At 68.1% G+C, this 115343-nt stretch carries 103 protein-coding genes and 1 tRNA gene (1 of these 104 only partly in view); 37 read left to right on the top strand and 67 right to left on the bottom strand.

Annotated elements, in window-relative coordinates; translation table 11 throughout:
* A protein-coding gene (locus tag JOF42_RS09235; RefSeq protein WP_210097592.1) for an ABC transporter ATP-binding protein crosses the window boundary here: on the top strand, positions 1-272 show its final stretch. The gene continues 523 nt to the left of window position 1, outside the view; only the last 272 of its 795 coding nucleotides appear in the window; its start codon lies beyond the left edge, outside the window; its stop codon occupies positions 270-272.
* 9 nt (positions 273-281) lie between these two features.
* On the opposite strand, the gene JOF42_RS09230 is transcribed toward JOF42_RS09235, so the two are convergent.
* From JOF42_RS09230 to JOF42_RS17910, 5 genes are read right to left on the bottom strand one after another with little or no spacing between them, the layout of a single operon-like run.
* Positions 282-899 (bottom strand): GNAT family N-acetyltransferase, encoded by a 618-nt coding sequence (locus tag JOF42_RS09230; protein ID WP_210097591.1) that lies wholly within the window; start codon positions 897-899, stop codon positions 282-284.
* A 4-nt stretch (positions 900-903) separates the two neighbouring features.
* Positions 904-1614 (bottom strand): uracil-DNA glycosylase, encoded by a 711-nt coding sequence (locus tag JOF42_RS09225; protein ID WP_210097590.1) that lies wholly within the window; start codon positions 1612-1614, stop codon positions 904-906.
* Between the two features lie 3 nt (positions 1615-1617).
* Positions 1618-2400, bottom strand: a complete 783-nt coding sequence (locus tag JOF42_RS09220) for an SDR family oxidoreductase (RefSeq protein ID WP_210097589.1) — start codon at positions 2398-2400, stop codon at positions 1618-1620.
* Positions 2394-2945, bottom strand: coding sequence for a DMT family transporter (locus tag JOF42_RS17915; protein ID WP_307803575.1), 552 nt, complete (start codon positions 2943-2945; stop codon positions 2394-2396). Before JOF42_RS17915 ends, JOF42_RS09220 begins: the two co-directional genes overlap by 7 nt.
* The gene (locus JOF42_RS17910; RefSeq protein WP_245340771.1) at positions 2858-3367 is read right to left on the bottom strand and encodes an EamA family transporter; all 510 of its coding nucleotides are present in this window, start codon (positions 3365-3367) and stop codon (positions 2858-2860) included. Before JOF42_RS17910 ends, JOF42_RS17915 begins: the two co-directional genes overlap by 88 nt.
* A gap of 34 nt (positions 3368-3401) precedes the next feature.
* Between JOF42_RS17910 and JOF42_RS09210 the strand changes: the two genes are divergently transcribed.
* The 4 genes from JOF42_RS09210 (at position 3402) to metX (ending at position 7844) form a co-directional block, all read left to right on the top strand.
* A complete protein-coding gene (locus JOF42_RS09210) occupies positions 3402-3992 on the top strand; it encodes a TetR/AcrR family transcriptional regulator (protein ID WP_210097588.1) in 591 nt (196 codons plus the stop codon).
* 143 nt (positions 3993-4135) lie between these two features.
* Positions 4136-5458 carry a bifunctional o-acetylhomoserine/o-acetylserine sulfhydrylase gene (locus tag JOF42_RS09205; protein ID WP_210097587.1) on the top strand — a complete coding sequence of 441 codons (1323 nt, stop codon included), beginning with the start codon at positions 4136-4138 and terminating at the stop codon, positions 5456-5458.
* A gap of 152 nt (positions 5459-5610) precedes the next feature.
* Positions 5611-6549: an endonuclease/exonuclease/phosphatase family protein gene (locus JOF42_RS09200; RefSeq protein ID WP_210097586.1), complete on the top strand. Its 939-nt coding sequence runs from the start codon at positions 5611-5613 to the stop codon at positions 6547-6549.
* 86 nt (positions 6550-6635) lie between these two features.
* Complete coding sequence (gene metX, locus JOF42_RS09195) at positions 6636-7844, top strand: homoserine O-acetyltransferase MetX (protein WP_210097585.1); 1209 nt, start codon at positions 6636-6638, stop codon at positions 7842-7844.
* Here the strand turns inward: metX and JOF42_RS09190 are convergent.
* The 5 genes from JOF42_RS09190 to JOF42_RS09170 are packed head-to-tail and all read right to left on the bottom strand — an operon-like array spanning position 7841 to position 12115.
* Positions 7841-8449 carry an NUDIX hydrolase gene (locus tag JOF42_RS09190; RefSeq protein WP_210097584.1) on the bottom strand — a complete coding sequence of 203 codons (609 nt, stop codon included), beginning with the start codon at positions 8447-8449 and terminating at the stop codon, positions 7841-7843. The genes metX and JOF42_RS09190 overlap by 4 nt on opposite strands.
* A 28-nt stretch (positions 8450-8477) precedes the next feature.
* On the bottom strand, positions 8478-9698 hold the full coding sequence (locus JOF42_RS09185; RefSeq protein WP_210097583.1) for an MFS transporter: 1221 nt from the start codon (positions 9696-9698) through the stop codon (positions 8478-8480).
* Between the two features lie 9 nt (positions 9699-9707).
* A complete protein-coding gene (locus JOF42_RS09180) occupies positions 9708-10040 on the bottom strand; it encodes a thiamine-binding protein (protein ID WP_210097582.1) in 333 nt (110 codons plus the stop codon).
* A gap of 3 nt (positions 10041-10043) precedes the next feature.
* Positions 10044-11282, bottom strand: coding sequence for a hypothetical protein (locus JOF42_RS09175; protein ID WP_307803574.1), 1239 nt, complete (start codon positions 11280-11282; stop codon positions 10044-10046).
* The gene (locus tag JOF42_RS09170) at positions 11279-12115 is read right to left on the bottom strand and encodes an NAD(P)H-hydrate dehydratase (protein ID WP_210097581.1); all 837 of its coding nucleotides are present in this window, start codon (positions 12113-12115) and stop codon (positions 11279-11281) included. Before JOF42_RS09170 ends, JOF42_RS09175 begins: the two co-directional genes overlap by 4 nt.
* A gap of 56 nt (positions 12116-12171) precedes the next feature.
* On the opposite strand from JOF42_RS09170, the gene JOF42_RS09165 reads away from it, so the two are divergent.
* Positions 12172-13239: an NADH:flavin oxidoreductase/NADH oxidase gene (locus tag JOF42_RS09165; RefSeq protein WP_210097580.1), complete on the top strand. Its 1068-nt coding sequence runs from the start codon at positions 12172-12174 to the stop codon at positions 13237-13239.
* Between the two features lie 69 nt (positions 13240-13308).
* Here JOF42_RS09165 and JOF42_RS09160 read toward each other — a convergent pair whose 3' ends face one another.
* The 3 genes from JOF42_RS09160 to guaB1 all read right to left on the bottom strand — a co-directional run bounded on the left by JOF42_RS09160 (position 13309) and on the right by guaB1 (position 17248).
* Positions 13309-14370 (bottom strand): hemolysin family protein, encoded by a 1062-nt coding sequence (locus JOF42_RS09160; protein WP_210097579.1) that lies wholly within the window; start codon positions 14368-14370, stop codon positions 13309-13311.
* On the bottom strand, positions 14367-15683 hold the full coding sequence (locus JOF42_RS09155; protein ID WP_210097578.1) for a hemolysin family protein: 1317 nt from the start codon (positions 15681-15683) through the stop codon (positions 14367-14369). Before JOF42_RS09155 ends, JOF42_RS09160 begins: the two co-directional genes overlap by 4 nt.
* A 110-nt stretch (positions 15684-15793) precedes the next feature.
* Positions 15794-17248 carry a GMP reductase gene (gene guaB1, locus JOF42_RS09150; RefSeq protein ID WP_210097577.1) on the bottom strand — a complete coding sequence of 485 codons (1455 nt, stop codon included), beginning with the start codon at positions 17246-17248 and terminating at the stop codon, positions 15794-15796.
* A 161-nt stretch (positions 17249-17409) separates the two neighbouring features.
* Here guaB1 and JOF42_RS09145 point away from each other — a divergent pair, with 161 nt between their 5' ends.
* A complete protein-coding gene (locus tag JOF42_RS09145) occupies positions 17410-21093 on the top strand; it encodes a multifunctional oxoglutarate decarboxylase/oxoglutarate dehydrogenase thiamine pyrophosphate-binding subunit/dihydrolipoyllysine-residue succinyltransferase subunit (protein WP_210097576.1) in 3684 nt (1227 codons plus the stop codon).
* Between the two features lie 84 nt (positions 21094-21177).
* On the opposite strand, the gene JOF42_RS09140 is transcribed toward JOF42_RS09145, so the two are convergent.
* Genes JOF42_RS09140 through JOF42_RS09130 form a run of 3 tightly spaced genes read right to left on the bottom strand, consistent with a single transcriptional unit; the run spans position 21178 to position 23426 of the window.
* A complete protein-coding gene (locus JOF42_RS09140) occupies positions 21178-22479 on the bottom strand; it encodes a GNAT family N-acetyltransferase (RefSeq protein WP_210097575.1) in 1302 nt (433 codons plus the stop codon).
* Between the two features lie 42 nt (positions 22480-22521).
* On the bottom strand, positions 22522-22767 hold the full coding sequence (locus JOF42_RS09135; protein WP_042541911.1) for a zf-HC2 domain-containing protein: 246 nt from the start codon (positions 22765-22767) through the stop codon (positions 22522-22524).
* Entirely contained in the window at positions 22764-23426 is a 663-nt protein-coding gene (locus JOF42_RS09130; protein WP_210097574.1) for a sigma-70 family RNA polymerase sigma factor, read from the bottom strand. Before JOF42_RS09130 ends, JOF42_RS09135 begins: the two co-directional genes overlap by 4 nt.
* 71 nt (positions 23427-23497) lie before the next feature.
* Here JOF42_RS09130 and aroA point away from each other — a divergent pair, with 71 nt between their 5' ends.
* The 3 genes from aroA to bcp are packed head-to-tail and all read left to right on the top strand — an operon-like array spanning position 23498 to position 26373.
* Positions 23498-24823: a 3-phosphoshikimate 1-carboxyvinyltransferase gene (aroA, locus tag JOF42_RS09125; RefSeq protein WP_210097573.1), complete on the top strand. Its 1326-nt coding sequence runs from the start codon at positions 23498-23500 to the stop codon at positions 24821-24823.
* Positions 24820-25890 carry a ribosome small subunit-dependent GTPase A gene (gene rsgA, locus JOF42_RS09120; protein ID WP_210097572.1) on the top strand — a complete coding sequence of 357 codons (1071 nt, stop codon included), beginning with the start codon at positions 24820-24822 and terminating at the stop codon, positions 25888-25890. Before aroA ends, rsgA begins: the two co-directional genes overlap by 4 nt.
* A 9-nt stretch (positions 25891-25899) precedes the next feature.
* Positions 25900-26373 (top strand): thioredoxin-dependent thiol peroxidase, encoded by a 474-nt coding sequence (gene bcp, locus JOF42_RS09115; protein ID WP_210097571.1) that lies wholly within the window; start codon positions 25900-25902, stop codon positions 26371-26373.
* Positions 26374-26376: 3 nt separating this feature from the next.
* On the opposite strand, the gene JOF42_RS09110 is transcribed toward bcp, so the two are convergent.
* Entirely contained in the window at positions 26377-26760 is a 384-nt protein-coding gene (locus JOF42_RS09110) for a hypothetical protein (RefSeq protein WP_210097570.1), read from the bottom strand.
* A gap of 236 nt (positions 26761-26996) precedes the next feature.
* On the opposite strand from JOF42_RS09110, the gene JOF42_RS09105 reads away from it, so the two are divergent.
* A complete protein-coding gene (locus tag JOF42_RS09105; RefSeq protein ID WP_028503730.1) occupies positions 26997-27245 on the top strand; it encodes a WhiB family transcriptional regulator in 249 nt (82 codons plus the stop codon).
* 63 nt (positions 27246-27308) lie between these two features.
* Here the strand turns inward: JOF42_RS09105 and JOF42_RS09100 are convergent, their stop codons facing one another.
* Together JOF42_RS09100 and JOF42_RS09095 are read right to left on the bottom strand one after the other, a co-directional pair.
* Entirely contained in the window at positions 27309-28793 is a 1485-nt protein-coding gene (locus JOF42_RS09100; RefSeq protein ID WP_210097569.1) for a sensor histidine kinase, read from the bottom strand.
* Between the two features lie 24 nt (positions 28794-28817).
* Positions 28818-29204 (bottom strand): Rv3235 family protein, encoded by a 387-nt coding sequence (locus JOF42_RS09095; protein ID WP_210097568.1) that lies wholly within the window; start codon positions 29202-29204, stop codon positions 28818-28820.
* A gap of 128 nt (positions 29205-29332) precedes the next feature.
* On the opposite strand from JOF42_RS09095, the gene JOF42_RS09090 reads away from it, so the two are divergent.
* Positions 29333-29944, top strand: coding sequence for a hypothetical protein (locus JOF42_RS09090; RefSeq protein ID WP_210097567.1), 612 nt, complete (start codon positions 29333-29335; stop codon positions 29942-29944).
* Here JOF42_RS09090 and JOF42_RS09085 read toward each other — a convergent pair.
* Positions 29932-30210 carry a helix-turn-helix domain-containing protein gene (locus JOF42_RS09085; protein ID WP_210097566.1) on the bottom strand — a complete coding sequence of 93 codons (279 nt, stop codon included), beginning with the start codon at positions 30208-30210 and terminating at the stop codon, positions 29932-29934. The genes JOF42_RS09090 and JOF42_RS09085 overlap by 13 nt on opposite strands.
* 97 nt (positions 30211-30307) lie before the next feature.
* Between JOF42_RS09085 and JOF42_RS09080 the strand changes: the two genes are divergently transcribed.
* Both JOF42_RS09080 and JOF42_RS09075 read left to right on the top strand, forming a co-directional pair.
* Entirely contained in the window at positions 30308-30931 is a 624-nt protein-coding gene (locus tag JOF42_RS09080; RefSeq protein ID WP_210097565.1) for a CpaB family protein, read from the top strand.
* On the top strand, positions 30928-32169 hold the full coding sequence (locus tag JOF42_RS09075) for a CpaE/TadZ family protein (protein WP_210097564.1): 1242 nt from the start codon (positions 30928-30930) through the stop codon (positions 32167-32169). Before JOF42_RS09080 ends, JOF42_RS09075 begins: the two co-directional genes overlap by 4 nt.
* Here the strand turns inward: JOF42_RS09075 and JOF42_RS09070 are convergent.
* Together JOF42_RS09070 and secA are read right to left on the bottom strand one after the other, a co-directional pair.
* Positions 32093-33319 (bottom strand): pyridoxal phosphate-dependent aminotransferase, encoded by a 1227-nt coding sequence (locus tag JOF42_RS09070; protein ID WP_210097563.1) that lies wholly within the window; start codon positions 33317-33319, stop codon positions 32093-32095. The genes JOF42_RS09075 and JOF42_RS09070 overlap by 77 nt on opposite strands.
* A 70-nt stretch (positions 33320-33389) precedes the next feature.
* Positions 33390-36197, bottom strand: a complete 2808-nt coding sequence (gene secA / locus JOF42_RS09065; protein ID WP_210097562.1) for a preprotein translocase subunit SecA — start codon at positions 36195-36197, stop codon at positions 33390-33392.
* Between the two features lie 163 nt (positions 36198-36360).
* On the opposite strand from secA, the gene JOF42_RS09060 reads away from it, so the two are divergent.
* Positions 36361-36963: a PadR family transcriptional regulator gene (locus JOF42_RS09060; protein ID WP_210097561.1), complete on the top strand. Its 603-nt coding sequence runs from the start codon at positions 36361-36363 to the stop codon at positions 36961-36963.
* A gap of 63 nt (positions 36964-37026) precedes the next feature.
* A complete protein-coding gene (locus JOF42_RS09055; protein ID WP_210097560.1) occupies positions 37027-38367 on the top strand; it encodes a coiled-coil domain-containing protein in 1341 nt (446 codons plus the stop codon).
* A gap of 66 nt (positions 38368-38433) precedes the next feature.
* On the opposite strand, the gene hpf is transcribed toward JOF42_RS09055, so the two are convergent.
* From hpf to mtrA, 5 genes are all read right to left on the bottom strand, one after another.
* Complete coding sequence (hpf, locus tag JOF42_RS09050; protein WP_210097559.1) at positions 38434-39090, bottom strand: ribosome hibernation-promoting factor, HPF/YfiA family; 657 nt, start codon at positions 39088-39090, stop codon at positions 38434-38436.
* 94 nt (positions 39091-39184) lie between these two features.
* On the bottom strand, positions 39185-39871 hold the full coding sequence (locus JOF42_RS09045) for a ComF family protein (RefSeq protein ID WP_210097558.1): 687 nt from the start codon (positions 39869-39871) through the stop codon (positions 39185-39187).
* A gap of 111 nt (positions 39872-39982) precedes the next feature.
* The gene (locus tag JOF42_RS09040; RefSeq protein ID WP_245340768.1) at positions 39983-41698 is read right to left on the bottom strand and encodes an LpqB family beta-propeller domain-containing protein; all 1716 of its coding nucleotides are present in this window, start codon (positions 41696-41698) and stop codon (positions 39983-39985) included.
* Positions 41698-43377 carry an MtrAB system histidine kinase MtrB gene (gene mtrB, locus JOF42_RS09035; protein ID WP_210097556.1) on the bottom strand — a complete coding sequence of 560 codons (1680 nt, stop codon included), beginning with the start codon at positions 43375-43377 and terminating at the stop codon, positions 41698-41700. The genes JOF42_RS09040 and mtrB overlap by 1 nt, the downstream gene beginning before the upstream one ends.
* 4 nt (positions 43378-43381) lie before the next feature.
* Entirely contained in the window at positions 43382-44062 is a 681-nt protein-coding gene (gene mtrA / locus JOF42_RS09030; protein ID WP_210097555.1) for an MtrAB system response regulator MtrA, read from the bottom strand.
* 96 nt (positions 44063-44158) lie between these two features.
* On the opposite strand from mtrA, the gene JOF42_RS09025 reads away from it, so the two are divergent.
* The 6 genes from JOF42_RS09025 (at position 44159) to JOF42_RS09000 (ending at position 50617) form a co-directional block, all read left to right on the top strand.
* On the top strand, positions 44159-45661 hold the full coding sequence (locus JOF42_RS09025; RefSeq protein ID WP_210097554.1) for a hypothetical protein: 1503 nt from the start codon (positions 44159-44161) through the stop codon (positions 45659-45661).
* Positions 45658-46299, top strand: coding sequence for a DUF4129 domain-containing protein (locus JOF42_RS09020; RefSeq protein ID WP_210097553.1), 642 nt, complete (start codon positions 45658-45660; stop codon positions 46297-46299). The genes JOF42_RS09025 and JOF42_RS09020 overlap by 4 nt, the downstream gene beginning before the upstream one ends.
* Entirely contained in the window at positions 46296-47489 is a 1194-nt protein-coding gene (locus tag JOF42_RS09015; protein ID WP_210097552.1) for a DUF4350 domain-containing protein, read from the top strand. The genes JOF42_RS09020 and JOF42_RS09015 overlap by 4 nt, the downstream gene beginning before the upstream one ends.
* A 99-nt stretch (positions 47490-47588) precedes the next feature.
* Entirely contained in the window at positions 47589-48512 is a 924-nt protein-coding gene (locus JOF42_RS09010) for an AAA family ATPase (protein ID WP_245341115.1), read from the top strand.
* Positions 48513-49820: a DUF58 domain-containing protein gene (locus tag JOF42_RS09005; RefSeq protein WP_210097550.1), complete on the top strand. Its 1308-nt coding sequence runs from the start codon at positions 48513-48515 to the stop codon at positions 49818-49820.
* A 20-nt stretch (positions 49821-49840) separates the two neighbouring features.
* Positions 49841-50617, top strand: coding sequence for an aquaporin (locus tag JOF42_RS09000; protein WP_245340767.1), 777 nt, complete (start codon positions 49841-49843; stop codon positions 50615-50617).
* A 16-nt stretch (positions 50618-50633) separates the two neighbouring features.
* On the opposite strand, the gene JOF42_RS08995 is transcribed toward JOF42_RS09000, so the two are convergent.
* The gene (locus JOF42_RS08995; RefSeq protein WP_210099148.1) at positions 50634-51626 is read right to left on the bottom strand and encodes a stage II sporulation protein M; all 993 of its coding nucleotides are present in this window, start codon (positions 51624-51626) and stop codon (positions 50634-50636) included.
* Positions 51627-51642: 16 nt separating this feature from the next.
* On the opposite strand from JOF42_RS08995, the gene JOF42_RS08990 reads away from it, so the two are divergent.
* Positions 51643-52452 (top strand): RDD family protein, encoded by an 810-nt coding sequence (locus tag JOF42_RS08990; protein WP_210097549.1) that lies wholly within the window; start codon positions 51643-51645, stop codon positions 52450-52452.
* Between the two features lie 26 nt (positions 52453-52478).
* Here JOF42_RS08990 and JOF42_RS08985 read toward each other — a convergent pair whose 3' ends face one another.
* The 4 genes from JOF42_RS08985 to JOF42_RS08970 form a co-directional block, all read right to left on the bottom strand.
* Positions 52479-53693: an ABC transporter permease gene (locus tag JOF42_RS08985; RefSeq protein ID WP_210097548.1), complete on the bottom strand. Its 1215-nt coding sequence runs from the start codon at positions 53691-53693 to the stop codon at positions 52479-52481.
* On the bottom strand, positions 53690-54493 hold the full coding sequence (locus JOF42_RS08980; protein WP_307803573.1) for an ABC transporter ATP-binding protein: 804 nt from the start codon (positions 54491-54493) through the stop codon (positions 53690-53692). Before JOF42_RS08980 ends, JOF42_RS08985 begins: the two co-directional genes overlap by 4 nt.
* On the bottom strand, positions 54490-55449 hold the full coding sequence (locus JOF42_RS08975) for an efflux RND transporter periplasmic adaptor subunit (RefSeq protein ID WP_245340765.1): 960 nt from the start codon (positions 55447-55449) through the stop codon (positions 54490-54492). Before JOF42_RS08975 ends, JOF42_RS08980 begins: the two co-directional genes overlap by 4 nt.
* 76 nt (positions 55450-55525) lie before the next feature.
* Positions 55526-55732 carry a DUF3499 family protein gene (locus JOF42_RS08970; protein ID WP_210097546.1) on the bottom strand — a complete coding sequence of 69 codons (207 nt, stop codon included), beginning with the start codon at positions 55730-55732 and terminating at the stop codon, positions 55526-55528.
* Between the two features lie 80 nt (positions 55733-55812).
* Here JOF42_RS08970 and JOF42_RS08965 point away from each other — a divergent pair, with 80 nt between their 5' ends.
* Positions 55813-56238, top strand: coding sequence for a metallopeptidase family protein (locus JOF42_RS08965; protein ID WP_245340764.1), 426 nt, complete (start codon positions 55813-55815; stop codon positions 56236-56238).
* Positions 56239-56268: 30 nt separating this feature from the next.
* Here JOF42_RS08965 and JOF42_RS08960 read toward each other — a convergent pair whose 3' ends face one another.
* The 4 genes from JOF42_RS08960 to manA all read right to left on the bottom strand — a co-directional run bounded on the left by JOF42_RS08960 (position 56269) and on the right by manA (position 62614).
* Positions 56269-57651 carry a DUF5719 family protein gene (locus JOF42_RS08960; RefSeq protein WP_210097545.1) on the bottom strand — a complete coding sequence of 461 codons (1383 nt, stop codon included), beginning with the start codon at positions 57649-57651 and terminating at the stop codon, positions 56269-56271.
* Positions 57648-60920 carry a glycosyltransferase gene (locus tag JOF42_RS08955; protein WP_210097544.1) on the bottom strand — a complete coding sequence of 1091 codons (3273 nt, stop codon included), beginning with the start codon at positions 60918-60920 and terminating at the stop codon, positions 57648-57650. The genes JOF42_RS08960 and JOF42_RS08955 overlap by 4 nt, the downstream gene beginning before the upstream one ends.
* A 76-nt stretch (positions 60921-60996) precedes the next feature.
* Positions 60997-61314 (bottom strand): WhiB family transcriptional regulator, encoded by a 318-nt coding sequence (locus tag JOF42_RS08950; protein ID WP_210097543.1) that lies wholly within the window; start codon positions 61312-61314, stop codon positions 60997-60999.
* A 157-nt stretch (positions 61315-61471) separates the two neighbouring features.
* Positions 61472-62614 carry a mannose-6-phosphate isomerase, class I gene (gene manA, locus JOF42_RS08945; RefSeq protein WP_210097542.1) on the bottom strand — a complete coding sequence of 381 codons (1143 nt, stop codon included), beginning with the start codon at positions 62612-62614 and terminating at the stop codon, positions 61472-61474.
* Between the two features lie 88 nt (positions 62615-62702).
* On the opposite strand from manA, the gene JOF42_RS08940 reads away from it, so the two are divergent.
* The 5 genes from JOF42_RS08940 (at position 62703) to JOF42_RS08920 (ending at position 69012) form a co-directional block, all read left to right on the top strand.
* The gene (locus tag JOF42_RS08940; RefSeq protein ID WP_210097541.1) at positions 62703-64118 is read left to right on the top strand and encodes an O-antigen ligase family protein; all 1416 of its coding nucleotides are present in this window, start codon (positions 62703-62705) and stop codon (positions 64116-64118) included.
* The gene (locus JOF42_RS08935; protein WP_210097540.1) at positions 64115-65413 is read left to right on the top strand and encodes an O-antigen ligase family protein; all 1299 of its coding nucleotides are present in this window, start codon (positions 64115-64117) and stop codon (positions 65411-65413) included. Before JOF42_RS08940 ends, JOF42_RS08935 begins: the two co-directional genes overlap by 4 nt.
* Before the next feature lie 128 nt (positions 65414-65541).
* On the top strand, positions 65542-67452 hold the full coding sequence (locus JOF42_RS08930) for a glycosyltransferase (RefSeq protein WP_210097539.1): 1911 nt from the start codon (positions 65542-65544) through the stop codon (positions 67450-67452).
* Positions 67449-68411, top strand: a complete 963-nt coding sequence (locus tag JOF42_RS08925; protein ID WP_210097538.1) for a glycosyltransferase family 2 protein — start codon at positions 67449-67451, stop codon at positions 68409-68411. The genes JOF42_RS08930 and JOF42_RS08925 overlap by 4 nt, the downstream gene beginning before the upstream one ends.
* Positions 68412-68415: 4 nt before the next feature.
* Complete coding sequence (locus tag JOF42_RS08920; RefSeq protein ID WP_210097537.1) at positions 68416-69012, top strand: hypothetical protein; 597 nt, start codon at positions 68416-68418, stop codon at positions 69010-69012.
* A gap of 34 nt (positions 69013-69046) precedes the next feature.
* Here the strand turns inward: JOF42_RS08920 and JOF42_RS08915 are convergent, their stop codons facing one another.
* Genes JOF42_RS08915 through glf form a run of 3 tightly spaced genes read right to left on the bottom strand, consistent with a single transcriptional unit; the run spans position 69047 to position 71746 of the window.
* Positions 69047-69781 carry an ABC transporter ATP-binding protein gene (locus JOF42_RS08915; RefSeq protein ID WP_210097536.1) on the bottom strand — a complete coding sequence of 245 codons (735 nt, stop codon included), beginning with the start codon at positions 69779-69781 and terminating at the stop codon, positions 69047-69049.
* Positions 69781-70599 (bottom strand): ABC transporter permease, encoded by an 819-nt coding sequence (locus tag JOF42_RS08910; protein ID WP_210097535.1) that lies wholly within the window; start codon positions 70597-70599, stop codon positions 69781-69783. Before JOF42_RS08910 ends, JOF42_RS08915 begins: the two co-directional genes overlap by 1 nt.
* A 10-nt stretch (positions 70600-70609) precedes the next feature.
* Positions 70610-71746, bottom strand: a complete 1137-nt coding sequence (gene glf, locus JOF42_RS08905) for a UDP-galactopyranose mutase (RefSeq protein WP_210097534.1) — start codon at positions 71744-71746, stop codon at positions 70610-70612.
* A gap of 270 nt (positions 71747-72016) precedes the next feature.
* Between glf and JOF42_RS08900 the strand changes: the two genes are divergently transcribed.
* Entirely contained in the window at positions 72017-73417 is a 1401-nt protein-coding gene (locus tag JOF42_RS08900) for a cell wall-binding repeat-containing protein (protein WP_210097533.1), read from the top strand.
* Positions 73418-73471: 54 nt separating this feature from the next.
* Here the strand turns inward: JOF42_RS08900 and JOF42_RS08895 are convergent, their stop codons facing one another.
* The 3 genes from JOF42_RS08895 to JOF42_RS18210 all read right to left on the bottom strand — a co-directional run bounded on the left by JOF42_RS08895 (position 73472) and on the right by JOF42_RS18210 (position 77105).
* The gene (locus JOF42_RS08895) at positions 73472-74767 is read right to left on the bottom strand and encodes a nucleotide sugar dehydrogenase (RefSeq protein WP_210097532.1); all 1296 of its coding nucleotides are present in this window, start codon (positions 74765-74767) and stop codon (positions 73472-73474) included.
* Positions 74768-74829: 62 nt separating this feature from the next.
* Positions 74830-76035 (bottom strand): glycosyltransferase, encoded by a 1206-nt coding sequence (locus tag JOF42_RS08890; protein WP_210097531.1) that lies wholly within the window; start codon positions 76033-76035, stop codon positions 74830-74832.
* Positions 76032-77105, bottom strand: coding sequence for a glycosyltransferase (locus JOF42_RS18210; protein WP_210097530.1), 1074 nt, complete (start codon positions 77103-77105; stop codon positions 76032-76034). Before JOF42_RS18210 ends, JOF42_RS08890 begins: the two co-directional genes overlap by 4 nt.
* Positions 77106-77188: 83 nt before the next feature.
* Between JOF42_RS18210 and JOF42_RS08880 the strand changes: the two genes are divergently transcribed.
* Complete coding sequence (locus JOF42_RS08880; protein ID WP_210097529.1) at positions 77189-78163, top strand: glycosyltransferase family protein; 975 nt, start codon at positions 77189-77191, stop codon at positions 78161-78163.
* Positions 78164-78170: 7 nt separating this feature from the next.
* Here the strand turns inward: JOF42_RS08880 and JOF42_RS08875 are convergent, their stop codons facing one another.
* The 12 genes from JOF42_RS08875 to JOF42_RS08820 all read right to left on the bottom strand — a co-directional run bounded on the left by JOF42_RS08875 (position 78171) and on the right by JOF42_RS08820 (position 92410).
* Positions 78171-79958, bottom strand: a complete 1788-nt coding sequence (locus tag JOF42_RS08875; protein WP_307803572.1) for an ABC transporter ATP-binding protein — start codon at positions 79956-79958, stop codon at positions 78171-78173.
* Between the two features lie 25 nt (positions 79959-79983).
* Entirely contained in the window at positions 79984-80982 is a 999-nt protein-coding gene (locus JOF42_RS08870) for a Gfo/Idh/MocA family protein (RefSeq protein WP_210099144.1), read from the bottom strand.
* Positions 80979-82076, bottom strand: coding sequence for a DegT/DnrJ/EryC1/StrS family aminotransferase (locus tag JOF42_RS08865; RefSeq protein ID WP_210097528.1), 1098 nt, complete (start codon positions 82074-82076; stop codon positions 80979-80981). Before JOF42_RS08865 ends, JOF42_RS08870 begins: the two co-directional genes overlap by 4 nt.
* Positions 82073-82684 (bottom strand): acyltransferase, encoded by a 612-nt coding sequence (locus JOF42_RS08860; RefSeq protein ID WP_245340763.1) that lies wholly within the window; start codon positions 82682-82684, stop codon positions 82073-82075. The genes JOF42_RS08865 and JOF42_RS08860 overlap by 4 nt, the downstream gene beginning before the upstream one ends.
* Positions 82685-82772: 88 nt before the next feature.
* Positions 82773-83963, bottom strand: coding sequence for a glycosyltransferase family 4 protein (locus JOF42_RS08855; RefSeq protein WP_210097526.1), 1191 nt, complete (start codon positions 83961-83963; stop codon positions 82773-82775).
* Positions 83960-84412 (bottom strand): DUF2304 domain-containing protein, encoded by a 453-nt coding sequence (locus JOF42_RS08850; protein ID WP_210097525.1) that lies wholly within the window; start codon positions 84410-84412, stop codon positions 83960-83962. Before JOF42_RS08850 ends, JOF42_RS08855 begins: the two co-directional genes overlap by 4 nt.
* Positions 84409-85137, bottom strand: a complete 729-nt coding sequence (locus JOF42_RS08845; RefSeq protein ID WP_210097524.1) for a glycosyltransferase family 2 protein — start codon at positions 85135-85137, stop codon at positions 84409-84411. Before JOF42_RS08845 ends, JOF42_RS08850 begins: the two co-directional genes overlap by 4 nt.
* Positions 85138-85168: 31 nt before the next feature.
* Positions 85169-87094: a DUF6541 family protein gene (locus JOF42_RS08840; RefSeq protein ID WP_210097523.1), complete on the bottom strand. Its 1926-nt coding sequence runs from the start codon at positions 87092-87094 to the stop codon at positions 85169-85171.
* Positions 87091-87828 carry an ABC transporter ATP-binding protein gene (locus JOF42_RS08835; protein WP_210097522.1) on the bottom strand — a complete coding sequence of 246 codons (738 nt, stop codon included), beginning with the start codon at positions 87826-87828 and terminating at the stop codon, positions 87091-87093. Before JOF42_RS08835 ends, JOF42_RS08840 begins: the two co-directional genes overlap by 4 nt.
* Complete coding sequence (locus tag JOF42_RS08830) at positions 87825-88730, bottom strand: ABC transporter permease (protein ID WP_210097521.1); 906 nt, start codon at positions 88728-88730, stop codon at positions 87825-87827. Before JOF42_RS08830 ends, JOF42_RS08835 begins: the two co-directional genes overlap by 4 nt.
* A 90-nt stretch (positions 88731-88820) precedes the next feature.
* Positions 88821-91196, bottom strand: a complete 2376-nt coding sequence (locus JOF42_RS08825) for an FG-GAP repeat domain-containing protein (RefSeq protein ID WP_210097520.1) — start codon at positions 91194-91196, stop codon at positions 88821-88823.
* Between the two features lie 140 nt (positions 91197-91336).
* Positions 91337-92410 carry a glycosyltransferase gene (locus JOF42_RS08820; RefSeq protein WP_210097519.1) on the bottom strand — a complete coding sequence of 358 codons (1074 nt, stop codon included), beginning with the start codon at positions 92408-92410 and terminating at the stop codon, positions 91337-91339.
* A 106-nt stretch (positions 92411-92516) separates the two neighbouring features.
* On the opposite strand from JOF42_RS08820, the gene JOF42_RS08815 reads away from it, so the two are divergent.
* Positions 92517-94277, top strand: a complete 1761-nt coding sequence (locus JOF42_RS08815) for a DUF4012 domain-containing protein (RefSeq protein ID WP_210097518.1) — start codon at positions 92517-92519, stop codon at positions 94275-94277.
* A 257-nt stretch (positions 94278-94534) separates the two neighbouring features.
* Positions 94535-94993 carry an LAVTG motif-containing sortase-dependent surface protein gene (locus JOF42_RS08810; RefSeq protein ID WP_307803571.1) on the top strand — a complete coding sequence of 153 codons (459 nt, stop codon included), beginning with the start codon at positions 94535-94537 and terminating at the stop codon, positions 94991-94993.
* 231 nt (positions 94994-95224) lie between these two features.
* Here the strand turns inward: JOF42_RS08810 and JOF42_RS08805 are convergent, their stop codons facing one another.
* The 6 genes from JOF42_RS08805 to JOF42_RS08780 form a co-directional block, all read right to left on the bottom strand.
* A complete protein-coding gene (locus tag JOF42_RS08805; protein ID WP_245340762.1) occupies positions 95225-96592 on the bottom strand; it encodes an LCP family glycopolymer transferase in 1368 nt (455 codons plus the stop codon).
* A gap of 83 nt (positions 96593-96675) precedes the next feature.
* Positions 96676-97143, bottom strand: coding sequence for a 5-(carboxyamino)imidazole ribonucleotide mutase (gene purE, locus JOF42_RS08800; RefSeq protein WP_210099143.1), 468 nt, complete (start codon positions 97141-97143; stop codon positions 96676-96678).
* Positions 97144-97252: 109 nt separating this feature from the next.
* Positions 97253-98377, bottom strand: a complete 1125-nt coding sequence (locus JOF42_RS08795) for a 5-(carboxyamino)imidazole ribonucleotide synthase (RefSeq protein ID WP_210097515.1) — start codon at positions 98375-98377, stop codon at positions 97253-97255.
* An 81-nt stretch (positions 98378-98458) separates the two neighbouring features.
* Positions 98459-99013 (bottom strand): PH domain-containing protein, encoded by a 555-nt coding sequence (locus JOF42_RS08790; protein ID WP_372443552.1) that lies wholly within the window; start codon positions 99011-99013, stop codon positions 98459-98461.
* Between the two features lie 59 nt (positions 99014-99072).
* On the bottom strand, positions 99073-99834 hold the full coding sequence (locus tag JOF42_RS08785; RefSeq protein ID WP_307803570.1) for a biotin--[acetyl-CoA-carboxylase] ligase: 762 nt from the start codon (positions 99832-99834) through the stop codon (positions 99073-99075).
* Positions 99835-99836: 2 nt separating this feature from the next.
* A complete protein-coding gene (locus JOF42_RS08780) occupies positions 99837-101120 on the bottom strand; it encodes a CDP-glycerol glycerophosphotransferase family protein (protein ID WP_210097514.1) in 1284 nt (427 codons plus the stop codon).
* Positions 101121-101224: 104 nt separating this feature from the next.
* Between JOF42_RS08780 and JOF42_RS08775 the strand changes: the two genes are divergently transcribed.
* A complete protein-coding gene (locus tag JOF42_RS08775; protein ID WP_486348011.1) occupies positions 101225-102298 on the top strand; it encodes a glycosyltransferase family 2 protein in 1074 nt (357 codons plus the stop codon).
* Between the two features lie 23 nt (positions 102299-102321).
* Here the strand turns inward: JOF42_RS08775 and JOF42_RS08770 are convergent, their stop codons facing one another.
* Genes JOF42_RS08770 through JOF42_RS08760 form a run of 3 tightly spaced genes read right to left on the bottom strand, consistent with a single transcriptional unit; the run spans position 102322 to position 106672 of the window.
* The gene (locus JOF42_RS08770) at positions 102322-103758 is read right to left on the bottom strand and encodes a CDP-glycerol glycerophosphotransferase family protein (protein ID WP_210097513.1); all 1437 of its coding nucleotides are present in this window, start codon (positions 103756-103758) and stop codon (positions 102322-102324) included.
* A complete protein-coding gene (locus JOF42_RS08765; RefSeq protein ID WP_210097512.1) occupies positions 103755-105008 on the bottom strand; it encodes a CDP-glycerol glycerophosphotransferase family protein in 1254 nt (417 codons plus the stop codon). Before JOF42_RS08765 ends, JOF42_RS08770 begins: the two co-directional genes overlap by 4 nt.
* A gap of 53 nt (positions 105009-105061) precedes the next feature.
* Positions 105062-106672, bottom strand: a complete 1611-nt coding sequence (locus JOF42_RS08760; RefSeq protein ID WP_245340761.1) for a S1C family serine protease — start codon at positions 106670-106672, stop codon at positions 105062-105064.
* A 98-nt stretch (positions 106673-106770) separates the two neighbouring features.
* Here JOF42_RS08760 and JOF42_RS08755 point away from each other — a divergent pair, with 98 nt between their 5' ends.
* The gene (locus JOF42_RS08755) at positions 106771-107970 is read left to right on the top strand and encodes an aminotransferase class I/II-fold pyridoxal phosphate-dependent enzyme (protein ID WP_210097511.1); all 1200 of its coding nucleotides are present in this window, start codon (positions 106771-106773) and stop codon (positions 107968-107970) included.
* A gap of 17 nt (positions 107971-107987) precedes the next feature.
* Here the strand turns inward: JOF42_RS08755 and JOF42_RS08750 are convergent, their stop codons facing one another.
* On the bottom strand, positions 107988-108809 hold the full coding sequence (locus JOF42_RS08750) for a carbon-nitrogen hydrolase family protein (protein ID WP_210097510.1): 822 nt from the start codon (positions 108807-108809) through the stop codon (positions 107988-107990).
* Between the two features lie 79 nt (positions 108810-108888).
* On the opposite strand from JOF42_RS08750, the gene JOF42_RS08745 reads away from it, so the two are divergent.
* Positions 108889-108962 (top strand) — tRNA-Met (locus JOF42_RS08745).
* A 97-nt stretch (positions 108963-109059) separates the two neighbouring features.
* On the opposite strand, the gene JOF42_RS08740 is transcribed toward JOF42_RS08745, so the two are convergent.
* The 3 genes from JOF42_RS08740 to JOF42_RS08730 all read right to left on the bottom strand — a co-directional run bounded on the left by JOF42_RS08740 (position 109060) and on the right by JOF42_RS08730 (position 113532).
* The gene (locus JOF42_RS08740; protein WP_210097509.1) at positions 109060-109317 is read right to left on the bottom strand and encodes a hypothetical protein; all 258 of its coding nucleotides are present in this window, start codon (positions 109315-109317) and stop codon (positions 109060-109062) included.
* A 182-nt stretch (positions 109318-109499) separates the two neighbouring features.
* The gene (locus JOF42_RS08735) at positions 109500-112391 is read right to left on the bottom strand and encodes a UPF0182 family membrane protein (RefSeq protein WP_210097508.1); all 2892 of its coding nucleotides are present in this window, start codon (positions 112389-112391) and stop codon (positions 109500-109502) included.
* Between the two features lie 46 nt (positions 112392-112437).
* A complete protein-coding gene (locus JOF42_RS08730; RefSeq protein WP_210097507.1) occupies positions 112438-113532 on the bottom strand; it encodes a YlbL family protein in 1095 nt (364 codons plus the stop codon).
* A 117-nt stretch (positions 113533-113649) separates the two neighbouring features.
* On the opposite strand from JOF42_RS08730, the gene JOF42_RS08725 reads away from it, so the two are divergent.
* Positions 113650-115065 carry a zinc-dependent metalloprotease gene (locus JOF42_RS08725; RefSeq protein WP_210097506.1) on the top strand — a complete coding sequence of 472 codons (1416 nt, stop codon included), beginning with the start codon at positions 113650-113652 and terminating at the stop codon, positions 115063-115065.
* Positions 115066-115343: the final 278 nt, after the last annotated feature.

Raw genomic sequence — 115343 nt, 5'->3', positions numbered from 1 at the left:
TCGGCGACGAACCGCTCTCCGCCCTCGATGTCACGGTGCGCGCGCAGATCCTCGACCTCCTGATCGAGCTGCGACGCACCGCCGATCTGACCCTCGTGCTGGTCTCCCACGACATCGGCGTCGTGCAGAACCTCTGCGACACGGTGGTCGTGATGAAGGACGGGAGCATCGTCGAGCGGGGCTCCACCCACGACGTCCTGCTGCGCCCGACACAGGACTACACGAAGGCGCTGCTGGCGGCGATCCCGGTCATCCCGGTTCCCCCGGAATGACTCCGGCGGTCAGCGCGCCGAGCCGGTGCTGAAGAACCTGCGTCGCCGGCTCGGACGCAGCGCACGTCTCATGTAGACGGTGCCGAGGTCACGGCCGAACTTGTGACCGACGCGCCCCATGCGCCCGGCCTCGACGAAGCCGAGCTTCGCGTGCAGCCGGATGGAGGCATCCGCCTTGGTGTCGCTGATCACGGCGACCATCTCTCGGATGCCGAGCTGCTCGCACGCGTCGATGAGCGCCTGCAGCAGCGCGGCCCCGAGGCCTTTGCCTCCGGCCCCCGGCCCCAGATAGATCGAGTCCTCGACCGTGTACTTGTACGCGTTCTTGCCCGCCCACGGCTGAGCGAGCGCGTAGCCGATCACGACGCCGGTCGGTGAGACCGCGACGAGGAACGGCAGACCGAGCCTGTTCAGCAGGGCGAACTTCTCTCGCCAGTACGGGATGCTGCTGCGCCGCTCATCGAGCGTGACGACCGAGTTGCTCACGAAGTGGTTGTAGATCTCTCGCACATACGGAAGGTCTCCGGCGCGCGCGGGGCGGATCGAGTACGAGAACACCTCGGGCTCCTGCTGCGGGCGAAGATGGCGCGGCAGCACACGGCGGCGATCACCGGGCTCGAACTGCATGCGATCAGCTTAGAGGGGGCTCGCCGTCGACGCGCCAGTCGACCGGGGTCGATCCCAGAGCCTCGAGCATCTCGTTCGCCCGCGAGAACGGTCGCGAGCCGAAGAAACCCCGACGGGCGGAGAGCGGAGAAGGGTGCGCCGATGCGATCACGGGTGTGTCCCCGAGCAGCGGCTCGAGACTCGCGGCGTCCTTGCCCCACAGGATCGCCACGAGCGGCCGATCACGAGCGGCCAGCGCCGTGATCGCGAGCTCGGTCACCTGCTCCCACCCCCAGCGGCGGTGCGACCCCGCTTCGCCGGGGCGCACCGTGAGCACCCTGTTCAGCAGCAGCACGCCCTGCTCGCTCCACGCGGTGAGATCGCCGTGCGGGGCAGGAGGGATGCCGAGGTCGCTGTCGAGCTCCCTGTAGATGTTGCCGAGGCTCCGAGGCAGCGGCCGAACCTCGCGATCGACCGCGAAGGACAGTCCGATCGGGTGCCCGGGGGTGGGGTACGGATCCTGACCGGTGATGAGCACCTTGACGTCCGACATCGGACGCTGGAACGCACGGAGCACGTGATCACCCGCGGGCAGGTAGCCGCGCCCCGCAGCCTGCTCCTCGCGGAGACGCTCACCCAGTGCCGTGATGATCTCCTGAGCCGGCGAGAGGGCCTCGGCCCACTCCGCATCGATCAGACCGTCGGATGCGAGTTCGGCGAGCGTCCGTGCAGTCATCGATCAGTTGATCGGGCGCACCCGCAGCGGACCCCGCGCGAGAAGGTGGTTCGCGGACTGCGCGACGGGGCGCATCGTGATGAGATCGAGGTTCACATGGCCCGGGGCATCGAGTGCGTAGGCGATGACATCCGCGACGTCCTCCGCGCGCAGAGGAGCTTCGACGCCCGAGTACACCGCCTCGGCGGCGACCGCATCCCCACCCAGCCGGTTGAGCGTGAACTCCTCGGTGTGCACCATCCCCGGAGCGATCTCGGCGACGCGGATCGGCTCGCCGTTCAGCTCGAGCCGCAGCGCGTGCACGAGCATCGACTGCGCGGCCTTGGCGGCGTTGTACCCGCCGCCGCCGGCGTAGGCGACCTGAGCGGCGGTCGACGTCACGAACACCGTGTCGGCATGCCCGTCCGCAGCCGCGGCGCGACGGAGCGACGGCAGGAGTCCGGCGACGAGGCGCTGGCTCGCCAGTACGTTCGCGTCGTACATCCACTGCCAGTCATCCGTGGAGGCGTTCTCGACACGGTCGGTGCCGCGTGCTCCGCCGGCGACCTGCACGAGCGCATGCACGGGGCCCGAGGCCTCGAGTTCTCCGATCAGCGCTGCCACGGCATCGGGATCGGTCAGATCGCAGGCGATCGTCGACGCACCGGTCTCCTCCGAGAGGGCGGCGAGACGCGACGCGCGTCTCGCGACCCCGACGACTCCCCAGCCGCGGGCGCGCAGAGCGCGCACCGTCGCCTCCCCGATTCCCGAGCTCGCACCGGTCACCACTGCACGCCTGTTCACCATGTCTCCACCGTACGATGTTCCGGCCGGGATCGCGGGCGCACGCCCTCGGGTCGTGATTTCCGGTCGTCATCGTCTCTCCCCGCCTCGCCGACGAGGACGACGGCGACGCCCACAGCACAGAGGAGGAATCCGACGACCGTGACGACGGTGAGCGGCTCTCCCAGCAGGAGGCCACCGGCGAGAGAGGTCGCCGGCGCGATCAGAAACAGCAGCGCCTGCAGGGCGGTGATGCCCACCCGGCGCAGGAGCCACCAGTAGAGGCCGTATGCCGCCAGGGTCGGGAACACAGCGGTCAACACGACCGCGAGCCAGAACGACGCCGACGACGGCGGGGCCAGGACTCCCGCGACCCCGGCGATGACGAGCAGCAGCACCGCTGTCACCGTGACGTGCACGGTGAGGGTCAGGAGCACGCCGGTCTCGACGGTCGATCTGCGCTGCAGGAGCGTGCCGACGGTCAGGCAGGCCATCGCGACGACCGGCAGCAGGTAGGCGACGGGAGGCGCCGCAGACGACCCGAACTCCGAGCGCACGACGAGCAGCACGCCGACCGCACCGACCCCAGGCCCACCCACTGGGCACCTCGCACCCGCAGACCGAGCACCGGACCGACGAGCACGGCCACGACGAGCGGCTGCACGGCGTCGATCAGTGCGACCGTCCCCGTCGCGATGCCCGCGGCGACGGCGCCGTACACGGCGACGCAGTATCCGAACTGCGCGAAGACTCCGATCGATGCCTGAGTGCGCAGGTCACGACCGCTCACTCCCCTGCCCGCGCCGGTGAGCAGGACGACGGCGAGGAGGATCACGGCGAGCGGCACGAAGCGCCAGACGAGGAGCGTCAGCGGCGACACGTCGACAGTGGCGAACGCCGGGATGATGAAGCCCGAGCTCCAGGTCACGACGAAGGCCACCGACGCAGCGACCGTCACCATGACGCGAAGTAGACCGATCTGTTTACTCATGCTCCCGACTATACAGACTGGTATAGTCGGGAGCATGACGCAGCGCGTTCCGGAACTCGTCCCCCTCACACCGGGAGGACGACGCGTCCTCGACGCCGCCTCGACGCTGTTCTACGAGCGAGGCATCCATGCCGTCGGCGTCGACACGATCGCCGAGGCCGCCGGGGTCACCAAGAAGACTCTCTACGACCGGTTCGGGTCGAAGGAGGCTCTCGTGGTCTCGTACCTGCAGCACCGAGACGCCCGGTGGCGCGACCACGTGGCAGCAGAGCTCGCGCGGGTACCCGAGCCGGGACCGGACCGCGTACTCGCGATCTTCGATGCCGCGATCTCGTGGTCGGACGAGAACAGCCCGAAGGGCTGCAGCGCGATCAACGCACGCGCCGAGATCGGGGCCGGCAATGACGACCATCCGGTGTTCCCCGAGGTCTCCCGCCAGAAGATCTGGCTGCTCGAGGTGTTCGAGGAGCTCTGCGCCGAGGCCGGTATGCGTGATCCCCGCGCGACGGCGCAGGCGATGATGCTGCTGTACGAGGGCGCGATCGTCACGGTGGGCATGGCGACGTTCACCGAGCCGTTCGCGATCGCGCGCACCTGGGCGGCTGCGCTGCTGACGCAGGACTGAGCGGCCGACCGGCTCTGCCCTGACTCCGGGCCGTGTTCATTACGTCACATTTCCCACTCACTGTTGACAGACGCCGATGTTCCGTACTGTCGCTTGCAACGACATCAGTCGTATCGACCTTCCAACAGTTCCAGGGGGAACACATGTCCGCACCCGAGACCTGGCGTTTCGAGACCAAGCAGATCCACTCCGGCGCTGCTCCCGACCCCGTGACCAAGGCCCGCGCCACGCCGATCTACCAGACCACGTCGTACGTGTTCGACAGCGCGGACCACGCGGCGAACCTCTTCGCGCTGGCCGAGTTCGGCAACATCTACACCCGCATCCAGAACCCGACCCAGGATGTCCTGGAGCAGCGCCTCGCAGCGCTCGAGGGGGGCACCGGTGCCCTCGTCCTCTCCAGCGGCCAGGCCGCGTCGACGTTCGCGGTGCTCAACATCGCTCAGGCCGGCGACCACATCGTGTCGTCGAGCTCGATCTACGGCGGCACGTACAACCTGTTCAAGTACACGCTGGCGAAGCTCGGCATCGAGGTCACCTTCGTCGAGAACCAGGACGACCCCGAAGAGTGGCGCCGCGCTGTCCGCCCGAACACGAAGCTCTTCTTCGCCGAGACCATCGGCAACCCGCAGATCAACATCCTCGACATCCGCACCGTCGCCGACGTGGCCCACGAGGGCGGCGTGCCGCTGATCGTCGACAACACGATCGCGACCCCGTACCTGATCCGCCCGTTCGAGCACGGTGCCGACATCGTCGTGCACTCCGTCACCAAGTTCCTCGGCGGCCACGGCACCACCATCGGCGGTGCGATCATCGACGGCGGCACGTTCGAGTGGTCGAAGAACGTCGAGCGGTTCCCCGGTCTCACCGAGCCCGACCCCTCCTACCACGGCGCCAGCTACACCGCGGCCGTCGGAGACCCGCTCGCGTACATCATCAAGGCGCGCGTGCAGCTGCTTCGCGACCTCGGGTCCGCCATCGCACCGCAGAGCGCCTGGAACCTCATCCAGGGCATCGAGACGCTGTCGCTGCGCATCGAGCGCCACGTGCAGAACGCCCAGGAGATCGCCGAGTGGCTCGACAGCCGCGACGACGTCGCCTCGGTCAACTACTCCGGCCTGCCCTCCTCCCCCTGGTACGCCAAGGCCAACCAGTACGCCCCCAAGGGCGTCGGCGCCGTGCTGTCGTTCGAACTGAAGGGCGGCGTGGAGGCCGGTCGCGAGTTCGTCAACAGCCTGTCGCTGTTCAGCCACCTCGCCAACATCGGTGACGTGCGCTCGCTCGTGATCCACCCGGCTTCGACCACGCACGCACAGCTCACGCCCGAGCAGCAGCTCACCGCCGGCGTCACGCCCGGCCTCGTGCGCCTGTCGGTCGGCATCGAGAACATCGACGACCTGAAGGCAGACCTCGACGAGGCGCTCGCCGCGGCTCGTCGCGTGTCGGAGGCCGCTCGCGCCTGATCCGCGCTGCGGACGATCGGAAGTGCCCCGAGCCCCGGCTCGGGGCACTTCCGCGTTCACAGCCGGAGCGAACTCCCGGTCTTCCGAGTCGGGCTCGCACGGCTGACGCACAGACGCTGCATCGAGAATGGGAGGTCTGCCCGGAGGAGCCCATGATCGACGTCACCACGACACCGACCTCGCGTCGACGATCGTCCGCGCGTGCGGGACGTGTGATCGCCGGCGTCGGCGTGGTGATCCTCGTCCTGGTCGTCTGCGTCTGGGTCCCCGGCATCGTCGGAACCGCTGCGGCGGCGGTGCTGCCGTGGTGGGGGCTCGCTCTCGCCATCCTCGTCGCCCTGGCACTGGTTCTGGCACGCCGCGTCACTCTGGTCCTCCTCGCGCCCATCCTCGTCTGGGCGCTCGCGATGCTGCCGTCCGCTCCCGGTCTCGCCGCGGGTGCTCCCGCCCAGAGCACGCCGCTCGAGATCGTGAGCCAGAACGTACGAGCGCACTCGGGTGGAGCGGCCGCCTCGGCGGCCGAGCTCGCCGACATGTCCGCCGACGTGATCGCCCTGACCGAGCTCGACGGCGACAGCCTCGAGGCCGCACGCGAGACCCTCGCCGCGGCCTATCCGCACTCGTACGCGATCGGAACGGTCGCCGTCTGGAGCCGGTATCCGATCGCGGATGCCCAGGCGCTGACACTCGGGCTCGACTGGAAACGCGCCTTGCGTGTCGTCGTGAACGCCCCGGACGGCGACCTCGCCGTCTATGTCATGCACGCCGCGTCCGTGCGTCCGGGTGTGCAGCAGGAGCGAGACACGATGCTCTCCGGCATCGCCGACGCCGTCGCCTCAGACTCTGCGGAGTCGATCGTTGTCGTGGGCGATTTCAACGCCGCGTCCGCCGACCCCGCGCTGAGCGCCGTCCGCTCGCGGCTCGACTGGGTCAGACCGACCGATGGCACTCTCGGTCTCACCTGGCCCGCCGCTCTGCCGCTCGCCCGTATCGATCATGTCTTCGTACGAGGGCTGACAGTGCTCGAGTCGACCACGGCACGGGTCGGGAACAGCGATCATCTCGCGACCGTCACGACCCTCGCCCGCTGAGGCCTTCACGCCACGACGCCACACGCGGCACACCCGGGAACCGTAACGTTCGTCCGACCGATCGCGCACCGGGCGAGAATGGGAGCATGGACTGGCAGACGACCTCGGAAGACACGGTGCCCTCGGCGCCCGTGACGGAGGCCGACGTGCGTCTGCTCCGCGCGCGACCACCCGCGACCGGAGCCTGGCGCGACGGCGACCCCGCCGGCGGGCGGCAGTTCGCCTCCTCCGGCCCTTTCCGCACCGAGAGCGGCTCGGAGCTCCCCGGCGTCCGCCTCGCCTACGAGACCTGGGGCGAGCTGAACCCGGCGCGCGACAACGCCATCCTCGTTCTGCATGCCCTCACCGGCGACAGCCATGTGCGCGGCGATGCCGAGGCGGGGCACCCCACAGCAGGCTGGTGGAACGACATCGTCGGACCGGGCGCACCGGTCGACACCGACCGGTGGTTCGTCATCGCGCCGAACATGCTGGGTGGATGCCAGGGCTCCACCGGACCCGCGAGCATCGCGCCGTCCGGATACGAGTGGGCATCGCGCTTCCCGTACCTGACCATCCGCGATCAGGTCGCGGCCCAGGTGCGGCTCGCCGACGCTCTCGGCATCGACGCCTGGGCGGCCGTCATCGGCGGCTCGATGGGTGGGATGCACGCGCTCGAGTGGGCGGTCTCACACCCCGAGCGCGTCGAACGGCTGGCGGTGCTCTCCTCTCCCCCCGTCACCACCGCCGATCAGATCGCACTCAACACTGTTCAGCTCGAGACCATCCGCATGGATCCGCGGTTCCAGGGCGGCGAGTACTACGACCTCGCCGACGGCGACGGGCCTCACCGCGGCCTCGCGCTCGCCCGCCGGATGGCGCTGCTGAACTATCGCAGCCCGATCGAGCTCAATCAGCGGTTCCAGCGCTCATGGCAGTCCGGGGTGTCTCCTCTCGGGCACGGCGGGCGCTTCGCCGTCGAGTCGTACCTCGACTTCCACGGCAACAAGTTCACCCGTCGATTCGATGCGAACAGCTACATCACCGTCGTCGAGGCGATGAACTCGCACGACGTCGGTCGCGACCGGGGCGGCGTCGAAGAGGCCCTGCGCACCGTGACCGCCACCACTCTCGTGCTCGGGATCGACAGTGACCGGCTGTTCCCCGTCGAGGGTCAGCACCGCATCGCGCGGAGCATCCCGAACACGCTCGACGGCACCGAGGCGGTCGTCCTGACCAGCGACTTCGGGCACGACGGCTTCCTCATCGAGACCGAGGCCGTGGGCGGGCACCTGCGCCGTCTGCTCGCGAGCTAGGTCTCGCGCAGCCTCCACGGCCGCGAATACGTCTCGAGGCGCAGACCGTCCCATTCGTAGGCGATGCCCTGGTCGGTCTCGACGACCCTCGTCGAGAAGTGCCGCGCTGCACCGCCGGAGGCGAGGGCCGATTCGACGCTCTCGACTCGGACGAGTTCGCGAAGCGTCATCCAGGTGGGTGGGAACAGCGCCCACTCCCCTGTCGCATGCCGTTGCAGCGCCTCGGACGGGGCGATCCACGTCGCGTCGACGACCTCATCGGTCGAGAACCGCATCGCCCCACGAGGGTCGCTCGCGAGGAAGAACCAGGTCCTGATGCGGACGGGCGCCTCGACGGGCGGCTGCCATCGTGACAGCACCACCGGATCGGTGATGACCAGGCCGACCTCTTCGAGGGTCTCGCGGATGGCGGCACGGCGAGCGTCGTCCTGCTCCGGCGCTCCGTCGACACGATCGACCGGTTCGAGCTTGCCGCCGGGGAAGACCCAGGCACCGGGGAAGGATCCACGGTCGGGTCGGCGCATCAGCAGCACCTCGACACCGTCGGCACCCTCACGCAACAGCACGGCCGTGCCTGCGGCGGGGAGGTCGTCTGGGTCGGTCACACCCTCACTCTACGACCGAGGCTGCAGGTCACGCCGAGGCGAAGGCCGGCGTGCGGGCCTCTGCCCGGTACGACAGCAGGGCGATCAGCAGCCCGGCGATGGCGAGCGCCGCTCCGGTCCACGCGGGAGCCGTGAAGCCCCAGCCGCCGGCGATCACGATGCCACCGAGGAAGGCGCCGAGGCTGTTGCCGATGTTGAGCGCCGAGTGGTTCATGGCCGCCGCGATCGACTGGTTGTCTCCGGCGACGTCCATGAGGCGGGTCTGGATGGTCGGCGACAGGACCGAGGAGACGAAGCCGACCACGAACACGAGCAGGGCGAGGGTGACGATCCAGAACGCGAGCAGGGCGAGGAGCGCGAAGACGACGGCCATCGCGGCGAGTCCCCAGAGCAGAGTCCTGCGGAGGTCGATGTCGGCGAGGTGACCGCCGACGAGGTTTCCGGCTGTCATGCCCAGCCCCATCAGCACCAGGATGATCGGCACGGCCCATTCGGGCGAACCGGCGACTTCGGTCACCAGGGGTGCGATGTAGCTGTAGACCGCGAAGAATCCGCCGAAGCCGATCGCGCCCACGCCGAGCGTGAACCAGACCTGGGGGATGCGGAAGACGCCGAGCTCCTCGCGCATGGTCCGTCCCGGCGACCCCGGGTGCTCCGGGACGAAGAAGATGATGCAGACCGTCGCCAGCGCGAACACGAGGGCGACGACGGCGAAGGCCGCCCGCCACCCCCACAGCTGGCCGAGGAAGGTTCCGAGGGGCACACCGACGACGTTCGCCACCGTGAGACCCGTGAGGATGAACGCGACACCCTTCGCACGGTTGCCGGGCCCCATGACCTCGGCGGCGACGAGCGCCCCGATTCCGAAGTACGCACCGTGCGGCAGTCCCGCGAGGAACCGCGAGGCGCCGACGAGCTCGAAGGTCGGCAGGAACACCGTGAGCGCGTTGAAGACCGTGAGCGCCACCGCGAGGCCGATCATCACGCGGTGCCGCGGGTAACGCGCGACGAAGCCCGCGATGGTCGGCGCACCGACCACGACGCCGAGCGCGTAGAGCGAGATCAACCATCCGGCCTGGCTCAGAGCGTCTTCGGGGCTGCTGGCCCAGAGCGTGGGCAGCAGCTCGCCTGCGATGTTGGGCAGCAGGCCCATGACGACGAACTCGGTCATGCCGATGCCGAAGCTGCCGATGGCGAGGGAGAGGAGCGCCCACTTCGCCGCACCCCTCGATTCAGTCGAGGGATTCACCCGTCGAGTCTACGGGGTGTCTGAACCTTCGATCGCCGCTTCGAGCCGATCGATCTTGGCGTCGAGCTCGCCGGAGTAGCCGGGGCGGATGTCGGCCTTGAGCACGAGCGACACCCGTGAACCGAACGGCATCACGGCCTCGGTCGCACGCTTGACGACGTCCATCACGGTGTCCCAGTCCGGCCCCTCGATCTCGGTGAACATGCTCGTCGTCCGGTGCGCGAGACCCGACTCGCGCACGACACGCACGGCCGCGGCCACCGCGTCGTGCACCGAGGCGTCGGAGCGCTCCGATCCGTCGGAGGGTGTGCCGCTCGGGGCGACGGAGAAGGCGATCAGCATGGGTTACTCCCGGTTGGTCGAGGGTCGGTGTGCGGGTACTCGGACGAGGGCGCGGATGCCGATGACGAGCACCACGACGAGAAGGACGTTGCGCAGGGTGAGGATCGCGACCGGGAGGATCTCGGCTCGCAGGAGCGCGTCGTAGTTCAACGGATAGACGAGGCACGTGAGTGCGCACAGCGCGAGGACGATCAGTGCGGGCGCCGTGGCCCTCGTGCGGTCCAGGACCAGCCAGAGGAGCACCGGCGCGATCAGCCACGTCTGGAACTGCGGCGAACCGACCTTGTTCAGGACGATCAGAGTGGCGACGAGAGAGAGCGCGAGCGGCGGGAACAGGCGCGGGAACGCTGCTCCCCTCGTCGCCTTGAGCGCACCGATGACGGTGATGACGATCACGAGAACCGCCATGAGCGGAGTGAGCACGGCACCCACCGCATCCGCTCCGTCCGCGGCGATCTGGAACGTGAGGATCTCGAAGCTGTACTCGATGCGCGCGGAACCGACCGCCGCGAGCCACAGGAACGGGGTCGCCGCGACCGCCTCGATCTGCAGGCCGCGTCCGGTCTGCTCGGTCAGGAATCCGAAGATCTCGACATCGGCACCGAACAGGAACAGGAGCGCGATGATGCTCGCCGTCACCACTGCGGCCGTGAGCAGGATCCGCATGCGACTTCGCGCCGCGACGACTGCCGCGAGAAGCAGAGCACCGGGCCAGATCTTGATCCAGGCGCCGATCGTGAGCAGCGCCGCGGCGACGGCCGGTCGACGGGTCAACCAGAGTCCTGCGACCACCGCGATCGGCACGGTGATCGCATCGATCCGGTACAGGGCGATCGGGCCGAGCAGCAGAAGCGCGGCGACCCAGAACCAGGCCGCCGCCCGTCGCGGCTGCGAGGGCGACCGACCGATCAGCACCGAGAACGCGATCGCATCGAGGACGATGACGAGCACGGCCCAGGCGATCAGATACGCCTCGGAGACACCCATCGCCGCGATCAGAGGCACCGACAGGATCTTCGCGAGCAGCATCGGCACCAGCGCGAGCTGCGGGTAGACCCACGTCTCGGTGACGCCCACGATGGGTCCGCCGGAGAGCGCTGCCGACGACCAGGGCTCGTAGACCAGCACGACATCGCCCATCGGCTGGCTCGGGTACAGCCACCCCGCCACCGCGACGAGCACATGGACGAGCAGGAAGGCGCACCAGAGCACCAGCGTGCGCATCGTCCGGTTGCGGCTCACGCGAGGACGTCCGCGATCGCGCGGGGAAGCGCCTGCGCGACGTCGAGCGCGACGATCGGATACCCGTGCGTGCCACCGTCCGCACCGATCCCGGCCGCGATGCGGCCCGCGTGTCCGTGCAGCCATGCTCCCGTCGCAGCGACCTCCGCGATCGATGCGTCCGGATTCGCGGCGAGCAGCGTTCCGAGCACACCGCCGAGCACGTCACCGGTTCCGGCCGTCGCCAACCATCCGGTGCCGGCGTCGACCCGGATCACCGAGCCGTCCGGGTGCGCGATCAGCGTCTGGGCCCCCTTGAGCAGTACGACCGCGGACAGCCGGGCCGCTGCCTCCGCCGCCGCACGCGCACGGTCGTCGCCCGGTGCCGACCCGATCTGCGTCTGGAGTCGAGCGAACTCCCGTCCGTGCGGTGTCAGCAGCAGCGGCGCCCGGCTGCCTCGTGCCAGATCCAGCGCGCCCGCATCCACGACGACCGGAACCGCGCCGTCGAGGATCCCCCGCAACTCACGCTCTTCGTCTGCCGTGCGCTTCCCCGCCTCGGTCCCCGATCCGATGACCCATGCTCCGACACGGGCACCCGCCGCGTGCGGGCTGACGACGGTCTCGGGGCGCCGTGCGATCACGGCATCCGCCGCCCGGCCCTCACCGATGTAACGCACGAAGCCCGCACCTGCACGCCACGCGGCCTCCACGCCCAGCACCGCGGCGCCGGGGTAGGCCGACGATCCGGTGCGCAGTCCGACGACACCGCGCGAGTACTTGTCATCCGCAGGTCCGGGGACCCGCAGCAACGTCGCGGCATCTTCGCGGGACCATTCGCGCACTTCGGACATGACTCCACGTTAGTGCGACGGCCCGCCCCACCCCCGCCGCGCAGTAGCGTCGAAGAGTGAGCATCCTCTTCTCCCCCCTGAGCATCCGATCCGTCACTTTCCGAAACCGTCTCTGGGTGTCGCCCATGTGCATGTACAGCGCGGTCGAGGGCGTCGTGCAGGAGTGGCACCATACCCACCTCGCCCAGTTCGCCTCCGGCGGCGCCGGGCTGATCGTCGCCGAGGCGACCGCTGTGGTGCCCGAGGGCCGCATCTCACCCCGAGACGTCGGACTGTGGAACGACGAGCAGCGCGATGCGTGGAAACCGATCGTCGAGGCGATCCACGCGCGTGGCGCGGCCGCAGGAATCCAGCTCGCGCACGCCGGGCGCAAGGCCTCCACGTGGTGGCCGTGGGCGGATGCACGCGGATCGGTGCCCGAGGCCGAGGGCGGCTGGATCACGACCGCACCGTCCGCGGTCGCGTTCGAGGGCTTCTCCTCCCCTGTCGCGCTGGACTCGGCGGGAATCGAGGCCGTGATCGACGGCTTCGCGGCTGCGGCCCGACGGGCACTGGACGCAGGCTTCGACGTCCTCGAACTCCACGGCGCGCACGGGTACCTGCTGCACCAGTTCCTGTCGCCGCTGTCGAACCGGCGCGACGACGAATACGGCGGATCCCTCGAGAACAGGGCTCGCCTGCTTCTGCGCGTGGTGGATGCCGTGCGCGGCGCCATGGGAGAGGACGTGCCGCTGTTCGTGCGCATCTCCGCGACCGACCATGCCGAGGGCGGCTTCACGTCCGACGAGGCGGCGACCGTTGCGGAATGGGCGTCCCAGCGCGGTGCCGACCTGATCGACGTCTCCAGTGGCGGTCTGGTCGCTCACCAGCAGATCAGCGTGTTCCCCGGCTACCAGGTGCCGCTCGCCGAGACGGTCCGTCAGGGCGGGCGCATCCCGGTCTCGGCGGTCGGCCTGATCACCGCCGCCGCGCAGGCCGAGCAGGTGCTCGCCGACGGAGCCGCGGACGCGATCTTCGCCGGCCGTGAGTGGCTGCGCGATCCGCACTTCGCACTCCGAGCGGCCCACGAGCTCGGTGCCGACGTCGCCTGGCCGCCGCAGTACGAGCGCGCGCACTGGCGCTGACCCGCTCCGATCAGACGACGAAGCCCTCCGATCCGCACGGGACCGGAGGGCTTCGTCGCGATGCGGGGGCTAGTGGCCGCGGATGCGACGAGTCGCGTCCTGCACCTCGCCGACCAGCTCCTCGAGGATGTCCTCGAGGAAGAGCACGGCCGTGGTGCGGCCGTGGGAATCCCTGACCTTCGCCAGGTGCCGGCCCGCACGACGCATCACCGCGAGAGCATCCTCCAGATCGGTGTCCTCCTGCACGGGCACCATGTGATGGATGCGCTTCGACGGCAGCGGTTCGACGAGCTTCGAGGCGGCATCCGGGCCGTCCGAGGCCCGCAGGATGTCCTTGAGGTGGACGTACCCGACGGGCACGTCGTCGCCGTCGACGATCACGTAACGCGAGAAACCGTAGCGGGCGACGGCCTTCTCGATGTCGTCCGGGGTGGTCGACTGCGGCAGCGTCACGAGATCGCTCAGCGGGACGGCCACGTCGCTGGCCTTCTTGTCGGTGAACTCGACGGCAGCCGCGACCGTGCCCGCCGTATCGGTGAGCACGCCCTCGCGGCGCGACTGATCCACGATCGTCGCCACCTCGTCGAGGGTGAACGTCGAGGCCGCCTCGTTCTTCGGCTCGACCCGGAACAGCCGCAGCACCCCGTTCGCGGCGGCGTTGAGCACCCAGATCACCGGCATGAAGATCTTCGACACCAGCACGAGCGGCGGCGCGAGGATCAGCACAGCGCGATCCGGGATCGAGAACGCGAGGTTCTTCGGCACCATCTCGCCGAACACGACGTGCAGGAACGACACGATCAGCAGCGCGATCGTGAACGACACGGCGTCGACCACGCCGTCCGACCAGCCGATCGCGTGCAGCGGCACGGCGAGCAGGTGGTGGATCGCCGGTTCCGAGACGTTCAGGATCAACAGCGAGCAGATCGTGATGCCGAGCTGCGAGGTCGCGAGCATCAGGGTCGCGTGCTCCATCGCGTAGAGCGCGGTCTTCGCGCTGCGCGATCCTCGATCGGCCTTCGGCTCGATCTGAGAGCGGCGTGCCGAGATCACCGCGAACTCGGCGCCGACGAAGAAGGCGTTCGCCACGAGCAGTACGACCAGCCAGGCCAGTCCTCCCCAGTCGTTCATCGGGTGGCCGCCTCTCCTGCGTTGCCGGGACTCGGAACATACCGGATGCGGTCGACGCGCCGCCCGTCCATGCGCACGACCTGGAGCTTCCCGGTGTCGAGGGCGACCTCGTCGCCGACCGACGGCACGCGCTCGAGCACGCTCATGACATAGCCGCCGACGGTGTCGTAGACGTCCCCCTCGGGGACCACGACACCGGCACGGTGGCGCAGTTCGTCCGGACGCAGCTCGCCCGGGAACATGATTCCGTCACGCCCGCGGACGACGCCCGCCCTGGTGCGGTCGTGCTCGTCGGAGACTTCCCCGACGAGCTCCTCGACCAGATCCTCGAGGGTCACGAGTCCGGCCGTGCCGCCGTACTCGTCGACGACGACCGCCAGCTGATAACCGCGTGCTCGGAGTTCGGAGATCAGGGCATCCACGTGAACGGTCTCGGGAACGCGGAGCGGATCGGTCGAGATCGCGCCCACCGGCACCTCGGCGCGACGATCGCGGGGAACCGAGATCGCCGCCTTCAGGTGCACGACGCCGGTGATGTCGTCGAGATCGTCGTCGTAGACCGGGAAACGGCTGTGGCCCGTCCGGCGTGCGAGCTGGATGACGTCGTCGGCCGAGTCGCCTCCGGCGAGCGCATGCATGCTCGGTCGAGCGGTCATCACGTCGGCAGCCGTCAGGCGCGAGAACGTGAGGGTGCGGTCGAGAAGGCTCGCTGTGTCGGCCTCGAGGAGGCCGGCGCTCGCGGAGCGGCGGACCAGCGACGACAGCTCCTCGGCGCTGCGGGCACCGGAGAGCTCTTCCTTCGGCTCGATCCCCATGCCCCGCAGCACCCCGTTCGCACTACCGTTGAGCACGACTACCGCGGGCTTGAAGATCGTCGTGAAGGCGACCTGGAAGGGGATCACGAGCTTCGCGGTCGCGAGGGGCAGCGCCAGGGCGAAGTTCTTGGGGACGAGCTCACCGAGGATCATCGACAGCACGGTGGCGACCAGCATCGCGACGATCGTGGCGATGGGGCCGACCGCGGCCTCAGGGATGCTCCAGGCGACGAGCGTCGGACGGAGCAGGTTCGACAGCGCCGGCTCCATCGTGTAACCGGTGAGAAGCGTGGTCAGGGTGATGCCCAGCTGCGCCGACGACAGATGGGTCGACGTGTGCTTGAGCGCGCTGATCGTCAGTGACAGACGGGATTCTCCCCGCGCCTGGCGGGCCTCGAGGTCGGCACGGTCGAGATTGACCAGAGCGAACTCGCTCGCGACGAACAGTCCGGTGCCGACAGTGAGCAGCAGCCCCACGCCCAGCAGGATGTAATCCATCAACGATTCCCCTCGCGGGCGAGGGGCGGGCAGTGGGGCGATGTACTACAACTGGGAGGGTCGTCCATGGTGAGCACGATTCTACGGGATCCCGCGAAAGGGCCGGGCGGCTACCAGCTGACGGGCAGCGCCTTGCCCTCTTCGTAGCCCGCGGCGGACTGCAACCCGACCAGCGCGCGGTCGTGGAACTCGGGAACCGACGCGGCGCCCGCGTACGTGAACGACGACCGCACCCCTGAGGTGATCATGTCGAGGAGGTCCTCGAGGCCGGGCCTCAGCGGATCGAGGCAGATCTTCGATGACGAGATCCCCTCGGCGAACAGCTCCTTGCGCGCACGCTCGTAAGCGTCGAGACGCCCGAAGCGCTCCTGCACGGCCTTGGTGGAGGCCATCCCCCACGACTCCTTGTAGATGCGCCCCTCCTCGTCGCTCTGCAGCTCGCCCGGCGCCTCGATCGTCCCGGCGAACCAGGAGCCGACCATAACGGATGCCGCGCCCGCCGCGAGCGCGAGTGCGACATCACGCGGATAGCGCACTCCCCCGTCCGCCCAGACATGCGCCCCGAGTTCGCGCGCGGCCTCGGCCGTCTCGAGCACGGCGGAGAACTGCGGGCGTCCGACGGCCGTCATCATGCGCGTGGTGCACATCGCGCCGGGGCCGACACCGACCTTCAGGATGGAGGCTCCGGCCTCGACCAGATCCCTGACCCCGTCGGCGGTCACGATGTTGCCCGCGACGATCGGAATGCCGAGGTTCAGCTCGGACACGGCGCTCAGTGCGCGGAGCATCCCCTCCTGGTGGCCGTGCGCGGTGTCGACCACGAGCACGTCGACGCCGGCGGCGGCGAGTGCCTGCGCCTTCGACGCCACATCGCCGTTGATCCCCACCGCCGCGGCGACGGCGAGACGACCGTCACCGTCGACCGCCGGTCGATACAGCGTCGAGCGCAGAGCGCTGCGCGCGCTGAGTGTGCCGACGAGGTGCCCGTGGTGGGCGATCGTCACCATCTCGACGCCGGCATCGGTGATCACATCGAAGGCGTGGCGCTCGGATCCGATGTCGTCCGCGTCGAGCGAGGGCGTTCCGGTGTGCACGAGGTCGCCCAGCTGCGCATCCGGCAGCGCCGTCGCGAGCCGCGTCGCAGGAAGGACTCCGAGGATCCGATCCACGTGGTGCGGGGCCGCGCCCGACGCGACGACGATCCCGTGTCCGGCGGTCGGCGGCATCAGCCGCAGCGCATCCGACACCGACGCCTCAGGCGGGAGCACGAGCGGCGTGTCCCACAGCACCGGCTGGCTCTTGACGTCGCGGATCGCGGCGTCGAGAGCCTGCAGCGGCATGTCCTGCGGCAGCACCCCGAGTCCCCCGCGGCGCGCGAGCACCGCGGCGAGCCGAGGACCCGTGACCGAGTTCATGTTGGATGCCACCAGCGGAAGCGTCGCCGGGGTGCCGTCCTGCGGGGCGAGATCGACCTGCAGGCGGCTCGTCACCGCCGAACGGCGCGGAACCAGGAACACGTCGGAATAGGTCAGATCGACTGTGGGCGACTCACCGGAGAACTCCATACCCCCACGGTACTCAGATCGCGACGATCCGGGCGCATGGCTTCGACGATTCGCATGGCGAAACAGGTTAGGCTTGTCAGTCGAGAGTGTGCGGACCCGAAACGCATCCTGCGTCGCGGTGTGCACATGTGAGATTCAGCGATGAAAGAGGGCGATCGAGCGTGTCGAACCAGGTGACCGGCGTCGGGGGCGACGGGGGGTTCGGAGCCAATTCCTGGCTCGTGGAAGAGCTCTACGAGCAGTTCAAGGTGAACCGCGATTCCGTCGACAAGGAATGGTGGCCGATCCTCGAGAAGTACCAGTCCGATGCCGCGACCGGTGCAGCGACTCCCGCATCCGCGGTCGAGCAGCCTGCGCACCCCGTGACCGCGCCCATCCCCGTGATCGGCACGCAGCCCGTCGCCCGCACGACGACGAAGCCGGCCGCGGCCGCTCCCATCCCCGCGCAGGCTCCCAAGCCCGCACCCAAGCCCGAGTCCCGGGAGCCCGCCGAGCCTGTCGAGGAAGACAAGGTCACGCCGCTCCGCGGACTGCCGAAGACTCTCGCCGCGAACATGGACGAGTCGCTGACCGTCCCGACGGCGACGAGTGTGCGCACGGTTCCGGCCAAGCTGATGATCGACAACCGCATCGTCATCAACAATCACATGGCGCGCACCCGCGGCGGCAAGATCAGCTTCACGCACCTGATCGGGTGGGCGCTCATCCGCACCCTCGACGAGTTCCGCAGCCAGAACGTCTTCTACGCCGAGATCGACGGCAAGCCCTCGGTCGTCGCGCCCGCACACGTGAACCTGGGCATCGCGATCGACCTCCCCAAGCCCGACGGCACCCGCGCGCTGATGGTCCCCAGCATCAAGCGCGCAGACACGATGTCGTTCAGCGAGTACCTCGTCGCCTACGAAGACCTGGTCACCCGCGCCCGCAACAACAAGCTCACCGCGGCCGATTTCCAGGGCACGACGGTCTCGCTGACCAACCCCGGTGGCATCGGCACCGTGCACTCCGTGCCTCGCCTCATGAAGGGCCAGGGCTGCATCATCGGCGCCGGCGCGCTCGAGTACCCGGCCGAGTTCCAGGGCGCCAGCGAGCGCACGCTCAACGAGCTCGCGATCGGCAAGACGATCACGCTGACCAGCACGTACGACCACCGCGTCATCCAGGGTGCGGGCTCCGGAGAGTTCCTCAAGAAGGTGCACGAGCTGCTCATCGGGCAGCGCGGGTTCTACGACGACATCTTCGCCGCACTGCGCATCCCCTACGCACCCATCCGCTGGAACCCCGACATCGCGGTCGACCTCGCCGAGCGCGTCGACAAGCAGTCGCGCGTGCAGGAGCTCATCAACTCGTTCCGCGTGCGGGGCCACCTGATGGCCGACATCGACCCGCTCGAGTACGTCCAGCGCTCGCACCCCGACCTCGAGATCGAGAGCCACGGGCTCACCTTCTGGGACCTCGACCGCGAGTTCGTGACGGGTGGATTCGGCGGCCGTCGCATCGCGAAGCTCCGTGACATCCTCGGTGTCCTGCGCGACTCGTACTGCCGCACGGTCGGCATCGAGTACATGCACATCCAGGATCCCGAGCAGCGCCGGTGGTTCCAGGAGAAGGTCGAGGTCAAGTACCAGAAGCCCGGACACGACGAGCAGTTGCGTGTCCTCCGCAAGCTCAACGAGGCCGAGGCGTTCGAGACCTTCCTGCAGACGAAGTTCGTCGGCCAGAAGCGGTTCTCGCTCGAGGGCGGCGAGTCGCTCGTCCCCCTGCTCGACGAGATCCTCCAGGGCGCGGCCACATCCGGGCTCGAGGGCGCGGCGATCGGCATGGCGCACCGCGGCAGGCTGAACGTCCTGACCAACATCGCCGGCAAGACCTACGGCCACGTGTTCCAGGAGTTCGAGGGCACGCAGACGCCCGGCAACCAGCGCGGGTCGGGCGATGTGAAGTACCACCTCGGCACCGAGGGCACCTTCATCGCCGACGACGAGTCCGAGCTGCCCGTCTACCTCGCGGCCAACCCGTCTCACCTCGAGACCGTCGACGGCGTGCTCGAGGGCATCGTCCGCGCCAAGCAGGACCGCAAGCCCATCGGCACCTTCACGTGGCTGCCGATCCTCGTGCACGGCGATGCCGCGTTCGCCGGACAGGGAGTGGTCGTCGAGACTCTGCAGATGTCGCAGCTGCGCGGCTATCGCACGGGTGGCACGATCCACATCGTCGTCAACAACCAGGTCGGATTCACGACGCTGCCGAACGACTCGCGCACATCCGTGTACTCCACGGATGTGGCGAAGACGATCCAGGCACCGGTCTTCCACGTGAACGGAGACGACCCCGAGGCCGTCATCCACGTGGCTCAGCTCGCCTTCGAGTACCGCGAGCGCTTCCATCGCGATGTCGTGATCGACCTCGTCTGCTACCGGCGCCGCGGGCACAACGAGGGCGATGACCCCTCGATGACGCAGCCGCTGATGACCGATCTGATCCAGGCCAAGCGATCGGTGCGCAAGCTGTACACCGAGTCGCTCGTCGGTCGTGGCGACATCACCGAAGAGGAGTACGACGAGGCGAAGGCCGACTTCCAGAACCGTCTGGAGATCGCGTTCGCGGAGACGCACGCCGCCGAGACCGGCGCGACGCCGGTCGCTCAGGAGCTGCCTCCCGTCGACGAGCAGGTCGGTGCTCCGGAGATCACCGGGGTCGCGAACGAGGTCATCCAGCTCATCGGCGACGCGTTCGTCAACAAGCCCGAGGGCTTCACGGTGCACCCCAAGCTGCAGCAGCAGCTCGAGAAGCGTCTCGACATGAGCCGCAACGGCAACATCGACTGGGGCTTCGGCGAGCTGCTCGCCTTCGGATCGCTCCTCGTCGAGGGAACACCCGTGCGGCTCGCAGGGCAGGACTCGCGCCGCGGCACGTTCGTGCAGCGTCACGCGACCCTGCACGACCGCGCGAACGGGCAGGAGTGGCTGCCGCTGTCCAACCTGTCGGAGTCCCAGGGGCGCTTCTTCGTCTACGACTCGCTGCTGAGCGAGTACGCGGCACTCGGCTTCGAGTACGGGTACTCCGTCGAGGCGCCAGAGGCGCTCGTGCTGTGGGAAGCCCAGTTCGGTGACTTCGTGAACGGCGCACAGTCGGTCATCGACGAGTACATCTCGGCGGCCGAGCAGAAGTGGGGACAGCAGTCCAGCGTCACTCTGCTCCTCCCCCACGGCTACGAGGGTCAGGGACCGGACCACTCGTCCTCCCGCATCGAGCGCTTCCTCCAGATGTGCGCGCAGGAGAACATGATCGTCGCGCGTCCGTCGACGCCGGCATCGTACTTCCACCTGCTGCGCCGTCAGGCCTACGCCCGTCCGCGCAAGCCGCTGATCGTCTTCACCCCGAAGGCGATGCTGCGTCTGCGCGGTGCGACGAGCCCGGTCGAGGCCTTCACGCAGGGTCGCTTCGAGCCCGTGCTCGATGACAGCAGAGACCTCGACCGCAACGCGGTGAAGCGCGTGCTCGTGCACTCCGGCAAGGTCCACTGGGATCTGCGGGCCGAGCTCGAGAAGAACCCGAACCCCGAGATCGCCCTCGTGCGCCTCGAGCAGCTGTACCCGACGCCGATCGACGGGCTGAAGGCGATCACCGACTCCTATCCGAACGCCGAGTTGCGGTGGGTCCAGGAGGAGCCGGAGAACCAGGGTGCCTGGCCGTTCCTCGCACTCGCCTTCGCTGACGTCCCCGGCGACCGCTCCTTCCACCCGGTCTCGCGTCCCGCGTCCGCGTCACCGGCGACGGGCTCGTCGAAGGTGCACGCGGCCGAGCAGGCGAAGCTGCTCCGCGACGCCCTCACCCTGGGCTGAGCGACACCACCACGCAAAGGGAGCCTCGACGATCGTCGAGGCTCCCTTTGCGTGTCGAGGGCGGATGCCGATCGGCCGGCGGCGTCAGTACCAGATGTCGAGCGCCGGCGCGGGGAACGCGACGAACGCACGGTCCAGAGCCTCGACGACGTTCCTGTCGGCGACGATCCGTCCAGCTCCGTGCAGCGAGGCCGCACGGACTCCACCGGCGTACAGGATCGAGAGCGCCGAGATGTCGAGCTCGGCATCCACGTCGGCGCCCTCGACCGCCTCGACGCGCGGCTCGCTCTGCGCATCCAGGCGCAGACGCCAGTCGCCCGCCGTGAACCCGAGCGGGTCGCTGACGCGGATGACCACGTCGAGCGGCGCGGAGTAGGTCCTCGCGGTGAGCGCGGTCGGGATGTCGAGGATGCGCAGCCAGCCGTGATCGTGAACGGTCTGCGTCACACCGCGGGGATCGCGTACGAGCCACGGAAGAGCATCGTCGAGCGGACGGAGGTCGGCGGTGACCTGATCGACGAGGTCGTGCTGCAGAGCGAACCGCCAGAGCGCGCCGGTCGCCTCCGGCGTCTCCGCGACCAGCAGCCGCACATCGAGGGCGAAGCGGAAGGATCCGCTGCTGTCCTGGAGCGCGAAGGCCATCGCTCCCCTGACCTCGCCGTCTCGATCGAGGAAGCGGACGCCGCGCACCTTGGCGCCGTCTGTGTTGCCCGGTGCGAGCCCCGCGATACCGGTCCAGCGCGACGGCCACCCGGGGATCTGCCCCGACCGTGCGCTCCGCGCGCGGTCGTGGACCGTGTCGAGTGCCGCGGCGAGCGAGTCCCGATCGACGTACTCCACACGCCCGTCGACCGCGGGTCCCGCCCATCCGGCGCGGCGCGTGTCCACGGTGAACTTCGCCATGGGCAACGCCGAACCGAAGCCGTACCTGCCGTAGATCGTGGCTTCGGAGACAGTGAGACCGGCGATCGGAATGCCGGCGGAGACCGCTGACCTCAGCTCGCCCTCGAGGAGCGCCCTGGCGATGCCTCGGCGGCGATGCGTGGCTGAGACGGTGACACCGCTGATCGCCCACATCGGCAGCTCTCCCCCACCGGGAAGCGTCACCGGGGTCACCCAGGAGTCGATGGTCGCGACCGGCATCGTGTCGGCTGCAGGGGTCTCGTAGACGCCCGTGTTCCGACGGGCATCGAAGGTCTGCTGCCCGAACGCCAGCTCCTCCGCCGACGGCTCAGCGCCGAGGAATCCTCGGGTGGTCGCGCGCTGGAAGAGCTCTGCCCGCGTGGCATCCGACCCGTCGACGACGCGATAGGTCAGCGATCCCGCAGCGAGACGCTCGATTGATTCGGGATCGGCAGGGATGTCGCGTGAGTCGATGACCGTCATGCAACAACCCTACGGGCACCCGTCGGTCCGGGAGGGCCGCCCTCAGTGCTGGGCGGCCTGAACCTCGCGCAGACGAGCGAACACCTGGTCGCGCAGCTCCTCCGGAGCAGTCTCCTTGCACGCGCGAGCCACGACCTCGGTCAGTGTCGTCGCCACGAGCGCCTCATCCCTGCAGGACGGGCAGTTCTCAAGATGCTCGCGGATCTCGGTGTGCTCGGTGTTGCAGACCTCGTTGCGGAGGTACTCCTCGAGATCCTTGCGGGCCTTGTCGCAGCCGCAGTCGGTCATTTCCTGCTCCTCGGGTCGGCCGCGGAGATTCCCCGCTCCGCGGCGTAGTCAGCCAGCAGCTCCCGCAGCATCCGCCTGCCTCGATGCAGGCGGCTCATCACGGTGCCGATGGGCGTCTTCATGATGTCCGCGATCTCCTGGTAGGCGAAGCCCTCGACATCGGCGAGGTACACCGCCAACCGGAAGTCCTCCGGCACGGCCTGCAGCGCGTCTTTGACGACGGATGCCGGCATGTGGTCGATCGCCTCGGCCTCAGCCGATCGGCCGTGCGACGCGGTGGTGGATTCCGCACCACCCAGCTGCCAGTCCTCGAGCTCGTCGATCGTGCCCTGGAAAGGCTCGCGCTGCTTCTTGCGATAGATGTTGATGTAGGTGTTGGTGAGGATCCGGTAGAGCCACGCCTTGAGGTTCGTGCCCTGCGAGAACGTCGCCCACGAGCCGTACGCCTTCACGAACGTCTCCTGAACGAGGTCCGCCGCATCGGCGGGGTTCCTGGTCATGCGCATGGCCGCGGCGTAGAGCTGATCCATGAAAGGGATCGCCTGCTCCTCGAATTCGCGCCGAGGGTCGCTGACCGTTTCTGCGGTTGCCGTGTCATCCATCACCGGCCAGTCTAGGCCGCTGAGGTCCACGGACTCGCGTTCCAGCGTTGCGAGCATGCTCTCTCCTTCTCGACGAGTACCCGCCATTCGATCGGGGCGGACACTCGCGTTTACTAAGGTGGGAACCGATGAGCGCCAACAGGTATTCCCCCTCCCCTGTCCAGGGCGTCTATGTCGCGCCGTCCATTGCCGATTCCGTCCATGCGACGGTGACCGTTCCCGGGTCGAAATCCCTGACGAATCGCGAACTCATCATCGCCGCGATCGCCGACGGTCCCGGCCGTCTGATCGCCCCGCTGCACTCGGATGACTCCCGCCGGATGGTCGAGGCCCTGCGCGCGCTGGGCGTCGGAATCGAAGAGGTCGAGGCGAGCGGGGAGTTCGGGCCGGACCTCGTCATCACGCCCGCGAAGCTCACCGGCGGCACGACGGTCGACTGCGGCCAGGCCGGCACGGTGATGCGCTTCATCGCCCCCCTCGCAGGCCTCGCCCAGCACGACGTCCATCTCACCGCTCACGAGACGGCTCTGCATCGGCCCATGGGCGGACTCATCAGTGCGCTCCGAGACCTCGGAGTCGACATCGACGACGAGGGAACGTGGGCGCTGCCCTTCACCGTGCGAGGCCACGGGCGGATCCGGGGCGGGCGCGTCGAGATCGATGCCTCGGCGTCGAGTCAGTTCGTGTCCGGGCTGCTGCTCGCCGCACCTCGGTTCGATGTCGGACTGCACCTCGTGCACACCGGCGATCATCTGCCGAGCCTCCCCCACATCGACATGACCATCGAGGCGCTCAGCCGTCGCGGCATCCGCATCGAACGCCCGGCGACCGGCGAATGGCTCGTCGAGGCGGGCGTGCCGCGCGCGAAGGAGATCGCGATCGAACCCGATCTCTCCAACGCCGCCCCGTTCCTCGCCGCCGCACTGGTGACCGGAGGCTCGGTGTCCGTCCCCGGCTGGCCGGTGCATTCCACGCAGCCGGGCGCTCTCCTCCCCGAGATCCTGCAGGCGATGGGGGCGCACGTCGGCCGTCACAGCGGCACGCTCACGGTCAAGGCCGGAACCGAGATCCATGGCCTCGACATCGACCTGTCCGCGGCGAGCGAGCTGACCCCCACGCTCGTCGGGCTCGCGGCCTTCGCCTCCGGCCCCACGACCATCCGCGGCATCGGACACATCCGCTTGCATGAGACAGACCGGATCGCAGCCCTGATCGGGAACATCCGCGCGCTGGGCGGAGAGGCGGAGGAGCTCTCCGACGGACTCCGCATCATCCCGCGGACGCTGCACGGCGGCGGCTGGGCCGCTCATCACGATCACCGGATGGCGACGACGGGTGCGCTCATCGGTCTGCGCGTCCCCGGAGTCGAGATCGATGACATCGGCACGACGTCGAAGACCCTGCCCGAGTTCACCCTCCTCTGGGAGCGAATGCTGCGAGGCGCATCCGCGTGAGCTGGCTCGACGACTCCGACGACCTCGACGACGACTTCGAGGAGTATGACGAGAGCAACATCCGCACGCGTCCGAACCCGAAGGCGAACCGTCCGCGCACCAAGCGACGGCCCGCGCACGACGACGCGCAGATCGGGCGTGTGCTCGGCGTCGACCGTGGCCGGTACTCGGTGCTGCTCGACGAGGACACCCCCGCCGAGCGCATGATCACCGCCGCGCGAGCGCGCGAGCTGCGACGCAACCCCATCGTCACCGGCGATCAGGCGAAGGTCGTCGGCGACACGTCGGGTGATGACGGCACCCTCGGGCGGATCATCGGGATCGCCGATCGCACGTCGCTGCTGCGACGCAGCGCGGACGACACGGACCAGGTCGAGCGCGTCATCGTGGCGAACGCCGATCAGATGCTGGTGGTGGTCGCGGCCGCCGATCCCGAGCCGCGAGCCAGGCTCGTCGACCGCTATCTCGTCGCCGCGCTGGATGCCGGCATCCGCCCCCTCCTCGTCGTCACCAAGACCGACCTCGCCGACCCGACCGCGTTCCTCTCCCACTTCGACGGCCTCGATCTGCGCGTCTTCACGAGCGCCCAGGAGGAGATGCCCGTCGAGGAGATCGGCGCAGCGCTCGTCGGCCATTCGACGGTGTTCGTCGGACACTCCGGGGTGGGCAAGTCGACCCTCGTCAACGCGCTCGTGCCGAGCGCTCTGCGGGCGACAGGACATGTCAACCAGGTGACCGGACGCGGGCGTCACACCTCGTCGTCCACGGTCTCCCTCCGCTACGTCGGTGAGGCCGGCAACGGGTGGGTGATCGACACCCCCGGTGTGCGCTCCTTCGGCCTCGGTCATGTCGACCCGGCGAACATCCTCGCCGCGTTCACCGAGCTCGCGATCATCGCGGAGGAATGCCCGCGCGGGTGCACGCACCTGGCGGACGCCCCCGATTGCGCTCTCATCGAAGCCGCCGAGAGCGGAGAGCTGAACGAGACCGGACGTGCGCGTCTGGACTCGTTGCAGCGACTCCTCCAGACCTTCGCCGACAAGGCCGAGCAGGCGTCCGGCCGCTAGGCTGGAGCCGTGACTGTGCGCCTCGAACCCGGAACCACTGCCCCCGACTTCACCCTGCTCGACCAGGACGGTTCGCCCGTCCGCCTCGAGGATCTGCGCGGGCAGAAGACCGTGCTCTACTTCTACCCCGCCGCCATGACGCCGGGCTGCACGACTCAGGCGTGCGACTTCCGCGACAGCATCTCGTCGTTGCAGGGCGCCGGCTACCGGGTGATCGGGATCTCCCGCGACGAGCCCGCCACGCTCGCGAAGTTCCGTGAACGCGACGGCCTGACCTTCACGCTCCTCAGCGACCCCGATCACGCTGTGCACACGGCCTACGGGGCGTGGGGCGAGAAGATGAACTACGGGAAGAAGGTCAAAGGCGTGCTGCGCTCGACCTTCGTGCTCGACGAGTCGGGATCGATCACGCTCGCCCAGTACAACGTCAAGGCCACCGGCCACGTCGCACGTCTGCGCAGACTGCTCGGCATCGACGCCTGAGCGTCACTCCGCGGGGCGTTCGTTCTCCGCGCGAGTGCTCGCGATCAGCAGCACGAAGCCGAGCAGCGCCGGGAGCCCGACCCCGAACGTGAACGCCCATGCGATCGGCTGGATCGTGAGCGAAGCCAGGGCGATGGCGATCGCGAGCACCTGGAAGACCACGCCACCGGAACGTGCCCAAGACCGTCCTGATCTGGTGCCGATCGCGAAGGCCACGAGTGCGACGGCTCCGATCAGCGTCAGGACGATGAGGGCGAGCGCTGTCGGCAGCGAGGACGCATCGCCTGCCCCGAGACCGAAGACCTCGATCAGAGCGATCACGAGGAGCGCAGCCCCCTCGATTGCGAGGACCGCCGCAGCTGCCAGGGCGAGGCCGGGTGAGCGCACGATGTGTCTCCTGAGAATCGAATGAGAAGCGGCGAAACCCTTGATTTCGCCGGTTTCATGTAACAGAATAGACAGCGTCATGTGCTCCCACAGCGGCGTGGGGCGGGCTCAACGCCCGCATCACAGAATGCGGGCATCCGTCCGTATCTCATACAGGGTAGCTGAACCCGATCTGCACCCGAAATCCGAGTCGTCGCATTGCGATGATGCACGAAAATCCACACCGAGGAGCCCCCATGGACTGGCGCGACAAGGCCGCCTGCTTGACTGTCGATCCCGAGCTGTTCTTCCCCGTAGGGAACACCGGCCCGGCCGTCGACCAGATCGAGAAGGCGAAGACCGTTTGCGCCACCTGCACGGTGACCGAGATCTGCCTGCAGTACGCCCTGGAGTCCAGCCAGGACTCGGGCGTGTGGGGCGGCCTCTCCGAAGACGAGCGCCGCGCACTCAAGCGCCGCGCCGCGCGCGCCCGCCGCGCTTCCTGAACATACGACAAGGCGGCCCGAGACGATGTCTCGGGCCGCCTTGTCGTATCCGGTCGGTGGTCGCTATTTCGTGAGCCAGCGAAGCGGGATGTCGATGACGACCTCCGTGCCCTCGCCCTCGCTCCCCCGCCACTCGATGGAGCCGCTGAGCTCGCCCTGGATGAGAGTCCTGATGATCTGCGTGCCGAGTCCCTGACCGATCCGCCCCTCGGGCAGCCCGCTTCCGGTGTCGCGCACCGTGACCCGGAGGTTCTCCTCGGTACGCGCGGCGTCGATCGTGACCATCCCCTCCTGACCCGCGAGCCCGTGCTCGACCGCGTTGGTGACGACCTCCGTGAGCGCCAGGGCGAGCGGCGTCGCGTACTCGCTCGGCAGCACGCCGAAGCGACCGGTCGACTGAGTGCGTGCTCGGGTGTTCGGCGCCGAGGCGACCTCCGCCACGAGTTTCAGCACACGGTGGAAGACCTCGTCGAAGTCGACCTTCTGCGTGAGTCCCTGGGCGAGCGTGTCGTGCACGACGGCGATCGAATCGACACGTCGCATCGCCTGGGTCAGCGCCTCGCGTGCTTCATCCGAATGCGTGCGTCGCGCTTGGATGCGCAACAGCGATGCCACCGTCTGCAGGTTGTTCTTCACACGATGGTGGATCTCGCGGATCGTCGCGTCCTTGGTGATGAGCTCCTGCTCCTGATGGCGGAGCTCCGACACATCACGGCACAGCAGGATGGCACCGATTCGCGTTCCGTGGTCTTTCAACGGGATCGCACGCAACGACACCGTGACGCCACGCGCCTCGATGTCCGTGCGCCACGGCGCCCGTCCGGTCACGACCACCGGCAGGGACTCGTCGACCTGACGGGAAGGCGGGACGAGGCGCGTAGTGACCTCGGCGAGCGATTCGCCCTCGAGTTCATCATCGAACCCCATGCGGTTGAAAGCCGAGAGGGCGTTCGGACTCGCGAAGGTGGTGATGCCGTCGACGTCGATGCGGATGAGTCCGTCGGATGCCCGCGGAGCGCCGCGACGGGGCGATGTCGGAGCAGCGGGGTCGGGGAAGCTGCCGTCGGCGATCATCCGGAAGATGTCGTTCGCGCACTCGTCGAAGGTGATCTGCTGTCGGGACGGAGTCCGCGCCTCGCCGAGGTTCGTGTGCCGGGTGACCACCCCGATGACCGTCGTCTGACGGTCACCACCGTGTCTCTCGTTGACGATGGGCACCGCACGGACTCGCGTCGGAGTCTCCTCGAACCAATCGGGAGAGGACGAGTCCACGATCTCTGCGGAGTCGAACGCGCCCTGCACCTGGGTGCGCCACTGCGGACGCACTCGCTCGCCGACGATGTCACGGTAGAACAGGGTCGCCGCGCCGCTCGGCCGCGCATGCGCCACGGCGACGAACGAGCCGTCGTCGGTCTGGAGCCAGACCACGATGTCCGCCGATGCGAGATCGGCGAGGAGCTGGCCGTCACCGGCGAGGCGATGCAGCCACTCCACATCGTTGTCGGTCAGAAGGCCCTGGGCATGGGCGAGATCGCTGAGGGTTGACACATCCCCAGCCTAGAGCGAGTCGGCTCAGAGAACCGCCAGCGACGTCGCTCGCCAACGACGGTCCAGGCCCTCGAGACGGATCGCGACCGCTCGCGTCCGCCCGGGACCGGCGACCACGACCACGGCCTCGACCTTGCCGTCGACGGGCTCGGTCACTCGGATGGAGAGTATCTCGAACGTCGGGCGCGCAGGCGAGACCCCCCTCGCGCTGCGCGCCCTCGCCGACAGGTTCGCCCGCGTCACCAGACTCCGGTACGCATCCTCGTTGAACCAGCGGGCGAGCTGATCGACTTCTCTGATCCCCGCGAGCACTTCGAGCACGCCCTGCGTCAGGCTCCGCAGCAGCGGTTGCGGATCGGGCAGCTCGGCGCGGGGCGTCGGTTGCGCGGCGAAGTACTCGTGAAGCGTCATCTGTGGCACTCTCCATCGGGGAAGACTGCGCCCAGTAGAGCACGCACCAGAAGGCCGTCCAGCTCGGTTTCGTGATCTATGTGGATAACTCGTACATGGTGCCGTCCACATCATTTACGGTGGGGCGCGTGCACTGGGATCGACTGTTCGAAGACCTCGAGGGCCAGCTGGCCTCGGAGTGGGAAAGCGAGCGCGCGGCGCTGGACGCGGAGTCGGAGCGGCTGCGCGTCTCGCGCCTCGAGCTGCGCAGCCGGCTCCGAGTCCTGTGTGCCTCGGCCGCTCCCGCGACCATAGATCTTCCCGGGGGCATGCGCATCCGGGCGCGGCTGCACTCGCTGGGTTCCGATTGGGTCGCGGCGGCCATGATCGAGACAGAAGACGCCTCCGCCCGACGATCCACACGGATCCTGCCCCTGCATGCCGTGCGGGGTCTCAGCATCGACCACGGTCTGCTGCTCGCCAGCCTCGAGGATTCGGAGGCGTCCGCGCCCGTCCTCCGCGAGCGGATGTCGCTGGGGTTCGTCCTCCGTGACCTCGGACGTCGGCGCGTACCCGTCAGGGTCGTCAGCATCGACGGATCCGACTTCCACGGAACAGTCGATCGAGCGGGTGCCGATCATCTCGATCTGGCGCTGCACGACCCGGGCGATGCCCGAACGGCCTCAGCCGTCCGCGGCTTCCGGATCATCCCGTTCGCGGCCGTGACATCGGTCCAGACCGTCGGCGATCAGATGCCCTGACGGCGCGAGGTGCCCCATACCTCCGGGAAGCTCGCCTCGTTCGCCTGGTGCCAGAGTGCGATCCGCCTGGCCTCTTCGGACTGTTCATCGAGGTACTCCGAGAGGCTCGACTCCTCGATGCGCCACCTCGCGGGCGAACCGAGCTTCGACCCTCGAAGACGCCCCTGATAGACGAGCTCGATGACCTCGTCCACCTCGATGCTGAGCAGCTCGGCCACCTGCGACGGCGCAAGGAAGCGCGGTGCGGTCGAGGATGAGTCAGGCATCGTCCCATTCTCCCCCCACCGCACTGACGCACCCGCACCTCGCGCATGCTGTGGATAAGTCTCGAGCGTGCTGAGCGATATCTGTGACCATGTCGCAATGAACAAGTTCGCCCGTACTCGGCGCGCCTTCTGGGGCGACGTCCGCTTCCTCATCGGCATCGTGCTGGTCGTGCTCTCGATCGGCGGCGTCTGGGCCGTCGTCACCGCGTCGGGGCCGACCACTCCTGTGCTCCAGGCGACCCGGACGATCGTCAGAGGCGAGGCTCTCGTCTCCGGAGACTTCCGCGTCGTCGACGTCGGTCTCGGCACCATCGCAGATCGCTATCTCGCCCCGCAGGACCTCCGCCCCGGACTCGTGGCGTCGCGCACCATCGCGTCAGGCGAGCTGATGGCCGGCTCCTCGACAGAGGATGCGGACGACAGCCGGACGACGACGATCGTCGTGGAGAGCAGTACCGGAATACCCGCGGACGTCGAGGCAGGCACGGTCGTCGAGCTGTGGCATGCACCGCCACTGGACGACGACGAGGGCACCCTCGACGCGCCCCGCATCCTCGTGGCCGATGCGACCGTCGCGTCGGTCATCACGACCGACGCGATGCTCGCCGCCGGCGGCACGTCGGTCGAGGTCGTCATCGACCGGGCCGAGGTGGCCGAGGTGCTCGCGGCCATCACCGGTGGCTCCGTGCTGTCGATCGTGCCGGTCGGATCCACCCCATGACCTCCGTGGTGCTGGTGCTGCCACCGGGACGAGCCTCTGCCCTGGCTGATGAGCTCGAGATCGAGGGCGTCCACGTGGCCGCGATCGCTCCGCCGGGTGGTGTCCTCCCGCTGCCTGCCGACATCGATGCCGTGATCGTCGCCGTCAGCCGCCGCGTGATGACACCCGAGTTCATCGCAGCGTGCGACAGGGCGGCTGTGCGGATCGTTCCCCTCGGCGACGGCGACAGCCGACTCCTGGGGCGCTACGGCCTCGCCGCACCGCTTCCCGCCGATGCGAGCGGCTGGGCGGTCGCTCGCGCGCTGATCGCCGATGTTCCCGAGGCGATCGCTTCCGCGCCGCAGGCCCCGCATCGGGTCACCGCTGTCTGGGGCCCGGCCGGCTCCCCCGGACGCTCCACGATCGCGATCCAGCTCGCTGTCGAACTCGCCAGAACAGGGCGCCGTACGGCTCTGGTCGATGCGGACACCGTGGCACCGTCGCTCGCGCTGCTGCTGGGGCTCAGCGACGACGCACCCGGGATCGCCGCAGCCTGCCGACGCGCGGAGCTCGGCGCCCTCGACTCCGCCGAACTGACCCGTCTGGCGAGCGTGCTCGAGACGAGTGCGGGCGAGATCGACGTGCTCGGGGGAATCAATCGTCCCGGTCGGTGGCCGGAACTCTCCGCAGATCGTCTGCGTTCCGCGCTCACGGCGTGCCGCACCTGGGCCGAGGAGACCGTGGTCGACGTGTCGGGCGCTTTCGACGCCGACGACGAGGCCACCTACGACATCACGGGCCCGCGCAGGCACGCGGCCACCGTCACCGCGCTGCAGGAGGCGGATGCGATCGTGGCCGTCGCATCCGCCGATCCGGTCGGGATCAGCCGCTTCATCCGGGATCATGCCGAGCTTCGCCGCCTCATCGGCACGACGTCGAGCCACATCGTGGTGAATCGCGTCCGTCCAGGGCCGCTCGGCATCGACGCTCGCGGGCAGATCCGGCGAACGCTCGAACGCTTCGCCGGCATCACCGAAGTCACCTTCCTGCCGTTCGATCAGCGCGCAGCCGACGCCGCCCTGCTGCATGCCCGGCCGATGGCCGATCTCACGCCGCGGTCGGCCCTGGTCGCAGCCGTGCGTCGCCTCGTCTCCGCCTACACCCCGGAGGGCACGGCTGCGGCTACTGCCGATAGCTCGAGAGGAAATTCCCGAGGCGCTCGACGGCTTCTGCGAGCACGCGCGGCTCGGGAAGCGTGACGAGCCTCAGGTGGTCCGGGGTCGGCCAGTTGAAGCCGGTTCCCTGCACGAGCAGTATGTGCTCCGACACGAGGAGATCGTAGACGAGCTTGGCGTCGTCGCGGATCTCGTGGACATTCGGGTCGAGGCGCGGGAACGCGTAGAGGGCACCCTCCGGCTTGACGCAGGACACACCGGGAATCGACTCGAGCCCCTCCCACGCGATGTCGCGCTGCTCGTGCAGCCGACCGGTCGGCGCGATGAGCGAGTCGATCGACTGCACACCGCCGAGCGCCGCCTGCACCGCGTACTGTGCCGGGACGTTGGGGCAGAGCCGTGTCGACGCGAGCAGATTGATCCCCTCGAGGAACCCCTTCGCGTGCGACTGCGGGCCGGTGATCACGAGCCATCCGGAACGGTAGCCGGCGACGCGATAGGTCTTCGAGAGTCCGTTGAAGGTCAGGCACAGGAGGTCGGGCGCCAGGGTCGCGGTCGGGATGTGGACGGCCCCGTCGAACAGGATGCGGTCGTAGATCTCGTCGGAGAGGAGCAGCAGCTGGTTCTCACGCGCGATCTGCACCATTCCCTCGAGGATCTCGCGCGAGTACACGACACCTGTCGGGTTGTTGGGGTTGATGATGACGAGAGCCTTGGTCCGCGGAGTGATCTTCGAGCGGATGTCCTCGAGGTCGGGCTGCCAGCCGTTCTCCTCGTCGCAGAGGTAGTGCACGGGGGTACCGTCGGCGAGACTCGTCATCGCGGTCCACAGCGGGTAGTCCGGTGCCGGGATCAGCACCTCGTCTCCCTCGTCGAGGAGCGCCTGCATCGTCATCGTGATGAGCTCGGAGACGCCGTTCCCGAGGAAGACGTCCTCCGGGTCGAAACGAGGGAATCCCTCGATCTCCTCGTAGCGGCTGACGACAGCACGGCGAGCCGAGATGATGCCCTTGCTGTCGCTGTACCCGTGTGCGGTCGGAAGCGCTGCGAGCATGTCGTGCACGATCTGGTGCGGCGCCTCGAAACCGAAGATCGCCGGATTCCCCGTGTTGAGCTTGAGGATGCGGTGCCCCTCGGCCTCAAGCCGCGCCGCCTCGACGAGCGTGTTTCCACGGATCTCGTACAGGACGTTCTTGAGCTTCGACGACTGGTCGAAGTGGCGCGTTGGTGTCATTGCGCAAGCCTACAGCGACAGAAAGAGGGGCCGGATCCACCCGGATCCGGCCCCTCGCGACGCATCGCGCCTACTTCTTCTTCTTGCCCTGAGCGCGGCGCTGCTCGCGGTTGCCCGCTGCCGGCGCCGCCGCCTCGGTGCGCTGACCGAAGGCCCCGCGAGCAGCCTGCTCGGGCTCGGCAGCCTCGGCCGGCGCCTGGCGAGCCGCGGCAGCCTGGCGCAGCTTCTCGGTCGCCGCCTGCTGCACCTGACCGCGATCGTTGCGGACCTCGACCTCGCCCGCGTCGTTCGCCGCCGAGTACTCGAGGCGCTGTTCGCCGCCGCCGTCGGCCAGGCCCTTGGCCTCGACCTCGGCGGTCTGCGAATCGCCCGCGCGGCGGACCTCGACCTCGAGGTTGTAGAGGTATCCGACGGACTCCTCCTTGATCTGTCCCATCATCGACTGGAACATCGCGTAGCCCTCGCGCTGGTACTCGATGAGCGGGTCGCGCTGTGCCATGGCCCGCAGGCCGATGCCGTCCTTCAGGTAGTCCATCTCGTAGAGGTGATCGCGCCAGCGGCGGTCGAGCACCTGAAGCACCACCCGGCGCTCGAGCTCACGGGTGGCCGCGTCTCCGAGGGACTCCTCACGGGTCTCATAGGCGATCTTGGCGTCGGAGAGGAGCTCCCGGGTCAGCCCGTCGGCCGTGATGCCGCCCTTGCGGTCAGCCGCCTCGGAGACGACCTCGTCGATCGTCACGCTCACCGGGTAAAGCGTCTTGAGCTCGGTCCAGAGCGCGTCGAAGTCCCAGCTCTCGTTGTGACCCTCACCCGTGTGGTCGCGGACCACGCCGCTGATCGCGTCTTCGATGAAGTGCTGCACACGGTCGGCGATGTCGTCACCCTGAAGGATGTGCCGACGGTCGGCGTAGATCGCCTCGCGCTGACGGTTCAGGACGTCGTCGTACTTGAGGACGTTCTTGCGCATCTCCGCGTTGCGGGACTCGACCTGCGACTGCGCGCTGCGGATGGCGCGCGAGACGAGCCCCGATTCGATCGGCACGTCGTCGGGGAAGTTGGTGCGCGAGAGGATCGCCTCTGCGGCGCCGGACTGGAACAGACGCATCAGGTCGTCGGTCAGGCTCAGGTAGAAGCGGCTCTCGCCGGGGTCGCCCTGACGCCCGGATCGACCGCGCAGCTGGTTGTCGATTCGACGCGACTCGTGACGCTCGGTTCCGAGGACGTACAGTCCACCGGCCTCGATGACCTTCTCGGCCTCTTCGGTCACCACGGCCTTCATCGACTCGTAGGTCTCGTCCCAGGCGACCTCGTACTCTTCGGGCGTCTCGACGGGATCGAGCCCCTTGCCCTTGAGCTCCTGAACGGCGAGGAACTCGGCGTTACCTCCGAGCATGATGTCCGTGCCTCGGCCGGCCATGTTCGTGGCGACCGTGACGGCGCCCAGGCGGCCCGCGCGGGCCACGATCTCCGCCTCACGCGCGTGGTTCTTCGCGTTGAGGACCTCGTGCTTGACACCCTTCTTGGCGAGGAGGCGCGAGAGGTACTCGCTCTTCTCGACGCTGACGGTGCCGACGAGCACGGGCTGTCCGTTCGAGTGGCGCTCGGCGATGTCCTCGACGACCTGCGCGAACTTCGCCGTCTCGTTCTTGTAGACGAGGTCAGACTGATCCTTCCGGACCATGGGGCGGTTCGTCGGGATCGGGATCACGCCGAGCTTGTAGGTCGACATGAACTCGGCCGCCTCGGTCTCGGCGGTACCGGTCATGCCGGCGAGCTTGTCGTACAGACGGAAGTAGTTCTGGAGCGTGACGGTGGCGAGAGTCTGGTTCTCGGCCTTGACCGGCACGGCTTCCTTGGCCTCGATGGCCTGGTGGATGCCCTCGTTGTAGCGGCGTCCCACGAGGATTCGACCGGTGTGCTCGTCGACGATCATGACCTCGTCGTTCATGACGACGTAGTCGGTGTCCTTCTTGAACAGCGCGAGCGCCTTGATCGAGTTGTTGAGGAAGGAGATCAGCGGGGTGTTGGCCGACTCGTAGAGGTTGTCGATGCCGAGGTAGTCCTCGACCTTCTCGATGCCCGGCTCGAGGACTCCCACCGTGCGCTTCTTCTCGTCGACCTCGTAGTCCACACCGGCCTCGAGGGTGCGGGCGATCTTCGCGAACTCGGCGAACCAGCGGTTGGCCTCACCCGACGAGGGGCCGGAGATGATGAGCGGCGTGCGGGCCTCGTCGATGAGGATGGAGTCGACCTCGTCGACGATCGCGAAGTAGTGCTCGCGCTGGACGAGATCCTCCTTGCGCCATGCCATGTTGTCGCGGAGGTAGTCGAAGCCGAACTCGTTGTTGGTGCCGTAGGTGATGTCCGACGCGTACTGCTCGCGCCGCACGGCCGGAGTCTGTCCGGAGACGATGATCCCGGTCGTCATTCCAAGTGCGCGGTAGACGCGGCCCATGAGCTCGGCCTGGTAGCTCGCGAGGAAGTCGTTGACGGTGATGACGTGCACGCCTTCGCCGGCGATCGCGTTGAGGTAGGCGGGGAAGGTCGCCACGAGGGTCTTGCCCTCACCGGTCTTCATCTCGGCGATGTTGCCGAGGTGGAGCGCCGCGCCGCCCATGATCTGGACGTCGTACGCCCGCATGCCCAGCGTGCGCTTCGCAGCCTCGCGGACGGCGGCGAACGCCTCGGGCATCAGCTGATCGAGCGACTCTCCCTTGGCGAAACGCTCACGCAGCTCGACGGTCTCGTTGCGCAGCTCGTCGTCCGTGAGCTTGGAGATGTCCTCTTCCAGCGCGTTCACGGCCTTCACCACCTGATTCAGGCGACGGATGACCCGCCCTTCACCGGCGCGCAGCAGCTTCTCAAGAGGATTGGCCACAGATGTCATCTCCCTGTCGATGGGTCCGGGGCGCCACGTGTCGGGCGCGCACCAGGCATACGTTGTCATGTTACCGGTCCGTGACCTGCACGTCGTCTGCATGCCGCGCCCGCGTCCTGTTTCCGAGTATGTATATATTGATCCACGACCCGGGAGGTCTCACATGTCGGTTCGACAGAGTCTGCTCGCGATCCTCGCGCAGGGACCGTGCTACGGACACCAGCTTCGCCATGAGTTCGACCGCCGGACGGGCTCCGTGTGGCCGCTCAACGTCGGGCAGATCTACAACACTCTCGAGCGCCTAGAACGAGACGGGCTCGTGGACCGTGGCGACGCCGACGCGCAGGGGCACGTCTACTGGGAGATCACCGAGGCCGGGATGACGGAGGTCGACCGCTGGCTCGCAGCACCCGTGGAGCGGGGTCTGGCGACCAGGGACGAGCTCGCGATCAAGCTGGCCGTCGCGGCGACGCTTCCCGGCGCGGATGCCGCGGATGTGGTCGCAACACAGCGCGTGGCCTCTCGACGTCATCTCGGGACACTCCGCGACGTCAGAGATTCGCGGGAGGACGACACGCCTGAAGGCCTCGCCTGGTCGCTCGTCGTCGATTCGATGATCTTCGCGGCCGATGCCGAGCTGCGCTGGCTCGACCATGTGCAGGACCGCCTCGCCGAGCATCCGGAGCACGCGGTCGCGCTCGAGCTGACGGCCGACCGCCCCAAGCGCGGGCGGCCGGCGCGTCCGTCCGTCGCTGCCCTCGCCTGATCGACGTTCGCCTGGAGCGGATGCACAGCCAGCACTCTCGCTCGGGAAACTAGGATCGGTCGTATGGCTGGAATATGGGGCAGACGCAAGCGCGAGCAGGAAGAACTGGCCGCACAGGATGCCGATCTCGCACGGCGTGCCGAGCAGTCGCTCGTCGCAGCCGACGAGCGCATCAGAAGCACCTCCGATGAGCTGGCGTTCGCCGAGGCGGAGCTCGGAGAGCAGCTCACCAGCGACCTGAAGAAGGCACTGAGCGCCGTACGCACCCATCTGCGTGAGGCCTTCCAGATGCACCAGCTCAACCACGACGAGATCCCCGACACCGCGGAGGAGCTGCGCACCCGCAACGCTCGCATCGTGCAGTTGTGCGAGTGGGCACAGGATCTGCTCGATGAGAAGACCTCCGACCTCGCGACATCGATCTCCAAGGTCCGTCGGGCGCCCGAGGTGATCGCGCAGGTCCGCGCGGATGCCGCGGAGCTGAGCACACGGATCCCGCAGACGAATGAGACCGTCGCGCGCCTCTCCTCGCGGTACGCCGATTCTGCGATGCATCAGATCACGGCCAGCGCCGCCGAAGCGGAGCAGCTCATCGCCTTCGCCACGCATGGCGCCGCCGTCTCCGAGCGTCGTCGCGCGGCGAAGCAGAACGAGGAGGCGAACCTCGCCCTCGAGACCGCGACCGAGGCCACCCGCCGCGCGTCCGCCCTGCTCGACGCCGTCGAGGACTTCGAGATCGAGGCGCTCCGTGCCGAGTCGACACTCGCCGAGGTCGTGGCGGATTCGAGGAGCGACCTGATCGCCGCGCGCACCGCACCGCAGGTGCCGGCGGTGGCAGCCGCGGTGTCAGCGCTGCAGGACGCGCTGAGCGCCCTCTCCCCCGCAGGAACACCCGGCGACCCCTTCGCCGAGCTCTCTCAGCTTCGCGGGGCGAACACAGCCCTCGACGATGCCATCGCCACAGCGCGTCATCGCGCCGAGCATCCCCTGCCCAGCATCCCGCAGGTCCAGCACGCCATCGACGACGCGGATCGCCAGCTGGGCGTCGCTCGCGGACTCATCGCAGGACACCGCGGGTGGATCGGCGCCGACGCACGCACCCGGCTCGCGGAGGCCGAGCGCCTGCGCGTGGATCTGTCCGACCTGCTGCCCGCCGAGGAGACGCGTGACGAGGCGCTCGCCAGCGCTCGCCGTGTCGCGCACCTCGCCGCCGAGGCCCTGCAACTCGCACAGCGCGACATCGACTCGTCCCGCCCGCAGGATCAGGGGTGGGGCGGCGGAGGCGACGGCTGGGGCGGCGGCGGCTGGAGCGGCGGCGGCCGACGCGGAGGCGGAGGCGACATCGCCTCCGGCATCCTCGGAGGACTCGTCATCGGAAGCATCCTCGACGGGATCTTCGACTGACCCGCACAGCCCGGACGCGAGAACGGCCCGACTCCTTCCGGAGTCGGGCCGTTCTGCGTGTGAGCCTCAGGAAGCGAGCGCTTCGGACGGCGGCGCCGCCGTCTCGAGTGCGATCACACCGTAGTCCCAGCCCTTGCGGCGGTAGACCACGCTCGGGTGGTCGGTGCGCACGTCGACGAACAGGAAGAAGTCGTGACCGACGAGCTCCATGCGGTCGACCGCTTCTTCGACGGTCATCCATTCGGCGCCGAAGTTCTTCGTGCGAATGACGACCGGCGAGTAGACCTCGTCTTCATCGTTCTGGATCGGCACGGCCCCGGTCGCGACGGCGCGAAGCACGTCGACGGATGCCGGCTGGACGTCGATGCCCTCCAGCGCTCCGCTCTCCTTCTCGAAGTGCGCTCCACGGGGATGCTGTCGTCCGTCGACTCGCTTCTCCTTGGCCCTGCGCAGCTGTTCGGCCATCTTGTCGACCGCGAGGTCGAGGGCGACGAACTTGTCGCCGTCGGTGGCCTCCGCACGGACGACGGGCCCCTTGCTGATCAGCGTCAGCTCGACCGTCTCATCGGGCACGTGCCCGTTCCGATACACCCGGTGGGTGACCTTGACGTCCAGTCGCTGCGCACGAGATGCGAACGTCTGGATCTTGGCGATCTTCTCTTCGACAACGGTGCGGAATCGGTCAGTGATACCCACCCCGACGCCAACGATGCTCGTTTCCATTGCTGCCTCCTTGTCCCGGTCCTCCCGGCCAAGGGCGGACCGTGGTCGCCTTGTGACCCCCCACGGTAGTCCGCCTGACCGCGGATGTCACGGGTCATTTCCTGCGTGTCCCCGATGCGTTCGCATTCCGTTCACTGTGACGTGGGGTGGCGGCGAGCGCGACCGCCGCGATGACGCGGAAGCCCGCGTCACGGAGCACGTGCGCCGCCTCGTCGAAGGTCGCGCCCGTGGTCACCACGTCGTCCACGAGGACCACCGGCTCGTCGCGTCCGGTGAATCGCGTCCGCATGGTCCCCCGCACGTTCGCGGCTCTACGCGCCGCGTCGAGCCCGCGCTGATCGAGTCGGCGACGACGCACCACCAGCATCCGCTGAGGAATGAAGCCCGCACGTCGGATCAGGATCTCCGGTACGCGGAACCCCCGTCTGCGGAAAGCGCTCGTGGACGTCGGAATCGGAATCACATGCACCGGATCGTCGTCCTCGCCCCTGAGAGCGACGCTCAGCGCCTCTCGGAGAGCAGCCCCCAGCGGGCGGGCGAGCAGGGTCTGGCCTTCGTCTTTGAGCGCTCGGATGCACCTCCCGGCCACGTCGTCGAAGGTCATCCCGGCGACCACCCGCAGTCCCGCCGGGGTGCTCGCCTCGACCGGCTCCTGTCGGAGCCTGCTCCTGCATGAGGCGCAGAGCACCGTCTCAGGTCGGCCGCAGCCCGCACAGGTCGCCGCGAGCAGCAGAGCCAGGATCTCCTGACCGATGGTGACGAGCGACGACGTCGAAGGCATCCGTCGATCGTGCCTCAGCGCCTCGACACCGCGCCGCCGCATCAGGCTCCACGGCACACTTCTGTGCGTCACGTGACCGTGCGCGTGGACCGTGCAGGAAGGGTGAGGCGGTCAGTGCCCCGCCCGTGTCGCTAGCACGGAGACACCGTCCGTCGACTCGCTCCATGCCGACCCGCTCCGCGCGAACACCGCTCCTTCGGCGCCGAGCACACGCAGCCCCGAGGCGGAGCGGGAGCCGGCGATCGACACAGCGCCGGTCGGAGCCACCTCGGATGTGCCCGGCCCTCCGACGATCTGGGTGAGGACCATCCGATCGTTCAGATCCATCAGCAGACCCAGACGATCGCCACCGAGCCAGACCAGACCGCTGACGCCGCCCTCCAGCTGGGTCAGCGGCTCTGCGGGGCCGAGCTCGGTCGGCGCACCCGCGTCGTCGCGGATGACCGAGGAGACCACCACCCAGCGTTCTCCGCCGACCACGACGACAGCCGCGACGCGCGCGCCGTCCGCCGAGACACGCAGTGCCGAGATGGCGGAGGCGTCCGGCCAGGCGCCCGCGATCCCGAGGGGCGCGACGTCACTGCCGATCGCCTGCAGCGCTTTGGGAGCGTTCGACGGCACGGACCAGGTGAACCCGTAAGGGTCCATGGACGGACGTATCAGCGACGCCCTGCCATCGAGCTCGTTGAACCCGTCGTCTCCCGTGAGATACACGTGCCCGTCCGCCAGCTGGACGGCTGCGTTCGAGCCGTCGATCGCGACATCGATCGCGGTGATCGACTGCGTCGCGGCGAGGATGTCCTCGGTCACGCCGGGGATGGGCGTGATCTCGCTGCCGACCAGGGAGCCGAACTCGCCGCCCTTGAGCACGAGACTGCCGGGGTCCGCCGGGTCCTCCACGAGTTTGACGACGCCCGCGTCGAGTGTGCGTCCGTCGACGCTGAAACGCACCTGGTCGACCTGCACGCCGGCCGCCGCGAGGGTCTCCTGCAGCTGCGTGCGCATGCGTGCGAGCGTCTTCGGATCAAGACCCAGAGCGGCGCGGTTCAGCGCGACGTCCGCGACCTGATCCGCGTCGATCGGCACGGCGTCCCGCGCGAGCTGGACCCCCTGCGGGAAGGCGCTCTGCACGGCGGGATCGAGCCACGGGCTCGGCGCGCCGCCGATCAGCGACTGGGCGATCGTCGTCGCGACCGTCGCCCGTCTCGGGAACCAGCGAACATCGGGAACGAGCCTCTCCCAGGTCTGGTCGTAGTACTGCAGCGCGTAGTCGTCGTAGACGCGCGCGAACCGCGACTCGTCGATCACGACGCCGTCAGGAGCCTCGGTGATGCGCCACTGGCCGTCGGTGCGAACCACGACGAACGCCGAATTCGACGCCCCGAACGCCTCGGAGTACGCCCCGGTCGCGTCGACGCTCGCCACCTGATCGAATCGGACGCGCACGTCGGCGGTGTCGCCGTCACTCGCTTCGGAGTCGTCTTCGACGCTCGAGGTGAACGAGCGCGTCACCGCGCTGACGTCGATCGACACCCCGGTGTTCGGACGCCACGATGCGGCGAGTTCGGGAGTGAGGAACTTGCGCGCGGTGTCCCAGTTGTCGGCCGGTGTGATCGCCGCCTCCATGAAGCCCTCGACGATCGCCGCGGGCCCTGCCCCGTCGATCGGATCGGACGCCACGGGCAGGAAGTCCGGGTCTTCGGGCGAGGCTCCGAGCGCGAGCCCCGGTTGCGGGTCGCCCGTCGTCGGGAGACCGGTGCACGCCGTCAGGAGCAGGGCGGCGGTGACGACGGCGATTCCGCGCAGCGCACGGCGAGTCCGAGTCATCATTCGATGCTCCCCCTGTCGAAGAGGTCGGCGGGGAGATCGGCGAGCTGGATCGGCTGCGTGGCGTCACCGATCTCGCTCATCGGCTCCTGCGGCTCCAGCGGAATCGGTGAGGGACCGTCGGCTGCGTCGCCCCGACGCGGCAGGGTGAGCACGAAGTTCGTGCCGACGCCGAGCTCCGACCACACTCCGAGGGTCCCTCCGTGCAGTGTCGCGTCGCCGAGCGCGATGGAGAGACCGAGTCCTGTCCCCCCGATCGTGCGCTGACGCGACGGATCGGCGCGCCAGAACCGGTCGAACACACGCTCGGCATCCGCCGGGTCCATCCCGAGTCCGAAGTCGCGGACCCCCGCGGCGACGGCGTGCTGATTGCTGTCCACCGTCACCACGATGGGCCGCCCCTCACCGTGCTCGATCGCGTTCCCGATCAGGTTGCGCAGCACCCGTCGCACACGACGCGGATCCATCTCGACCGGCGAGTACCCGCCGGGCGCGACGAGGCGCAACTCGCTGCCTCGCCCGTCCGCGAGCGGCTGCATCTGCTCGATGATGTCCTCGGCGAGATGCGCGAGGCTCGTGGCCTCGAGCTCCAGCTGCACGGATCCCGCGTCATACCGGCTGATCTCGAGCAGATCCGACAGCAGCGTCTCGAATCGCTGCACCTGCGTGTGCAGGAGCTCGGTGGTGCGTGCGGTCGTCGGATCGAACTCCTCGCGCTGATCGTTCAGCATGTCGGCGGCGAGCCGGATCGTCGTGAGCGGCGTCCTGAGTTCGTGCGACACGTCCGAGACGAACCGCTGCTGCACCAGTGAGAGCTCGCCGAGCTCCTTGATCTGGGACTCGATGCTGTCGGCCATCGCGTTGAAGGACCGCCCGAGAGTGGCGATCTCGTCTTCCCCGTGCACGTCGATGCGCACGCCGAGATCACCGCTGGCGAGACGCGCGCTGGTCTCCGCGGCCTCGACGATCGGGGTCGACACGGTGCGCAGCACGACGAACGAGATCGCGGCGACGATCGCGACGAGGCCGATGCCCGCGATCCACAGCGTGCGCTGCACGAACGTGAGGGTGTTGTCGGCGTTGGCGAGGTCGTAGGCGAAGTAGACCTCGAAGGGTCCTGCTTCCGGGACTTGCAACTGCTGCCCCACGATGATCCCGGGCACCGCGCGGCCATCGACGTCCAGCGACGCGGACTGCCACGACTGCCAGTCGTCGAACTTGACGACCCGAGTGCGCAGGGCAGGGCTGATGTTGTTCGCGCTCAGACCGGCCGTGAAGCCGCTCAGCGACACAGCCTCCTCATCCACGTTGATGCGGAACCCGGCGAGCCCGTCGGCGGTGGAGTTGCGACCGAGGTCCTCCTGCACGCTCTCCCACAGCTCCCGCAGCGCTGCAGGGTCGTCGCCGAGCGCGGTGGCGTCGAGGGTCGTCTGCGCCTGGTTCACGGAACGAGCCGCGTCCTCGAGCGCCTCCTTCTTGCGCGATTCGAACAGATCGTTCTGGATGATGAGCGCCATCGTCACGCATGTGATGAGGATCGCTGTCGAGGTGAGCAGGAGCGTGATCGTCAGCGTCCTGAAACGCAGGGATCGCCGCCAGAGGGCTCGTGTGACGGTGGGCCAACCGCGCCAGTCGCGGATGACAGCGACCGCCGTGGTGGTCGCTGTGGTCGCGGCCATGGGACTAGCCCGGGCTCCCGGCACGGTAGCCGACGCCACGCACCGTCATGACGATCTTGGGGTTGTCAGGGTCGAGCTCGACCTTGGCCCGAAGCCGCTGCACGTGCACGTTCACGAGGCGCGTGTCGGCCTTGTAGTGGTATCCCCACACCTGTTCGAGGAGCATCTCGCGGGAGAACACCTGCTGCGGCTTCGACGCGAGGGCGACGAGCAACTGGAACTCCAGCGGTGTCAGGGCGATCGGGGCCGTCCCTCGGCGCACCTCGTGCGCATCGACGTCGACGGTGAGATCGCCCACGCGCAACTGCTCCCCCAGAGTCTGCGGCGCCGGGCGCAGACGAGTGCGGATGCGGGCGACGAGCTCCTTGGGGTTGAACGGCTTGACGATGTAGTCGTCTGCGCCCACCTCGAGTCCGCGCACCACGTCTGCGGTGTCGCTGCGCGCCGTGAGCATGATGACGGGGACACCGGATTCCGCACGGATCCGCGTGCAGATCTCGATTCCGTCCATGCCGGGCAGCATCAGGTCGAGCAGCACGAGGTCGGGTCGCTGCGTGCGCCATTCCTCGACAGCCCGCGCACCGTCGGCGCAGAACACGGGCTCGAAGCCCTCCGTGCGCAGCACGATGCCGATCATCTCGGCGAGCGCGGTGTCGTCGTCGACCACAAGAATGCGTGAGGTCATAACTGTTACCTTATGGCACTCAGTACCACTGACCCCATGTCTGCGCGCCCAACGGGTGTTGTGACACGATGGGAGCGCACGACGGAGGGAGTGCCGGTGAGCGGCCAGACGTGGACCCCTGCCCCGAAGAAGGGCATCATCCCTTTGCATCCGCTGACCTTCGGCATGATGTTGGGCAGATCCTTCGCGGCGCTGCGACACAACCCCAAGGTCCTGTTCGGCTTCGGGGTCGTGATCCAGCTCGCTGTGGTGGTGCTCAGCGCGGCCGTCATGGGCTTCGTGTTCTTCACGACCTTCACACGGCTCGAGTCCCTGACCCCGTCCTCCCCCGACTTCGAAGCGGTGTTCGCCGGCACCATCGCGATGAACATCGTGGCCGGCCTCGCCGTGGGCCTCGCCTCGGTCGCCTTCACCGCTCTCATGCAGGGAGTGGTCGCGGCCGAGGTCGGCTTCGCGGCGATCGGCGTCAAGGCGACCCTGGGAACGCTGTGGCGGAAGATGATCCCGTCGTTCTGGCGCCTGGCCGCATTCGCTTCGCTCTCCGTCATCTTCATCTTCGGCGTGATCGTCGTCCTCTTCCTGATCATCGCCGGCTTCATCGCGGGCGGGCTCGGAGGGTCGGCGGAGGCCATCGGGGGCATCGTGATCCTCGTGGTGGTGCTCGTCCTCGCCACCATCCCGCTCACGGTGTGGTTGACGACGAAGCTCCTCCTGGTCCCGTCGATCCTCGTCCTCGAGCGGGCGAAGTTCCGCGACGCGCTCGTGCGCTCGTGGCGCCTCACCCGGGGCCGATTCTGGATCGCCTGGGGCGTCACCTTCCTGATCGGCGCCATCATGGGCGTCGCGATGCAGCTTGTGAACCTGCCCGTCTCCCTGGTGAGCTCGATGCTCGGCACGGTGATCGCGCCGACGGGCTCGGCCGACACCGCCACCATCATGGGATTCGTCTTCGCCCTGCTCGCCCCGCAGATCCTCCTGCTCGTCCTGCAGGCAGTCACGCTGGTGGTGCAGAGCACCGCGGGAACCCTCGTCTACCTCGACAGCCGGATGCGCTACGAGGGCCTCGACCAGTCGCTCATCCGCCACGTGGAGCGCAGGGACCTCGGCTGGACCGACGAGCAGCTGGGGGATCCATTCGTCGTCGATGCCGAGCGCGCCGTGACGAGCGCGCCTCCGCCCAAGCAGGTCCCCGAGTGGGCGATGATGACGCCCGCGGGCTACCCGACACAGCCGTACGCCGCGTATCAGCAGTACCCGGCGCCGCAATACCAGGGGGAGCCGCCGTACGCGGGACAGCCCTACGCGGGACAGCCTTACGCCGGACAGCCCTACGCCGGACAGCCCTACGCCGGACAGCCGCAGTACGCACAGCCCCAATACCCCTATCCCGCGCAACCGCAGAGTCCCGCACAGCCGTACCTCGACCAGCATCAGGCACCCCCGTTGCCGCCCTACGCTCCCGCGCCCTCGACCCCTCCGGCGCCCCCGGCAGCGGGTCAGACGCCTCCGCAGACTGCTTCGTCTCCGAACCCCGCACCCGAGCGACCGACGGACTCGACCTGGGCGGCCCCCGGGTCGGGCGGCGAAGGGTCGGCATGATCCGTCCCCTCGACGATGTGCGCATCCCTGACGGAGACGAGGCGAGACGCTGGGCCGAGCAGGAGCTCGCCGATCCTCGCTACGCCGATGCGAAACCGACCTGGTTCGACCTGATCGCGCGCGACATCGGACGCTTCCTCGCCGACCTCTTCGATTCCGACAACGGAGCGAATGTCGGGCCGTCGGCGCTCATCGTCGTGAGTCTCATCGTGGTGGGCGCTCTGATCGCGGCGCTCATCATCTGGGGCCGCCCCCGCCGCTCTCAGGCGATCAGGAGGCCGCGCGGTGACCTCCTCGGCGCGGACGACGACCGCTCTGCCGTGCAGCTGCGTGCAGAAGCCGAGCGCAGCGCTCGTGCCGGAGACTGGGACGACGCCACGATCCTGAGATTCCGCGCCCTCGCGAGAGGCCTGCTGGAACGCGACCTCATCGACCCCTCCCCCGGTGCCACCGCGCAGGCGATCGCTCGCGAGGTCTCCGCCGTGTTCCCGACGGAGACGTCGCCTGTGCGCAACGCCGCCGTCTCCTTCGACGACGTGCGCTATCTGCGGCACCCCGCGACGGCGGAACGCTATGCCGAGATCGCCGCCACCGATGACCGTCTCAGCACGCTCCGACCCGAGTCGGTGACCGCGTGACGCTGCTCGAGAACGACGCACCCTCGGCGTCGACCGCCGAACGCCTCACGCACCGTCGGCGCCTGCGGTCGCTGATCGGCTGGGCCGTGGTCGTGCTGCTCGTTCTCGGCGGGGTGTTCGTGGCGATACAGGTCGGTGTGCGGATGCCTGACCAGCGTGGTGCGCTCGACCCCGAGAGCGTCGGAGATTCAGGATCGATGGCGCTCGCCCAGCTCCTCGCCGATCAGGGCGTCGAGGTCGAGGTGTTCCGTTCGCGGACCGAAGCGCGTGCGGCGCTCGACGACGACGCCACACTCGTGCTGGCCAATCCGTACACGCTCTCCGACGAGGCGATCCGTGAGCTGATCGATCCGGCAGGCCGGGTCGTCTTCCTCTCGAGCAGCACTCACCTTCTCACTCTTCTGAACATCGGCGACAACGCCCCGGCGGACGCCGCTCCTGTGGAGGCCGACTGCAGCGTTCCGGAGTTCGCGGACGTCGGCACGATTCGCCCCGATCGTCTGTTCGCTCCGGGTGACGGCGTCGAGGGATGCTTCGGAACCGACGATGCCGCCGCAGTCCTCGTGGACGAAGACTCGGGCACCACGACGAGCGTCGTCGAGGGTGCACGCCTGTTCAGCAATGCCTACCTCGCCGAAGACGGGAACGCCGCACTCGGTATCGCTCTCCTCGGTCAGGCCGATCGTGTGGTCTGGTACGTGCCCAGCTTCGCCGACACGGACATCGAGGGAAAGACGCCCGACACGCTGGGCTCGCTCACCCCCGGCTGGGTGACCCCGGCGATCCTGCTGCTGATGGTCGCCGGACTCGCCGCGGCGCTGTGGCGCGGCCAGCGCTTCGGGCCGCTGGTCGCCGAGACGCTTCCGGTGACGGTGCGCGCCTCCGAGACCATGAACGGTCGCGCCCGCCTCACCGCGAAATCCGGCGACGCGGCGCACGCCGGCGAAGCGATCGTCGACGGGAGCAGGCGCAGGCTCGCTCGCCGACTCGGCCTCGCCGTGAACGCGACCCCCGAAGAGATCGCGGATGCGGCGGCCGATCGCCTCCGCATCCCCCGCGGTTCCCTGCATGACCTGCTCTCCGGACCGGCGCCCACCGACGATCCCGCCCTGATCGAGATGGCCCGCCGCCTGCAGGAGCTGGAGACCGCCGTCGATGCGTCCAGCTCGATCGGCCGGAGACCCGAATGACCCGTGCACCGCTGAGAATCACCGCCCATACCTCCGAACGGAAGCCGAGGACACCACGTGACCGCTGAGAACTTCGACGACGCGCAGCTGCGTCAGGCCATGCACCGGGTACGCACCGAGGTCGACAAGGCCGTCGTCGGCCAGGCGGGAACGGTGACGGGACTGCTCGTGTCGCTGCTCGCCCGCGGTCATGTGCTGCTCGAGGGCGTTCCGGGTGTCGCCAAGACGCTTGTCGTGCGGTCGTTCGCCCGCGCCCTCGGTCTCGACACGAAGCGGGTGCAGTTCACCCCCGACCTCATGCCCGGCGATGTGACGGGATCGCTCGTCTATGACGCGCGGACCGGGGAGTTCGACTTCCGCGCGGGCCCCGTGTTCACCAACATCCTGCTCGCCGATGAGATCAACCGCACTCCTCCGAAGACGCAGGCGGCACTGCTGGAGGCCATGGAGGAGCGTCAGGTGTCGGCCGACGGCGTCAGCCGCCCGCTGCCCGATCCGTTCCTGGTCGCCGCGACGCAGAACCCCATCGAGCACGAGGGCACGTACTCGCTGCCCGAGGCGCAGCTCGACCGCTTCCTGATGAAGCTGGTCGTCGGGATGCCTGAGCGGGACGCCGAGGTGTCGGTGCTCCGCAAGCATGCGTCGGGGTTCTCGCCGCGCGAGCTCACCGGCGTCGAGGCGACGGTCACGGCCGATGAGATCCGAGCCGCTCAGGACGCCGCCGGACGCGTCGAGGTCACCGACGATGTGCTCGGCTATGTCGTCGACCTCGCGAGGGCCACGAGGCAGTCTCCTTCGGTCGAGCTCGGAGCGAGCCCCCGCGCCTCCACCGGCCTGCTCGCAGCGGCGAAGGCGTGGGCCTGGCTGAACGCGTCTTCCGCCGTCACTCCCGACCATGTGCAGACCATGCTGGTGCCGGTCTGGCGCCACCGTCTGCAGCTGCGGCCGGACGCGCAGATGGAGGGCGTGTCCGCCGATGCCGTACTCACCTCCGTGGTGCAGCAGACCAGGGTGCCGATCTAGGTGTTCGTCACCGGCCGCCTCACCCTCGCCGTCGCCGTCGGCGTGGTTCCGGTCGTGCTCGCAGGGCTCGCTGACTTCTCGCCCTACGCCGCGCTCGGCATCTGGGTCGCTCTGTGCATCCTCCTGGTGGCGCTGGACGTGCTGCTCGCACCGAGTCCGCGCTCCGTGATCGTGACCAGGCGTGTCCCGACCCGCACTCGGCTCGGCGAGCTCGTTCCGGTGAGCGTCGCACTGCAGAACCAGGGCTCCCGCACTCTGCACGCGCTGATCCGCGATGCCTGGCAGCCGACGGCCGGTGCCGGCACGGACCGTCTTCCCCTCAGCGTGCCGCCGGGAGAGCGGCGTCGTGTCTCGATCCCGCTGCTCCCCCGACGACGCGGCGAGCTCTCGAGCGAGTTCGTGATGATCCGTTCACGGGGGCCGCTCGGACTCGCCGGACGCCAGGCTCGTCACAGCGTCCGGGGCACGATCCGCGTGCTCCCGGCGTTCTCATCGCGAAAACACCTTCCGTCCCGGCTCGCTCGGCTGCGCGAACTCGATGGGAACACCAGCATCCAGGTGCGCGGCCAGGGCACCGAGTTCGATTCGCTCCGCGAGTACGTGCGCGGCGACGACGTGCGCTCGATCGACTGGCGGGCGACAGCCCGCGCCGGCACCACGATGCTGCGGACGTGGCGTCCTGAGCGCGATCGCCATGTCGTGATCATCATCGACACCGGGCGCACCGCCGCAGCCCGCGTGGGCGACGGGACCAGGGTGGACGCCGCCCTCGAGGCGACGCTGCTGCTCGCCGCGCTCGCCTCGCGTGCGGGAGACCACGTGCATCTGCTCATGTACGACCGTGTGGTGCGGGCTCGGGTCACCGGCGTCGAGGGCACTGCGCTCCTCCCCGCGCTGACGGATGCGATGGCCCCCGTGCACGCACGCCTCGTCGACACCGACTGGCCGGGAGCGTTCGCCGCAGTGCGTACTCTCACGACCCGCCCCGCACTGATCGTCGTCCTCACCGCTCAGGATGCCGCGGAGTCGGCACGGGGCTTCCTCGGCGCCTTCCCCGATGCCTCGCGCGCGACGTCGATCCTCGTCGGATCCGTGACGGACGACGGCATCGCCGATCTGACGCAGCGACGCGGTTCGCGCGAGGAGGTCTACCTCGCCGCAGCGGCCGAACGCACGATGCGAGACGCCGAGAACGTGGCGGATGCCGTGCGACGAGCCGGGGGCGAGGCGATCGCCGCCGACCCCGAGAGCCTTCCCCCACGGATCGCCGATCGATACCTCGAGCTGAAAGCCGCAGGACGGCTGTGACGGGGTCGAAGGTCGACGGCATGAGCCCGACACACACGAGACTTCCCGCCGCCACGATGACCGCACGGCTCACCGCCGAGGCCTTCGGGACGACGATCCTCGTGATCGCGATCGTGGGCGCTGCGCTGTTCGCCTCCCGATTCGGCGAGGGCACCGATGTGAGCGGAGAGGGCATCGGCTTCGTCGGCATCTCGCTCGCGGCCGGACTGGCACTCATCGCCGCGGTGTACGCGTTCGGCCCGATCTCCGGCGGCCACTTCAATCCGGCCGTGACGCTCGGCGCGGCGGCGGCCGGACGGATGCCGTGGCGAGATGTGCCCTCCTACATCGCCGCCCAGTGCATAGGCGCGACGATCGCATCGACGCTGATCTTCCTGATCGGCCTGTTCGGCCCGGACGGGTGGCTCGAGGCCCAACGCACCGCGGGCTTCGCCAGCAACGGATTCGGAGCCTCCTCGCCAGGCGGTTTCGGCATGGGAGCGGCGATCATCGGCGAGGCGCTCTTCGCCGCGCTCCTCATCTTCGTCTTCCTGGGGGTCACGCATCCTGCGCGCGGCACGCCTCTGGGCGGACTCGTCACCGGCGTCACCCTGGCGCTGATCTACCTGGTTCTGCTGCCGATCGACTTCGCCTCGGTCAATCCCGCTCGATCGATCGCCACCGCCGTGTACGGGAGCACCGAAGCACTCGCACAGCTGTGGGTCTTCCTCGTCTTCCCGATGATCGGCGCACTCCTGGCCGGCCTCGCCTACCGGGCCCTCTTCGACGTCTCGGAGAGAGAGGAACTCGACACCTGAGCGATCCCGCCGGGTGTCAGCCCGCGAGGAGTCTCGGCGTGCCTGCTTCGTACTCCACGAGATCGCCGGTCTCGCCCAGACGGTGCGCACGGCCGCCGATCACGATCATGTAGATCAGGAAGGCGGCGAGGGCTGCGACCCCGATGCCGATCTTCACGGGCCAGGGCAACGACCATCCGGTGATGAAGCCCTCGATCAGTCCCGCGAGGAACAGCGAGAACACGAGTCCGATCGCCACCGTCGCGAGCGCTCGCCCCTCGGTGGCGAGAGACTCGCCTCGAGAGCGGTGCCCCGGAGCCACCCACGACCAGAACAGGTGCAGTCCGCCGGCCGCGGCGACGAAGATCGACGTCATCTCGAGCAGACCGTGCGGAAGGATGTACAGGATCATCACGTCGACCTTGTCATGCGCCGCCATCACCGCTCCGGAGCCCCCGAGTCCCATGGCGTTCTGCACGAGGACGTTCACCGGCCACAGTCCGGTGATGCCGAAGAGAACGCACTGCAGCGCGATCCAGGCGTTGTTCCACCAGACCATCCCCATGAAGACGGCCGCGGGGTTCTCCGTGTAGTAACCCGTGAAGCTCTCGTCCGCATACTGTTCGAGCAGATCGGGAGGCCCGAGCGTCGCGAGAAGTGCCGGATCGGAGGAGATCCATGCCGCGGTGCCGACGACGATCGCGATGAACGAGACGGCGACCACGAGAGTCGTCCACCGCAGGCGATAGAGCGCGGCGGGCAGCTGGCGAGAGAAGAAGCGCGCGGTCTGCGTGAGGATGCTGTCGGATGCCCCCGTGAGCCGCAGCCGTGACCGGACGAGGATCGTCGACAGGTACGCCCCCTGAGGGGATTCTCCGACCGACGTCTTGAGTTCGGCCAGATCGGCCGAAGCCGCCCGGTAGCGCACGATCAGCTCGTCGACCCCCGCGCCGTCCAGCCGCGCACGGCTCAGCTGCTCCAGCCGCTCCCACTCGGCGCGGCGTGCATCTGTCAGCGCATCGGCATCCACCTGATTTACTGTACTCATGTCTGCCCAGCTCGACGCATCCGACGAGGTGCTCTCCGGCGAAGCCGTCGCGATCGATGTGCAGCCGGTGGGCTTCGTGCTGAGAGCCGCAGGAGCGATCATCGATCTCCTGGTCGGTCTCGGGGTCTTCCTTCTCACGATCTTCCTGCGGATCTGGCTCTGGGACATCGGGCTCCTCGACGACGCGACCGACAGGATCGCCCTCATCGCGTCGATCGTGGTCAGCTTCGTCGTTCTCCCCATCACGATGGAGGTCGCGCTCAAGGGTCGCAGCCTCGGGAAGCTCGCCGTGGGCGGACGCATCGTGCGCATCGACGGCGGGGCGACAGGCTTCCGGCACGCGTTCATCCGCGCGCTTCTCGGCGTTCTCGAGATCTACATGACGCTCGGCAGCGTCGCCGTACTCTCCGGTGCCTTCAGCTCCCGATCCCAGCGACTCGGCGACATGGTCGCCGGCACCTACAGCCAGCGGGTTCGCACACCGAAGCTGATCCCCTCGGTGCCCGTGCTTCCGCCGATGCTCGCGGGATGGGCTCAGATCGCCGATGTGGCCCGCCTGCCCGATCGTCTCGCACGGCGCATCTCGCAGTTCCTGCAGAGCGCACCGCGGATGGTCCCGGCTGCGCGAGCGAGAGTCGCACAGGACCTCCTCGCCGAGGCCGCCCCCTTCGTCTCCCCGATCCCGGCAGCACCGGCGGAGGCGGTCCTCGTCGGGATCACCGTACTCCGCCGCGAACGGGAGCGCCGAGCTCTGCAGATCGCCGACCGCCGAGCCGAGAAGCTCACCGGCCGCCGCGTCGGCGTCTGATCCTTTCGCGCATCGCGAGATGCGCGTCAGAACCGGATCGCGTCGATCACCTTCACCCGCAGCGCGACGAGAGCGGGGATGAAACCGGCGACGGCGCCCACCACGATCGAGGCCGCGAGGCCGACGAAAGCGGCGCGCATGGGGAACGGCGGGATGTCCTGGATCCCGTAGAACAACGAGGTCACGACCCATTCCGAGCGCAGCACCGCCACGACGATCGCGATGCCGACGAGCCCTGCGACGGTCGTGGCGACGAGGCTCTCGAGCAGAACCGAGAAGAACACCCGCCCCGAGGTCGCCCCGAATGCGCGGCGCACTCCGATCTCCCGCACACGCTGCCGCATCGCGACCAACTGGATGTTGATGAGACTCAGCGCACCGAGCGCGAGGATCACCGCGGCGATCCCGCCCGTCACCATCTCGAAGGTCGCCTGTGCGTCCAGGGCACCGGGCTGCGCCGCCCAGTCGGAGCGGCTGACCGAGACGATCTGACCTTCCGGGAGCCCCGCGCGCAGATCCATCGCGAGCACAGGGGCGATCTCATCGACCTGCGCCGTGTCGAGCCAGATCTCGTACTGCGGCCAGGCTCCCTCCGGCAGTGCGTCGACGCGCGCGCGATAGGCGTCGTAGAGGATGTCGACGCGAAGCTCTTCGTCACCGAGGCCCTGTCGAGGCACCACTCCCACCACCTGATACGTCCCTCCCGCAGGACCCGCGAGGGTGAGCGTCGGATGCTGCGGAAGCGGCACCCGTCCGATGCGATCCCACAGCGCCTCCGTGATCACGACGGGTGGCGACAGCGCCTCTACGTCGTCGTCCCGCAGCCATCTGCCTTCGAGTAGCTGCTCCCGGTGGATCTGGGAGTAGAGCGGATCGATCAGTCGGGAGTTGACGTCGACGATGCCGTCAGGAAGCTGCACGGGCACCACCATGCCCTGCGCGATCCTGGCCGTATGGCTGAACCCGAACCGTTCGGCGGCCCGGGTGAACCGCTCGTCGAAGGCATCGGGGTCGACCGGCGTCCCGTCCTCGGCGGTGATGCCGACGACCAGGGTCGCTGCGCGTCCACCGAATCGGTCGGACTGCTCCGTCTGGAACTGACGCTGATACTCCGAGAGTGCGACCACACCGGTGAGCGCCGCCACCGACACGGCGATCCCGATCAGGCTGAGCAGCACGCGCAGCTTGTGCACGCGGATCTCGGCCCAGGCGTCCGCGAGAGCGCCGAGGATACCGGTCACGACGCGGCCCCCCGACGGGTCAGCGGCGCCGCGGCGACAGCGGGAGCGGATCCGGACGGGACAGCCGAAGCGGACGGGACAGCCGCCGCGAGAGTCGAGGCTTCGAAAGCACGACTGAGGTCGGCGGTCTCGAGGATTCCACCGTCGAGCCGGTAGTGGCGACGGGCGCGAGCCGCGACGTGCAGATCATGGGTGATGGTCACCAGTGCCGCCGAAGTCTCGGTGGCGACCTCATCCAGGAGGGACATCACGGACGCTCCGGTGTCGATGTCGAGGGCACCGGTCGGCTCATCGGCGAGGATCAGCACGGGGCTGCGCACGAGCGCTCTGGCGATCGCGACCCGCTGCTGCTCGCCACCGGAGAGCCGATCGGCGATCTGCTCGATCCGATGGCCTAGTCCGACGCGCTCGAGCATGTCGGCCGCGATCCGGCGCCGGTTCCAAAAAAGACGACCCCTGGCGTGCCCGAGCGGCATCATGACGTTGTCGAGCGCGGTGCGTCCGGGCAGCAGGTTGAACTGCTGGAACACGAAACCGACGTTGTCTCCTCGCAGGCGGTCGAGCCGCCCCGATCGCATCCGCCGCACCTCGCGCCCCTCGAACGCGACGGAACCGCTTGTGGGTGCGTCGAGCATTCCGAGGATGTTGAGCAGCGTCGATTTACCCGACCCCGATCTGCCGACGATCGAGACGTGGTCGCCGGAGCTCACTTCCAGCGTGATCCCCCGCAGGATCTCCAACTGGGAGTCGTTCGGCAGACGCACGCTCTTCGTGACGTCCGTCAGTGCGACGAGGGTCACCAGCTGGACCCGCTGTCGCACTGCTCGACACCGGGTTCGATCTCGTAGCAGACCTCCTCGACCGGAGCGACGAAGCCGGGCACAAACTGTCTGATCGACTCGCCCTCTTCGAGTCCGGAGACGACCTCGACCATGGCACCGTCGTTCACCCCGAGCGTCACCGCTCTCTCTTCGGGATCGGCGCCGTCACCGGCATCCACCCAGACGTTTCCGGTGCCCGCGCCACCCTGAACAGCCGTGACCGGCACGACCAGCGCGTCGTCGACCTGCCCGAGCGCTAGGTCGATGGTCGCCGGCAGACCGGCGAACACGACCTGATCGGCAGGGACGGCGCAGCGCACGCTCGCCGTGCCCTCCGCGCTCACCTGCACCCGCACACCGGTGCAGGAGAACGGCGCGGGTCCTCCGGCGATGCTCACGGATGCTTCTGCGGGTGCGTTCACCAGTCGATACAGCTGCACGGGCTCCACCGTCGCGAGCAGGTGATAGCGCGCCGGGGTCAGCGTGTAGGTCTCCGTCCCTGCCGAGGTCATCTGCCCCTTCACGAGGGCGATCTCCGAGACGTCGCCGGCTTCGGGCGCGACGACTTCGATGTCCTTCCTCGGCTCGTCCTGTCTGATCGTGAACAGCTTCTGTCCCGCGGTGACGGTCGCGCCCTCCGCCACATGCACGGCGAGCACGGTGCCGTTGATCTCCGTGCGCACGGGGAACACATCGTCTCGGGCGACATTGCCGCTGAGCGAGAGGGCGTTCACGACGGAGCCTCGCTCGACCGCGACGATCGGATCCGTGATCGACGCCTCCGGGCTGACGACTGCCTCGGTGCGATCGGGGAAGAACGCGATCTTCACGAGAGCCGCTGCACACGCTCCGAACACGAGCACGAGCAGAAGGGGGAAGATCCAGCGTCGCCAGACGATCACGGCTGCCTCTCCGGCGGCGCCGCCCTGGCGCATCCGCGGTCAGCGTAGCCCGGAAGCGCGAACCGTCCGGGGCGAAGAGCGGCGTGTCCGCGCCGCTGTTCCGGTCAGATCAGGCGCGCAGCGCCTCGTGCCGCACGACCAGCCAGCCGGCGGGTACCGAGAGCCGGTCCGCGTGCGCCGCGCACAGATCGTGTGCGTGCGGGTGGTTGGCGATGCCGAGCGGCCCCAGCGCCGCCATCTGGTCGCCGTAGTCATAGGTGAGCGTCGCCACGGCTTCTCGCGCGCAGCCGACCTTCGAGCAGAGTCTTCCGTCCATCCCCGTCAGGCTACGCCCCGTTCGGAAGACGAGCGGATGCCGCGCCGCCCGACCGCGCAGACTCGGCCTAGACTTTCGCTATGCCCCGTCGCCCCCGCACCTCCGCCGCGCCACGTCGCGGAGCCAGGCACGGACGACACGGGCGTCTCGGACGCAGCGAGGTCGTTCGCCCTCCGCTGGCACCGCTCGACGGTCGCATCGATCGGTTCGACCTCACCGTCGGCACAGCTGTGGAGTTCCTCCGCGGCACCTGGCCGGAGCTGCAGGACGTGCGATTCGAGATCGGGGCGATGCCCGCGTTCGAGGCGACCGACGAGGTGCCCCGCTGGCATCTCGACCATGAGAAGCAGCGGATCGTGCTCTTCCGCCTGCCGATCGAGCGGTTGCTCCCGCCCGGTCACGACGACGGTTCCCACCGGCGGATGGCGATCGAGAGCGCGGTCTTCCGAGCCGCAGCAGAGTACGTCGGTCGTGAGCCCTGGGACCTCGGCGGGCACGACCACTGAGGTCGAGCCCGCAGCGGCCGTATGATCTCGTCAGGGATAGACGGTGATGCTCTGCTGGGCTCCGACCGCGGGCCATACCGGCCAGACGGCGAGGGCACCCGCCGCCGTCATCGTCAACGATGCATGGATCGGCCCGGACGTCGTCATCGAGTAGACCGTGCGGGATTTCACCGTGACCTTCGTCGAAGAACCGGCCGGCACCGTGACCTCGATGGGATCTCCTCCGCCGACGGGCTGCACCTTCACGGAGGCGTCGGACTCCTCGCTGTTCACGAGCACGAGTCGGGGAACAGGACCCGCAGGAACCGCGACGTAGACCTCGTCCTCCACGTCGGGTGCGGGCAGCACCCAGGCGAAATCGGTCTCGGGACCTTCACCGTCCTGTTGTCGGACCGCCGACAGCACGGGTGCGTCTGACTCGATGCGCGCCGTGTACTCCCCCGGCGGCAGCGTCGAGAGCGACAGCTCGGTGGGCTCATCGGCGGCGAGCGGCACCGTCAGTTCTGCGGCCGTCGCAGACGACCCGACCTCGCTGAGTGTGACGACGGCTTGCGCGTCGGCGCCCGGAGAGAACAATCGGACGACGGCCATGTCGGAATTGTCCCCGTCGTTCTCGAAAACCCGGATGCCGGGCAGCACGGGATGTCTCTGGGGTGCCGCCACGGCGTCCTGCAGGTCGACGCCGGCAGGATCGAGCGTCCGCGTGAGGGAGGACTGCAGCACGGCTCTCACTGGCGACCCCGTCGCCGTGACCTTCACGACGGGGTAGTCCGACCCCGCGGCGATCGAGGTGAGCGGGAGCGCGACCTGCGACTGCGCGGGGACGATGACCGTGCTCGAGGCTCGGACAGAGCCGTAGAGGCCCAGCGTCACCGTCGAGGGTACGACGCCGGGATTCGTGAGGACGATCAGATCTTCGGTTCCGGTCTCCACCGTGCCACCGACGAGCCACGACTCGATGCTGGCCGGACGGCAGGGGGCAGCCGCGAGTCCGAACAGGTCGTCTTCGTCGAGGGCGACCGACTCGGTCGCACCGATGCGCGGTGCCTCCCTCCCCTCGACGACTCCGACCAGACGTTGCGCGGATCCGCCGTCGGCGAGGTCCTTCGCCGGGAGTGCATCGGACTCGGGGCGTCCGGACGACCCGTCGACGGTCAGCTTCGGGGTCGCGGCCGACACCATCTCGAGCGACGCGGACGGATTCCGGCCGATCGCCCGGAAGTCTCCGTTGCACACGAGAACGGTGTCTCCGGGAAGAGGCGTGACCTGGGCCTGCGCGGGCCCGTGAGCGACGGTGGGCCACGGCGAGGCGATGGCGACCACGACTCCGACCACGCACGCAGCGGCGACGACGGTCCCGGTCAGTACTCGCGCGCCCGTGGCGGCGACTCGGAATGCACGGTTCGTGCTCATCGTCGTTCCTCCTCGTCTTCGTCGCGGGAAAGATCTGCTGTCGACTGCTCACTCTCGTCCGCCGTCGGGGCATCGCGCTCCGCCGCCTCGTGCGCGGCCGACTGAGGTTCAGCGCCGTCAGTCGGCGGCGCTTCGTCATCGGACGCGACGGGAAGATCGGAATCGCCGACGGACTCGGACTCGCCTACGGGTTCGGACTCGCCCGTCGATTCGGACTCGCCTGCCGGTTCGGACTCGCCCGTCGATTCGGACTCGCCCGTCGATTCGGACTCGCCGGCGGGTTCGGAGTCGAGCCCTGCATCCGGCGCGACCTCGGCAGCCGTCGATTCCTCCGGAACCTCCGTCACCGCCTCGTCGGCCGCGCGGTCCGTCGTCTCGACGGCCGGCGATACCGCCCCGGATGGCGCTTCCGGATGATCATGGTCGTCGCGATCCTCCGGATGCCGCGACAGCACGAGCGGCTCATCCGCGGCGCGCCCCACGATGCGCGATTTCGCGCGGGCGGCGCGCCTGGATGCGCGCGTCGGGACCGACAGCAGCAGGGCGGCGAAGACCAGCACGAGCTGGAGAGTGATCGCGAGCCGCGCTGTCGCCTGCTGCGCGGGCGAGAGATCGGCACGCGGCGACGCCTCGGCTTCGAGCCGGTAGAGCACACCGCGATCGGTCTTCCCTGCCTGCACGAAACCCGCACGCTGGTCGAGTGACGTCACTGCCTCCGTGCGCAGCATCCGAGCTCGATCGGACTCGTCGTCCGACACCTTGGCGAGCAGCACATAGGCGATGCCTTCGTCTCCCAGCTCGCCCGCCGCGTCGAAGTCACGCGCCGAGAGCAGGTCGACCGCCAGCGTCGTCAGATCGGTGCCCTGGAGTTCGGTCGCCGTGGAGAGCATCGTGGTCTGTGCGCCCAGGGTCTCGCTGCCACCCCAGGCGACTTCGGTCGCGAGCCCGCCGTCGTTCTGCGGCGTGAGGACGAGCGTCCCGATGGGCCTGTCGTCGCCCGCCTGCGCAGCCACGTACGCGGGCAGAGTCGACACCGGACCGTCTCGGAGCGCCGACGCATCGGAGTAGTGGAAGGCTGCGAGCGCCGGAACCGCGCACACCGTGACCGCCAGGCCGGCGACCGCGGCGCTGAGCACGCGGACCCGCGGCATCGTCAGCGCCGTGTCGAGCGTCACCAGGGCGGCGCCCGTCACTCCGATCCACGCAAGACTCAGCCCCGCCCCCGGCCAGATCGCGACGGGCACCCCCTCGGCGAACGAGACGGTGATGCCGACCGCGAGGAACGCCGTCGCGAGCCCGCAGAGAGCGACGACCAGGAGGGTGATCCCGGCGCGCCAACGCGGAGCGACCGACGAGACCAGAGCCAGCAGCGCGAGCGGCGCCAGCAGCACACCGGCCCACGGGGCGAGCTCGGCCCCGAGCAGCGACGCCCAGCCGGCCATCCCCTCGGTGGGGAATCCCGAGGCGAGTGCGAGCCTGCCTGCCGCATCCGCCGCCGCGGAGGGGCCCGCCCAGACGGATCCGGGATCGGCCAGCACCGCGATGAGGCTGCCGTGGGTCAGCTGCCAGAGCACCAGCGGCGCGAAGAGCATCGCGGCGGGCACCGGCACCCAGAGCAGACGGACGGCTCCGCGGATGCGGGCACCGGCGAGAGTGATGCCGAGCGCCACGACCCACAGGAGCAGGAGCGCGGGAGCGAGCGAGGGTGCGCAGGCGGTGACGGCCGCGAAGAGCAGGGATGCCGCTCCGGCAGCGCCCCAGGAACGATGGGCGACGACCGCGGCATGGAACAGCCACGGCAGCAGGAGGTGCACGAGCACCCCGGTGGGTCGCCCGTCCACCAGGGCGGTGAGGAACGTGGGCGCGAGCGCCCAGACGATCCCCGCGAAGATGCGCAGGCCCGCCCGATCCGTCACACGCGTCGCGGCGAACCATCCGCCCAGCACGGCCAGGGGCAGCGCGAGGATCCACAGCAGCACCAGCGCGAACGACGGCGCAGCGGGCCACAGGGATCCGAGAACCGCGATGACGGCCGCGAAGGGGTCAGCGGGTCCGATGACGTCTGCACCGAGACCACGGAGCCCCCACGCGGCGTCGCTCCACAGCGCCGCGACAGTGGTGCGCAGCGGAAGCAGCGCGCCGCCTCCGAGCACCGGCCAGGCGAGGATCGTGGTGAATGTGGCGATACTCACGACGAGGGCTGCGAGCACCGCCCAGGCTCCGCCGCCCGAGAAGAACCGCAGCTCGCTGACGGCGCCTCCCTCACTGCCGTGGCCATCGTCGAGCCTCCGGTGCAGGTCCTGCCGACTCACCCTGAGCGGGGAGATGCTCGACCAGCTCGACGTGCGGAAGGCGCGGATGCTCTGACGCGAGCGCGCGATGGCACCGAAGCGGAACATCGCGGTCACCGCCGCACCCCACTCCGGCGCGACGGCTTCCGGGCGCTTGCCGATCAGATGCGTCACCGATCGCCAGAGCGCGAGCGGCAGCAGAGTCAGCCAGTGCAGGGGCACTGCGATCGCGGGAGCGTAAGCGAGGCGTCGGTGCAGCTGGGCGAGCCTGGTGACGAACGCCCTTCGACTGCGGCCGGCCGGAAGAGCGGCGGGGCCGTCCGGCGACACCGCGATCCGAGCAGACGGCGCGAGGACGACGCGACCGCCGCCGAGCCGCGCCCGGACTCCCAGATCGAGCCCCTGATCCGCGCCGGCCAATGCCGGATCCGGCCGGAGCGGGTCGCGGACCTCGGCCCGGATCAGCATGCCTCGGATGTCTGCCCCGAGCACATCGTCACCGCCGTCGTGCTGCCCCTGATCGAGTTCCCCCGACGCCAGCTCGACCGAGCGCCCGAGGGCGGTCATGGTCACACCGAGCGAGACGATCTCACGGTCGTTGTCGGTGTGCACGAGCTTCGGGGCGACGATCGCGGCGGACGGTGACCGCTCGAGCGTGCCCACGAGCCGCTCGAGGGCCCGCCGATGCGGCGCGGTGTCCTGGGCCAGCAGCCAGACGGCGCTGCCCTCCGCGATCCTCGGTCGCGCCAGCTCGATCGCATCTGCGAAAGAGGTGTGCGCCCGCGCCTGGATGATCCCCTCCACCGCGGCGCCGACCGTCTCGCTCTCACGAGCCGACGCGGCGTCGCCGCACATCACCAGCGTGATCACGGCCGGTGGCGTGGTCTGGGAACGCAGCGCGTCCAGAGTGCGGAGCAGCTGAGCGCGGGCGGAAGAACCGGGGCGCGCGACGATGATTGCGTGAACTCGGGCTGGCATGACCTGGTCAGCCTATGCGCGGTGCGGTATTCCACCGGCCACCGCTCGCGGCGTGGCCGCGAAGCTGTGAACGAGGTCAGCTGGCCTGGCGCTTGAGCTTGCGGCGCTCGCGTTCCGAGAGGCCGCCCCAGATGCCGAAGCGCTCATCGTTGTTGAGCGCGTATTCGAGGCACTCGCCGCGCACATCGCACGACGTGCAGATGCGCTTGGCATCACGGGTCGATCCGCCCTTCTCGGGGAAGAATGCCTCGGGGTCGGTCTGGGAGCACAGCGCGTCGCTCTGCCAGGCGAGAGCGTTGTCGTCGTCGGCCTCGACCTTCCGGACCCCGGGAACACCGAGGTTGATCGGATCGACGAACCAGTTCTCCGGTACGTCTGAACGGTAACCCGTCATCTCGCTCTCCAACCCCTAAATTCCGCCCCCTCGGCGGGCCGTGCTCAACTAATTACACCCGTGTCATTCCCATCGGTCAAGTCGCGGATGGTAAACCCTCAATCAGGTCTTGAAGGTTCTTGAGGCTCGCACGGCGTGTCGCGCACGCCGCGAGGGGTCAGGCCTCCGAGGATGACGGACCGGGCGATGCGACGAACGCCTCACCCTCGCCCGAGAGCGTGAGCTGCACCTCGTCCGCCGTCGCGAAAGCCACTGTGCCCACAGGCACGGGCCTCGCGTCGCCGGTCGTCCCGCCGACCTCGACGTGACCGGCCGTCACGAGCACCATCGTCGGTCCGCTGACATCGACGTCGACATGACCGCCCGTCAGAGCGACACGCTTCAGCGCGAAGTCCGTGACCGGAACCTCGTACTCCGTGACCGCTCCGGCCGTGGACGGTCGCAGCACCGGCACCTCACCCGTCGTGGTGTCGAGGATCGAGAGCAGCTCGGGCACGTCGATGCGCTTGGGTGTGAGCCCGCCGCGAAGGACGTTGTCGCTCGCGGCCATGATCTCGACCCCGAGGCCCGAGATGTAGGCGTGCAGCAACCCCGCGCGCAGGAAGACCGCCTCGCCGCGGCGCAGCACCACATGGTTCATCAGCAACGCGACGACGACACCGGGGTCACCCGGGTACGTGTCCGCGATCGCGGAGACGGCACGCAGCGTGGTCGCCCACTCCCCCGCATCCGACTGCGCAGTCGCACGCACCGACGCAACGACATCGTCGACCTCGGCCTGTGCCTCGCCCGAGAGCAGCCAGCCGATCGTCGCGCGGAGGACGTCGCCCGACGCCGTCAGCCGCGTCGTCAGCTCGGTGACGCCGGTGCTGCCGCCGAGCGCAGCCAGCAGGCGCAGGGTGTCGGGAACCGGGCGCAGTCCGCTGAGCGACTCGAACCGCTCGCTCAGCGCGACGATCAGCTCGGGCTTGTGGTTGTCGTCACGGTAGTTGCGAGTCGGGTCGTCAGCGTCGAGGGACGATTCCCGAGCCCAGCCAGCCCTGGCCTGTTCGATCGTGGGGTGCACCTGGATGGACAGGGGCGACGCCGCAGCGAGGAGCTTGAGCAGGTACGGAAGGGTTCCGTCCGTGACGGCATCCAGTGTCCCGCCGCCCTGCACATCGCTGGGGTCACCGGGATGATCTCCGAACCAGACCTCTGCCTCCGGGCCACCCGCAGGGCTGCGACCTTCGAGGTCGGCGAGGAGCGTCGGCGATCCCCAGGCGTAGTCGCGGGGCACATTGGAGAGGCTGAGCAGCATGAGTCCAGAGTATTGGTAGCGGAAAGTCGTCGTGACGAGCGCCTCGCGCTCAGGTGCGGTGCGAGCTGCGCGCGGTAGCCTGAACGCGATGGCGCACTACACGAAGCATCCGGTGGCCGCCCCGCCCACAGCGCCCGAGCGCGAGTCGACGGGGCATCTTCTGTTGCGCGGGTACATCATCCTCGTGCTGTTCGCGACCTTCGCCCACTCGGCGGTATACAACCTCCTGGGCGAGATCGGCGCCGCGATCACCCTCGTCGCGTTCCTGCTGTCCACCCTTGCGATCGGCATTCCGATGATCGCCCGCAAGCGCCCGAACGCCTTCGCCTGGCGACGGCTTCCCTGGGCGGCGACCGGGTACACGGTGCTCGCGCTGATCTCGATCGCGTGGTCGCAATGGCCCGGAGCCACGATCGTCACCTGGGTGCTGCTCGCCACGGTGACCGTGAACGCCCTCTTCATCGTGCATGTGCTCACGTGGCACGAGATCGTGCGCGCGCTCGCCTCCGCCTTCAAGTGGATCCTCGGCCTCTCCCTGGCCATGGAGCTCTGGGTGGCCCTGGTGGTCCAGACGCCGATCCTGCCGAACTTCTTCGTCCGCCCCGAGGGCGAGGCGAACGCCCACTGGTACTGGGTGCGCGGCAATCTGCTCGACGGCGGCCGCATCCAGGGCATCGTGGGCAACTCGAACCTGTTGGCCATCATCTGCCTCTTCGCGATCATCACGTTCGGCGTGCTGTTCGCCGCTCGCGTTCGCTGGCGTACGACGCTCGCGTTGTGGACGCTGCTCGCCGCGTACTTCCTGCTGCGCGCGGGCTCGGCGACCGCATACGCGTGCGCGGCGGCCGCAGCCGTGGTGCTCGTCGTCGCGCTGCTGATGCGTCGGGCGAAGACCCCGGGCGGACGCACGCGCCTCTACGTCGTGTTCATCGGCGGCGCGGTGGTCGTGAGCGCCCTCGTGTGGCTCCTGCGTGAGCCGCTCTTCGCGCTGCTCGGCCGCAGCGCCGACCTCACCGGCCGGTCCGACAAGATCTGGGACAAGGTGCTCGAGCGTGCGTCGCAGCATCCGATCTTCGGAAACGGGTTCTCGAGTCCGTGGGTGCCGTTCGATCCCGCTTTCGACGGGTGGATCACCGATCACGGCATCACCGTGTTCCATGCGCACAACATGTGGCTCGATGTGCTGCTGCAGCTCGGCGTCGTCGGTGTCATCATCATGGCGCTCGCGTACCTCAGCCTCCTCTGGCGTTCGTGGTTCTTCGCCATCGACCGCCCCCGCTGGGATCTCAAGGCCGATCGCTCGTACTCTGCGATCACCCTGCTGCCCAGCCTCTTCACGATCGTGCTTCTCGTGCAGGGCCTCACGGAGTCGACACCCATCATGCTCTGGGGCTGGATGCTGCTCGTCCTGCTGTCCTTCAAGATCAAGGCCGTGCCGCTCGTCGGCATCGGGGAGCGGGAGCGCGTGATCGAGCGCGGCGAGAGAGCTCGGCGGGTTCCGTGACGCTGACTCGTCGCCTCACCGATCTGCTCGGGTCTGCAGAGTTCGCTCGCGCGTACACGATCGCCGTCCTGACTGCGGTCTTCGCCGCGTTCACGATCGAGCGCGCTGCGTCTCCCGTGACCCTCGCGACGGTGATCGCCGCGCTCTGCGCACTCGGCGCCTGCATCCTGTGGGTGCGACGCGAGGAGCTCTCCCTGCTGCGCATCGCCCCGTCGTCGCTTCTGGCGTTCCTCGTCTGGGCGGCCGTCAGCGTCGTGTGGACCACGGACAAGACCGACACCGTCTTCGGCTGGATCGAGCTCTTCGGGTTCGCCTTCCTGGCCATCACGGTCGGACACATCCGCGACACGCTGCAGACGGTCCGCGCGCTCGGCGACACGCTGAGGATCCTGCTGGTCGTGTCACTGGGACTGGAGATCCTCTCCGGAGTCCTGCTCGACACCCCGTTCACGTTCCTCGGCATCCAGGGCCTGCTCGCAGACGGCGGCCCGGTGCAGGGGATCTTCGGCAGCCGCAACATGCTCGGCTTCGTCACCGTGATCGCCCTGATCACCTTCGTCGTCGAGTGGCGTTCGCAGTCGCTGAACGTCCGCATCGCGGTGCCCTCGATCGCGCTCGCGACTCTGCTGGCCTTCCTGTCCGCGTCCCCGACCGTGCTCGTGCTGGCGGCCGGGGTCGCCGTGGTGGCGACCGCGCTCGCGATCGTGCGCCATGCCCCGGCGGAGCGGCGGACGATCGTGCAATGGGTGCTCGGCGTCCTCGTCGCGCTCGCACTCGCTGCGGCGTTCGCCCTGCGCCATGTGATCATCGCGCTGCTCGATGCGGGCTCGGACTTCTCGATCAGAGCGACGCTGTGGAACACCATCCTCGACTTCGTCGCACTCAAGCCGATCGAGGGCTGGGGCTGGTTCGGTTCCTGGGCTCGAGGCGAATACCCGTTCACCTACATCAACTTCCTGCTCGAGGATCACCATCAGAGCGCGCTCAACGCGTACTTCGACGTGCTGCTGCAGCTCGGCACGGCAGGCCTCGTGCTCTTTCTCCTGTTCGGGGGCATCGCCACCGTGCGGTCCTGGCTCGTCGCGAGTGTGCGGCGTTCCGTCGTCTACGCATGGACCCCGCTCATGCTGGTGACGCTCGCCGTGGAGTCGATGTTCGAGAGCTTCACGATCGTCGGCGCCGGCTGGTTCATGCTCGTGCTGTGCGCTTTGCGCGCGGGGCAGACGAGGTCGTGGCGCGAGAGCATGGACGCCGCGCACACCGGTGCGATCCCGACGTTGCGGCCGGAACGCTGAGCTCGGCGCGGACCGAGGCGGCGCGCTCTCCGCAGATGCCAAGCCGCGCCAAGTAAGCTACTCACTGCTCGTCCAGCGCCGCGGCCGGTGAACGGTGCGCATTGCGCGAACAATCGGAGAATGAACCCTTGGTCCACATCCTGCAGAACGTCGTCTTCCCCCTTGACCGCGACCCCGACCTCCTGCCGCTGTATGCAGACCCCGAGACGTGGTCGGTCATCGAAGAAGAACCGGTCCGGGTCTCCAACCGCGCTCACCTGGGCAACATCCTCGGGCGACACCGTGCACGCATCGTCGCGGGTCGACGGGTCTCGCTCGGCACGTACTTCAACGCCTTCCCCGCCTCATACTGGCAGCACTGGACGAGTGTCCGCCAGGTGCGGCTGACGGTTCGGACGACAGGGCCGGCGACCGTGCTGGTCTACCGTTCGAACGGCAGCGGCATACGCCAACGCGTCGCGACCCAGGAGGTGACAGGCGAGGCATCCACGTCGTTCGACCTCGACCTGACCCAGTACAGCGACGGCGGTTGGATCTGGTTCGACATCGTCGCCGACGAGAAGCACGCGGTCCTCGAAGGGGCCGAGTGGACCACAGAGCAGGAGCCTGCTCGCCTGGGCAAGGCATCCCTCGGCATCACCACGTACAACAAGCCGGACTACTGCGTCGAGACGCTCCGCGCTCTCGCCTCCTCCCCCGACGCGCTGGAGTTCGTCGATCGGATCTTCCTGGTCGACCAGGGCACGCAGCTGGTCGCCGACCAGGTCGGCTTCACGGAGGTCTCCGAGCAGCTGGGTGAGACCCTGCAGGTGATCCGCCAGGCCAACCTCGGCGGCTCCGGCGGCTTCGCCCGGGCGATGCACGAGACCCTGCAGCGCCCCGAGAGCGACTTCGTGCAGCTGCTCGACGACGACGTCCGTCTCGAGCCCGAGTCCCTGCGCCGGTCGATCGTCTTCGGCCAGTACGCGACCACCCCTGTGCTCGTGGGTGGGCACATGTTCGACCTTCTCGACCGCCCCAAGCTGCACGGCTGGGCCGAGGTGGTCGACGAGCACCCGTTCATGTGGCGCAACCTGTATCAGGAGAAGATGCCGCACGACTTCGGTGTCGCCAACCTGCGCCAGTCGCCGCTGCTGCACATGCGGATGGACTCCGACTACAACGGGTGGTGGATGTGCCTGATCCCGCTCGACGCGATCCGCGAGGTGGGCCTGTCGCTGCCCGCGTTCATCAAGTGGGACGACGCGGAGTTCTGCCTGCGCGCCGGTGAGGCGGGCTTCCCCACGGTGTCGATGCCGGGCGTCGCGCTGTGGCACGTCTCGTGGGTCAACAAGGACGACACGATCGACTGGCAGGCGTACTTCCATGCCCGCAACCGCATCGTCGCCGGTCTGCTGCACTCGAACGCCCCTCGTGGCGGACGGCTGCTGACACACAGTCGCCGAGTCGACCTCAAGCACCTGATGATGATGCAGTACTACCCCGTCGCCCTGCGCGCGCAGGCATTGAAGGACGTGCTGTCGGGCCCCGGCCACATGCGGAAGAACCTCGCCACGTCGATGCCGGCCGCGAGGGCTCTCGCGGCCGAGTACCCGGAGACCATCGTCCACCGCGACCCGTCGACCGTGCTTCACGCTCGCCACGGGCGCCAGGTGTACAAGCGCCTCTCGAAGAACGATTACGACAGCCCCAAGGGCCTGAAGCTGCGCTGGTTCACCCTCTCCACACTCGCCGCCCATTGGCTGCACAGCCCGGATCCTGCGAACATCGCGCAGCCCGAGGTGGAGTTCGGCAAGGAGGATGCGCACTGGTGGCGTGTCCCGGTGTTCGACAGTGCACTCGTCAGCGCTGCAGACGGCTCCGGCAAGAACGTCTACACCCGCGACCGTGGCAAGTACCGCCGGATGCTCCGCGACACGATCCGCCTGCACGCACAGCTGAGACGACGCTGGCCCGAACTCCAGCGGCAGTACCGTGAGGCGCTCCCCGAGCTGACGGCCCCCGCTTCCTGGCAGAAGATCTTCGAGGAGAAGGCATGAGCGCGGCGCCCGCTGCATTCGATCCGGCATCGGCGAGCATCGTCATCGTGACCTACAACAGGTCGCACCTGTTGACGGGCCTGCTCGAGAGCATCAGCTCGATGTCACCGAAGCCGGGGCACGTCGTCGTCATCGACAACGCGTCGGCCGACGACACCACCGAGGTCGTCGAATCGTTCCGCCCGCGTCTGGGCACCGACCTCGTCTACCGACGACTCGAGACGAACACAGGAGGCTCCGGAGGTTTCAGCGAGGGGATGCGCACCGCGTACGAGCTCGGCTCCGAGTGGATCTGGATGATGGACGACGACGTCGAGGTCGTCCCCGACGGTCTCGCCAAGATGGGCAAGTGGGCGCCCCGCTTCAAGAGCATCCAGGGACGCCGGTACGACTACGACGGCAGCGAGTTCTACTGGCAGTACAGGATCGCCGAGCGCATGGGAATCCCCATCCCCTTCGCGCCGTCCGGTTTCGACTCGTCGGGCTACAAGGAGATGAACAGCGGATGCTTCGAGGGCATGTTCATCCACCGCTCGATCGTGACGCAGATCGGACTGCCCGACCCCCGGTTCTTCATCTACTGGGATGACCAGATGTACGGCTGGCTGGCCTCACGAAAGACCACAGCGGTCATCGTGGATGAGTTCGTGCTTCGCCGCACGCGCGAGATCAAGCAGTGGGACATGGGCATCCGCCACATGAACGCCTCGAGCAACGCCTACCGATTCTACATCATGCGCAATCGGGCCTACATCAAGCAGTACTACCGAGTGCACGACAACTACAACCCGGTTCTGTTCGGCCTGGGCACCGCGATGACGTTCGCGAAGGAGATCATCCGACTCTTCTTCGTCGAGCGCACCGTACGCGGCACCAGCAACCTGTTCCGCGGACTCAAGGAGGGCGGCCGGATCGGCCGCGACCGCTCCTGGCAGCCGATGGCACCCCTGGAGGCATGACACGATGACCGACGAGCAGCAGCCCGAGCTCCGCTGGGCACCGCTTCCTCCCAAGCCGAGCAACAAGGGGCGCATCTGGCTGATCGTCGGCCTGATCGTGGCCGCGCTCGTGATCGTCGGTGTGCTCTTGTTCCTGTTCCTCCCCCGGGGTGACGCACCGGAGCCCGGCACGACCGCAACGCCCTCGCCCTCCGCGACCCCGACCGCGTCGCCGACTCCCACAGCCGCGCCGACCCCGACGGCCACACCCGATCCTCCCGTGCAGACGGAGGCACCTCCGGTGGCGGACCCGAGCGTCGCGGCATTCCGGAACCAGGTGGGTCCACGCCTGCAGGACGCTGCACAGGGACTCGACATCATCGCCGGCTCCAGCGGGCAGGATGCGGTCTCGATCGTCGACACGTTGCAGGAGGATGCTCAGCGGATCGCCGACACGCCTCCCCCGTCGTCGATCAACTCTCCGTGGAACGACGGCCTGTTCGCATACTCCCAGAAACTCACAGACCTCCGCTCAGCACTCACTGCGGGGTCGAACACCTCGGCCGCTCTGGACGACGTCCGCGCCGCGTTGCAGACGCTGAACGGACTCGTCGGTCTCTGACTGCGCCGCTCGCGCGTCGTCCGGGGCGCGTGGGTCAGGAGTTGTAGTCGGCGTTGTACCGGTCGAGGACATCCGCGATCGGAGCGTCGAGCACGAGCGCGCCCTTGTCGAGGTAGAGCCCTCGCGTGCAGAATCGGCGCAGGTCACGTTCGTTGTGGCTGACGAAGAACAGCGTCCGGCCGTCCGCGAGGAGTTCGTCGATCCGCTTGTAGCACTTCTCCCGGAACGCCTTGTCGCCGACTGCCAGCACTTCGTCGACCAGAAGGATCGGCTCGTCGAGTTGCGAGACGACAGAGAACGCCAGGCGTACCTTCATGCCGTTCGACAGGTGCTTGTAAGGCGTGTCCTCGAAGCCGGCGAGCTCTGCGAACCCGATGATGTCGTCGTACCGACGCGAGACCTCATCGCGCGACATACCGTGCAGACCGGCAGTGAGGCGCACGTTCTCGCGCACCGTGAGGTCTCCGACGAAGCCACCGGTGATCTCGATCAGAGGAGCGACTCCGCCGTTGACCGTGACCGTCCCCTCGTCGCCGAGCAGAACCTTGGCCACAAGGCGCAGAAGCGTGGACTTTCCCTGGCCGTTCCGGCCGACCACGCCGATCGACTCACCCGCCTGCACAGTGAACGAGACGTCGCGCAGCGCCCAGAACTCGCCGGGGCGCGAACGCCGCGATGCTCCTGCGAAGAGGTCCTTGAAGCTCCGCTGCCCCCGGCGGTTGCGTCGGAAGCGGACGCCCAGTCCCTTGACCTCGATCGCGGCCGACATCACAGCTCCTTCAGAACGGGTCGTTCCATGGCCCGGAAGACCCAGATCCCCAGTGCCAGGATCACCAGACTCATCGCAACGCTGACCAGCAGCGTGAACGGGTTCCACTGATCGGGGAAGAACGGCATCCGGTAGAGCATGAAGATCCCGGAGAGCGGATTGAATGCGCCGAGTGTCTGGAACGCCCCGGGAAGATCGGTGACGTTGTAGATGATCGGCGTCGCATAGAACATCGCCCGCAGAATCAGCGCCGTCGTCCGCTCGAGGTCGACGTACAGGACGCACAGGGGGGCGACGAGGAGCCCCAGCCCCACCAGCAGGACCGTCTGGAGGATCATGGCGACGGGCATCCAGAGGATGCCCCAGCCGACCTCGACCCTGAATGCGGGGTTCTGCTCGACGAGCAGGTTGATCACGACGAACGCCGCCAGCACGGGGAGGGAGAACAGGTACTCCATGCCCTTGCTCAGCACGATGCGGTTGACCCAGATCGATCGGGGAATCGCGGTGGAACGGACGAGCCTGGCGTCCTTTTTGAAGGCACGGGTGAAGTCCGACACTGACGCGTTGAACCAGACCCACGGCAGCAGAGCGCTGATCAGGAACACGATGTAGGGCTCTTCGCCGACGTCGCGATGGAAGATCTGCGTGAAGACGAACCAGTAGATCGCGCTCATGACCAGCGGATCGAGCACCGACCACAGATAACCCAGGAGGCTCGTCGAATAGCGGACCTTCAGATCCCGGGCAGACAGAAGCCACAGGGAATGCAGATAGCGCCGGGGCGTCCCGGGCGCCCCGACAGCAGCGTGACTCACGATCCCCAGCTTACGAGAGTGAGTTGTTCCACAGCGACAGCGCCGAGCCGATGGCCATGTGCATGTCGAGGTACTGGTAGGTTCCGAGGCGTCCACCGAAGTGGACGTCCTTCTCTCCCTTGGCGAGCTCGCGGTAAGCCAGCAGGCCATCGCGGTCGCTCGGGGTGTTCACCGGGTAGTAGGGCTCGTCCTCACGGTTCGCGAAGCGGGAGAACTCGCGCATGATGACCGTCTTGTCGGACTCATAGACATCCTTGCGCTCCGGGTGGAAATGCTTGAACTCGTGGATCCGCGTGTACGGCACGTCCATGTCCGGGTAGTTCATCACGCTCGTGCCCTGGAAGTCACCGATGTTCAGCACCTCCTGCTCGAAGTCGAGCGTGCGCCAGCTCAGCGAGCCCTCGTTGTAGTCGAAGTAGCGATCCACGGGACCCGTGTACACGACAGGCAGCTGACCGACGCTCGCCTTCTTGTTCAGCGGCTGCGACTCGTCGAAGTAGTCGACGTTCAGCTTCACCTCGATGTTCGGGTGATCCGCCATCCGCTCGAGCCACGCGGTGTACCCGTCGGTCGGCAGGCCCTCCCACGTGTCGTTGAAGTAGCGATTGTCGTAGGTGTACCGCACCGGCAGGCGGCTGATGATGTCGCCCGAGAGCTTCTGCGGGTCGGTCTGCCACTGCTTGGCCGTGTAGTCGCGGAAGAACGCCTCGAAAAGGGGGCGCCCGACGAGGGCGATGCCCTTCTCCTCGAAGTTCGCCGCCGACTTGACGTCGAACTCCCCCGCCTGGTCGCGCACGAGGGCACGAGCCTGGTCGGGCGTGTACGCCGACTGGAAGAACTGGTTGATCGTGCCGAGATTCACCGGCATCGGGAACACCGTGCCCTTGTGGGTGGTGTAGACCCGGTGCACGTAGTTCGTGAACGACGTGAAACGGTTGACGTACTCCCACACCGTGGCGTTGGAGGTGTGGAACAGATGCGCGCCGTAGCGGTGCACCTCGATCCCCGTCTCGGGCTCGGCCTCGCTGTAGGCGTTACCGCCGATGTGGTGACGACGGTCGATGACCGTGACCTTGCGGCCGGCGTTCGCGGCCCGTTCTGCGATGGTGAGGCCGAAGAAGCCCGAGCCGACGACGAGGAGATCCATGAGAACCATCGTATCGGCGCGTTGCTGTGAGTCTCGGCCGCGCCACCGGACGACTGTCACGCTTTCTGGAGTTCTCGTCGATGTCCGGCATCGTTCACCGATGGCTGGTCGACGATCGCCTCGAGACCGATACACTCCCGATGACGACACGACATCGCCGTCGCGGATCGGCGCTTCCGCGCATCGACCGGTCGAGGCATCTACAGAAAAACCGGGGACTCCATGCCATCTCGCTCGCACCGACGCGGTTCCGCGATTCTCATCGCCGCCGTGACATTCTCGCTGGCGCTTCCGCTCGCCGCCCAGGCCGCACCGGCCGACGAACCCGCACTGCCCGATCTGGAGAGCAGCTCGTCGCTCGAGCCTCGTGACGGCATCTCCTCGCGGTTCCGGCCATCGGCCACCGCGCCAGGGGATCTGGCACGTACACAGACCTCGGACATCATGCCCCTGGCGGCCGCCGCCCCCGCCCGGGTCTCCGGCCTCGTGGCACGTGAGCGGACGTCCACGAGCGCCAGGATCACCTGGTCGGCACCCGCCGACAACGGTTCTCCCGTCACCGGTTACCATCTGCAGCTGCTTCAGGGTGGATCGGTCATCGATGAAGTCGTGTGGTCCACCCCTGCACTCGGTGTGACCGTGCTCGATCTCTCGCCCGACAGCACCTACACATTCCAGGTGGCAGCGGTGAACGCCCAGGGAACCGGAGAGTTCTCGATCCCTCTGGAGTTCACGACCACGCACTCCTCGGTGCAGCGCGTCTTCGGCGCCGACCGCTACGAGACCGCGGTCGCGGTGTCGGCCGATGCGTTCCCCTCCGCCGGGATCACAGCGGCATTCGTCGCCAACGGCCGCAACTTCCCCGACGCTCTCGCGCTGGCCGCCGCAGCGGGCGCGTTGGACGGCCCAGTGCTGCTGACACCCGCCGCATCGCTGCCGGCGTCGACCTCACGCGAGATCGACGCGCTGGAGCCGGGCTGGGCTTTCGTCGCCGGCGGACCCGCCGTCGTCAGCGAGAACGTCATCAATCAACTACGGCCGTCGACGACGGAGGGCGCCTATCGCGTCGGCGGTAAGAATCGGTACGCCACCGCCGCGGCGATCTCGGGGTTCTGGGACTCCGCTCCTCCCCGCACGATCTATCTCGCCAGTGGGACGAACTTCCCCGACGCTCTCGCCGGAGCCGCTGCCGCAGGTTTCGTCGATGCACCGATTCTGCTGACGACCCGCGATGTGCTTCCCGCCGACACGGTCGCCGCTCTCAAGAAGCTCCATCCGGCGAGGATCGTCGCGCTCGGAGGGTCGGGTTCCGTCAGCGATGCGGTTCTCAAGCGCGCGCGCCTCTCCACCGGTGTCACGACGACCACCAGCCGACTCGGGGGCAGCACCCGCTACGACACCGCGGTGTCTGTGTCGAAAGCAACCTTCACCAAGGCTCGAGTTCCCGTCGTGTACGTGGCGAGCGGCCTGAACTTCGCCGACGGGCTCACGGGCGCGGCAGCCGGAGGAAGCCTGGGAGGCCCGGTGCTGCTGACCCGGCCCGCCGAGATGCCGGCCGCGGTGCTCGCGGAGATCGATCGTCTCGACCCTGTGCGCGTCGTCGTGCTCGGAGGACCGACAGTCGTCAGCGACCGAGTTCTCTCCCAGATCACCACCGTGCTCGACGAGTGACATGGACCGCTGGGCCCCTCTCAGAGGGGCCCAGCGGTCTGCATCGTGCTGCCGTCAGCTGGCGGTGCCGACGACCAGACGTGGTGTGCCCGCCCAGAGCGCGGCGTCGGTCGCCGCACGGCCGTCGACGAGCAGCTTGACACCGGGCAGCTGCGCGGGAGTCAGCTCCTTGTAGTCGGCGTGGTCGGTCTGGAGGATCGCGATGTCGACCGCGCCGCCGATCTCGTAGGGCTCGAAGCCGAGGCCGCGAAGCTCCTCATCGGTGTACAGCGGGTCGTGCACGACGACGTCTGCTCCGCGGTCCTTGAGAGCCTTCACGGTCGGGAACACACCGGAGAACGCGGTCTCCTTGACGCCGCCGCGGTAGGCGGCGCCGAGCACGACGGCGCGCTGACCGCTGAGGTCGCCGAGGATCCCCTCAGCCTGCGCGACGAGCCTCTCGGGCATCGAGGCGTTGAGCTGGCGGGCGACGCGGACGATGTCAGCGTCGGGGTCGGTCGACAGGTACAGGCGCGGGTACACGGGGATGCAGTGTCCGCCGACGGCGATGCCGGGACGGTGGATGTGGCTGTAGGGCTGCGAGTTGCAGGCGTCGATCACCTTGTACACGTCGATGCCGTGCGATGCGGCGAACAGGCCGAACTGGTTCGCGAGGCCGATGTTGACGTCGCGGTAGGTCGTCTCGGCGAGTTTCGCCATTTCGGAGGCCTCGGTGCTGCCGAGGTCCCAGACGCCGTTGGGCTTGGCGAGATCGGGCCGCTCATCGAACTGGAGCACGGCCTCGTAGAACTCACGTGCGCGACGGTTGCCCTCGTCGGAGAGCGCGCCGATGAGCTTCGGGTACTTGCGGAGGTCGGCGAACACGCGACCGGTGAGCACGCGCTCCGGCGAGTAGGCGAGGAAGAAGTCCTCGCCTTCCTTCAGGCCCGATCCCTCTTCGAGCATCGGCTTCCAGCGGTTGCGTGTGGTACCGACGGGCAGCGTGGTCTCGTACGAGACGAGCGTTCCCGGGGTCAGGTGCTCGGCGAGCGAGCGCGTCGCTGCGTCCATGTACTTGAAGTCGGGCTCCCACGTCTCGTCGTCGACGAAGACGGGTGCCACGAGCACGACGGCATCGGCTCCCGGGATGGCCTCTGAGTAATCGGTCGTCGCGCGCAGGCGTCCGGAGGGGATGAGTTCGGCGAGCTTCTCCTGCAGGTGCGCTTCGCCCGGGAACGGCTCGACACCGGCGTTGATCGTGTCGACGGCTCTCTGATTCACATCCACACCGATGACCTCGTGACCGGAGTCGGCGAACTGGACGGCGAGAGGAAGCCCGATCTTTCCGAGGGCGACGACGGCGATACGCATGGGTTCCATTCTAGGCGGCTTCTTCTTCGGCACGGCGTCAGCGGGACACGCGCCCGGTCGGCTCAGCTGCGCCAGAAGGCCAGAGCCAGAACGCCGACGACGGCGGCTGAGACGAGGGCGACGAACACGGCACGGGCGGCGGGGAAGTACCGGGACGAGCCGACCTTGATGAGCGCCGTCGCCGCCATGAAACGAGGCTGCCCCTGCGGATGCAGAAGGTACTTCGCCCGGGCGGGCAGGATCGCATCGAGAGTTCGGTACCGATTCGATGCCGCATCGTGCTCTGCGACCGCGGCGAGATCGGGCTCCGGTCGGGTGAGCTCATCGAACATCCGAGCCTGGGCGCGAGACAGCATGTGCCGCGCCGACGGCGAGAACGCATCGACGCGGCCGATGAACTCCGCCATGGCTGCGCAGTCCCCCGCGGTGAACGCGCTCCCCCCGCTGCGCTTGCGAACGGAGTCGGTGAGGTTGCGTCGAAGCAGCTTGGTGGCCAGCGCCGTCCGTTCGGGGATACCCATCCCCTGCACGACGACGTCGTCGAGAGTCGCCTTGATCGCGCTCAGCTCCTCAGCCACCGGCTTCGCGACGTGCGTCACCCGCACCGGCGCGTCGGCATGTTCGACGTACGCCGCGAGGCCCGACGCAGGAACGATCTTGCCGCCCAACCACAGGCGAGTGACGAAAGGCAGGTCGCCACCGTTGCGGGCACCGTCCAGCAGCCGCAGATCGAGGCGCGAGATCGCATCTCGTCGCATCAGTCCGAGCGGAGCACTCCGGTAGGAGAGGCGATCCCGCGCGAAGTCGAGCGTGCCGGTCCGCCACAACCGCTTGGGTGGTGAGCGGACGAGATTCCGCAAGGGTCCTCGCACGACCTTGGCGATCACGGCGTCCGCCTGCGTCGCCTCGGCCCGCGAGCGCCACTGCGAGATCGCGTCGCGGTCGAGCTCGTCGTCCGAACCCATGATTCCGACGTAGGTGGCGTCTGAGGCGGCCATGCCGAAATTGAAGGGCCCGGACGGACTCGGGATGCCATCAGCAAGCACTTCGACCCGGATGCGCCCTGGGCGCGCATCGATCAGTGGCGCGAGTTCTTCCTCGACCTCCTCACGCGTGAGGTTGTGGCAGACGACGAAAGCCCGGATCGTCGGATCCTCGACATCGACGATCGAGCCCACGGCGCGGCGGATGTTCCGCCGCGTGTCGTGCACGGCCACGATCATGTCCACGGTCGGGGCTGCCGCGTTCTCGCGTCGTGAGCCACTCATCGAACCACCTCTTCATAGATCGTGCTGTAACGACGTCGGAAACTCGACTCGTCGAATCTTTCCGCCAGTTCCAGTCCGCGAGCTCGCACACCGGTGCGATCGAGCGCGGATGCGGTCCGGAGTGCTTCTGCGATCGCGCGGGGCTCCCTCGGCACGAGCCTCCCGGAATCGGGGGTGAGGAAGGCCCCGTGCGCGCCAACCCCGGTCGCGACGACGGGAAGCCCTGCGGTGAGCGCCTCGACGGTGACGAGCGAGAAGGTCTCCGAGACGGTCGGGAGCACGAAGACATCCGCTTCAGCCATCGCCGATGCCACCGCACCGGCAGGAACATGCCCCGGCGCACGCACGTGCTCGGGATCAGCGGCCGCGAGCTCGTCGTACTCGGGACCTCCGCCGAGCCAGACGAGCTCTGCGGGCACTCCAGAGGCCTGAAGCTCCCTGATCGCCTCCACAGCGAAGCGCCACCCCTTGTTGGAGTTCACGGTGCCGACGCCGAGGACCTTCAGGCGGTCGCCTCGGAAGAACGGGGCGCTGTCGGTCGAGACCGCATCGGGCAGATCGACGATGTTCCCGACGACGTCGACGGGTGCCGTCCGATAGGAACGGATCGCATCAGCGAGATAGTCGCTCACGGCGACCACACGGCCTGGAGCGTTGAAGGTCCGGCGGATGAGGGGTCCGACCGCACGGCCCTTCGGCGATGCTCGCAGATTCGCGATTCCGCTCCAGTGCTCGGTGTGGACCCAGGGCTGCGACGGCTTTCGCACCACGAAGGGCAGCAGTCCAGGTGCTGCCATGGTGTGAACCACGTCGCTGCCCGCCAGCAGAGCCGGAAGCCCGCGCATCGAAGACACGAGCCCGCGCGGAGTGCGCACGTCGACCGGGACCGATCGCACTCGGACCGAGCCGATCCGACGCTCTCGAGAACCGTCATCGAGTTCCGGAGGCACCAGGTGCACGACGCGCACGTCATGGTCTTGGGAGAGAGCGGCGACGTCGCGGGCGATGAACGAACCGGCGCCGGGATTGCGGTCCGTCGGGAACCAAGTGGTCACTACGACGATCTGCACCCATGAAGACTATCAAGCCGAGCGTGGTTCCCTTCGCGATCGACCTGGTCCGGGTGGTCGCCCCCGCCCTTTAGCATGGGTGCATGCCGACCAACCCACGCGTGCTGCACTTGAACGACTGCGCCTTCGTGGGCGCCAACCTCGTGAGGGCCGCGCGAGCGCAAGGACTGCAGTGGCGCCTTCTGCCTCCTGAGCTCACCTGGCCCCCCGTTCGTCCTGGGCAGTCGCGGCCGACGCGCTTCGAGACCTATCGGACGCTCGCGCGTATCGGCGTCGCCGCCGCGCGAGCCGACGTGATCCACGTCCACTACGCCACGACCGTCGCGCGGATCGCGCCCCGCTACATCCCGACTAGGCCGTATGCGCTGCACCTGCACGGCACGGACATCCGCACCCTCTGGCACCAGCCCGAGAGGCATGCCCGGTTGCAGAGCTACATCGATGGCGCCGCGCACGTCTACTACTCGACACCGGACAACGCGGAGGACGCGACGACCGCTCGCCCCGATGCCGAATATCTTCCGGTGGTGTTCGACCCGTCCTCGCTGCCCTCATGGGATCCTCAGGGCTACGTCGCCTTCGCATCCCGCTGGGAAGAGGTCAAGGGCCTGGAGGGCATGCTCCAGGTCGCATCGAGGTTGGTCGCGGCAGGTGTCCCCGTACGAGGCCTCGACTGGGGTCCGGGTGCCGGCGACGCAGCACGTCTCGGCGTGGAACTCATCCCGAAGGCACCCCACGCCGACTACCTGCAGTTCCTCGCCAACGCATCCGTCGTCGTCGGACAGGCCACACGCATCCTGTCCGTCTCCGAACTGGAGGCGATGGCGATCGGCGCTCCCCTCGCGGCCGTGGGCGACCACTACCCCGGCCCGGACGGAAGACCTCTGCCCATCAGGAACGGGGATGTGGACGCCGTCTTCTCGGCGATCATGGACGACCTCGCAGACCCCGAGTCCGCAGCACGGGAACTCGGTTCCCAGCGCTGGACGCTGGAGAACCACACGGCCCCCGGACAGATCGCCGGAATCCAGGAGACCTATCGGCGGATCTCCCGCTGACCTGCTCTCACGCCAGACCGGCGAGCCGAGCCTGCGCAGCGAACTCCGGCTCCGCCGCCACGACCTCGTCGAACGTTCCCTGAGCCACGATCCTGCCCCCGGCGAAGAAGCACACGATGTCCGCGTCCCGAACCGTGGCGAGTCGATGTGCGACGGTGATCACGGTGACTGCGCCACGGAGTTCGCGAATCGCCGACGTCACCGCATCCTCGGTCTGGGTGTCGAGCGCAGACGTCGCCTCGTCCATGACGAGCACCACAGGGTCGGTGTAGAGCGCGCGCGCGATTCCGAGACGCTGACGCTGGCCACCGGAGAGAGCGAGTCCGCGCTCACCGATCTGAGCGTCCAGCTCCCCTGCGCGGGCCCGCACCACGGAATCGAGCTGCGCCCCGTTGGCCGCGCGCCAGGCTGCGTCCCTGTCATACTCCTCGCTCCAGGTCAGGGCGATGTTCTGCCCGACCGTCCCGTCGAAGAGCGCGACGTCCTGCGGGACGTAGCCCACGCGTCTGCGCCATGCGCCGAGGACGTCGGCGAGGTCCGTGTCGTCCAGACGGATCCGTCCCGACCTCGTGGTCAGCAGACCGAGGATCAGATCGACCATCGTCGACTTCCCGGCTCCGGATGCCCCGACGAACGCGATGTGTGAACCCAACGGAATCCGTAGATTCACATCCCGCAGAGCGGGCTCGTCAGACCCGGGGTAGGTGAAGGCGACATCCTCGAAGACCAGTTCCACAGGGTGCTCCTGCAGCGCTCCGTCTCCGATCACCTCCGCCTTGCGGATGTAGCCCTCTGCCGCCTTGATGTCGCGGATCACCGCCCTCGCGTGCGGGAGGGTCGATGCGGTGGACGTCATCACACCCTGGAACTGCAGCATCGACGGCACCATTCGGAAGCTCGCGATACCGAACAGCGCGATGGACGAGAACGCACCGCTGAGTCCACCTGTCAGGAAACCGACACCACCGATGATCAGGAACCCGATGATGACGGCCGAATCGATCACGAACTTCGGGATCGCGCCGAGGAAGCCGATCGTCGCTCGGGCTTTGACCGCGACCGCTCGGTTCTGGTTGACCAGCGCGGCCACCTCGCTGGCCTTGTCGCGGAGCGTGATCTCCTTCAGCGCCTGCACCATCTCGGTCATGAGCGTCGCCGTGCGGAACGAGAAATCGCGGTTCATCCGGCCGTTCTTGACAGCCCTTCGCGATACCCAGCCATAGAGCAGCGCAGCCACGATGCCGAGGTACACGATGGTGGCGACGGCGATCATCGGCTGAGCGACGAACAGCACCACCAGTACGGAGAAGAACGTCACGACCTGAGACGGCAACGAAGCGACGGGCAGGAGCAGCCCGGACGTCGTGTTGGCGATGCCGACATCGGCCATGCGAACGAGTTCAGCCGAGTTGCGCTTCATGCGCTCGAGCCACGGAGCGCGAATGTAGGCGCTGAAGAGACGATCGCCGATCGCCAGTTCGAAGTGGGCCATCCGCCGAGTGACGTACCACTGCTGCGCGAGTGCGATCAGCGACTTCAAAACCATGAGCGCGCAGGCGCCCGCGAGCACCCAGATCACGTTGTCCGGCGGGACCACACCGATGATCGGGAGCCGGACAGGCTGGTTCGAAGCGAGCGGCGCCATCATCAGAGCGAGGAGTCCGAGCGCGAGGATGTCGATCAGCGCGAGCGCTGACGATGACACGGAGTATCGGATGAGGAATGCGCGGGCATCCCCAGGCAGCAGCTCGAGGAGTTCCTTCAGCGTCGACCAGAGCGCTTTCACGACCGGCACCCCGCTTCTGAGTTCGCGATGAGAATCACAGCGCCATTTCTGGGCGGACCACAGCGCCACTGCGCGCGGATTCGAGGGCAGCCTCGATGACCGCGAGCGTGCGCTGGCCCTGCTCCATCGTCACGACGTCGGTCTGCTGCCCGAGCACGGCATCGCGGAAGGCCTCGTGCTCGACGCGCAACGGCTCGCGCTTGGCGAACGCGTAGCGCGTGACGTCTCCTTCAGAGACCCCGCGGAACGACGACACGGACTCCCACTCGAGGGGGATCGTGCCGTTGGCATAGAACGTGAGGTCGCCCGTCGAGGTGTCGGCGACGAATGCGCCTTTCTCTCCCGTGACGACCGTGACGCGCTCCTTCATGGGGCTGAGCCAGTTCACGATGTTGTTCACGATCACGCCGGACGCGGTGCGCCCGGTGATCGAGATCATGTCCTCGTACTCACGCCCGCTCTTGAACGCCGTCTGCGCGAACACGCGCTCGTAGTCGCTCTGCACGACCCAGGCCGTGAGGTCGACGTCGTGCGATGCGAGGTCCTTGGCGACACCCACATCGGCGATGCGTGACGGGAAGGGGCCCTGACGACGGGTCGTCACCTGATAGACCGCGCCCAGATCACCAGCCTCGATACGACGACGCAGCTCCTGCAGCGCAGGGTTGAAGCGTTCGATGTGGCCGACTGCGCCGACGAGCCCGGCAGCGGCGAAGGCATCCACCATGCGCTGTCCGGCATCGATGCTGTGGGCGATCGGCTTCTCGACCAGCGTGTGGACTCCGGCCGCCGCGAGCTTCAACGCCGCGTCCTCGTGGAACCGGGTAGGAACGGCCACGACAGCGATGTCGATGCCCTCGGCGATCAGTGCCTCGATGTCAGGAAGGATCGCCAGGTCTCCGGCGACCCCGTGCGGATCTCCGCCGGGATCGGCGATCGCGACCAGGTCGATGCCGTCGATCTCGCGAAGCACGCGGGCGTGGTGACGCCCCATCATGCCGACGCCGAGCAGCCCTGCGCGCAGCGTCATCAGGCGCCGGCCTTCGCGACGGAGTCGACCGCGGCGACGATGCGCTCGAGGTCGTCCTGGCTCAGCGACGGGTGCACCGGCAACGACGCGACCTCGCGAGCAGCACGCTCGGTCTCCGGAAGGTCGAGTCCCGGCGCGAAGTGCGTGAGCGAGGGCAGTCGATGGTTGGGGATCGGGTAGTACACGCCCGCTCCCACGTTGTGCTCGCTCTTGAGCGCGGCCACGAAGCCGTCGCGGTCTTCCGGAACACGGATCGTGTACTGGTGGTAGACATGCACGGCACCGTCAGCGACCGGCGGGACGATGACGCCCCGCAGGTTCGCGTCGAGGAACGCGGCGTTCTGCTGACGCTGGCGCGTCCACGCGTCGACCTTGGTGAGCTGAACACGACCGATCGCCGCGTGGATGTCGGTCATCCGCGCGTTGAAACCGATGACCTCGTTCTCGTACTGGCGCTCCATGCCCTGGTTGCGCAGAAGCTTCACCTGACGAGCGATCTCGTCGGTCGCGGTCGTGACCATGCCGCCCTCGCCACTGGTCATGTTCTTCGTCGGGTACAGGCTGAACATCGCGAACTCGCCGAACGACCCCACCGGTCGACCGTCCAGCGCCGCGCCGTGCGCCTGAGCGGCGTCCTCATACAGCGCCACGCCGCGCTCGGTCGCGAGAGTCTCGAGCTCACGCATGCGTGCCGGGTGACCGTACAGATGCACGGGGAGGATGCCCTTGGTGCGCGGGGTGATCGCCGCGGCGACCGCCTCAGGATCGAGCGAGAAGGTGTCCGGTTCGATGTCGACGAACACGGGGGTGGCGCCGGTGAGGGCGACCGAGTTGCCGGTGGCCGCAAAGGTGAAAGACGGGACGATGACCTCGTCGCCCGCACCGACCCCGACCGCCAGCAGCCCCAGGTGGAGGCCGGCCGTGCCCGAGTTCACGGCGACCGACGGCCTACCTGGGACGAAATGCTCGGAGAACTCCTTCTCGAAGGCCGCGACCTCCGGGCCTTGCGCGACCATGCCGCTGCGCAGGACGCGGTCGACGGCCTCACGCTCCTCGTCGCCGATGATGGGCTTTGCGGGGGGAATGAACTCGCTCACACGGTCTCCTTGGTCAGTTTTCCGTCAGTCTCGAAGAATCGATCGCCCGTGGTCGGGCACACCCAGATGTTCGTGTCCTCGCCGGCCACGAGCGGCACGCCGGACTCGCCGACCCAGCCGATGCGACGCGCAGGCACGCCTGCCACCAGCGCATACGCCGGAACGTCCTTCACGACGACGGCGCCGGCCGCCACCGTCGCCCACGCACCGATGGTCACCGGCGCCACGCAGGTGGCGCGCGCTCCGATCGCGGCGCCGCGTTCGATGGTCACGCCGACCGGCTCCCAGTCGTGCGCGCTCTTGATCGTGCCGTCCGCGTTGATCGCACGCGGGTACGTGTCGTTGGTGAGCACCACAGCGGGCCCGATGAAGACACCGTCGCCCAGCTTCGCCGGCTCATAGACCAGCGCGTAGTTCTGCACCTTGCAGTTGTCGCCCATCACGACGCCGGTGCCGATGTAGGCACCGCGCCCGACGATGCAGTTCTCTCCGAGCTGCGCGTCCTCCCGCACCTGCGCTAGGTGCCAGATGGACGAGCCGTCACCGATGACGGCGTCGGGTGAGACATCAGCGGAATCTACGATCCGCACGTGGCTGCGCAGTGTCAATGGAACTCCTCGGGTCGGCATCGTCGGATCGCGTGGACGACAATCTGAGATTCTATCTGTGGGTGTCTGCGAGCCTGCTGGGGCGCGGTCACGCTCGTCGATCCGTACCGTCGAGAACGGCGCGGCTCACGGCATCCGCCGCCCTCTCGGCCACCGATCGCGCGGACACGTTGCGGACGGCCCAATCGGTCAGGTGATCGACAGGCGCTCCATCGCTGCGTGCGAGCACCGCTGAGATCGCTCGCGCGTAGTCTGCGGCATCGAAGGATGCCGCCTCGCCGAGTCGCTCCTTCGTCACAAGAGCCTGCAGCTGCTCTGGCCCACTGAAGGCGACGGGTGTTCCCACGGCCATCGCCGCATACAGCTTCGTCGGTACGGCGAAGTCATAGCCGGCTCCCGGCTTGAGGGTCGCGAGGGCCACCCTCGCGGACCGCACCCACTGAGCCGCCTCCTCAGCAGGCAACGGCGGGAGGAACTGCACGCGATCGTCGATGCCGTGTCGAGCCGCGGTGTCCTTGAGCGACTGGCGGTCCGCGCCCTGGCCGATGAACGTCGCCGTGACCGAAGGATCTTCGGCCATCACGATGGCCAGCGCGTCGATCGCGACTCCGGCGCCATGCCACTCGCTCATGGTTCCCACGTAGACCACATCCGACGGAGCGGTCACCCTGCCTCCGACAGGGGAGAACAGGTCCGTGTCGACTCCGTGCCCCACCAGCGTCATCGCCGCGCCTGGGACGAGTTCTTCGATCCGGAGGGCGACGCCCTCCGAGACGACGAGGTTGTCCGCCGCATGCCGGAGAGCCAGCTTCTCGACCATCCGCACGGCACCGATGACCCAGGATGCAGCGCCCGTCATGTGAGCGGCATCGGACCAGATGTCCGCCGCGTAATAGACGTAGGGGCGGCGGCGGATCCATGCGAGCACCCGTGCGACAGCCCCGGTGGTCGGAGGAGGCTCGACGACGTACACATCCGTCCGCCGCCCGAACAGCATCCGGAAGGCGAGCGGGAGGTCGAAGCTCAGGTACTGGAGGTATCCGCGCACGTAGCCGTCGCGATCCCGGAGGACGGGCCAGCGCGAGATCCTCTCCCCCGAAGACGGTTCGAGAGGGATCCAGCGGGGAGGCCTGGTCGTGATCACCCGCACGTCATGACCGCGTCGGACCAACTCGTCCGTGAGCGCCTGCAACCGCAGAGAACCGGCGGAAGGCTCCGGCGTGAAGATGCGGGTGACGATGGTCACCCGCATCGGCTGCTCCGAGTTCTGGGCGTTCACCGGTCCACGTCCTCAGGATCGTCGCCGTCAGGGCGTGCGGCGGAACTGCTGCCGTGCGACTCCGCATCACCATCGCCCCTCACGGCGTCGACCCGCGGGGTCGACTGCTCGAGCACGCGCAGACGCTGATCGACGAAAGCCGCGTGCTCGCTGAGGTTTCGCATCCGCGCCTCGATCCTCGTGAGTTCGGCTCCGTACTGAAGGCTCACCAGGAAGAGAAGTCCGATCGCGACGAAGAAGACGAGGTTGGAGGGTACCGCGACACCGAGTACCTTGGCCGCCCAGGTGAGAGTCTGGGGGAACACCGCGATGACGAGGGCGAACAGGCCGCCGAAGAACCACCACACCGCATGGCGCTCGCGCAGCGTGCCTTTGCGCATGAGCTCGACGATCGCGAACAGCGCGACGAGCGCGGCGACGATGCCGAAGGCATAGGTCACACCGTTCACGAGATCCCCTCCAGACGAGTGCGCGGCCTCATCATCGCCAGCCCGAACGCCGCGCAGGCCCTGATCAGATAGATCGCTGCCTTGACAGGATGATGCGAGGGCTCGCCGCCCTGCCGGACGCGCATCTCCACCGGCACCTGGCGGATGCCCAGACCCGCGCGCGCGGCGATCACCAGTGCTTCGATCGTGTCGCCGAGATACTCGGCGGGGAAGTTGTCGGCGAACAACCGCACTGCTCGCGGTCCCGAGGCCTTGAAGCCGCTCGTGACGTCGGTCAGCCGTCCGCGGGTGACGCGACTCAGGACCCCGGCGAGCATCCTCATCGCCCAGCGCCGCGGTCCCGCGACGCTGTAGTCGCCGACTCCCGCGAAGCGGGCTCCGATCACGAGATCCGAGTCCTTCAGAGCGTCGATCAGTGACGGGATGGCGGCCGGGTCGTGCTGACCATCCGCGTCCACCTGCACGACGATCTCGAAGCCGTTGGCTCGTGCATAGCGGAATCCGGTCCTCATCGCGCCGCCGACGCCGAGGTTGAATGGCAGCGTCAGAACGACGGCTCCCGCGTTGCGGGCGGCCTCCGATGTGGAGTCCGTCGACCCGTCGTCCACGACGACGCAGACGGCGCGGGGAACCGCAGCCACGACGTCGCCGACCACGCCCGCGACGGACTCTTCTTCGTTCCACGCCGGTATGACGACGAGGACACGCTGTTCTGTCGCACCCATCATCTCGATCCTAGCCGGGCGTGCGGAAGGCCTACGGTCCGCACGCCGTGATCCGCCACAGTGACGCGTCCCCCTCGGCAGCGACGAGTTCGAAGCCGTCCTGACCCTCGAAGTCGGTCATTCCGGGCAGCTCATAACGACCTGGACCATCTTCACCCAAGCCGAAATCGAGCACATACCGCGGGTCCCCGAGGGTCGCGAGCGCGTCGCAGACTTCGGTGTCGTCACCCGCATCGCGGAGTCGTTCGGAGAGCACAGCCCATGCCGCAGATGTGGGCTGCGACCACGTGCGGGGGTAGACATCGACGCCGCTCAGCATGTACCCGAATCCGGTGCCCGTCGAGGGATTCCCGATCACGCGCGAACCAGGTTCCACGAGCGTCGGGAGTGATTCGAGCAGCTCGCGCTCGCCGGAATCGAGGAACGTGTCGGATGTCAGCACATAGCGTGACTCGCGATCGAAGGTGCCGTCCAGGAAGGCCGGCATCGCGACGGGTCGCACCAGCACGAGGACCAGCATGAGGACGACCGTGGCCGCCACACCGATCGGCGCGGTTTTCGCATCGGCCACGCCGGGGCGGAGGCGCCCGGCGATCCACCTCGTCATCGCATCCGCGCCGATCGCCGCGAGTGGTACGACCGCGATCGGTGCGAGCGCCGCCAGACGGTAGGGGTCGGCGTACCACGGGGCGAGAAGGAGATCGCGCACGATCGGATGACCGACGGATGCCACCAGGATGTAGAGCGCGGACACCCCGGCCCACGTGCCGACGAGCCAGCGGAGACTCGTGTCGCGAACTGCGACGACCACGCCGAGGAGAGCGAGGACGCTGATGGCCCACGCGAACGGGATCAGCACCTGGCCGTTGAGGAGAACATCGACGAACGCCTCGAGCTTGCCTCGGAAAGGGGGCCAGTGAGACCCGCTGGTGCCCTTCGCGAGCACGAACCACACCGTCCCGAGTGCAGCCCACAGCACGACGACGAGTCCGATGCGCCGCGCGAGCCCCTCTCTCGGTACGACGCTGAGCAGCTGGAACGTCGCCCAGACGATGCAGATGGCCGCCCAGACGAGCAGAGCTGCGGGTTGCGACAGCGCGAGTGCCGCGACGATGACCGCGACGACGAGGGTCGCGCGGATGAATCGCCGGACGCGGTCCGAAGCCGGCCATTGAGCCAGCAGGATCACCCACGCCACGGCGGCGGGCACGAGTGCGGTGGAGAGAGCGTTGGGGAAGAGCACGCCCCACTGGAACATGAGCAGCGGGAAGGTCTGCAGAGCGGACGACAGCACTGCGGCATACGCCGCGACCGCACGCGAGCGTGTGATCGTCAGCGAGAGCCATGCGATGCCCAGTGGCCAGATCAGTGCGCCGATGACGATGGTGAGCATGTTCGCGGCGATCGGGATGCTGGTGCCGGTGAAACCGACGATCAGCGAGACCAGAGCGTGCCAGGCCGCCGGGTAGAAGCCGGACCCGCCCACGACCTCACTGACATGGAGGGAGGACGCGTCGGCCGTCTCGACGATGAACCGCACGGCGTTCATGTGGAACACGGCGTCGTTCGTCTGCGAGATACCGGCGGGGTCGACGATGTACGCGATGAGGCGCGACATGCCGATCAGGATTCCGACCCCGATCGCGGAGGGCAGGAACCATGCCGGTCCCTCGACCTTCGTCCTATGCGGCTCGGCCCCCAGCAGGCGCCCCGCCCCCCACGAGGCTCCGACGAGCACGAGGACCCCGATCGTCCAGCTCAGTGGAGACCACGGCACTCCGACAGCGCCGAAGACCAGGGCGAGCACGGCTGTCGCGGCGACGCCGAAGATCGGAGCGGCTGCCAGCAGCGCGAGGCCTCGGAGCCCGATCGCGTAGAGCCCGAGCATCCCCGGCACGAACACGACAGCTGTCGCGACGAGAAGCGCCGGGGTCTCTGCCAGCCAATGCAGGATCATGCGTCCACCAGCGCGATCGCGCCCTCCACCTCGCCGTCGTACACGACTTCGCCCTTGTTGATCACGACGCCTCGCCCGCAGAGTTCGCGCACCATCTCCATGTCGTGGCTCACGACGACGAGTGTCTTGCCCTGCGCGATGAGCTCTTCGAACTTGAGGCGGCACTTCTCGCGGAAGGGCGCGTCGCCGACTGACAGGATCTCGTCGACCAGAAGCACATCGAGCTCGACATGGATCGCCACGGAGAACGCGAGTCTCATGAACATGCCGGATGAGTAGTGCTTGACCTCCTGATCGATGAACTGCTCGATCTCACTGAAGGCGACGATCTCGTCATAACGCGCTTCGATCTCGTGCCGCTTCATGCCGAGGATCGCGGCGTTCAGGAAGACGTTCTCTCGACCGGACAGCTCAGGGTGGAATCCGGCGCCGACCTCGATGAGTCCGGCGACACGACCACGGGTCAGCACCTCGCCGTCATCCGGCTCCATGACGCCCGAGATGAGCTTGAGCAGGGTCGACTTGCCGGAGCCGTTGAAGCCCAGGATGGCGACGGACTCGCCCTCGCCGATCACGAGATCGAGGCCCTTGAGCGCTTCGAACTCGCTCGTGAGCTTGCGTCTCTTGATCCAGGCGACGACGGTGTCCTTGAGGGAGAACGCGTGATTGAGGGTGAAGCGCTTGCGCACACCGTCGATGATGATGCTCGGCTTATGCGCCAACTGATCGCTCATAGGTCTTGTGCGAACCTTCCCTCGAGGCGTCGGAACACGAACTGGCCGAACAGCAGCGTGCCGACGGCGATGAGGAACGTCCACAGAGTGTTCCACGCGAGGCCCGGGGGCAGCTGGAGCGCCGTGTCGGTGACCGGCCGCCAGAAGGCGTAGTGGAAGAGCTCGACGCCCTGCGTGATCGGATTGAGCATGTAGACCTCGACGAGCCACTGGGGCCACCCGAGCTTGTCCACGACCGCATCCTGCACCTGTGTCCAGGCGTACAGCACCGGCGACGCCCACGTCGCCAGCAGCAACAGCAGCTCGACGATGTTCTCGGCGTCTCGGAATCGTACATTGATCGCGCCGAAGAACAGGCCGAGGCCCAGCGCGAACAGCATCACGATCAGCATCCCCGCGAGGATCGCGAGGATCGAGAGCAGGGAGACGTTCACGATCCACCCCAGGAGGAGGCAGACCACCAGCAGAAGTCCGACCTGAGGCAGGAAATGCACGAAGGCGACGATGACCGCCGAGACTGCGAACAGCTGCCGCGGCAGGAACACCTTCCGCACCAGGGGCGCGTTGCCCACGATCGATGTCGTCGCGTTCTTGAAGGCCTCGGAGAAGAGGTTGATGACGACGATCCCGGAGAAGAGGTAGACCGCGTAGTTCGGTATCCCGCGGTCGAGGTTCATGAAGAGGCCGAGCACCACCCAGAACACGAGGAACTGCGCAGCCGGTCGCACATACGACCAGGTCCAGCCGAGCACGGAGTTGCGGTACCGCGTGGTGACGCCGGTGCGGACCAGCAGATTCAGGAGGTAACGCCAGCGCACCACGTCGACCAGGCCCCGGCTGGTGCCGGGTGTCTCGAACTCGGAACGCGGGACGGCGGTGAAGAAATCTCGGGTGTCTGTCACAGGCCCACTCACTTGATGGCGCGGCGATATCGACCGCGGCACCCATTATCCCATGCGACCGCCTGACAGTTCGCCGCCACGGGGGGCGTGTCAGCCCACGCTCACGATCCCACCCCATCCCCTGCCGATCTGGCCGGACGATGCCCATCCGCCCTTTCCGTTGCCGGTGTAGAGGAACAGCCCTCCATCGGTGCGGATCGCCAACAGGTCGGCCCTACGGTCTCCGGTGAAGTCTCCGGGGCCCACGAGCTCGGTCATCGCGCCCCACCCCTTGCCGATCTGAGTCGACGTGCCGAAGCCGGACTTGCCGTTGGTCGGGTAGAGCCGAAGAGTTCCGTCGTCCATCCGGGCGATCAGGTCGGTGCGACCGTCCCCGGTGAAGTCGCCGGCGTTGATGATCGTCGCCGCAGCCCCCCACCCCTTGCCGATCGAGGTCGCCGCACCCTGGAACCCACCCTTGCCATCACCGCGGTAGAGCAGCATGTTGCCGGAGGAATCGACCGCGATGACGTCAGGAAGCCGGTCCCCATCGAAATCGACTCCCCCGATCACATGAGCGAATGCGTTCCAGCCGTGACCGATGCGCACGGGCGTGCCGAAGGCACTCCCCTTCGCCGGATAGAGCGTCAGGACACCGGCGGCGTCGATACGCCCGAGATCTGCGCGACCGTCACCGGTGAAGTCACCCATCGACACCACGGTGTCCTTGGGGTTCCAGCCCTTCATGAGCGTGCTCGAGGACCGCCAAGCACCGGCGTTGTTGCCGCCGTAGAGTCGCAGTTCTCCGGAGGACGTGAGGGCGACGATGTCGTTGCCGCCTGCGCGGTCGACGTTGCCGAAGCCTGCGGGAAGCGCGCGAGGAGCGGTGACCGCGGCGCCGGCCGATGCCTTCGTCTTCAAGGCATTCCACCCGGTGCCGACGGATCCCGCGCTCGTGAGGGAGGCAGCCCCTCGACCCTCATATGCGAGCAGTGCGCCGGATGCCGTGTGCGCGAGGATGTCGGGCGTCCCGTTGCCGGTGAAGTCACCAGGACTGAAGATCGACGTCATGCCGGACCATCCCGAACCGAGCTGGACTCTCGTGCCCCATCCACCACGGCCGTTTCCGGGATACAGAAGCAGGCGGCCGGTCGAGTCGCGGGCGATGAGATCGCTGCGCCCGTCTCGATTCATGTCGACGCCCCCGATGAGCATGCTCATCGACTGCCATCCTGTGCCGACGACCGTGGGTGCTCGGAATCCGCCTCTGTTGTCACCGCTGCGGAGATGGAGGGTGCCGGCCGCGTCGGTCGTGAACAGGTCGGGGATGCCGTCGCCGTTGAAATCGCCGGCCGGCAGAACCGAGGTCACGCCGCGCCAGTCCCCCGCGAGTGCGACGGGAGCGGACAACTTCGTGGTCCCGTTGCCGTAGAGCGCCGAGACCGTGCCGTTCTTCTGCACCGAGATGAAGTCACGGTGCCCGTCGCCGTTGAGATCGCCCGCGCCGAAGAACGACGTGACATCACCGAGGCCAGTCGCCATCTGCACACGGTTGCCCCAGACCTTCTTCCCGAACGGGTAGCCCCAGGCAACCCCGGAAGCATCCACGGTCACCACATAGTTCGAGGTGTTGGCCGAGGCAAGCGTCGGCAGAACTGCCGCCGGCGCACCCTGAGTCGGACCGAACCAGTCGGTGAAGTAGTTGTAGAAGTTGCGGTTTCCGTACGCCGAGCAGTTGTCGCCGAGCCCGTACCCCGCTTTGAGGGCGGCCGCGTTCGGCTGATACGGCGTGTAGTAGTAGAGAGCCGCGGTGGCCTTGTTCGCGATGTAGACCCGACCCGAGCCGCACGCCGCGTTCGGGTTGTACAGGACATTCCAGGTGTTGCCGGGCGCATACCACTGGAACCACTTGCCCTCCATGTAGATCTGCATCTGCCGGGCAGCACCGTAGATCTGGTGGAAGAAGCCGATGAAGTCGGGGTCGCACGGCGCGGTGTCGGGGCATCCTTGACCCAGCGCGATGTTGTAGCGCCATGCGCTCGGCCACGTGTGCGTGATCAGCGCCTGCTCCTTCTGGAGCATGACGATGAGCACCTGGGGATTGATGTTGCACGACTGCGCGACGCGATAGATGATGCGCGCCGCTGTCTCGTTCGCTGCGCCCGTGTACCCCTTGCAATACGCGTCAGCGGGGCGAGTGACCGACGTGATCCGGAAGTCCTTGAGACAGACGTAGCCGGACTGGCACTTCGAGACCTTGCTGTTGAAGAACGACTGGATCTGCGCTTCGGTCATCGAGTTCTTCTTGGTGAAGACGGCATCGCTGATGAGATTGCCCGCGTTGAAGCCCGCGAGCGTCGTCTTCACGTCTCGCGCCTGAACGACTCCGGTCGAGGCCGAAGTCACCGCAGACGCGGACTCAGCAGGGACGGTGACACCGACCACGAGCGCCGCTACTGCGACGAAGGTGGCGAGGATTCGGGGCATCCTCATGGTGTTTCGAGAGCGTGGGGCACGTCGAGACATGTGACCAGTGTGACGGAAGTTGCAGGATGATGCCACTGTTGCGCGAAATCGGACGTTGCGAAACGGCGTGTCGGACGAAGACACAGCGGGCGCTCAGCACCTCAGAGATCGGCGTGCAGGCCCCAGACACGCTCGGCCGCGCCGAGCCAGGAGAACGAGCGGGAGCGATCAGCGGCGAGAACGCTCAGTCTGCGCGCGCCCGCGCCGACGGCGTCGACCACGGCGTCGGAGAGGTCGGCAGGTGCGACCACCGCGCCCCCGTCGGCGATCACGTCGTGGTGCACCCCGCTCTCGACGGCGATGACCGGGACGCCGAGCGTCATCGCCTCGACGACGCGCCATGGCCAGGCCCCGCACGTGCCGGTGGCGATCATGGCCGAGGCCGCGCCGAAGACGGCAGCGCGGTCGTCGGCAGAGAGCAGGCCCCGAATGTGCGCTCGCGACTCCGGCAGTCCGGCGGCGGCCGCGATCTCGGCCAGCTTCGGCTCCGATCCCTCCGGGGCGTCGAGCACGACGGCGTGCTTCCCCGAGGCGAGAGCTGCGCGGAAACCGAGATCGAGCGTGTCTGCGGATCCGGTCAGAACCACATAGCCGGACGGAAGCGACAACGATGCTCGGCGTGCTGAGGCATCGAGCGGAACGACGAATCCCGACGGCACGGCCCCGGGGATGACGCGGATGCGATTGCGGAGCTTCGCGATCTCCGCGAGACGCTCCGCGATCGCGTGCGACGGGACGACGACGGCGTCCGCGTGCTTGGCGGCTCTCTTGAGCATGCCGCGCTGCCAGGCGACCGTCGTCTTCGACAGCGACTCCGGCGCCTCCCATGCCTGCAGGCCCCAGAGGGTGACGGTCGTCTGATCGTGGTCGTGCACGCGGTCATGACGAACCAGGGGCGCCATCAGAGTCGCCGAGTGGATCAGTCCCCCGCCGACTCCCGGGACGATCCCCATCTGCCACGACGCGGCGAGCTCCCGGCGAGCGAGAGACAGCCTGCGCACGTCGGAGATCCCCGGAACGGGCACGTCTGCGCCCGACGGCACGATGGCCTCCACCGTGCATCCCGACGGCGCGGTGGCGACGAGTGCGGCGGCGAGATCCGTCGACGCGGACGCCTGATCGGCATCGACGACATGCGTCAGCTGATCAAGAACCACACGCAGCCGAGCACCCATGCGACAACAGTAGTCGCCTGCGCCTCCAGAACCCGGGAGCGTGGCCGCAGCAACCAGCACCGATCTCCGTTCCCTCCGATATGCCGCATCGTGCTTGAATGCAGGGGTGAGTGACGGACGCCTCCCTGTACGTCGTCGGTGGTTGCAGTGGACCATCGGCGTGATCCTGACGCTCCTCGTGCTCGCGACCGGATGGGTCACGATCCGCGGCATCGGCGCGGTGAACGATCTCCAGCAGGTCGCGTCGTCGTCGTCGAAGCTCAAGGCGGCCATCGGTGAGGGCGATCTCGACAAGGCCGCGTCGCTCTCCGCGCGCATCGCCCACCATGCGAAGTCGGCACATGACCTCACCTCCGACCCGGTCTGGCAGGGCTTCGCCTTCGTGCCGTGGTTGGGACCGAACTTCTCCGCCGTGAGCGATGTGGCCGAGATCGCTGACGACGTCGCCGCTGACGCGCTCGTCCCCGTGCTCGACGCGGCAGGAGAACTCGACCTCGCAAGCCTGGGCCTGTCCGGAGGAGTCATCGACCTGACGCCGTTCGCGGCGATCGAGCCCTCCCTCGCCGATGCGAGCGACACGTTGAACGCGGCAGAGGAGCGCGCGCTCGGGATCGACGCGGATGCGACCCTCCCCCCGCTCGCAGATGCGGTGCGAGAGATGCGTTCCACCGTCACCCAGGCAGCGACAGTCGTCGGCTCGCTGCACGGTGCAGCCGCTCTGCTCCCGAGCATGCTCGGCGCGGAGGAACCGCGGAACTACGTGATCGCGATGCAGAACAATGCTGAGCTCCGCTCGTCCGGCGGCATCATCGGCGCGATCGCCCTCCTCCACGCGGAGAGCGGTCGGATCACGCTCGTCCAGCAGGCATCCGTCCCGGACTTCCCGGCGCTCGACACTCCTCTCCCCTTGAGCGACTCGACCGTCGCGCTCTTCGAGGATCAGCCCGGCCGCTACATGCAGAACCTGACCAGCGTCCCCGATTTCACCGAGGCCGGACCGGCCATCGCCACGCGCTGGCAGGAGCGCTTCGGGCAGACGGTCGACGGCGTCATCGCGGTCGACGCCGTGATGACCGAGAATCTTCTCGCAGCCACCGGTCCCCTGTCGTTCGGACCGTTCGACGTGACCAAGGAGACGGTCGTGAGCCTGCTCCTCTCGGAGATCTACGCGGCCGTTCCCGATCCGAGGGCACAGGATGAGATCTTCTCGCAGGCAGCCGGCGTGCTCCTCTCCGCCGCGCTGACGAAGGCAGACCCCAAGGATCTCGTCGCCGCTCTCGCCACGTCCGCGGATCAAGGACGCATCCGCATCTGGAGCGCGCACGACGACGAGGAGGATCTGCTCTCCGCCTCTTCCCTCGGCGGCGCCCTGCCCACCGATGACACGGAGACGCATGTGGGTGTGCTGTTCAACGACACCACCGGCGGCAAGATGGACTACTACACGAACGCCGCCATCTCGACGTCGATCGGCACCTGCGACGGGCAGCCGACGACACAGGTGACCGTCACCTGGACCAATGACGCACCGGCGGATGCAGCGACCTCGCTGCCGCCCTATGTCACGGCCGATGGCTTCTACGGGGTGCCCGCGGGCTCCGTCCGCACGCTCGTCACCGTGTACGGGCCCGAAGGCGCCACGCCGTCGCACATCGACCGAGACGGCAAGGAGGAGGCCGTACAGACCGCGCTCCTGGGCTCGCGTTCCGCCGTCCAGCACGAGCTGCTCCTGGCACCGGGCGAGTCCTCCACGATCACGGTCGAGTACCAGGGCACGGGCGCGGGAGAACGGCTGACCGTCGTCGACCACACGCCGATGATCCGCACGCCCGAGACATCTCGAGAACAACTGCGTTGCGCATCGTGACTTTCCCGATCCGATGATGTAGGGTCATTCTCACTGGGGAATATCTGGGTTCTGCAATTCTGTCGTGGGGACAGAAAGAGCTCACGCAGTCGGGTGCAGGGGTGTATCCGGATGCGATTCCGCATGAAATTCTGGGGAGAATCATGCTGAAGAAACTGGCTGCCATCAGCCTTACCGCTGGCGCACTCGTGCTCATGGCACCTGCTGTCGCCTCTGCCGCACCGAGCGGGTCCGACTCGTACTCGGAGCCACCGCGCGTGAGCGTCGATCAACCGATCATCGACACCTGTGAGGTCTCGACCGTCGCCTTCGGAGCCGGCTACTTCCAGCCTTCCGAGAACGTCGGCGTGTCCGTCTCGGGTCTCGACGCCGGCGACTCGGCGGTCTCGGGGAACACGGCAGCTGCCGACGGCAGCCTCGTGGTCACCTACCGCCCGCCGTCCGACGGACAGGGATCCTACGCGCTCGCGTTCGACGGCTCACGTTCGTACACGGCGACCATCACGGTCTCACAGGGGCACGATGCCGCGGCGAGCTGCGAGCACGATCCTGCAGCTGTCGCCTCCGGCACTGAGCTTCCGCTCACCGGTGGCGGCCTCGAGCTCGCGCTGACCGGTGGAAGCGTGTCGCCGTGGCTCATCGGCGGCGGGGCAGCTGCCCTGGTCGCCGGCGGGGCACTCGTCGCAACAGGGATCACTCGCCGCAAGCGCGCCTAGGTCAGATCCCCGTGCCAAGCGGGGATCGACTGGACGACGGTGGTCCCTCCCCCTCCGATCACCGTCGTCTGGTGAATCCGGTCTCGCACCGGATGCCCACGACCGCCACCCTCACTCTCAGGTGGCGGTCGTGGGCTTATTCGCGCGCCGAAACGGATCGATGTGTCGCCCGGAGCCCAGCCAGAGTCCGAGTCACTCACCAGTTGACCGTGGCAGCCCGACGAGTCGGCATCACGGCGTCGGTGTCGGCGTCTCCGTCGGCGGGTGCAGCTTCTGCTGGATCATGTCGTGGATGTAGTCGTAGTTCGGCTCGTGCTCGTCCACGCCGTTGTCGGGGGTGAGCTCGATCGTCGTGATCGGCAGCTCTTTCGCCTTCGTCATCAGATCGAAGAACTCCGGGAGCTTGTCCTGAGGGAGGTCGGTGTCGATCAGCGCGGTTCCCGCCGCCGCCACCTCGTTGAATCGCGTCAACACCGTCTGAGGCGTGAACTGCGCGAGGATCGCCTCCTGCAGCTCGCGCTGTCGCTTCATGCGGTCCCAATCACTGGTCGTATACCGCGATCGCGCGTACCACTGGGCGGTGTCGCCGTCCATGTGCTGCTGACCGACCTCGATCCATCCGATCGCCCATGAGTCGACGTCCTTCGGATCGACGGCATCGCCGGGACCGCCCTTGGGAAGCCGTTCGGTCACGTTGATGTCCACACCCCCGAGCGCATCGACGAGAGCCGCGAAGCCGTGCATGTCGACGAACACGTAGTACGGGATCTCAATGCCCAGAACACCTTCGGCCGCGTCCTTGGTCGCCTCGATTCCGGGATCCGACCCGTGCGCGGCTGCGTCCGGGTAAAGGCCCGTGCCCTGGTCTTCTCGGCAGATCTCCGCAGCGTTGCGGACGTGGTTCATCCAGCCGTTCCATCCGCACGAGTTCGAGCTGTGCCCTTCGAATCCGTCGGGGTACAGTGCCTGCATCGGGCTGCCCTCACTGAACGGCGCCCCGGGCAGCTCTCGCGGGATTCCGGTGATGGTGACGGCACCGGAGGTCGCGTTCACGGAGACCACGGAGATGCTGTCGTACCGCATCGAGTCGCGTCCTTCTCCGCTGTCGGCGCCGAGAAGGAGGATGTTGTAGTAGCCGTCACTCGGCGGCAGACTCGGACCGCTCTGGCCGAAGAGCGTGCTGATCGTCCCTCGGGCGGTGCCGACGTACGACGCGGCATACCCCATGCCGGTGCCGACCAGACCGAGAAGCAGAATCGCGACGAGCGGGATGGCGAACTTCGAGGGAGCGGGGATCCTGACGAGCCGCACGAGACGCAGCACGTCGAAGGTGAGCACGATCCACAGCACGATGTACGCGACCATCAACACCTGCACGAGCGTGAGGATGACGGCCGAGAACCAGCCGCCGCCGACGGTCAGCCACAGCAGCACGGGTCGCGCGAAGAGAGCGAGACCGGCGCCGACGATCACCAGGAACCACGCGAGAAGAGTCGCCCCCAAGCCGATGCGTCCGAGTCTGCGATTACCCGCCAGCACCTGAGCGGAGCCCGGCACGATCAGGTTCAGCACGACAAGCCACCAGCCGCGCTTGGTCATCGTCGCGGCATCCGTCGGATCCGGATGCCGGAGCGGACGGGTTTCGATGAGCGGTCGCGCCGTACCTCTCGGCGGCGCAAGGGTCACAGCGAGCCCTTCAACCGTTCGTTCTTCTCCTCGACCTGCGCCTCGAGGTCGAGCGCGTACGCTTCGACGCGATCCGCGAGGTCTTCATCCGACGTGCCCAGGATCCGCGCGGCGAGGATGCCCGCGTTGCGCGCTCCCCCGATCGACACGGTCGCGACCGGGATGCCCGCCGGCATCTGCACGATCGACAGAAGCGAGTCCATCCCGTCGAGGTACGCGAGGGGCACCGGGACGCCGATGACCGGCAACGCCGTCATCGAAGCGAGCATTCCCGGCAGGTGGGCGGCCCCGCCGGCACCCGCGATGATCACGCGGATGCCGCGACCACGCGCCTCGCGCGCGTACTGCATCAGCTTGTCCGGCGTGCGGTGCGCCGAGACGACCTCGACCTCGTGCGGGATTCCGAAGTCACTCAACGACTGAGACGCATCGCTCATGACACGCCAGTCGGAGTCGGAACCCATGACGACGCCGACGAGGGGCGCTGCGGAGGAGTGCAATGGCTCAGTCACCCACTCAGGCTACGGTCTGCTGCTGGGAGAAACCCCGAACGGCACACCTCTGAATGAACCCTCAATCGAAGTGGGCCGCTGCCGCCCGTGCGATGTACACGGCGTCGTCGAGGTCGTCGCCCGACACGTTCACGTGGCCGACCTTGCGGCCGGGACGCGGCTCCTTGCCATAGGTGTGGATCTTGGCCGAGGGATACCCCGTCATGGCACCGGCGAAACGGTCCCCGAGCGAGCCGTCCTTCGGGCCTCCGAGGATGTTGATCATCACGGACCACGGCGCGCGCGGCGTCGTGTCGCCGAGCGGCAGATCAGCGACCGCGCGCAGATGCTGCTCGAACTGCCCGGTCACCGCGCCGTCCTGGCTCCAGTGCCCGCTGTTGTGTGGGCGCATCGCCAGTTCGTTCACCAGGATCCGCTCGTCGTCGGTCTCGAAGAGCTCCACGGCGAGCATCCCCGTGACGCCGAGCCCCTCGGCGATCGATCGCCCGATCTGCTCGGCCACCTCGACGAGACGGTCGGGTGCCTGCGGAGCGGGCGCGATCACCTCGGCGCACACCCCGTCTCGCTGCACCGTCTCGACCACCGGGTACGCGACGACCTCGCCACTGGGACGACGAGCGACCTGCTGCGCGAGCTCGCGCACGAATCCGACGAGCTCCTCGACCAGCAGCGCCTCGCCCTCGGCCAGAGCATCGAACCAGTCCTGAGCCTCGGCCGCCGCGCGCACGACCCGCACGCCCTTGCCGTCGTATCCGCCCCGCGGCGTCTTCACGACGCCCTTGCCGTCGTGTTCGTCGAGGAACGCCTGCAGCTCGGCGAGGTCGCGAACCGGCGCCCAGTCGGGCTGCGGCACTCCCAGTTCAGCGAGGCGAGCGCGCATGACCAGCTTGTCCTGCGCGAACTGCAGCGCATGCGGCCCCGGATGCACGGCCACACCGTCGGCGACGAGCGCACGAAGGATCTCCTGCGGAACGTGCTCGTGGTCGAAGGTGACGACGTCGACATCCTTCACGAAGGCGCGAACGACCTCGAGATCGCGGTAGTCGCCGACAGCGGTCGCGGCGAGCTGCGCCGACATGCCCTCGTCTTCAGCGAGCACCCGCAGGTCGAGTCCGAGTTCGACCGCCGGAGCGATCATCATCCTGGCCAGCTGGCCTCCACCGATCACGCCAACACGCAACGCCATGTGCCGTCTCCATTCGTCCTGACCATTCTCGCGCATCCACGCGAACACCGATCACACGTCTCGCGCCGATGTCGGCATCGCTCAGAACGAGGTCTGAGCGTCCTGCCCCGACTGCGCGTCGCGATGCGCGAGGATCTGGCTGACCTCGATCTGGTCGGCGAGTGTCTCGTGCACGAGTGTCACCGTAGGCACGTTCGGGAGACGCAGCGGTTCGTCGACCCCGTTCGAGAGGGTGATGGTGCCCACACCCCACAGACGCTGCAGCACTCCGCGGCGCACTCCGATCGTGTACCCCCGCGCGTGGGACATCTCACGGCGGCTACGGGCTCCGATCCCGTGACGGACGATGACTCGTCGGGTCGTGACGGTGACCGTGCGCGAATACCAGACGACGTACGGCACGACCACGAGCAGGAGCACGAGCGCACCCGCTGCGCTCAGCAGCATCCAGTTCTCGAACGGAGCCGGAAGATTGTCGAAGAAGTAGGCCGTGGCACCGAACACGCCTATCAGGACCAGGGCGGACCAGAAGAGCCGGCGCGCGTGGGTGCGGAACCGCGCGATGAGCAGCTCTTCTGTGGGCACGCCTGGCGGTGGCATCGTCGGCCTTCCGCCGAGAGTCACGGGCTGGGTCACCCCTCCATTGTGCCTGGAAGGACCGACATCGGCGCTCCCCGCGCCCGGGCGTGTCAGACTCAGGCCGGTCGGACGTGCACGACGTCGCCCGCCGAGACGGTGTGCTCGACACCGCCCGACGCCACCACGAGCCGGCCTTCGGCATCGAGAGCTGTCGCCTCCCCGACGAGGGTGCGGTCCCCGGGAAGCGACACCGCCACGTCGAGGCCGATCGTCGCGCATCGCTCGCTCGCCGAGGAGTGCAGACCGCTCGAGACCGCGTCGCCGGCAGCGGTGAGCTCTCCGAGCAGCACATCGAGCCGGTGCAGATAGGTCGCGAGCAGTCGGTCGGCGTCCGCCTCGACTCCGAGCACGGCGAACGACGTCGCCGTCGGAACCGGGAGCTCCGCCGAGACCATCGCCGTGTTGATCCCGGTGCCGACGATCACCGCATCGGTGGTCGCCTGTGCGAGGATGCCGCAGATCTTCCGCCCGTCGACCAGGATGTCGTTCGGCCACTTGACCGCAACGGTGTGGTCGGGAAGCTGATCGGCGATCGCATCCGCCATCGCGACCCCGGCCGCGAGGGGGATCCACCCGCGCACATCGGCGGCCGGAAGCCGCCGCAGAAGCACGGAGACAGCGAGCGACGCTCCCGGCGGTGCGATCCAGGAGCGGTCCAACCGCCCACGGCCCGCCGTCTGGTTGTCGGTCACGACCACGGAGAGGTGTGGCCAGACGCCGGCATCCGCTGCGTGCTCGTTCAGAACGGCGTTCGTCGAGCCGGCCTCGGACAGCACCTCGAGGTGCGAAGCGACCGTGCGGGTGACGGGCAGGTCCACCGTCAGACCTCTTCCTCGTCGGCCTCTTCGTCGTCGTCGTCCTCGTCGGTGCGCACGGCGCCGATCTCGTTCGCCTGCCAGCGATCCCACTCCTGCATGAGGCGATCGATCGCCCCGTGGAATTTCGCGGTGGCGACGCCCGGTGTCGTGTCACCGAAGTAGTGCTGCACCCACATCCGAAGACGTGCGATCGCCGCCTCGTCGGCGCGCACGCGCTCGACCTCGGCGATGATGTCGACCGCGCCGTCTGCGGTCAGCCATTCGCAGTCCGACAGATATCCGTTGGTGTCGATCGACGCGCGGTCGTCGGCCGGGCGTGTGATCATCAACGGCTTGCCGACGGCGAGGCGGTCGTAGACCATCGCCGAGATGTCGACGATCGCCACATCCGCGGCAGCGAGCTGCCAGCCGAGATCCGCACCGTCGTCGTACACGTGCTGCGCGGCGGCGTCCGAGGAGTTGGCCGCGGCGATGGCTGCGATGATCCGTCGGTGCGCCGCACCGTACTCGTCGTCGACCACCCCACTGCGAGGGTGCGGGCGGTAGATGACCCGGTGGAGCTTCGACGCGAGCAGCGCCTTGACGAGCGCTTCGCCGTGGGTCGCGATCGAACCGTAGTGCGCGCTCGGGCGGTCGCCCTCCCATGTGGGCGCGTAGAGCACGACGATGCGCTCATCCGGGGTGTACGGCAGAGTCCCCGAGTAGTGGTCGGCCTGCGGTCGACCGATCTCGATCGTGCGGCTGTCGATGTCCCAGTCCCAGAGCGTGCGCGAGAGACGATCCCGAGCCGCCTGCCCCGCCACCAGTGCGTAGTCGTACGCCTTGTACTGGTTGGTGGTCATGTACATCTTGTCGGACTCGCCGTGGTTGATGAACACGTGCCAGCGCCGCCCGTAGCGGAACATCTGGAAGTTGCGGGTGTTCTGATTCACATATAGGACCACGCGGATGTCCTGTGCGGCGATGAAGCGCTCGAGGTCTCGCACGGTCGGCACGAACGCGACCGGCGGTCCATCCTCATCGAGCAGCTTGTCGGCGCCGGTAGCCGATCGCGACAGCACCACGACGGGCCAGCGCTTCGAAAGCTCGGCAAGCGGTCGGTACCACTGGCGCATCTGGTACATGTTGACCGCACCGTCGGCGAAGTAGACGGCGACCTGATAGTGGTCCAGAGGGTGCGGCTCGCGGTCCGAGAGCCGCCGGCGTACCCGTTGCACCGCCTTACGCGAGGCCAGCGCCCGCTTCAGCAGACGGTATGCCTTCTTCGCGTCGGACACTGCACCCATCCCTCCAGGATACCGAGTGCCGACGCCACGTCCGACGGGTTCCGCAACGGGCGGCCTGCTTCGGAATCAGCGAACGCCCGACGAGCCCATGCCATGATCGTCATGTGCCAGTCAACGACAACGATGCGCCAGAAGCCGGAGTGTCGTTCGTCATGCCCGTGCTCAATGAACGCGCCTATCTGGAGCACGCGATCAACTCCGTGCTGGCCCAGGAGCTGACGGTGCCCGCTGAGCTCGTGCTCGCACTCGGCCCTTCGACCGACGGCACGACGGAGCTCGCACAGCGCCTCGCCGCGGGCGATGCCCGCATCCGGCTCGTCGACAACCCCGCCGCGCACATCCCCGTCGGATTGAACGCGGCGATCCGCGCCAGCCGGTACGCGACCATCATCCGTGTCGACGCGCACTCCGAGCTCGCCCCCGGCTACGCGGCGCGCGCGCTGGAGACGCTCGAGCGCACCGGCGCCGCCAACGTCGGAGGCGTGATGCACGCCGACGGACGAGCGCCGTTCCAGAGGGCGGTCGCACGACTCTACAACTCCCCCGTCGGCCTCGGGGGCGGCGCCTACCACGGTGGCACGCACGAGGGAGAAGCCGAATCCGCCTATCTCGGCGTGATGCGCCGCGCCGTGCTCGACGAGGTCGGGCTCTTCGACGAGACGATCCGCCGAGGCGAGGACTGGGAGCTCAACCTCCGCATCCGCCAGGCCGGTCACCTGGTCTGGTTCGACCCGAGCCTCTCGGTGACGTATTGGCCCCGCGAGAGCTGGCTGCGCCTGGCACGACAGTTCCGAGCGACCGGCGCCTGGCGCGGAGAGCTCGTGCGCCGATTCGGGCGGCGCAACGGCATCCGCTTCTTCGCGCCTCCCGCGCTCGTCGTGCTCGTCGTGATCGCCGTCCTCGTGGGGCTGCTGCAGATGACCGGGGTGCTCACCGGGCTGCTCTCCATTGTCATCTCGGCGGTGGTCTACCTGCCGCTCCTGGCGTACCTGCTGCTCGTGATCGCCGTCGCCTGCCTGCCCGGTGGTGGCGGGGCCCGTCAGCGGCTGTGGACTCTTCTCGTGCTGCCCACCATGCACCTCTCGTGGGGACTCGGCTTCCTCGGCGGCGTGCTCCGCGGAGCACGCGACACGGTCGACGCCTCACGACTGGGCACGCGCAACACCCCCCTCCCCTGAGCGGGAGGGTGGCGCCGGTCGACTCAGCGGGTCACGTACCCCTGATCGAGGATGCGCGCGACGACCCGCTCTGCCGCGTGACCGTCGTCCCTGGAATTGAACTGCGCGCGCCACGCCGTGTAGCGCTCCGCATAGACCTTCTCGTGCGTGACGTCGGCGAGCGCGGAGACGAGTTCGTCCTGCGAGTGCACGAGCGGTCCGGGTGCACGGGCTTCGAGGTCGAAGTAGAACCCTCGGAGCGCTCCCCGATAGTGCTCGAGATCGGGGACGAGGAAGTACATGGGCTTGCCGGTGACGCTGAAATCGAACATGACCGACGAGTAGTCGGTGATCAGGGCATCTGCGGCGAGCAGCAGCTGCGAAGTCTCGGGGTACCCGGTGACGTCGATCACCCGTGCTCCCGAGCGGTCACGGTCGGTGTGGATCGTGCGGGAGTGCCCTCGCACGAGCACGACCGAGTCGGTCTGACCGGCCAGCGCCTCAGGATCGACGAAGTCGACCATCTCGCTGCGGTCGTCACGCCAGGTGGGTGCGTACAGCAGCACGCGCTCACCGTCGGCGATGCCGAGTGCGGCCCGGATCGCGGCGGCGTCACCGGTGACCAGCGAGTCGTCGCGAGGATAGCCCTCGACCCAGATCGGACGGCCGAGGAACGCGTATGCCTTGCGCAGAATGCGCTCCGAGTATGTGTTCTGCGCGAGCAGCACGTCCCAGCGACGTGACTCCTTCACGACCGCGGCCATCCGCCGGGGGTCGAACCCGGGGCGATGCAGGGCGAGGCGCTTGAGGGGCGTGCCGTGCCACGTCTGCAAGACCTTCTGGCCGGGCTTGCGCGCGAAGCGTCGGCGCAGCCAGTCGTTCACGATGAGCAGCCGCGCAGCCGCCCGGGCGCGCCACCACTCGGGGCTCCCCTCGACGACCGCGATGGCTCCCTCCGGCACCGCGACGGAGAGGTCGACGACGCTCCAGTAGCGCACGACGTCAGGAGCCTGCGCCGACAGCGCACGATCGATCGCCTGCGGATTGCAGCCGACGCTGCGCCCGTAGAAGCTCTCGAAGAAGACCGCGTTCTCGGTGCCGCCGGGGTGAGCGACGTAGCGGCCCTCGAGGGTCGACTGCCCTTCGGCCGTCTCGTAGGCGGGGTCGACCGGTGCCGCGATACGAGCGATGTTCCCCTCGACGGCGATGCGAACCCCTGCCAGTACCTGGGGAGTGATCTCGGGTGCGTCCAGCTCCACGCCGGAGACGCGGATGTCGTAGTCTCCCGTCGGCAGCGGAAGCTCTGCCCCGCCCCAGCGCGATGCGCGCAGCGGGAAGGTCGCCTTCCAGGTCTTGCCCCCGCCCGTGATCCGAGCGGCGACGCGCGCGCGAGGTCCGACCAGCTCCGCCGTGGCGGGACGCTGACCGGCCCCTGCGATGATGAGCGTCTCTGCCGCCTCATCGATCCGGGCCGTGGTCATGCTGCTCCCTTCGGCGCGGGGATGCCTCGCGCACGGATTGTCTCGTACACGCGCCGGGTGTTGCGTCCGTCACGGAACGCGTGCATCTCCGCGCTGAGCGTAGCGGAACGCTGCGACCTCGCGGCGGACACGCCGTCATCGCCCAGAAGCTCCGACAGCTGCGGGAGCAGGTCACCCCACCCCTCGGCGGCGTCATCTCCCGCGACGTCGCGGAAGCGGCCGTAGAAACCCCTGGTGCGTGCGTACTCGTCGGCGTCGGGAGCCAGATACAGCACGGGCATGCGCAGGAGCCCCACGTCGTACGCTAGCGACGAGTAGTCGGTGATCAGGACATCCACCGCCGGAAGCACGGGGGTGACGTCCGCGACGACGCTCGCACTCAGCATCCGCACCCGTCGGCTCGGCAGCGGCGGTGCGTATCCGCCCTCACCGAGCGGATGCGACCGGACGAGCAGAACGGCGTCGCGCTGTTCGAGGAGTCGGATGATCTCGATCCACTGCTCGGCATCGGGCACAGCCGGATCGATCGCACCGTCGCGCCAGGTCGGGGCGTACAGGATCGTCCGTGTCGTGTCGGGAATCTCTCCCACAGCGCGGCCGAGGAGCGCGGATGCCGTGGCTCGCCGCTCGTCGGGCTCGCCGACCGACAGCACGTCGACCCGGGGCTCCCCCGTGACCACGACGCGCCCGTCGCCGAGCGCGAACGCGGATTCGAGACGGCCCCGCGAGCGGTGCGAGGCGGCGGGCAGCACCCGGATCCGCCGGGCGGCCCGGCGGTAGAGGATGCCGATCAGACGCCGGAGCAGAGGTGCGCCGGGAACGGCCGGAACCTGCGTCGTCGCCGGCGAATCGAGACCGATGCGCTTCAGCGGGATGCCGTGCCACAGCTGCACGACGAAACCGCCGGGGATCGCGTACCGGTTCACGTCTCCGAGGCCATGCGTCACCACGATGACCCGGGCCCTGGCCGTCGCCCACCAGCCGCGCAGACCGCCCTTGCGCACTGCGCGAAGACCGAGCGCCGCGGCATCGCGGTCCTCGCGATCCGACGAAGTCAGCCAGAGCGTGTCGTGGCCCTCCGCCGCGGCGAGGCGTTGGAGGGCGAGCGCTCCATCACCGACCCCTGCGCCGCAGCCGAAGACCCAGCGCGAGCCGCGCGGGACGAGGAGCGTGCCGACGCGTCCGGCGACGTAGAGCGGGATCCGGAGCAGCTTGGCCGCATTGCCGGAGCCGAAAGAGAAGGACGCCACCCCGCGAGCCTATCGCGGGGTGGCGTCCTTGTCGGTGCGCGGGGAGCGCGGGATCAGCCCGCGAGTTCGCCCAGCGTCACGTCGATCTCGTACTCCTTGCCGCCGCGGATGTAGGTGACCTTCGCGTCGCTGCCTGCGGCCGCCGCACGCACCTGCGCGGTGAGGTCGCTGGCGTTGGTGATCGGCACGCCGTTGAACGCGGTGACGATGTCGTCGGCCTTCAGTCCGCCGGCAGCCGCTGCACCGCCGTCGGTGACGTCGGCGATGTATGCGCCCGAGACCTCGGCGTCCTTGACCGACGCCGCATCCTGCACCGACGCTCCCAGCAGACCGTGGCTCGCGGCGCCGTCGGCGATGATCTCCTCCGAGACGCGCTGGGCGATGTTCGCCGGGATCGCGAACCCGATCCCGATCGATCCGGACTCCTCCGAGCTTCCCGAGCTGGCGATCGCCACGTTGATGCCGATCAACTGACCCTTGCTGTTGACGAGCGCGCCACCCGAGTTGCCGTGGTTGATCGCGGCATCCGTCTGGATGACGGCGATCGAGATCGATTCCGAGCTCTGCTGCGACGTGTTGCCGGGCAGGTCGAACTGGAACGGACCCTGTCCGTCACCCTGATCGGGCGTCTGCTCGTCCTGCGGGGCGTCCTCGGACGACGAGTCGGGCAGAGCGGACGACGCGATCTGGATGCTGCGGTTGAGCGCGCTGACGATTCCGGTCGTCACGGAGTTCGAGAGTCCGAGCGGAGCGCCGAGCGCCACGGCGGTGTCACCGACGTTGAGCTTCGACGAGTCTGCGAAGTCGATCGGCGTCAGGTCTTTCGCGCCCTCGAGCTTGATGACCGCGAGGTCGTAGATCGGGTCGGTGCCCACGACGGTCGCCGTGAAGATGCGTCCGTCCGAGGTCGTGACCCTGATGGTCGGGTCGGCGACGGCTCCGCCGAGGGTGACGACGTGCGTGTTGGTCAGCACATAGCCGTCGTCGCTGATGATCACGCCCGAGCCGCTGCCCGCCTGATCGGAACCCGCGACCTCGATCGTGACCACAGAGGGCAGTGCGGCGGTCGCGACCGCGGTCGTCTCGTTCACCGAGCCGGGGTTGTTGACGGTCACCGTCTCGGGACCTTGGGCGACCCCGGTCGAATTCTGGTTCGAGATCCCGTTGAGGATCGCGCCGCCGCCGAAGCCTGCGACACCGCCGACGAGGGCCGCGGCGACCACGATCGCGGCGAACTTCACGCCGGCTCGAGGCTTCTGCTGCTTGACCTTCGTGGCGCCGTCGACGGGCTGACCCGTCTGGGCTGCGGTGTGGATGCCGAACGCGGCCCCCGTGGCCGTGGCCGTGGGAGCACCCGGGTGCGAGGGGACCTGCTGTCCCGGGGCACCGAAGTAGGGCTGCGGCACCGTCTGGGCGGCCGGCGAACCCTGAGCCGCAGGTGCTTCGAACGTGGGGGTGGGAATCTGGGGCGCCGCCGGGGCGACGACGGGCGACGACGCGAACGTCGAGGGGACCTCATGGCCCTGACCCTGGCCGGCGGCCGTGCCGGGGGTCTCAGCGGCGGCATCCGTCGTCGAACGGTCGACGACCTCTGCTGCCTCGGTGGACGGCACCGCGTCGTTCGACGCGGGTGCCGAGTGGTCCTGGTTGTTGTCTTCGTTCATGATGTGCTCCTTCAACGACGCTCTCTCAGAGTGGCCCCTGTATCTGTGCGTTTCGTATGGCGAAGTTGAGTTTCCGCTATGGCCTTAGCCTGTTCTTCATGAGTGTCATCCCCGGCGCCTGGCGGCGCACGGCAGCGGGAGCCGGTCTGCTCGCATCCGACGGAACCGTCGCGCCCACCATCTTCGCAGAGATGTCGGCTGCAGCGGCCCGAACCGGAGCGATCAATCTCGGCCAGGGATTCCCTGATGAGGACGGCCCTGCCGAGGTGCTTGAAGCCGCACGCGACGCGATCGCTCGCGGCGCCAATCAGTACCCGCCCGGCCGCGGCATCCCCGATCTGCTCGCGGCGATCAGCGAGCATCAGCGCCGGTTCTACGGCCTCGACGTCGACCCGGAGCGCGAGGTCATCGTGACGGCCGGTGCGACCGAGGCGCTCACCTCGACGCTTCTCGCTCTGATCGACGGCCCGGACGACGAGGTCGTCGTCTTCGAGCCCTACTACGACTCCTACGCCGCAGCGGTCGCGCTCGCCGGGGCTCGGCTGCGCACCGTTCCGCTGCGCGCGCCCGACTTCCAACCCGATCTCGACCGGCTCGCCGCCGCCGTCACGGATCGCACGCGGATCATCCTCGTCAACGACCCGCACAACCCGACCGGCGCCGTGTTCGATCGCGCCGTCCTCGCCGAAGTGGTCCGCCTGGCGGAACTGCACGACGCCATCATCGTGACGGATGAGGTGTACGAGCACCTCGCCTTCCACGCACCCCACACTCCGATCGCCACTCTGCCGGGTGCCGGCGCTCGCACACTGACCATCTCGTCAGCGGGCAAGACGTTCTCGACCACAGGCTGGAAGATCGGCTGGGTGCATGGGCCCGCCGAACTCATCACGGCGGTGCTCACGGTGAAGCAGTACCTCACGTACGTGAACGGCTCACCGTTCCAGCCGGCCGTCGCCGCGGGGCTTCGCCTGAGCGACGAGTTCTTCACCGAAGCCGCGACGACGCTGGCGACCAAGCACGAGATCCTGGGGGCCGGCCTCCGCGCCGCGGGGTTCACCGTGTTCGCACCCCAGGGCGGATACTTCACGGTCGCCGATGCCTCGCCCCTCGGCGGGGCGGATGCGGCACAGTTCTGCCGCGAGCTGCCTGAGCGCGCCGGCGTCGTGGCGATCCCGTTGACGGCCTTCGTCTCGGAGAGCCGACGCGGTGACTACGCGGGACTCGTGCGCTTCGCCGCGTGCAAGCGGGTGCCTGTGCTCGAAGAGGCCGCCTCGCGGCTGGCATCGAGCTTCTGAGCCAGCAGCCAGTCCGCTCAGCGAGGAACGACGGCGTAGCGCCGAACCCGCAGCGACGGATTGACGGCGCGCACACGGTCGATCACGACACGCTCGACCGCGGCGACCGCGATGCCCTCCGCCGTTCCCACCCCTGCGAGAACCACTCCCTGGGGATCGACGATCTGCGAATGACCGACACCGATCGGCGTCGGATGGTCGGCACCGATCACGTACGCGGTGTTCTCGATCGCCCGGGCCGCGAGCAGTGTGGTCCAGTGCTGCTCCTTGAGCGGGCCACGCACCCATTCGGCCGGCACCACGAGGGCATCCGCGCCGGCATCGATCAGGGTGCGCGACACCTCGGGGAACCGCAGGTCGTAGCAGGTCATCAGACCGAACCGGATGCCGGCGATCTCGAAGGTCGCGGCGGTGCCTGTCTCCCCCGCCTCGATCCACTCGGACTCGGTCTGGCCGAATGCGTCGTACAGGTGCTGCTTGCGGTAGACGGCGAGGATGCCGTCCCCGCGCACGGCCACGACCGTGTTGCGCACATGTGCGGCGTCCGAGGCGCGCTCGACGAGACCGGCCACGATGACGACTCCGTAGTCGGCGGCCAGGGCGGTCAGGGTCGACACGAAATCACCGTCGAGGGTCTCGGCGTTGTCGGCCAGGGTCGCGTCCATCGGGTCGACGAAGTAGCTCGAGTACTCGGGGAAGACGATCAGCCGGGCTCCCCTGGCCACCGCATCGGCCGCGAGGCGCGCGATGGTCTCCCGGTTCTCGGCGCGGGACGCCGTCGGGGAGAACTGGCATACGGCGACGGGAACTCCGACGGGCCCGGCAGGGGTCTCTGACATGGATCCATCCTCGCTCATCGCATCGATCGCGGCCTCGATTCGCGCACTCCCGATTCCCGTGTTAGGCTATAACTCGTGCCGCGGGGTGGAGCAGTTCGGTAGCTCGCCGGGCTCATAACCCGGAGGTCGCAGGTTCAAATCCTGTCCCCGCAACAAAAGAAAGGCCCTCTGACTCGGAGAAATCCAGGTCAGAGGGCCTTTCGCTTTGCCGGCGCGGACTCGGAATCGTGCGATCCGACAGGGCGACGGATCAGTAGTCCCACTCGAGAGACGGATCCGCGGGCACCAGAGGCAAGTCATCCCGGTCCTGTTGCGGTTCGACGGTGACCTTCACCCGCGTACCCGAGCAGACGAGCACGCTCATCATCCCCACCGAGGCCGAGAATGCGACGAACGTGGGTCGCGTGCGGGCGGCCTTCTCGATTCGGCCCATGAGGTCGACGAGGTCCTGGTCCGCCGTGAGCACGAACTCCTCGTCGTCGACCACGATGCGAGTGACGGTGCCCATCGGACTGCTCCTCCGTACGGAAGACGAGGGATCGTCTCCAGAGTCCCGACGGTAGCCCCGGGACGAGACGAAGGCGCGGGGGTTGCGTCGATACCACGAGCGTGCATGCTCAGGTGGTGAAGCCCCGGAACGCGAATGGGCGCCCCATCCGGGGCGCCCATTCGGCTGTCGTCAGTGCGGACTCACTCCCCCGACGAGCTCTCCAGCTCGAGGAGGGTGTTGACCGCATCCGTGAGACGCTTGTCGGCCTCGGCGAACTTGGTCAGGTCGCCCGACTTGAGAGCGGCCTCACGGTCGGTGAGCGCCTGCTGCGCCGCGGCGAGAGCCTCGGCCTGCGCGTCGGTCGGCGTGGTCGGCTCGGTCGGCACCTCGCCGGTGTCGGGATCGGGCGTGGGCTCGACCTGATCGTCGCCACCCGTCGCACCGGCGTCGCCGCCGAACAGGGTGTCGAGCGCCGCGGTCAGGGTGTCCTCGAACGCGACCTTGTCGCCGAAGGCCACGAGGACCTTCTGCAGACGCGGCAGCTTCGTGCCCTCGGACGACTGCACGTAGACCGGTTGCACATAGAGCAGACCGCCACCGACCGGCAGCGTCAGCAGGTTGCCGTACAGGACCTCAGACTCTCCCTGCTGCAGCAAGTTGAGCTGCGGCACCACGGCCGTGTCGGAGTTGTAGGTGTTCTGCACCTGCCCGGGGCCAGGCACCGTCGTATCGGTGTCGATCTCGAGCATCCGCAGTTGTCCGTAGCCCTCGGCCTTCACGCCGGCTTTCGAACCGGCATCCGAGTCGACGGCCAGGTACCCCATCAGGACGTCACGGTTGCTGCCGCCCTGCGCGGACGGGATGAACGTGGAGAACATCGAGAACCGCGGCGAATCCTGGCCGGGCATCTGCATCGTCAGGTAGTACGGGGGCTGCAGGACCGAGTCGCTCCGAGGATCGTTCGGCGTCTGCCAGCGGTTGTCCTGCTGAGCGAACGAGCCCGCGGTGTCGATGTGGTACGTGCCGAGGATGTCGCGCTGCACCTTGAAGAGGTCGGTCGGGTACCGCACATGGCTCATCAGGTCGGCCGACATGTCGCTGACCGACTTGAGCGTCGACGGGTAGATGTTCTGCCACGTCTGCAGCACCGGATCCTGGTCGTCCCACGCGTAGAGGGTGACCGAACCGTCGTAGGCGTCGACCGTGGCCTTGACCGAGTTGCGGATGTAGTTGATCTCATCGATCGCGAGCGTCGGCGACGGGAGGTTCGAGTCGGCGATCGCATCCGACAGGCTCACGTTCGTCGAGTAGGGATAGGTCGCGCTCGTGGTGTACCCGTCGATGATCCAGACGATCTTGCCGTCGACCACGCTCGGGTACGGGTCGCTGTCGAGCTCGAGGTACGGGGCGACCTTCTGCACGCGCGTCTTGGGATCGCGGTCGTACAGGATCTGCGAGTCGTCGTTGACGAGGTTCGAGAACAGGATCTGCTCCGACTGGAACTTCAGCGCGTACAGCAGCTTCGTGAAGGTGCTGCCGATCTTCGGCCCACCGTCGCCATCGAAGGTCGTCTTGGTCTCGCTCGCGCCGTCCTTGCCTCGCGGGTAGTCGATCTCGACGGGATCGGTTCCGTCAGGTGCACCGACGATCGAGTACTCGGGAGAGTTCTCACCGAAGTACACGCGCGGCTCGAAGTTCTCCTGGTCGGTGAGGAACCCGGAGGAGGGAATCCCTCGCTCGAGGAACACCGGCTCGCCGTCGCTCGTGCGCTGGTTGCCGGCAGCGGCCACGAGCCCGTAGCCGTGGGTGTAGACCGCGGCGCGGTTGTTCCAGTTCGTGACGTCGACGCCGTTCATGTCGAGGTCTCGGACCGAGACCACGGTGTCCTGCATCTCGCCGTCGATCTCGTAGCGGTCGACGTCGAGCTTCTCCTGGAACTGGTAGTACCCGCGGTACTGCTCGAGCTGGCGCACGGCCGGGCTAATCACGTTCGGGTCGACGATGCGGATGGATGCCGTCGTCTCGGCGTCCTCACGCAGCTGACCGGCCTCGGCGTCGGTCTCGGCCTCGAAGGGAGTCGTCTCGAGGTCGGCGACCCCGTACGCCTCCTTCGTTCCGTCGATGTTCCGCTGGTAGAACTCGGCCTGGTAGGCGTTCTGGTTCGGGCGAACCTGGAAGGTGGTGACAGCCCAGGGGAAGCCGACGCCGACGACGAGCGACGCCACGATGAGGAGCGCGGTCGCGGCGAGCGGGAAGCGCCAGCGGCCGATGACGGCCGTGACGAAGAAGAGGACGGCGACGATCGCGGCGATGATCGTGAGGATCGCAAGCCCGGGGATGGTCGCATTGACGCCCGTGTACGCGGGGCCGACGATCCGGTCGTCCTGGGCGACGAGCGTCTTGTACCGGTCGAGCCAGAGGCTGGCCGCCTGCACCAGAAGGTAGAGGCCCGCGACGATCGCGAGCTGGATGCGAGCGGGCTTGGAGATGCGCAGCTCGCCCTGTCCGATCCGGACGGAGCCGTAGAGGTACGACACGAGCGCCGTCACGATGAGGGTGAGCAGGAGCACCGCCGACACGAACGCGAGAAGGATCGAGTAGAACGGCATCGCGAACATGTAGAAGCCCGTGTCCATGCCGAACTGCGGGTCGGTCGCGTCAGTGGCGACGCCGTTGGCCCAGAGCCACACGGTCTTCCACTGGCTCGCCGCCGAGAAGCCTGCGAACAGGCCGAAGAAGATCGGCATGCCCCACATCGCGAGTCGACGCAGCGGCTCGATGACCTCCTGGTACCGGTCGAGCTGCGAGCTGAGTCGCACGTAGACGGGCCGCAGACGGTACGCGAGCTGGATGGCCACGAACAGAGGGACGGCCATGCCGAGGAACCCGACGACGAACATCACCGCCGTGGCGAACCATCGGGTGGTGAGCACTCCCGCGAAGCCCACCTGGTCGAACCAGAGGAATTCGGTGTACAGCGACGCGAAGACGAAGAATGCGGCGATCAATGCGGCGATGATCGCCAATGAGATGCCGAAGATTCGTCGCGAGGTTCGGGGAGTGGCCGGGTTCGGTGCAGAAGTCGAGGTCACCGTCCCATCCTAGGCACGCCTTACTGTGCTGCGGCTGTCATACCGATCACGGGGAGGTCACGACGTCGCATGTCGGGAGCGAGTCGACGTCGCCGCCGTTCGCGATCACTTCGAGCGCGTCGAGGGATTCTTCGAGAGTCGAGGTGCTGATCACGGTCAGCCCGTCGGGCACGTGACCGGTGACCTCGTCGCAGTTCGAGCTGGGTGCGAGGAACCAGTCCGCCCCCGCATCCCGCGCGCCGTAGAGCTTCTGGCGGATGCCGCCGATGGGCCCGACCGTGCCGTCGGCCTCGATCGTCCCGGTACCCGCCACGTTCTCGCCGCCGTTGAGCTCGCCCTCGGTCAGCGTGTCGATGATGCCCAGTGCGAACATCATCCCCGCGCTCGGACCGCCGACGTTGTCGAGCTGGAGTGTGACGTCGACCTCGAAGTCGTAGTCCGTGCGCAGGGTGACACCGATCAGCCAGGTGGTCACGTCGCCGTCGACCTGCTTCTCGGGCGTCACCTCGACGACCTTCTCGTCGCCTCCACGATCCACCGTGAGCTCGACGGGGTCTCCCCCGGCATCCTGGATGGCCTGTCGCAACTGCTTCGCCGAGGTCACCGCCGTGCCGTCGATCGCGGTGATGACGTCGTCGGCCTGGAGGACGCCCGTCGCGGGCGCATCCTCGACCACGTCGACCACCGCGACCTCGGCGCCGGTGTCGTAGCCGAGTTCGTTCAGTGCCGCTGCCGTCGCCTCGTGCTGCGAGTCGACCATCATCGTCGCATTGCGCTCGTCGCGCTGCTCTGTGGTGACGCCTTCGGGGAACACGGAGTCGAGGGGGACGACGGCGCGAGAGGGGTCCATCCACGCGAGAGCCAGCTCGAACCAACTCGGCGTGCGCTCGCGGTTGCCGACCACCTGGACGGTCGTGAGGTCGAGCGTGCCGGCGGTCTCGAACGTCTCGGCGCCCTCGACATGGATGAGCGGGATCTGTTCGCCGTCGGCACCCGCGGCGGTGCCGAGGGTGTCGTACACGGGGCCCGGCCGCTGGATCACGTACGGGGTGGGCAGGAAGGTCAGCACGACGAGCGCGATCAACGCGACGATCGGCGCCCAGACACCGAGTCCGAGCTTCACAGACCGTGTTCGATCCACAGTGTTCCTCCGTCGTTCGCGGGCGGCGTACAGCGATCTGCCCTCGTCGGGGTCTCGCGGCCGATCCTGTGACTAGCGTAGATGCCACGGCTTTAGGCGTGCTGAGAGGCGAGCGACATGTCAGACAACGAACCGACCCCCGAGGACTTCCAGGAGTTCCTCCGACGAATGATGTCCGGCCAGGGCGGCGGAGACATCGACCCCGAGGCGCTGCAGAACGCCTTCGCGGGGATGGACGGGATCCAGATCGACCCGGCGATGATGCAGACGATCATGTCGCAGCTCCAGGGCGCCTTCGGCGGCGATGCATGGGAGAACGCGCTGCGTCAGGCCCTGCACATCGCGAACCGCGACGGGCTCGGCATCACCGACGGCTCCCGGGGTTCGCTCGTCGACTCGTTCGCGCTCGCCGACCTCTGGCTCGGCGAGGCCACGACGATCTCCGAACTCGCCGAGGCGCCCAAGGCGATGACCCGAGGCGAGTGGGTCGAAGCGACCCTCCCGGTGTGGAAGGAGATCGCCGGCCCCGTCTCGACGAGCATCGCCGACGCTCTCACCAGTGCCCTCGACACGCAGGTGCCGGAAGACATGCGCGAGGTGGTGCAGGGAGCCGGCAAGCTCATGCGCGGGCTCGGCGGATCGGTGTTCGCCGCCCAGTTCGGACAGGTGCTCGGCAACCTCTCGCTCGAGGTCGTGTCGGGAGGCGACGTCGGCATCCCCGTGCTGCCGGCGGGAACCGCTGCCGTCATCCCGCAGAACCTGACGGCGTTCGGCGACGGACTCGAGATCCCGGAAGACCAGATCACGCTCTATCTGGCGACTCGCGAACTCGCGTACGCGCGCCTGTACCGCCACGCCAAGTGGCTGCACCTGCACGTGATGGCGCAGATCACGGACTTCGCCCGCGGCGTCACGGTGGACGTCGACGCCCTCGAAGACGTCGCGAGCCGCCTCGACCCGTCGAACCCCGAGGAACTCCGCGCAGCGATCGAGGGTGGAGCACTGCTTCCCACCCAGACCGAGGCTCAGCGCGAGTCCCTGGCGAGACTCGAGAACCTCGTCGCGACGATCGACGGCTGGGTCGACGTCGTCACCGCGCAGGCGACTTCTCGACTTCCCGACGGCGCGAGGATCGCCGAGGCCGCGCGCCGACGCCGCGCGGTGGGCGGACCGGCCGAAGACGCCCTCGGCGCGCTCGTCGGCCTGAAGCTGCGGCCGCGTCGACTGCGCGAGGCCTCGGCCATGTGGCAGGCGGTCACGGATGGCGTGGGGATCGCCGGACGCGACGCCCTCTGGGACTACCCCGACCTCATGCCGACCTCGGACGACATCGACGACCCTTCCAAGCTCGTCGCAAGGCTGCAGGCGACGGCCCGTGGCGAGCAGCCCGTCGCCGACGAGTTCGACGAGGCCCTCGCACGACTTCTGGACGGCGACGACTTCTCGGGAGAGCAGCCGAGTCCGACCGGTGATGCCTCGACGAGCGACGACGCCGGGGACGACGACGGCACCGGAGGCGACCGCCCGGTGTGATGGGCGGCGTTCCGCTCGCCGAGGACTCGACCTCGACGAGCAGATCGCACGACGACTTCTCCACGGATGCGGCGGACGGCTCCATCCGGAGCTGCGGAGTCCGCAGAATCGAGGGATGTCGCCTCTGACTCCCCAGACCACCACCCGCCTGGACCCGTCCGTGCCGCTGCTCTGGCGCGACGGAGAGACCCTGCAGATCGGCATCGAGGGCACCCTGCGCATCCCCGCTGCGGAGCCATGGGTGGAGCGGTTGGTCGCCCGGATGGCGGCAGGTTTCC

Origin of the sequence: Microbacterium phyllosphaerae, assembly GCF_017876435.1 — a bacterium.
Classification (GTDB): Bacteria; Actinomycetota; Actinomycetes; order Actinomycetales; family Microbacteriaceae; genus Microbacterium; species Microbacterium phyllosphaerae.
This window is presented reverse-complemented; position numbering and strand designations above follow the sequence as displayed.

Coding starts and splice junctions, on each gene's coding strand:
- JOF42_RS09055 (WP_210097560.1), top strand. CDS start 37,027: ATGGCTGGAATATGGGGCAGACGCAAGCGCGAGCAGGAAGAACTGGCC.
- JOF42_RS09045 (WP_210097558.1), bottom strand. CDS start 39,871: ATGCCTTCGACGTCGTCGCTCGTCACCATCGGTCAGGAGATCCTGGCT.
- JOF42_RS08915 (WP_210097536.1), bottom strand. CDS start 69,781: ATGTCGGCCGCGATCGAGGTCAAGGGACTGGGCGTCCGCTTCCGACGC.
- JOF42_RS08845 (WP_210097524.1), bottom strand. CDS start 85,137: ATGGGTGCGACAGAACAGCGTGTCCTCGTCGTCATACCGGCGTGGAAC.
- JOF42_RS09020 (WP_210097553.1), top strand. CDS start 45,658: ATGATCCGTCCCCTCGACGATGTGCGCATCCCTGACGGAGACGAGGCG.
- JOF42_RS09085 (WP_210097566.1), bottom strand. CDS start 30,210: ATGCCTGACTCATCCTCGACCGCACCGCGCTTCCTTGCGCCGTCGCAG.
- JOF42_RS08750 (WP_210097510.1), bottom strand. CDS start 108,809: ATGTCAGAGACCCCTGCCGGGCCCGTCGGAGTTCCCGTCGCCGTATGC.
- JOF42_RS09075 (WP_210097564.1), top strand. CDS start 30,928: ATGACCTCCGTGGTGCTGGTGCTGCCACCGGGACGAGCCTCTGCCCTG.
- JOF42_RS08740 (WP_210097509.1), bottom strand. CDS start 109,317: ATGGGCACCGTCACTCGCATCGTGGTCGACGACGAGGAGTTCGTGCTC.
- JOF42_RS08925 (WP_210097538.1), top strand. CDS start 67,449: ATGAGCGCGGCGCCCGCTGCATTCGATCCGGCATCGGCGAGCATCGTC.
- metX (WP_210097585.1), top strand. CDS start 6,636: ATGGACTGGCAGACGACCTCGGAAGACACGGTGCCCTCGGCGCCCGTG.
- JOF42_RS09230 (WP_210097591.1), bottom strand. CDS start 899: ATGCAGTTCGAGCCCGGTGATCGCCGCCGTGTGCTGCCGCGCCATCTT.
- JOF42_RS08795 (WP_210097515.1), bottom strand. CDS start 98,377: ATGGCGTTGCGTGTTGGCGTGATCGGTGGAGGCCAGCTGGCCAGGATG.
- glf (WP_210097534.1), bottom strand. CDS start 71,746: ATGGATCTCCTCGTCGTCGGCTCGGGCTTCTTCGGCCTCACCATCGCA.
- JOF42_RS09210 (WP_210097588.1), top strand. CDS start 3,402: ATGACGCAGCGCGTTCCGGAACTCGTCCCCCTCACACCGGGAGGACGA.
- JOF42_RS08755 (WP_210097511.1), top strand. CDS start 106,771: ATGAGTGTCATCCCCGGCGCCTGGCGGCGCACGGCAGCGGGAGCCGGT.
- aroA (WP_210097573.1), top strand. CDS start 23,498: ATGAGCGCCAACAGGTATTCCCCCTCCCCTGTCCAGGGCGTCTATGTC.
- JOF42_RS09170 (WP_210097581.1), bottom strand. CDS start 12,115: ATGTCCGAAGTGCGCGAATGGTCCCGCGAAGATGCCGCGACGTTGCTG.
- JOF42_RS08975 (WP_245340765.1), bottom strand. CDS start 55,449: ATGCGCCAGGGCGGCGCCGCCGGAGAGGCAGCCGTGATCGTCTGGCGA.
- JOF42_RS08990 (WP_210097549.1), top strand. CDS start 51,643: ATGTCTGCCCAGCTCGACGCATCCGACGAGGTGCTCTCCGGCGAAGCC.
- JOF42_RS09220 (WP_210097589.1), bottom strand. CDS start 2,400: ATGGTGAACAGGCGTGCAGTGGTGACCGGTGCGAGCTCGGGAATCGGG.
- JOF42_RS09010 (WP_245341115.1), top strand. CDS start 47,589: ATGCACCGGGTACGCACCGAGGTCGACAAGGCCGTCGTCGGCCAGGCG.
- JOF42_RS08760 (WP_245340761.1), bottom strand. CDS start 106,672: ATGAACGAAGACAACAACCAGGACCACTCGGCACCCGCGTCGAACGAC.
- JOF42_RS08780 (WP_210097514.1), bottom strand. CDS start 101,120: ATGGGTGCAGTGTCCGACGCGAAGAAGGCATACCGTCTGCTGAAGCGG.
- JOF42_RS09205 (WP_210097587.1), top strand. CDS start 4,136: ATGTCCGCACCCGAGACCTGGCGTTTCGAGACCAAGCAGATCCACTCC.
- JOF42_RS08970 (WP_210097546.1), bottom strand. CDS start 55,732: ATGGACGGAAGACTCTGCTCGAAGGTCGGCTGCGCGCGAGAAGCCGTG.
- JOF42_RS09200 (WP_210097586.1), top strand. CDS start 5,611: ATGATCGACGTCACCACGACACCGACCTCGCGTCGACGATCGTCCGCG.
- JOF42_RS08835 (WP_210097522.1), bottom strand. CDS start 87,828: ATGAGCGATCAGTTGGCGCATAAGCCGAGCATCATCATCGACGGTGTG.
- JOF42_RS08840 (WP_210097523.1), bottom strand. CDS start 87,094: ATGATCCTGCATTGGCTGGCAGAGACCCCGGCGCTTCTCGTCGCGACA.
- JOF42_RS09105 (WP_028503730.1), top strand. CDS start 26,997: ATGGACTGGCGCGACAAGGCCGCCTGCTTGACTGTCGATCCCGAGCTG.
- JOF42_RS09040 (WP_245340768.1), bottom strand. CDS start 41,698: ATGACTCGGACTCGCCGTGCGCTGCGCGGAATCGCCGTCGTCACCGCC.
- JOF42_RS09000 (WP_245340767.1), top strand. CDS start 49,841: ATGAGCCCGACACACACGAGACTTCCCGCCGCCACGATGACCGCACGG.
- JOF42_RS08940 (WP_210097541.1), top strand. CDS start 62,703: ATGGCGCACTACACGAAGCATCCGGTGGCCGCCCCGCCCACAGCGCCC.
- JOF42_RS09060 (WP_210097561.1), top strand. CDS start 36,361: ATGTCGGTTCGACAGAGTCTGCTCGCGATCCTCGCGCAGGGACCGTGC.
- JOF42_RS08950 (WP_210097543.1), bottom strand. CDS start 61,314: ATGACGGGTTACCGTTCAGACGTACCGGAGAACTGGTTCGTCGATCCG.
- hpf (WP_210097559.1), bottom strand. CDS start 39,090: ATGGAAACGAGCATCGTTGGCGTCGGGGTGGGTATCACTGACCGATTC.
- JOF42_RS08825 (WP_210097520.1), bottom strand. CDS start 91,196: ATGCCCCGAATCCTCGCCACCTTCGTCGCAGTAGCGGCGCTCGTGGTC.
- guaB1 (WP_210097577.1), bottom strand. CDS start 17,248: ATGGAGTTCTCCGGTGAGTCGCCCACAGTCGATCTGACCTATTCCGAC.
- manA (WP_210097542.1), bottom strand. CDS start 62,614: ATGCTGCTCAGCCTCTCCAATGTGCCCCGCGACTACGCCTGGGGATCG.
- JOF42_RS08725 (WP_210097506.1), top strand. CDS start 113,650: ATGTCAGACAACGAACCGACCCCCGAGGACTTCCAGGAGTTCCTCCGA.
- JOF42_RS08805 (WP_245340762.1), bottom strand. CDS start 96,592: ATGACCAAGCGCGGCTGGTGGCTTGTCGTGCTGAACCTGATCGTGCCG.
- JOF42_RS09135 (WP_042541911.1), bottom strand. CDS start 22,767: ATGACCGACTGCGGCTGCGACAAGGCCCGCAAGGATCTCGAGGAGTAC.
- JOF42_RS08770 (WP_210097513.1), bottom strand. CDS start 103,758: ATGACCACGGCCCGGATCGATGAGGCGGCAGAGACGCTCATCATCGCA.
- JOF42_RS09080 (WP_210097565.1), top strand. CDS start 30,308: ATGAACAAGTTCGCCCGTACTCGGCGCGCCTTCTGGGGCGACGTCCGC.
- JOF42_RS08965 (WP_245340764.1), top strand. CDS start 55,813: ATGCCCCGTCGCCCCCGCACCTCCGCCGCGCCACGTCGCGGAGCCAGG.
- JOF42_RS08820 (WP_210097519.1), bottom strand. CDS start 92,410: ATGGGTGCTCGGCTGCGTGTGGTTCTTGATCAGCTGACGCATGTCGTC.
- JOF42_RS08920 (WP_210097537.1), top strand. CDS start 68,416: ATGACCGACGAGCAGCAGCCCGAGCTCCGCTGGGCACCGCTTCCTCCC.
- JOF42_RS08960 (WP_210097545.1), bottom strand. CDS start 57,651: ATGAGCACGAACCGTGCATTCCGAGTCGCCGCCACGGGCGCGCGAGTA.
- JOF42_RS09095 (WP_210097568.1), bottom strand. CDS start 29,204: ATGACGCTTCACGAGTACTTCGCCGCGCAACCGACGCCCCGCGCCGAG.
- purE (WP_210099143.1), bottom strand. CDS start 97,143: ATGGGTTCCGACTCCGACTGGCGTGTCATGAGCGATGCGTCTCAGTCG.
- JOF42_RS09180 (WP_210097582.1), bottom strand. CDS start 10,040: ATGCTGATCGCCTTCTCCGTCGCCCCGAGCGGCACACCCTCCGACGGA.
- JOF42_RS17910 (WP_245340771.1), bottom strand. CDS start 3,367: ATGAGTAAACAGATCGGTCTACTTCGCGTCATGGTGACGGTCGCTGCG.
- mtrA (WP_210097555.1), bottom strand. CDS start 44,062: ATGACCTCACGCATTCTTGTGGTCGACGACGACACCGCGCTCGCCGAG.
- JOF42_RS08880 (WP_210097529.1), top strand. CDS start 77,189: ATGCCGACCAACCCACGCGTGCTGCACTTGAACGACTGCGCCTTCGTG.
- JOF42_RS08890 (WP_210097531.1), bottom strand. CDS start 76,035: ATGAGTGGCTCACGACGCGAGAACGCGGCAGCCCCGACCGTGGACATG.
- mtrB (WP_210097556.1), bottom strand. CDS start 43,377: ATGGCCGCGACCACAGCGACCACCACGGCGGTCGCTGTCATCCGCGAC.
- JOF42_RS09155 (WP_210097578.1), bottom strand. CDS start 15,683: ATGGATTACATCCTGCTGGGCGTGGGGCTGCTGCTCACTGTCGGCACC.
- JOF42_RS09130 (WP_210097574.1), bottom strand. CDS start 23,426: ATGCTCGCAACGCTGGAACGCGAGTCCGTGGACCTCAGCGGCCTAGAC.
- JOF42_RS09140 (WP_210097575.1), bottom strand. CDS start 22,479: ATGACGGTCATCGACTCACGCGACATCCCTGCCGATCCCGAATCAATC.
- JOF42_RS08955 (WP_210097544.1), bottom strand. CDS start 60,920: ATGCCAGCCCGAGTTCACGCAATCATCGTCGCGCGCCCCGGTTCTTCC.
- JOF42_RS09070 (WP_210097563.1), bottom strand. CDS start 33,319: ATGACACCAACGCGCCACTTCGACCAGTCGTCGAAGCTCAAGAACGTC.
- JOF42_RS09160 (WP_210097579.1), bottom strand. CDS start 14,370: ATGAACGACTGGGGAGGACTGGCCTGGCTGGTCGTACTGCTCGTGGCG.
- JOF42_RS09225 (WP_210097590.1), bottom strand. CDS start 1,614: ATGACTGCACGGACGCTCGCCGAACTCGCATCCGACGGTCTGATCGAT.
- JOF42_RS08895 (WP_210097532.1), bottom strand. CDS start 74,767: ATGCGTATCGCCGTCGTCGCCCTCGGAAAGATCGGGCTTCCTCTCGCC.